The organism is Bordetella bronchialis, assembly GCF_001676705.1.
Taxonomy (GTDB): Bacteria; Pseudomonadota; Gammaproteobacteria; order Burkholderiales; family Burkholderiaceae_B; genus Bordetella_C; species Bordetella_C bronchialis.
In genome coordinates this window covers 457019-571238 of record NZ_CP016170.1, presented here as the reverse complement: position 1 = coordinate 571238, position 114220 = coordinate 457019, and the positions used below count along the sequence as shown (strand labels likewise).

101 protein-coding genes, 2 tRNA genes and 2 riboswitches (2 of these 105 cut by a window edge) are annotated in these 114220 nt (G+C 65.7%); of the genes, 48 read left to right on the top strand and 55 right to left on the bottom strand.

From position 1 onward, the window contains the following. The 4 genes from gcvT to BAU06_RS02490 form a co-directional block, all read right to left on the bottom strand. Positions 1-744, bottom strand: partial view of a glycine cleavage system aminomethyltransferase GcvT gene (gcvT, locus tag BAU06_RS02505; protein ID WP_066343970.1) — the 5' portion only. Its footprint begins 360 nt before the window's first position; the window shows 744 of its 1104 coding nt (coding positions 1-744); its start codon is at positions 742-744; its stop codon lies off the left edge, out of view. 76 nt (positions 745-820) lie between these two features. Continuing rightward, a riboswitch (glycine riboswitch) is annotated at positions 821-934 on the bottom strand. A 32-nt stretch (positions 935-966) separates the two neighbouring features. Next, a riboswitch (glycine riboswitch) is annotated at positions 967-1064 on the bottom strand. A gap of 23 nt (positions 1065-1087) precedes the next feature. After that, a complete protein-coding gene (locus BAU06_RS02500) occupies positions 1088-1978 on the bottom strand; it encodes a ZIP family metal transporter (protein ID WP_066343968.1) in 891 nt (296 codons plus the stop codon). A 99-nt stretch (positions 1979-2077) separates the two neighbouring features. Continuing rightward, complete coding sequence (locus BAU06_RS02495) at positions 2078-3274, bottom strand: BaiN/RdsA family NAD(P)/FAD-dependent oxidoreductase (protein WP_066343966.1); 1197 nt, start codon at positions 3272-3274, stop codon at positions 2078-2080. 12 nt (positions 3275-3286) lie between these two features. After that, positions 3287-5557, bottom strand: a complete 2271-nt coding sequence (locus BAU06_RS02490) for an arginine/lysine/ornithine decarboxylase (protein WP_066343962.1) — start codon at positions 5555-5557, stop codon at positions 3287-3289. 188 nt (positions 5558-5745) lie between these two features. Between BAU06_RS02490 and BAU06_RS26815 the strand changes: the two genes are divergently transcribed. After that, positions 5746-6735, top strand: coding sequence for a GNAT family N-acetyltransferase (locus tag BAU06_RS26815; RefSeq protein ID WP_082993488.1), 990 nt, complete (start codon positions 5746-5748; stop codon positions 6733-6735). A 105-nt stretch (positions 6736-6840) separates the two neighbouring features. Beyond that, on the top strand, positions 6841-7875 hold the full coding sequence (locus BAU06_RS02480; protein ID WP_082993487.1) for a TRAP transporter substrate-binding protein: 1035 nt from the start codon (positions 6841-6843) through the stop codon (positions 7873-7875). A gap of 93 nt (positions 7876-7968) precedes the next feature. Here the strand turns inward: BAU06_RS02480 and dcd are convergent, their stop codons facing one another. The 4 genes from dcd to apbC all read right to left on the bottom strand — a co-directional run bounded on the left by dcd (position 7969) and on the right by apbC (position 15109). Next, entirely contained in the window at positions 7969-8532 is a 564-nt protein-coding gene (dcd, locus tag BAU06_RS02475) for a dCTP deaminase (RefSeq protein WP_066343959.1), read from the bottom strand. 65 nt (positions 8533-8597) lie between these two features. Continuing rightward, positions 8598-12176 carry a translocation/assembly module TamB domain-containing protein gene (locus tag BAU06_RS02470; RefSeq protein WP_066343954.1) on the bottom strand — a complete coding sequence of 1193 codons (3579 nt, stop codon included), beginning with the start codon at positions 12174-12176 and terminating at the stop codon, positions 8598-8600. Next, positions 12173-14020 carry an autotransporter assembly complex protein TamA gene (locus BAU06_RS02465; protein ID WP_066343951.1) on the bottom strand — a complete coding sequence of 616 codons (1848 nt, stop codon included), beginning with the start codon at positions 14018-14020 and terminating at the stop codon, positions 12173-12175. The genes BAU06_RS02470 and BAU06_RS02465 overlap by 4 nt, the downstream gene beginning before the upstream one ends. A 3-nt stretch (positions 14021-14023) precedes the next feature. Then, positions 14024-15109, bottom strand: a complete 1086-nt coding sequence (gene apbC / locus BAU06_RS02460; protein ID WP_066343949.1) for an iron-sulfur cluster carrier protein ApbC — start codon at positions 15107-15109, stop codon at positions 14024-14026. A gap of 156 nt (positions 15110-15265) precedes the next feature. Here apbC and BAU06_RS02455 point away from each other — a divergent pair, with 156 nt between their 5' ends. Continuing rightward, positions 15266-15520 (top strand): hypothetical protein, encoded by a 255-nt coding sequence (locus BAU06_RS02455; protein WP_066343945.1) that lies wholly within the window; start codon positions 15266-15268, stop codon positions 15518-15520. Positions 15521-15755: 235 nt separating this feature from the next. Continuing rightward, the gene (gene metG / locus BAU06_RS02450) at positions 15756-17927 is read left to right on the top strand and encodes a methionine--tRNA ligase (RefSeq protein WP_066343942.1); all 2172 of its coding nucleotides are present in this window, start codon (positions 15756-15758) and stop codon (positions 17925-17927) included. A gap of 22 nt (positions 17928-17949) precedes the next feature. On the opposite strand, the gene BAU06_RS02445 is transcribed toward metG, so the two are convergent. The 5 genes from BAU06_RS02445 to BAU06_RS02425 all read right to left on the bottom strand — a co-directional run bounded on the left by BAU06_RS02445 (position 17950) and on the right by BAU06_RS02425 (position 21568). Next, complete coding sequence (locus BAU06_RS02445) at positions 17950-18696, bottom strand: 5'-methylthioadenosine/adenosylhomocysteine nucleosidase (protein ID WP_066357740.1); 747 nt, start codon at positions 18694-18696, stop codon at positions 17950-17952. Between the two features lie 33 nt (positions 18697-18729). Continuing rightward, positions 18730-19476, bottom strand: a complete 747-nt coding sequence (locus tag BAU06_RS02440; RefSeq protein WP_066357738.1) for a sulfurtransferase — start codon at positions 19474-19476, stop codon at positions 18730-18732. A gap of 9 nt (positions 19477-19485) precedes the next feature. Next, positions 19486-20004: an META domain-containing protein gene (locus BAU06_RS02435; RefSeq protein ID WP_066343940.1), complete on the bottom strand. Its 519-nt coding sequence runs from the start codon at positions 20002-20004 to the stop codon at positions 19486-19488. A 15-nt stretch (positions 20005-20019) separates the two neighbouring features. Further along, positions 20020-20547: an META domain-containing protein gene (locus BAU06_RS02430; protein ID WP_066343938.1), complete on the bottom strand. Its 528-nt coding sequence runs from the start codon at positions 20545-20547 to the stop codon at positions 20020-20022. An 82-nt stretch (positions 20548-20629) separates the two neighbouring features. Further along, positions 20630-21568, bottom strand: a complete 939-nt coding sequence (locus tag BAU06_RS02425) for a LysR substrate-binding domain-containing protein (protein ID WP_197509416.1) — start codon at positions 21566-21568, stop codon at positions 20630-20632. A gap of 283 nt (positions 21569-21851) precedes the next feature. On the opposite strand from BAU06_RS02425, the gene BAU06_RS02420 reads away from it, so the two are divergent. From BAU06_RS02420 to BAU06_RS02395, 6 genes are all read left to right on the top strand, one after another. Further along, the gene (locus tag BAU06_RS02420; RefSeq protein ID WP_082988499.1) at positions 21852-22721 is read left to right on the top strand and encodes a Bug family tripartite tricarboxylate transporter substrate binding protein; all 870 of its coding nucleotides are present in this window, start codon (positions 21852-21854) and stop codon (positions 22719-22721) included. A 27-nt stretch (positions 22722-22748) separates the two neighbouring features. Next, positions 22749-24119 (top strand): NAD-dependent succinate-semialdehyde dehydrogenase, encoded by a 1371-nt coding sequence (locus tag BAU06_RS02415; RefSeq protein WP_066343933.1) that lies wholly within the window; start codon positions 22749-22751, stop codon positions 24117-24119. A gap of 32 nt (positions 24120-24151) precedes the next feature. Further along, complete coding sequence (locus tag BAU06_RS02410) at positions 24152-24586, top strand: cupin domain-containing protein (RefSeq protein WP_066343931.1); 435 nt, start codon at positions 24152-24154, stop codon at positions 24584-24586. 29 nt (positions 24587-24615) lie between these two features. After that, the gene (locus BAU06_RS02405; RefSeq protein WP_066343930.1) at positions 24616-24912 is read left to right on the top strand and encodes an antibiotic biosynthesis monooxygenase family protein; all 297 of its coding nucleotides are present in this window, start codon (positions 24616-24618) and stop codon (positions 24910-24912) included. 249 nt (positions 24913-25161) lie between these two features. Beyond that, a complete protein-coding gene (locus tag BAU06_RS02400) occupies positions 25162-26538 on the top strand; it encodes an APC family permease (RefSeq protein ID WP_066343929.1) in 1377 nt (458 codons plus the stop codon). A 65-nt stretch (positions 26539-26603) separates the two neighbouring features. Continuing rightward, positions 26604-27167, top strand: coding sequence for an SAM-dependent methyltransferase (locus BAU06_RS02395; protein ID WP_066343928.1), 564 nt, complete (start codon positions 26604-26606; stop codon positions 27165-27167). A 113-nt stretch (positions 27168-27280) separates the two neighbouring features. Here the strand turns inward: BAU06_RS02395 and BAU06_RS02390 are convergent, their stop codons facing one another. Then, on the bottom strand, positions 27281-27724 hold the full coding sequence (locus BAU06_RS02390; protein ID WP_066343926.1) for a GNAT family N-acetyltransferase: 444 nt from the start codon (positions 27722-27724) through the stop codon (positions 27281-27283). Between the two features lie 192 nt (positions 27725-27916). On the opposite strand from BAU06_RS02390, the gene BAU06_RS02385 reads away from it, so the two are divergent. Continuing rightward, a complete protein-coding gene (locus BAU06_RS02385) occupies positions 27917-28711 on the top strand; it encodes a hypothetical protein (protein ID WP_066343925.1) in 795 nt (264 codons plus the stop codon). A 57-nt stretch (positions 28712-28768) separates the two neighbouring features. Here BAU06_RS02385 and BAU06_RS02380 read toward each other — a convergent pair whose 3' ends face one another. Together BAU06_RS02380 and BAU06_RS02375 are read right to left on the bottom strand one after the other, a co-directional pair. After that, the gene (locus tag BAU06_RS02380; protein WP_066343924.1) at positions 28769-29392 is read right to left on the bottom strand and encodes a glutathione S-transferase family protein; all 624 of its coding nucleotides are present in this window, start codon (positions 29390-29392) and stop codon (positions 28769-28771) included. A 152-nt stretch (positions 29393-29544) separates the two neighbouring features. Continuing rightward, complete coding sequence (locus BAU06_RS02375; RefSeq protein ID WP_066343919.1) at positions 29545-30480, bottom strand: hydroxymethylglutaryl-CoA lyase; 936 nt, start codon at positions 30478-30480, stop codon at positions 29545-29547. A gap of 150 nt (positions 30481-30630) precedes the next feature. On the opposite strand from BAU06_RS02375, the gene BAU06_RS02370 reads away from it, so the two are divergent. Then, a complete protein-coding gene (locus BAU06_RS02370; RefSeq protein WP_066357732.1) occupies positions 30631-31533 on the top strand; it encodes a LysR family transcriptional regulator in 903 nt (300 codons plus the stop codon). On the opposite strand, the gene BAU06_RS02365 is transcribed toward BAU06_RS02370, so the two are convergent. The 7 genes from BAU06_RS02365 to BAU06_RS02335 form a co-directional block, all read right to left on the bottom strand. Next, on the bottom strand, positions 31518-32114 hold the full coding sequence (locus BAU06_RS02365) for a short chain dehydrogenase (protein WP_066343917.1): 597 nt from the start codon (positions 32112-32114) through the stop codon (positions 31518-31520). The genes BAU06_RS02370 and BAU06_RS02365 overlap by 16 nt on opposite strands. A 172-nt stretch (positions 32115-32286) precedes the next feature. Next, complete coding sequence (locus BAU06_RS02360) at positions 32287-33270, bottom strand: SAM-dependent methyltransferase (RefSeq protein ID WP_082993484.1); 984 nt, start codon at positions 33268-33270, stop codon at positions 32287-32289. Positions 33271-33468: 198 nt separating this feature from the next. Continuing rightward, positions 33469-34440, bottom strand: coding sequence for an ABC transporter substrate-binding protein (locus tag BAU06_RS02355; protein WP_197509414.1), 972 nt, complete (start codon positions 34438-34440; stop codon positions 33469-33471). Continuing rightward, positions 34434-35303 (bottom strand): TauD/TfdA dioxygenase family protein, encoded by an 870-nt coding sequence (locus tag BAU06_RS02350; protein WP_066343906.1) that lies wholly within the window; start codon positions 35301-35303, stop codon positions 34434-34436. Before BAU06_RS02350 ends, BAU06_RS02355 begins: the two co-directional genes overlap by 7 nt. Continuing rightward, positions 35296-36087 (bottom strand): ABC transporter ATP-binding protein, encoded by a 792-nt coding sequence (locus BAU06_RS02345; protein ID WP_066343905.1) that lies wholly within the window; start codon positions 36085-36087, stop codon positions 35296-35298. Before BAU06_RS02345 ends, BAU06_RS02350 begins: the two co-directional genes overlap by 8 nt. A gap of 9 nt (positions 36088-36096) precedes the next feature. Next, positions 36097-36981: an ABC transporter permease gene (locus BAU06_RS02340; RefSeq protein ID WP_197509412.1), complete on the bottom strand. Its 885-nt coding sequence runs from the start codon at positions 36979-36981 to the stop codon at positions 36097-36099. 22 nt (positions 36982-37003) lie between these two features. Then, a complete protein-coding gene (locus BAU06_RS02335; protein WP_066343903.1) occupies positions 37004-37831 on the bottom strand; it encodes a sulfurtransferase in 828 nt (275 codons plus the stop codon). 218 nt (positions 37832-38049) lie between these two features. Between BAU06_RS02335 and loiP the strand changes: the two genes are divergently transcribed. Further along, entirely contained in the window at positions 38050-38805 is a 756-nt protein-coding gene (loiP, locus tag BAU06_RS02330) for a metalloprotease LoiP (RefSeq protein WP_066343901.1), read from the top strand. An 84-nt stretch (positions 38806-38889) separates the two neighbouring features. Here the strand turns inward: loiP and BAU06_RS02325 are convergent, their stop codons facing one another. Continuing rightward, positions 38890-39387 carry a methylated-DNA--[protein]-cysteine S-methyltransferase gene (locus BAU06_RS02325; protein ID WP_066343898.1) on the bottom strand — a complete coding sequence of 166 codons (498 nt, stop codon included), beginning with the start codon at positions 39385-39387 and terminating at the stop codon, positions 38890-38892. Positions 39388-39558: 171 nt separating this feature from the next. Here BAU06_RS02325 and BAU06_RS02320 point away from each other — a divergent pair, with 171 nt between their 5' ends. Further along, entirely contained in the window at positions 39559-40353 is a 795-nt protein-coding gene (locus tag BAU06_RS02320; protein ID WP_197509410.1) for an IclR family transcriptional regulator, read from the top strand. 39 nt (positions 40354-40392) lie between these two features. Here the strand turns inward: BAU06_RS02320 and BAU06_RS02315 are convergent, their stop codons facing one another. The 8 genes from BAU06_RS02315 to BAU06_RS02280 form a co-directional block, all read right to left on the bottom strand. Continuing rightward, a complete protein-coding gene (locus BAU06_RS02315) occupies positions 40393-41646 on the bottom strand; it encodes an MFS transporter (protein WP_231933980.1) in 1254 nt (417 codons plus the stop codon). Between the two features lie 121 nt (positions 41647-41767). After that, entirely contained in the window at positions 41768-42709 is a 942-nt protein-coding gene (kce, locus tag BAU06_RS02310; RefSeq protein WP_066343886.1) for a 3,5-dioxohexanoate:acetyl-CoA acetone transferase, read from the bottom strand. A gap of 39 nt (positions 42710-42748) precedes the next feature. Next, on the bottom strand, positions 42749-43471 hold the full coding sequence (locus BAU06_RS02305; protein WP_066343885.1) for an ABC transporter ATP-binding protein: 723 nt from the start codon (positions 43469-43471) through the stop codon (positions 42749-42751). Next, entirely contained in the window at positions 43468-44223 is a 756-nt protein-coding gene (locus BAU06_RS02300; protein ID WP_066343880.1) for an ABC transporter ATP-binding protein, read from the bottom strand. Before BAU06_RS02300 ends, BAU06_RS02305 begins: the two co-directional genes overlap by 4 nt. Then, the gene (locus tag BAU06_RS02295) at positions 44220-45497 is read right to left on the bottom strand and encodes a branched-chain amino acid ABC transporter permease (RefSeq protein WP_066343878.1); all 1278 of its coding nucleotides are present in this window, start codon (positions 45495-45497) and stop codon (positions 44220-44222) included. The genes BAU06_RS02300 and BAU06_RS02295 overlap by 4 nt, the downstream gene beginning before the upstream one ends. Before the next feature lie 4 nt (positions 45498-45501). Next, complete coding sequence (locus BAU06_RS02290; protein WP_066343876.1) at positions 45502-46443, bottom strand: branched-chain amino acid ABC transporter permease; 942 nt, start codon at positions 46441-46443, stop codon at positions 45502-45504. Positions 46444-46500: 57 nt separating this feature from the next. Beyond that, positions 46501-47745 (bottom strand): branched-chain amino acid ABC transporter substrate-binding protein, encoded by a 1245-nt coding sequence (locus tag BAU06_RS02285; RefSeq protein WP_066343874.1) that lies wholly within the window; start codon positions 47743-47745, stop codon positions 46501-46503. Positions 47746-47836: 91 nt separating this feature from the next. Next, positions 47837-48601, bottom strand: a complete 765-nt coding sequence (locus BAU06_RS02280) for an SDR family oxidoreductase (protein ID WP_066357728.1) — start codon at positions 48599-48601, stop codon at positions 47837-47839. Positions 48602-48773: 172 nt separating this feature from the next. On the opposite strand from BAU06_RS02280, the gene BAU06_RS02275 reads away from it, so the two are divergent. Further along, positions 48774-50852: a helix-turn-helix domain-containing protein gene (locus BAU06_RS02275; protein ID WP_231933979.1), complete on the top strand. Its 2079-nt coding sequence runs from the start codon at positions 48774-48776 to the stop codon at positions 50850-50852. 275 nt (positions 50853-51127) lie between these two features. Here the strand turns inward: BAU06_RS02275 and BAU06_RS02270 are convergent, their stop codons facing one another. Beyond that, positions 51128-52675: a Fic family protein gene (locus BAU06_RS02270; RefSeq protein WP_066343873.1), complete on the bottom strand. Its 1548-nt coding sequence runs from the start codon at positions 52673-52675 to the stop codon at positions 51128-51130. Between the two features lie 308 nt (positions 52676-52983). On the opposite strand from BAU06_RS02270, the gene BAU06_RS02265 reads away from it, so the two are divergent. Then, positions 52984-54855 (top strand): DUF2075 domain-containing protein, encoded by a 1872-nt coding sequence (locus BAU06_RS02265; protein ID WP_066343871.1) that lies wholly within the window; start codon positions 52984-52986, stop codon positions 54853-54855. Positions 54856-54861: 6 nt separating this feature from the next. Further along, positions 54862-55200, top strand: coding sequence for a nucleotide pyrophosphohydrolase (locus BAU06_RS02260; protein ID WP_066343866.1), 339 nt, complete (start codon positions 54862-54864; stop codon positions 55198-55200). A 112-nt stretch (positions 55201-55312) separates the two neighbouring features. Here BAU06_RS02260 and BAU06_RS02255 read toward each other — a convergent pair whose 3' ends face one another. Then, a complete protein-coding gene (locus tag BAU06_RS02255) occupies positions 55313-55603 on the bottom strand; it encodes a hypothetical protein (protein ID WP_066343865.1) in 291 nt (96 codons plus the stop codon). A gap of 191 nt (positions 55604-55794) precedes the next feature. Further along, complete coding sequence (locus tag BAU06_RS02250; protein ID WP_066357716.1) at positions 55795-56706, bottom strand: LysR substrate-binding domain-containing protein; 912 nt, start codon at positions 56704-56706, stop codon at positions 55795-55797. Between the two features lie 127 nt (positions 56707-56833). Here BAU06_RS02250 and BAU06_RS02245 point away from each other — a divergent pair, with 127 nt between their 5' ends. From BAU06_RS02245 to BAU06_RS02205, 9 genes are all read left to right on the top strand, one after another. After that, complete coding sequence (locus tag BAU06_RS02245) at positions 56834-58327, top strand: aldehyde dehydrogenase (protein WP_156770130.1); 1494 nt, start codon at positions 56834-56836, stop codon at positions 58325-58327. 52 nt (positions 58328-58379) lie between these two features. Further along, positions 58380-59450 (top strand): ABC transporter substrate-binding protein, encoded by a 1071-nt coding sequence (locus tag BAU06_RS02240; protein ID WP_066357707.1) that lies wholly within the window; start codon positions 58380-58382, stop codon positions 59448-59450. Continuing rightward, a complete protein-coding gene (locus BAU06_RS02235; protein ID WP_231933978.1) occupies positions 59435-60298 on the top strand; it encodes an ABC transporter permease in 864 nt (287 codons plus the stop codon). The genes BAU06_RS02240 and BAU06_RS02235 overlap by 16 nt, the downstream gene beginning before the upstream one ends. After that, positions 60295-61125, top strand: coding sequence for an ABC transporter permease (locus tag BAU06_RS02230; RefSeq protein ID WP_082987924.1), 831 nt, complete (start codon positions 60295-60297; stop codon positions 61123-61125). The genes BAU06_RS02235 and BAU06_RS02230 overlap by 4 nt, the downstream gene beginning before the upstream one ends. A gap of 12 nt (positions 61126-61137) precedes the next feature. Then, positions 61138-62721, top strand: a complete 1584-nt coding sequence (locus BAU06_RS02225; protein ID WP_066343857.1) for a phytoene desaturase family protein — start codon at positions 61138-61140, stop codon at positions 62719-62721. A gap of 20 nt (positions 62722-62741) precedes the next feature. Then, complete coding sequence (locus tag BAU06_RS02220) at positions 62742-63893, top strand: ABC transporter ATP-binding protein (RefSeq protein WP_066343855.1); 1152 nt, start codon at positions 62742-62744, stop codon at positions 63891-63893. 121 nt (positions 63894-64014) lie between these two features. Further along, positions 64015-65790, top strand: a complete 1776-nt coding sequence (locus BAU06_RS02215; protein WP_231933977.1) for a class I adenylate-forming enzyme family protein — start codon at positions 64015-64017, stop codon at positions 65788-65790. A 20-nt stretch (positions 65791-65810) separates the two neighbouring features. Then, the gene (locus BAU06_RS02210) at positions 65811-66674 is read left to right on the top strand and encodes an amidohydrolase family protein (RefSeq protein WP_066343851.1); all 864 of its coding nucleotides are present in this window, start codon (positions 65811-65813) and stop codon (positions 66672-66674) included. Between the two features lie 244 nt (positions 66675-66918). Beyond that, a complete protein-coding gene (locus tag BAU06_RS02205) occupies positions 66919-67416 on the top strand; it encodes a DUF3788 domain-containing protein (RefSeq protein WP_066343849.1) in 498 nt (165 codons plus the stop codon). 61 nt (positions 67417-67477) lie between these two features. Here BAU06_RS02205 and BAU06_RS02200 read toward each other — a convergent pair whose 3' ends face one another. The 4 genes from BAU06_RS02200 to BAU06_RS02185 form a co-directional block, all read right to left on the bottom strand. Next, positions 67478-68173 carry a glutathione S-transferase N-terminal domain-containing protein gene (locus BAU06_RS02200; RefSeq protein ID WP_066343848.1) on the bottom strand — a complete coding sequence of 232 codons (696 nt, stop codon included), beginning with the start codon at positions 68171-68173 and terminating at the stop codon, positions 67478-67480. A gap of 242 nt (positions 68174-68415) precedes the next feature. Continuing rightward, positions 68416-68961 carry a carboxymuconolactone decarboxylase family protein gene (locus BAU06_RS02195; protein WP_066343843.1) on the bottom strand — a complete coding sequence of 182 codons (546 nt, stop codon included), beginning with the start codon at positions 68959-68961 and terminating at the stop codon, positions 68416-68418. Between the two features lie 263 nt (positions 68962-69224). Further along, positions 69225-69860, bottom strand: a complete 636-nt coding sequence (locus BAU06_RS02190) for a nitroreductase family protein (RefSeq protein ID WP_066343842.1) — start codon at positions 69858-69860, stop codon at positions 69225-69227. A 44-nt stretch (positions 69861-69904) separates the two neighbouring features. Continuing rightward, positions 69905-70321: a cupin domain-containing protein gene (locus BAU06_RS02185; protein WP_066343841.1), complete on the bottom strand. Its 417-nt coding sequence runs from the start codon at positions 70319-70321 to the stop codon at positions 69905-69907. A 96-nt stretch (positions 70322-70417) separates the two neighbouring features. On the opposite strand from BAU06_RS02185, the gene pdxR reads away from it, so the two are divergent. Beyond that, on the top strand, positions 70418-71839 hold the full coding sequence (gene pdxR / locus BAU06_RS02180) for a MocR-like pyridoxine biosynthesis transcription factor PdxR (protein ID WP_066343839.1): 1422 nt from the start codon (positions 70418-70420) through the stop codon (positions 71837-71839). Between the two features lie 295 nt (positions 71840-72134). Here the strand turns inward: pdxR and BAU06_RS02175 are convergent. Further along, positions 72135-72208, bottom strand: a tRNA-Gly gene (locus BAU06_RS02175). 137 nt (positions 72209-72345) lie between these two features. Between BAU06_RS02175 and trmB the strand changes: the two genes are divergently transcribed. Genes trmB through thiS form a run of 3 tightly spaced genes read left to right on the top strand, consistent with a single transcriptional unit; the run spans position 72346 to position 74294 of the window. Beyond that, complete coding sequence (trmB, locus tag BAU06_RS02170) at positions 72346-73122, top strand: tRNA (guanosine(46)-N7)-methyltransferase TrmB (RefSeq protein ID WP_066343836.1); 777 nt, start codon at positions 72346-72348, stop codon at positions 73120-73122. Continuing rightward, positions 73123-74073: a prolyl aminopeptidase gene (gene pip, locus BAU06_RS02165; RefSeq protein WP_066343834.1), complete on the top strand. Its 951-nt coding sequence runs from the start codon at positions 73123-73125 to the stop codon at positions 74071-74073. It abuts the gene before it with no gap. A 20-nt stretch (positions 74074-74093) separates the two neighbouring features. After that, complete coding sequence (gene thiS / locus BAU06_RS02160; protein ID WP_082988495.1) at positions 74094-74294, top strand: sulfur carrier protein ThiS; 201 nt, start codon at positions 74094-74096, stop codon at positions 74292-74294. Between the two features lie 217 nt (positions 74295-74511). Here the strand turns inward: thiS and ffh are convergent, their stop codons facing one another. Beyond that, positions 74512-75921: a signal recognition particle protein gene (ffh, locus tag BAU06_RS02155; RefSeq protein ID WP_066343828.1), complete on the bottom strand. Its 1410-nt coding sequence runs from the start codon at positions 75919-75921 to the stop codon at positions 74512-74514. A gap of 131 nt (positions 75922-76052) precedes the next feature. Between ffh and BAU06_RS02150 the strand changes: the two genes are divergently transcribed. From BAU06_RS02150 to ampD, 3 genes are read left to right on the top strand one after another with little or no spacing between them, the layout of a single operon-like run. Continuing rightward, the gene (locus BAU06_RS02150; protein ID WP_066343826.1) at positions 76053-76895 is read left to right on the top strand and encodes a cytochrome C assembly family protein; all 843 of its coding nucleotides are present in this window, start codon (positions 76053-76055) and stop codon (positions 76893-76895) included. 1 nt (position 76896) lies between these two features. Further along, complete coding sequence (locus BAU06_RS02145; RefSeq protein WP_066343822.1) at positions 76897-77181, top strand: PP0621 family protein; 285 nt, start codon at positions 76897-76899, stop codon at positions 77179-77181. Between the two features lie 17 nt (positions 77182-77198). Next, complete coding sequence (ampD, locus tag BAU06_RS02140; RefSeq protein ID WP_066343820.1) at positions 77199-77777, top strand: 1,6-anhydro-N-acetylmuramyl-L-alanine amidase AmpD; 579 nt, start codon at positions 77199-77201, stop codon at positions 77775-77777. 123 nt (positions 77778-77900) lie between these two features. Here the strand turns inward: ampD and BAU06_RS02135 are convergent, their stop codons facing one another. Continuing rightward, the gene (locus tag BAU06_RS02135) at positions 77901-78896 is read right to left on the bottom strand and encodes an IclR family transcriptional regulator (protein WP_231933976.1); all 996 of its coding nucleotides are present in this window, start codon (positions 78894-78896) and stop codon (positions 77901-77903) included. 238 nt (positions 78897-79134) lie between these two features. Between BAU06_RS02135 and BAU06_RS02130 the strand changes: the two genes are divergently transcribed. The 4 genes from BAU06_RS02130 to BAU06_RS02115 all read left to right on the top strand — a co-directional run bounded on the left by BAU06_RS02130 (position 79135) and on the right by BAU06_RS02115 (position 83714). After that, positions 79135-80127 (top strand): 2-dehydro-3-deoxygalactonokinase, encoded by a 993-nt coding sequence (locus BAU06_RS02130; protein ID WP_066343810.1) that lies wholly within the window; start codon positions 79135-79137, stop codon positions 80125-80127. A gap of 128 nt (positions 80128-80255) precedes the next feature. Further along, positions 80256-80918, top strand: a complete 663-nt coding sequence (locus BAU06_RS02125; RefSeq protein ID WP_066343803.1) for a 2-dehydro-3-deoxy-6-phosphogalactonate aldolase — start codon at positions 80256-80258, stop codon at positions 80916-80918. Continuing rightward, a complete protein-coding gene (gene dgoD, locus BAU06_RS02120) occupies positions 80915-82063 on the top strand; it encodes a galactonate dehydratase (RefSeq protein WP_066343798.1) in 1149 nt (382 codons plus the stop codon). Before BAU06_RS02125 ends, dgoD begins: the two co-directional genes overlap by 4 nt. 343 nt (positions 82064-82406) lie before the next feature. After that, positions 82407-83714: an MFS transporter gene (locus tag BAU06_RS02115; protein WP_066343796.1), complete on the top strand. Its 1308-nt coding sequence runs from the start codon at positions 82407-82409 to the stop codon at positions 83712-83714. 93 nt (positions 83715-83807) lie between these two features. Here BAU06_RS02115 and htpG read toward each other — a convergent pair whose 3' ends face one another. Next, the gene (htpG, locus tag BAU06_RS02110) at positions 83808-85715 is read right to left on the bottom strand and encodes a molecular chaperone HtpG (protein ID WP_066343792.1); all 1908 of its coding nucleotides are present in this window, start codon (positions 85713-85715) and stop codon (positions 83808-83810) included. Between the two features lie 341 nt (positions 85716-86056). Here htpG and BAU06_RS02105 point away from each other — a divergent pair. Beyond that, positions 86057-86141 (top strand) — tRNA-Leu (locus tag BAU06_RS02105). Positions 86142-86911: 770 nt separating this feature from the next. On the opposite strand, the gene BAU06_RS02100 is transcribed toward BAU06_RS02105, so the two are convergent. Then, positions 86912-88510: an HNH endonuclease family protein gene (locus tag BAU06_RS02100; protein ID WP_066343789.1), complete on the bottom strand. Its 1599-nt coding sequence runs from the start codon at positions 88508-88510 to the stop codon at positions 86912-86914. A 265-nt stretch (positions 88511-88775) separates the two neighbouring features. Continuing rightward, a complete protein-coding gene (locus BAU06_RS02095; RefSeq protein WP_066343782.1) occupies positions 88776-89726 on the bottom strand; it encodes an IS481 family transposase in 951 nt (316 codons plus the stop codon). Positions 89727-90353: 627 nt separating this feature from the next. Between BAU06_RS02095 and BAU06_RS25935 the strand changes: the two genes are divergently transcribed. Genes BAU06_RS25935 through BAU06_RS25930 form a run of 3 tightly spaced genes read left to right on the top strand, consistent with a single transcriptional unit; the run spans position 90354 to position 92673 of the window. Next, complete coding sequence (locus BAU06_RS25935; RefSeq protein ID WP_082993479.1) at positions 90354-90782, top strand: very short patch repair endonuclease; 429 nt, start codon at positions 90354-90356, stop codon at positions 90780-90782. Then, a complete protein-coding gene (locus tag BAU06_RS02090) occupies positions 90779-92002 on the top strand; it encodes a DNA cytosine methyltransferase (RefSeq protein ID WP_249762079.1) in 1224 nt (407 codons plus the stop codon). The genes BAU06_RS25935 and BAU06_RS02090 overlap by 4 nt, the downstream gene beginning before the upstream one ends. After that, entirely contained in the window at positions 91999-92673 is a 675-nt protein-coding gene (locus BAU06_RS25930; protein WP_082993478.1) for an Eco29kI family restriction endonuclease, read from the top strand. Before BAU06_RS02090 ends, BAU06_RS25930 begins: the two co-directional genes overlap by 4 nt. A gap of 1182 nt (positions 92674-93855) precedes the next feature. Here the strand turns inward: BAU06_RS25930 and BAU06_RS02085 are convergent. After that, positions 93856-94293, bottom strand: coding sequence for a putative phage abortive infection protein (locus BAU06_RS02085; protein ID WP_066343784.1), 438 nt, complete (start codon positions 94291-94293; stop codon positions 93856-93858). Between the two features lie 179 nt (positions 94294-94472). On the opposite strand from BAU06_RS02085, the gene BAU06_RS02080 reads away from it, so the two are divergent. Beyond that, entirely contained in the window at positions 94473-95423 is a 951-nt protein-coding gene (locus tag BAU06_RS02080; RefSeq protein ID WP_066343782.1) for an IS481 family transposase, read from the top strand. A 2620-nt stretch (positions 95424-98043) separates the two neighbouring features. Here BAU06_RS02080 and BAU06_RS26970 read toward each other — a convergent pair. Together BAU06_RS26970 and BAU06_RS02075 are read right to left on the bottom strand one after the other, a co-directional pair. Further along, on the bottom strand, positions 98044-98655 hold the full coding sequence (locus BAU06_RS26970; protein ID WP_231933974.1) for a hypothetical protein: 612 nt from the start codon (positions 98653-98655) through the stop codon (positions 98044-98046). 274 nt (positions 98656-98929) lie between these two features. Further along, complete coding sequence (locus BAU06_RS02075) at positions 98930-99694, bottom strand: LuxR C-terminal-related transcriptional regulator (RefSeq protein WP_066343778.1); 765 nt, start codon at positions 99692-99694, stop codon at positions 98930-98932. Between the two features lie 432 nt (positions 99695-100126). Here BAU06_RS02075 and BAU06_RS02070 point away from each other — a divergent pair, with 432 nt between their 5' ends. From BAU06_RS02070 to BAU06_RS02060, 3 genes are read left to right on the top strand one after another with little or no spacing between them, the layout of a single operon-like run. Further along, a complete protein-coding gene (locus tag BAU06_RS02070) occupies positions 100127-101086 on the top strand; it encodes an MBL fold metallo-hydrolase (protein ID WP_066343771.1) in 960 nt (319 codons plus the stop codon). Between the two features lie 5 nt (positions 101087-101091). Further along, entirely contained in the window at positions 101092-102729 is a 1638-nt protein-coding gene (locus BAU06_RS02065) for an FAD-dependent oxidoreductase (protein WP_231933973.1), read from the top strand. Then, complete coding sequence (locus BAU06_RS02060) at positions 102726-102917, top strand: DUF2783 domain-containing protein (protein WP_066343768.1); 192 nt, start codon at positions 102726-102728, stop codon at positions 102915-102917. The genes BAU06_RS02065 and BAU06_RS02060 overlap by 4 nt, the downstream gene beginning before the upstream one ends. 52 nt (positions 102918-102969) lie before the next feature. On the opposite strand, the gene BAU06_RS02055 is transcribed toward BAU06_RS02060, so the two are convergent. Then, positions 102970-104349 carry an NAD-dependent succinate-semialdehyde dehydrogenase gene (locus BAU06_RS02055; RefSeq protein WP_066343766.1) on the bottom strand — a complete coding sequence of 460 codons (1380 nt, stop codon included), beginning with the start codon at positions 104347-104349 and terminating at the stop codon, positions 102970-102972. A gap of 243 nt (positions 104350-104592) precedes the next feature. Between BAU06_RS02055 and BAU06_RS02050 the strand changes: the two genes are divergently transcribed. Next, positions 104593-105549: an AraC family transcriptional regulator gene (locus BAU06_RS02050; protein ID WP_231933972.1), complete on the top strand. Its 957-nt coding sequence runs from the start codon at positions 104593-104595 to the stop codon at positions 105547-105549. Between the two features lie 15 nt (positions 105550-105564). Here BAU06_RS02050 and BAU06_RS02045 read toward each other — a convergent pair whose 3' ends face one another. The 6 genes from BAU06_RS02045 to BAU06_RS02020 all read right to left on the bottom strand — a co-directional run bounded on the left by BAU06_RS02045 (position 105565) and on the right by BAU06_RS02020 (position 111228). Next, entirely contained in the window at positions 105565-106554 is a 990-nt protein-coding gene (locus BAU06_RS02045; RefSeq protein ID WP_066357698.1) for a Bug family tripartite tricarboxylate transporter substrate binding protein, read from the bottom strand. 89 nt (positions 106555-106643) lie between these two features. Further along, positions 106644-107507: an enoyl-CoA hydratase-related protein gene (locus tag BAU06_RS02040; protein ID WP_066357693.1), complete on the bottom strand. Its 864-nt coding sequence runs from the start codon at positions 107505-107507 to the stop codon at positions 106644-106646. A 5-nt stretch (positions 107508-107512) separates the two neighbouring features. After that, positions 107513-108721 carry a CaiB/BaiF CoA transferase family protein gene (locus tag BAU06_RS02035; RefSeq protein WP_156770127.1) on the bottom strand — a complete coding sequence of 403 codons (1209 nt, stop codon included), beginning with the start codon at positions 108719-108721 and terminating at the stop codon, positions 107513-107515. 92 nt (positions 108722-108813) lie between these two features. After that, entirely contained in the window at positions 108814-109746 is a 933-nt protein-coding gene (locus tag BAU06_RS02030) for a LysR substrate-binding domain-containing protein (protein WP_066343764.1), read from the bottom strand. Between the two features lie 141 nt (positions 109747-109887). Further along, a complete protein-coding gene (locus BAU06_RS02025; protein WP_066343758.1) occupies positions 109888-110757 on the bottom strand; it encodes a c-type cytochrome in 870 nt (289 codons plus the stop codon). Between the two features lie 18 nt (positions 110758-110775). After that, positions 110776-111228, bottom strand: coding sequence for a c-type cytochrome (locus BAU06_RS02020; protein WP_082987921.1), 453 nt, complete (start codon positions 111226-111228; stop codon positions 110776-110778). 246 nt (positions 111229-111474) lie between these two features. Here BAU06_RS02020 and BAU06_RS02015 point away from each other — a divergent pair, with 246 nt between their 5' ends. Beyond that, a complete protein-coding gene (locus tag BAU06_RS02015; RefSeq protein ID WP_082993476.1) occupies positions 111475-112458 on the top strand; it encodes a cytochrome c oxidase subunit II in 984 nt (327 codons plus the stop codon). After that, positions 112458-114220 carry the 5' portion of a cbb3-type cytochrome c oxidase subunit I gene (locus BAU06_RS02010; protein WP_066343753.1) on the top strand. It continues 778 nt past the right edge of the window, so 1763 of the gene's 2541 nt are visible here — the first part of the coding sequence; its start codon is at positions 112458-112460; its stop codon lies off the right edge, out of view. The genes BAU06_RS02015 and BAU06_RS02010 overlap by 1 nt, the downstream gene beginning before the upstream one ends.

The following is a 114220-nucleotide window of genomic DNA, read 5'->3' as shown; positions in this document are numbered from 1 at the left end:
TTCATCCATGTCCTGGCCGTACAGGTTCATGCCGGCCTCCAGGCGCAGCGTGTCGCGCGCGCCCAGGCCGCAGGGGCGCACGCCCTGCGCGACCAGGTCGTTCCACAGGGCGAGCACCTGGGTGGCCGGCAGCACGATCTCGAAACCGTCCTCGCCGGTATAGCCGGTGCGGGCGACCAGGGTGTCGGGTTCGAAGCGCGCGGCCGTGAAGGCCGCCAGGGGCTCCGTCTCGGCCCGCCAGGCCGGCCGGGCGGCCCAGAGCCTGGCACGCGCGTTCGGACCCTGCACCGCGATCATGGACAGGTCGCGGCGCGGCGCGATGGAAACAGACAGGCGCGACGCGCTGGCGATGCGCTGCATCCAGGCCACGTCCTTGTCCGCGGTGGCCGCGTTGACCACGACGCGCCAGCGGTCCGCGGCGAAGAAATAGACGATCAGGTCGTCGATCACCCCGCCTTCCGGGTTGAGCATGCAGCTGTACAGGGCCTTGCCGGGCAGGGACGTCAGCTTGGCCACGTCATTGGCGATCAGGCGGCGCAGGAAAACCATGGCGTCCGCGCCGGTGACGTCGACGTTCAGCATGTGCGACACGTCGAACATGCCGGCGTCCTGGCGCACCGCATGGTGCTCTTCCAGCTGCGACCCGTAAGCCAGCGGCATATTCCATCCGCCGAAGTCGACCATGCGGGCGCCCGCGTCGATATGGGCTTGCGCCAGGGGGGTGTTCTTCAGGGGGTGGGACATGGAAAGCTCCGGACGGCGGCTGGGTAACGGAATAAATACCGGCCTGGATGCGGAAAGCGCCCCGGACCGGCTGTGTTTCCGCCCCTCTGTCCTTTTGCCTGAGAGTTGCCCCGCGTGGCGGGTTTGCACCTTCGGCGTCCGGGCGCATCGCGCGCTGCGCCGACGGCCGGATCTCTCCAGAGCGCTGTGTTCGCCCAGGGCGCCGTGCGGCGCGGCTGGGCAAGGCATGCTGCGGTATGGGTTGCCTGAGCGATTCCGGGCGAATTGCGCCTTCGGCGGCGGCGCGCCCTGGGGCGGCCGCTCTCTCCCGCACGATGCGTGACAGCGTCGCGAAGGATACAACTCAGGCCAGGGCGGTGTCCAGCAGCATCATGAGCACGAAGCCGATCATCAGGCCGCCGGTCGCATAGACCTCGTGCCCCTTGCGGTGCGACTCGGGAATGATTTCGTGGCTGATCACGAAGAGCATGGCGCCGGCGGCGAAGCCCAGCCCCCAGGGCAGCAGCACGGCCGACCACGCCATGACCGCCGCGCCCGCCAACGCCCCTATCGGCTCGATCAGGCCGGAAACCATGCCGAGCAGGACGGAAAAGCCGCGCCCATAGCCGGCCGCCAGCAGGGCCACGGCAATGACCAGGCCCTCCGGCACGTCCTGGATGGCGATGCCCGTGGCCAGGGCGCCGGCGCGCATGGTATCCGTCCCGCCGAAGGCCACCCCGATGGCCAATCCTTCCGGCAGGTTGTGCAGCATGACGGCGAAGACGAACAGCCAGGTGCGCTTGAGCATGCGGCCGTCGTGCCCTTCCCTGCCCTTGATGAAATGCTCGTGCGGGACGGTGTGTTCCAGCCACAACAAGGCGGCGGCGCCCAACAGGATGCCGGCGCCCACGGTCAGGCCGGCGCTCCAGGGCCCCGCGCCAAGGTTGCGCGCGGCCTCGATACCGGGCGCGACCAGGGAAAACGCGCTGGCGGCCAGCATCACGCCCGCGCCGAAGCCGAACATCGTGTCCTGTACCCGCTCCGACAGCCGTTGGGAGAACAGCACGGGCAAGGTGCCCGCCGCCGTCGCGCCCGCCGCGATCAGGCCGCCCAGCCAGGCGTCGGCAACCCGCGGATAGTCGTCGTGCAGCCCTACCCAGAGCCACCAGGCGCCCAGCCCCGCGATGCCCATTGCCACCAGCACCAGCGCCTTGCCGGTCCCCGCCTCGGCCAGCGAACGGATATGCGTATTCATGTTGCGTCCCTTTTCGTGTGGTGGCGCCTACAGCAAATAGCGCGCCACGACGGACAGCGGACGGTCAGTTTCGCCCACGCCCGGGACGCGGGCAAGTGGTCACAGCGCCCGGCCGCAGGCCACGCCGGAGGCCCAGGCCCACTGGAAGTTGTATCCACCCAGCCAGCCCGTTACATCGACGGCCTCGCCGATGAAATGCAGGCCAGGAACGGCCCGCGCCTGCATGCTCTTCTGGTCCAGGCCGCGCGTGTCGACGCCGCCGCGCATCACTTCGGCCTTCTTGTAGCCGGCCGTGCCGGTGGGCACGAGCGTCCAGGCGTGTATGCCTTGCGCCAGCGCGCGCAGCGTTTTGTCGGGGATGTCCGCCAGCCGTGCGCCGGCCAGCGGCTGGCCGCGCGGGTCGACGAGACCGTGCAGCCATTGCTCGGCCAGACGGCGCGGCCATAGCGCCGCCAGGGCGGTGCCCAGTTGCTGGCGGCCGCCGGACTTGGCCTGGATGAGTTCGTGCGCCAGGTCGCGGCCGCTGGCCAGGTCCAGGGACACCGGCTCGCCGGGATTCCAGTAGCTGGAGATCTGCAGGATGCCCGGGCCCGACAGGCCACGATGGGTGAACAACACATCTTCCAGGAACTCGCCGCGGCCGCTGCGCACCCCGGCCTCCAGCGCCACGCCGGACAAGGCGGCGAAGGGCGCCCATTGCGCGGCGTCGAAAGTCAGCGGGACCAGCGCCGGCCGCGGCTCTATGACCTTCAAGCCGAACTGCCGCGCCACCTTGAGCGCATAGTCGGTGGCACCCAGCTGGGGGATCGCCATGCCGCCGGTGGCCAGCACCAGCTTGGCCGCGCGCAGCACGCCGTGGCGGTCGGTGCGCAGCTCGAAGCCCTGGTCGGCCGAGCGGGCGATTTCGCTTACCGCGCAGGGCATGCGCCACTGCACGCGCCCCGCTTCGCACTCGGCGCGCAGCATCGAGATGATCGATTCGCTGGAGTCGTCGCAAAAGAGCTGGCCGCGGTGCTTCTCGTGCCAGGACACGCGGTGGCGACGCAGCAGCTCCAGGAAGTCGCGCGGCGTATAGCCGGCCAGCGCGGAGCGGCAGAAGTGCGGATTTTCCGAAAGGAAATTGGCGGGGCCGGTGCCCGTGTTGGTGAAATTGCAGCGGCCGCCGCCGGAAATGCGGATTTTCTCGGCCAGCCGCTCCGCGTGGTCGATCAGCACCACACGCAGGCCGCGCTGGCCGGCTACCGCGGCGCACATCATGCCCGCGGCGCCGGCGCCGATGATGGCGACGTCGAACATCCGCGCGGTGGCCTAGCGGTCCTGGTCTTCTTTCAGGCAGTCGACGTAGTAGCGCACCTGGCCGTTACCGTCGACGTCCTCGGCCAGGCCATGGATGTCGGTTTCGAAGCCCGGGAAGCGTTCGTTGAAGGCGCGGGCGAACTGCAGGTACTGCACGATGGTCCGGTTGAAACGCTCGCCCGGGATCAGCAGCGGGATGCCGGGCGGATACGGCGTCAGCAGCACGCCGGTGACGCGGCCTTCCAGGTCCTCGATGGCCACGCGTTCCACCTGGCGGTGCGCCATGCGCGCGAAGGCGTCGGAAGGCTTCAGCGCCGGCACCATGTCGCTCAGGTACATCTCGGTGGTCAGGCGCGCGACGTCGCTCTCGCGATAGGCTTCGTGGATCTGCTGGCACAGGTCGCGCAGGCCGATGCGCTCGTACTGCCGGTGGTCGCGGCAGAATTCCGGCAGGATGCGCCACATCGGCTGGTTGCGGTCGTAGTCATCCTTGAACTGCTGCAAGGCGGTCAGCAGGGTGTTCCAGCGGCCCTTGGTGATGCCGATGGTGAACAGGATGAAGAAGGAATACAGGCCCGTCTTCTCCACCACCACGCCGTGCTCGGTCAGGTACTTGGACACCAGCGCGGCCGGAATGCCGGTTTCGCCGAAGCTGCCGGAGATATCCAGGCCCGGGGTGATGATAGTGGCCTTGATGGGATCCAGCATGTTGAAGCCGTCGGCGATGTCGCCGAAGCCGTGCCAGTGGTCGCCGGACTCCAGCAGCCATTCGTCGCGGTTGCCGATGCCGTCGGCCACCAGGCGGTTCGGGCCCCAGACCTTGAACCACCAGTCGTTGCGGCCGAACTCCGATTCCACCTTGCGCATGGCGCGGCGGAAGTCCATGGCTTCGCGGATGCTTTCCTCGACGAGCGCCGTACCGCCCGGGGGCTCCATCATGGCCGCCGCCACGTCGCAGGACGCGATGATCGCGTACTGCGGCGAGGTCGAAGTGTGCATCAGGTACGCTTCGTTGAAGACATTGCGGTCCAGCTTGCGGGTCTTGGACTCCTGCACGATGATCTGCGATGCCTGCGAGATGCCGGCCAGCAGCTTGTGCGTGGAGTGCGTGGCGAAGACCATCGCCGATTCGCTGCGCGGACGTCCCTGCCCGATGGCATGCATGTCCTGGTAGAACTCGTGGAAGGCCGCGTGCGGCAGCCAGGCTTCGTCGAAATGCAGGGTATCGACGTAGTCGCCCAGTTTTTCCTTGATCATTTCGACGTTGTAGATCACGCCGTCATAGGTGCTTTGCGTCAGCGTCAGGATGCGCGGCTTCTTGTCCTTGGCCTCGCGGGCGAAGGGATTGGCCTCGATCTTCCTCATGATGTTCTCGGGCTCGAATTCCTCGATGGGAATCGGCCCGATGATGCCCAGGTGATTGCGCGTGGGGCGCAGGAACACCGGGATCGCGCCCGTCATGGTGATGGCGTGCAGGATGGACTTGTGGCAATTGCGGTCCACCACGACGACGTCGCCGGCCGCGACGTTGGCATGCCACACGACCTTGTTGGACGTGGACGTACCGTTGGTCACGAAATAGCAGTGGTCGGCGTGGAAGATGCGCGCCGCGTTCAGTTCGGATTCCGCGACCGGGCCCGTGTGGTCCAGCAGCTGGCCCAGTTCGTCCACCGCATTGCAGACGTCCGCGCGCAACATGTTCTCGCCGAAGAACTGATGGAACATCTGCCCCACGGGGCTCTTCAGGAAAGCCACGCCACCCGAATGCCCCGGGCAGTGCCAGGAATAGGAGCCGTCCTGTGCGTACTTGACCAGTTCGCGGAAGAACGGCGGCGGCAGGCTGTCCACATAGGCCCGGGCCTCGCGGATGATGTGGCGCGCCACGAATTCCGGCGTGTCCTCGAACATGTGGATGAAGCCGTGCAGCTCGCGCAGGATGTCGTTGGGAATGTGCTGCGAGGTGCGCGTTTCGCCGTACAGGTAGATGGGGATATCGGCATTGCGAAAGCGCAGCTCGCCGATGAAAGTCCGCAGGTTCTTGATGGCGCTGGCCACGTCTTCCGGCGAATCGACGTCGAATTCCTCGTCGTCGATCGACAGGATAAAGGCGCTGGCCCGGCTTTGCTGCTGGGCGAAGGAGCTCAGGTCGCCATAGCTGGTGACGCCCAGCACCTCGACGCCTTCGGCCTCGATCGCCGCCGCAAGCGCGCGTATACCCAGTCCCGAGGCGTTCTCGGAACGGTAGTCTTCGTCGATGATGACAATGGGAAACCGGAATTTCATGCGGGGGACTCCTGCGGGGTAAGGCCAAAAGCCGACGCGAGTGTACTGCGGACGAGCGACAGGGGCGTTGCGCCGCCGCACGGGCGGCGGCCCGCCCGCGCTCGCATCCCTCGTACCCGTGCGCTACAGTTGAGCATCCCGTCCCTGGTTTCGCTGACCGGGGTTTCGTTCCAGCCCGGCTCCTGTCCATGCCTCCACATCCTTCCGACATCCTGGTCCGCCGCCTCTCGGCTGCGGACGCGACCGCCTTCCACGCTCTGCGCCTGAGGGCCCTGGAGGAATGTCCCTCTGCCTTCGCGGCGGATCTGGACGATGAACGCCAATACGCCGAGGCGACCGTGGCCGGCCGTATCGCCCCGCCGGACCGGCGCCAGGGCGGATGCGTCGGGGCCTTCGATGGCACGGCGCTGGTGGGAATGGCCTGCCTGCGGCGCGGGATGGGCGGCAAGGCAAAGCACAAGGCGACGCTGGTGTCGGTCTATATCGCGCCGCCGTATCGCGGCACGGGCCTGTCGCCACGCCTGCTCGGCGCGGCCATCGAACTGGCGCGCGAGATGCCGGGCGTACGCAGGATCAACCTGTCCGTCACGGCCGACAACAAGGCGGCGATGGCGCTGTACCGGCGCCTGGGTTTCGAAATCTACGGCCGCGAGGTGGAAGCCTTGTGCGTCGATGGGACCTATCACGACGAATACCTGATGGCGCGGGCGCTCACGCCGCCCGGCATCTCTTACGCCCCCGTCGGCGAAGCGGACTTCGACGAACTGGCCGACCTGCGGATCGCCGCGATGCGGGACAGCCTGGAGCGCGTCGGGCGCTTCGATCCGGAACGGGCCCGCCGCCGCCTGCGGGAAAACTATGCGCCCCAGGATACGTTCGCCATCCTGCTGGACGGCGCGCGTGTCGGGTTCTACACGCTGCGCCGCGATGGCGGCGCGCTCAAGCTGGACCATCTGTACATCGCGCCGGGTTTCCAGGGCAGGGGCACGGGCGCCGCCGTGCTGCAACGGATCTTCGAGCAGGCCGATGCGGCCGGCATGGCGGTGCGGGTCGGGGCGCTGCGCGACAGTCCCTCCAACCGCTTCTACCGGCGCCATGGCTTCGTACCGGTCGCCGAGGAAACCTGGGACATCTATTACGAACGGGCGCCACGGGGCCACGCGCCGGCCGGATCCTAGGGTAAGGCCCAAGGCCGTTTCGACGGCCGCCGTGGCAACCTACGCAGCGCGAGCGGTCCGCGCGCCGCGCGGACCGGCTACTTCACCCGACCTCCAGGATCCTTTATGTCCGGCATACCACGGCATCCCCTTCCGCGCCCCGCGCGCCTTTCCGCTTCGTTCCTGGCGCAGGCGCTATGTGCCGCCCTGCTGCTTTCCGCGCCGCCGGCGCGCGCGGCCACCACGCTGCAGATGACGACGGAGTATCCCGCCACGTCCATGCCCGGCCTGGGGGTGACGACATTCGCCGAACAGGTCAAGGAAAAATCGCACGGCAACATCGTGATCGAAGCCAGCTTCGACGCCGCCAAGGGCTACAAGTCCGCCGATATGGTCGACGCCGTGCAGGCCCGCAAGGTGGATGCCGCCGATGCCTTCGCCGGCGGCCTGGCCAACAAATATCCCATCTTCGGCGTCTCGTCCCTGCCCTTCCTGGCCGACTCGCTGGACAAGGCACGGGCGCTGCGCGATGCCGCGCGGCCCGTCTATGAGCGTTTCCTGGCCTCGCATGGCCAGAAACTGCTGTACACCACTCCTTGGCCGCCTTCCGGCATCTGGTCCAAGACGCCGATCAAGACGGTGGGCGACCTCCAGGCCCTGTCCATCCGCACCTATGACGAGGTATCGCAGGCCACGATGACGCGAGCCGGGGCCAAGGCATTCAATATTTCGTTCGCCGACGCGATGCCGCGCCTGGCCTCGGGCGAGGTGAACGCCGTGCTGTCTTCGGGAGACGGTGGCGCGGGCCGCAAGCTGTGGCAGTACCTGCCCTGCTTCATCGAGGTCAACTACGCCATGCCGCTGTCCATCGCGACGATGAACCTGGCCGCCTACCACGCCCTTGACGCCGCCGGCCGCAAGGCCATCGACGAGGCCGCCGCCGCGACAGAGGCCGAGCAGTGGAAGCGCATGGAGGGCCGCCTGGAGGAGAACCGCGCGAACATGCGCAAGAACGGCGTGACCATAGAGAGCGCGGTACCCCCGGCCGTGCAGCAGGCGCTGCATGACGCCGCGGCCAATGCGCTCAGCGACTGGGAGACCCGGACGGGCGCGGACGGCAAGGCCATCCTGGACCAGTACAAAGCGAAAACCGGCCGATAAGGCGCGCGCGCCGCGGGGCCGGTGCCGGAGCCGGTACCGCGAACGCGCGCTGGACGCCGCCCGGCCGCCAACCGGGAGCCGAACGGGCGCCGCTCAGGTCTTGGGCAGCGTCACACCCTGCTGGCCCTGGTACTTGCCGCCGCGGTCGCGATAAGAGGTTTCGCAGACCTCGTCGCTTTCCAGGAAGAGCATCTGGGCGCAGCCCTCGCCGGCGTAGATCTTCGCGGGCAAAGGGGTGGTGTTGGAGAATTCCAGCGTGACGTGGCCTTCCCACTCCGGTTCCAGCGGCGTGACGTTGACGATGATGCCGCAGCGCGCGTAGGTGCTTTTACCCAGGCAGATGGTCAGCACGTTGCGCGGGATGCGGAAATATTCCACCGTGCGCGCCAGGGCGAAGGAATTCGGCGGAATGATGCACACATCGCCCGTGAAATCGACGAAGGATTTTTCGTCGAAGTTCTTGGGATCGACGATGGTCGAATTGATGTTGGTGAAGATCTTGAATTCATTGGCGCAGCGCACGTCGTAGCCGTAGCTGCTCGTGCCGTAGCTGACGATACGGCCGCCGTTGGATTCGCGCACCTGGCCGGGCTCGAAGGGGTCGATCATGCCGTTGGCCGCGGCGCGCCGGATCCACAGGTCGCTTTTGATGCTCATGGAAAGAAAGCCTCGGGTTGAAGTGGGCGGTATTTTAGCGTCCGCGCGTCTTCGCGCCCGCCGGCTCAGTCCCCCAGAAATGTCCGATACACCAGTTCCAGGCCATTGACCGAGCCGCCCTTCAGGTCCACGGACCAGCGGCGCGACAGCCGATAGCTGAGCCTGCCGACGGTTTCGGAGCCGGCCAGGGCCTGCTCCACGCTGAGCGTGATGCCCTGCGCCAGGTTCTTGCTGGCCACCACGAACTGCGTCGCCAGGGTCTGGCTGGCGTCCTGGTTGACGTTGCCGGCCACGGTCTGGTCGGGCAGCAGGCTGTTGGAACTGCCCAGCGTGCCATTGCGCACCGTGACGTCGTCCAATCCGAACTTCTTGTAGAAAGGCTCGCCGTCGCCCAGCAACGATGTGCCCAGGGACACGAGCAGCGCCGTATCGTTGCCGCTGGCATCCGGGGCGCGGCCCAGGACCAGCCAGGACAGTTTTTCCTCGTCGCTCACATCCGGGTAGGAAATCAGGTCGATGCGCGGACGCTGGGCCGTGCCGCTGACACGCACGCCGGCCTCCACCTGTTCGCCGGTACGCAGCGCCTCGATATCCAGCAGCGGGTTGTCCAGCGGCCCCTGGAAGGTGACGCTGCCCCGGCGCAGCATCAGCCGCTGGCCGTAGGCGTCTATGCGGCCGGCGCGGGTGCGCACCGCCCCGGTGCCCGTCAGCCGGTTATCGACGTAGCGGATGCGGATTGATCCGCCCAGCGCGGCGTCCAGCCCCATGCCGGTCAGGTAGAACCGCGGCCCCAGGTCCACGTTAAGGTCCATATCGGTCTGCAGCGGCGTGGAAGGCGCGGCGTCCTCGTCGCCGGGACGGTGGACCACCACGTCGCCGTCCAAGGTGGGCACTTCGGACAGCACGTCGAGGCTGGCCCAGCCGGCGTCTGCCTTGACGTCGCCATGGATGGAGATACGCGGCAAGGCCGCATCGATATCGACATGGCCCGACACCATGGCGAAGCGGTCCGCGCGCTGGATCAGAGGAAACCGGCGCAGGACGATGCGGACCTGCCCCGCGGCATCCGCCAGCCGCCAGGCGCCGCTGGCATCGATATAGCCGTTCTTGGCGTCCGGATCGCGGGTGACCCATTCGCGGGTGCGGGCCTCGGTCGGCACCACGCGCAGGATGGCGGGAAAGCGCAGCGACTCGACGATAAGACGGTCCTCGCGCAGGCGCGCCGACAGGGTGCCGTCCACCAGCCGTACGCCGTCGTCGACCCGTACGTAACGCAGCTTCTGGCCCTGCATCGTGCCGTTGGCCGTCCAGTCGCCGCCGGGCACGCCCTGCGCCTGGACGCTGGCCTTCAGCGTGCCGCCGATCTCGGTGCTGTCGCCGGTGAACAGCTCCACCCATTTCAGGTCGTCGATGTCGGCATTCAGCGATGCGCGCACCGGCTGGCGCGGCGCCAGGCCGATACCGCCCGCCGCCGTGGCGGCCAGCATGGCCGTGGCCGTGGCCCGCAACGATCCCATGGCGGCGGTGTCGACGCGCAAAGCGGCATCCAGCCGGCTATTGCGGCCACCCGTGGCGGTGGCGTTCAGGTCCAGGACCAGGTCGCGCAAGCCCAGGGGCATGGGCGGGTCGCCGGGCACCAGCAGGTCGCCGGAACGGCGCGCCAGGCGCGCCTTGCCGGTCAGGGCGCCCGCATAGCGCAGGTCCCAGGAAACGTCCACGCCGAAGCGCCGCTGGCTGGCCGCCACCCGGGCATTGACGCGCGACTGCCGCGTCTGCGCTTCCCGCGCGACAGCGTCCGGATCCACCGTGCGGCGGATACGGCGGATCAGGGCGGGGGTCACGACCAGATCGTCCATGCGGCCGGCCGTCTCCCAGCGGCCATCGCCGCCACGGGAACCCTGGTGATCGACCACCGCCCGATCGCCGCCCGGCATGCCCAGCTCGATGCGCGCCGGACCCACCTGCCATTGCCACGTGGGCGCCCGGGCATGCGGCAACCAGGCCACCGTCACCGGCCGCGGCAAGGCCACGTCGAAGCCGGCGTGCGAGAAGCTCACGCGCGACACCGTACCGCGCCACCCCGGCAGCTGCGATGCGGCATCCGTACCCTGGCCCGGGCCATAGCCGCCGCTGACATCGAGCGAGGCCTGCATGGGCGCGCTGCCCAGCATGCCGGGGCGCGAGCGGGCGGGCGTATAGCCGCCGCGCAACTCCACGCGGTGGCGGGCGGGGGTGCCGGTCAGCTTGGCTTGCAGCGTCGCGGCACCTTCCAGGCCGGGCCAGAACGAGGCCAATTGCGGCGCGGCGGCGTCCACGGTAATGGCTCCGCCGGCGGGATCGATACTGCCCTGCGCGCGCAACCGGTTGCGGCCCAGGCGCAAGTCCACGGCCAGGCCCTGCACGCGCACATCCGCCAGCGCGGCCGTCCAATCGGCGGCAGGCTGCTCATTGGCGGCCGTCATGACACGCCCGCGCGCCGTGCCGTCCAGCGGCTGGCTGTTCCACCGGCTGCCCGCACCGATGGACAAGTCCAGGCCGGCATCGCGCAGCACGTACGCGTCGGTCAGCAGGGCATCGAAGCCCCCACCGGTGCTCAGCACCGACGGCGGAATGGCGTTGCCGCTCAGGCGGGCCAGGTCCAGCCGGTCCGCGGCGATTTTGCCGCGCACGCGGATGCCGCCCGCCGCGTCGTCGCGCGCCACCGCCAGCGACACCGAGGCCGAGGTGCCATCCGCCAGCCGCAGCGACGCGTCGGCCGCGCGCAGCGGCATGGCCGCCTGCGGCGCCAGGTCGGCCATCGCCGCCAAGTGCGCGCCGGCCGCTTGCGCGGCCAGGGTGGCCGCCATCGCATCCAGCGAACCATCCGCCTGCAGATCGGCTTCGATCAGGCAAGGATCGACGGGGTGCGCCGGGCTGCCGGCCGCGCTGGGCGCCGATTTGCCCTTGGCCAGGTCTCCCACGAATCTGCCCACGCACAGCGGCGAGTCCGCGCCCTGGCCTTGGGCGGTCACATGCAAGCGGGCGTTCAAAGGCCACGGCGCGGCCAGCCGTTTCAATTCCGCCTGGCCCTTCAGGCGGGCGTCGCCCCAGTCATGCTTCAGGTCCAGGGCATCGATGCGAACTTCGGCGCCGCCCGCGCCGGCCCGCAATGCCGCCTGCAGCCCGCCCACCGCGACGGGCAGCGGCTCGCCATTCAGCCGCAACGAAAACTCGTCCACCGCCAGATGTTCCACCACGATGTCCAGCGGGATGGAAGGCGGCGCGCCGGAAGCTTCGGCGGGCGTGGCGTCCGCCGGCGTATCGGCGATATCTACCGTCAGGCTGGCGGCGGACAGATCCCGGACGCGAAGGCGCCGCTGCAGCAGTTCGGCCCATTGCACGGTCAGCGCCAGATCGCGCGCGTCCACCGACACGCCGTCCGTGTCCACCGACAGGTGTCCGAACCGCAGGCCGCGCCAGACCGAGCCCGTGACGTCCTGCGCCCGCGCCCCGGCCTGCGGCAGCGCATTGCGCGCCAGCCATTGGGCGCCCGCCTGCGTGCCGGCCAGCCACGCCGCGCCCGCGCCCACGGCGCACAGGAATAGCAGCAGGGTGGGCAACCACCACACCAGGACATCGCGCAGCAGCCTGGCCAGGATCTTCAAAATGCGATCCCCAGCGAAAAGGCCAGCCGCAGGGAATGGTCGCGCTGGCCATAGGCCACATCCAAAAAGAGCGGACCGGCGGGCGTGCGCACGCGCGCGCCGACGCCGTAGCCGACCGCCATGCGCATGTCGCCGAAGGATTGGGCGGCATCGCCGGCGTCGACGAAAAAGCCGACGCCCCAGCGTTCGTCGAAATAATGGTCGTATTCGATGCTGCCGACCAGCAAGGTGGGCGCATCCACCACCGCATCGCCGCGGTCGGCGCCTATGCTCAGATAGCGGTATCCCCGGATGCTGCGCGCGCCGCCTGTGCGGAAACCGAAGTCCGGCGGGACGCGCGTGCTGTCGGACCATACCTTGCCGATCTCGCCTCGCAGCGTGAAGACGTCGCGCTGGCCCACCGGCCACCAGCGCTGCGCGCGGGCACGGGCGCGGCTGTAGGGCCGGCCGGTGTCCAGCGTGACGCCCAGACCGCCGCCCAGCGCGACCAGGTTGCCGTCGCGCGGGTCGTACTTGTCGTCCACATCGCGCCGCAGCCACTCCACGGTGCCGGTCAGGCTGGGCAGGTCGTAGTCGCTGGCGCCTTCGATCTTGACGCTATCGTGCGCGGCCAGCAGGCCCCAGCGGGTTTCGTAGTCGACGCGGCCCTGGCCATGGCGTTCCTGCAGGCGCGTGGCCCCCAGCGCGAAACGCGTCACGTCCTGGCCCTGGATATCGGAATGCTCCGCCAGCACGCCAATGCTGTCTTTATTGCCCTTGCCGTCCGGCGGCAGGTAGAAATCGGTGTACACCCGCTGCCGCAGCCGGTTCACGCCGAAACCGGATTCCATGGTCAGCGGTTGGCCCAGGACCACCTGCTGGCGGTACAGCGCCTCTACGCCGACGCCGACATCGCTGTCCACGCCCAGCGACGCCGAAAAACGCTTGGGCGGCGCTTCCACCACGCGCACCTGCACGGGCAGCGTGATTTCGCCATTGCTGTCCACCGGCGCGGCGGGCTGCGCGCCGGACGCCACGCCAGGATCGCCCTGCGGCGTGGAAACGGCCGGCGTCTGCTCGGGCGGCGTGATGGTGCCGCCGCCGGGCCGCACCATGGAAACGAAGGCGCCCCGGAAGAAAGAGGTGCTCTGCAGCACCTGCTGCCAGTCGTTCAGCTTGTCCTGGTCGTAGGGGTCGCCGGGTTTGTAGCGCACGTAGCGCCGCACCAGCGAGGCCGGCACGCGCTGCAGGCCGTCGATTTCCAGGTCGCCCATGCGTACCGCGGGGCCGCTGTCGATCTGGACTTTCAGGCGCACCTGGCCCTGGTCGGCTTGCACATCGGCGGATGACGCCGCGATCCTGGCCAGCAGGAAATCCTTGTCGCTGACGTCGTTGAGCAGCGCCGACTTCGCCTTATTCCATTCTTCGTTGACGAATGGGTGCCCCACGGGCAGCGACCAGCCCTTGCGCAGGGCGGCAACGCGCGCCGCATACCGAGGTTGCGCGATGCGGCCCGTGAATAACAGGTCCACGGCGACGATCGTGGCGCGCACGCCGGCCTCGATGGCGATGTCCCAGGTGCCGCCCCCCACATCGCTGCCGGTCTTCAAGGTGACGCGCGCGGCGAAATACCCTTGGGTAGCCAGTGCCGCCAAGGCGGCATCGCGGGCGCGGCGGCGCAGGCGGTCGGCCTCGCCGCCGTCCTGGTCCGCCGCCAGCCGGGCAATGACTTCGACGGCATCGTTGACGGCCTTGATGGACGCCGGGTCCACCGTGCCGGGGTCGATGACGATCTCGGGCTTGGCGTACGCATTCTGGACCAGCGCCAGCAGGACGTAGAGCGAAAGGCCCGCAAGCCAACGCATGCGTCAGCTGGGCTGGACGACGACGTTCGGAATCCTGCCGGCCATGTCGCGTGGCAACTCCGCCACGGCCGCCGCGACCCGGACCGCGATGTCCCGGTACAGGCTGGCGGCCTCGCTGGAAGGGTCCGCCGCCACCGTGGGATTGCCGGCGTCGGTCTGCTCGCGGATATTCATGGTCAGCGGCAGGCCGCCCAGCCATGCCACGCCGTACTGCTCGGCCATGCGTTTGCCGCCGCCTTCGCCGAAGATGTGTTCGGCGTGGCCGCAATTGCTGCAGATGTGCACGGACATGTTCTCGACCACGCCCAGCACGGGCACCTCGACCTTCTCGAACATGCGCAGGCCCTTGCGGGCATCCAGCAGCGCGATGTCCTGGGGCGTGGTGACGATGACGGCACCGACCACCGGCACCTTCTGCGCCAGCGTCAGGGCGATATCCCCCGTGCCCGGGGGCATGTCGACGATCAGGTAGTCCAGCGACCGCCAGTTGGTCTGCCGCAGCAGCTGTTCCAGCGCCTGGGTCACCATGGGACCGCGCCAGATCGCCGGCGAATCGGCATCGATCAGGAAACCGATGGAATTGGCCTGCAAGCCATGGCCTTGCAGCGGCTCCATGGATTTGTTGTCGTGGCTGACCGGGCGGCCGGAGATGCCCAGCATGGTCGGCACGCTCGGGCCATAGATGTCCGCGTCCAGCACGCCCACCTGGGCGCCTTCGGCCGCCAGGGCCAGCGCCAGGTTCACCGCGGTGGTGCTCTTGCCCACGCCACCCTTGCCGGACGCCACCGCGATGATATTGGCGACATTGGGCAAGGGCTTCAACCCGCGCTGCACGGCATGCGTGGCGATTTTCCAGGTGACGGAAACGCGGGCCCCGGGCGCGCCGGCGGCCGCCAGCGCATCCACGACCGCCTGCCGCAGGGCCTGTTGCCGCGAACGCGCGGGGTAGCCCAGCTCCACCGCCACGGATACCGGATCCGTGTCCACGTGGATGTCGCGGTCTTTTACATATTTACCGATGCTGGCGCCGGTTTGCGGGTCCGTTACACCTTCCAGGACCGCCTTTATTTGTTGGATCGTCAAACTCATGTCACTATATTCCTGCAGGCACCCGGGCTTTGGCGCGGCTATCCCGGTTTACAGCCTGGCTTTTTCAGCACCGTGCGGCCTATATCGCTTCTGTCTCAGTTGCAAGGATAGCGGAATCCGCAGGAACTTTTCGCCGCCTTACGCATCATTCTTAGCATGGACAACGCTCTTACCCGCTTCGTTCGCGCCCTCGCGTTCACGGTGCTCGCCCTCATCGGCGGTGTCATGGCCCTTATTTTCATGGTATCCACCGCCATCGCGGTGGGCATCCTGTATGTGGTGTCCAAGGTCCGCGGCCGGCCCTTCGGCGTCAAGGCCTACTGGCACCAGCGCAACGCCACCCGAGGCCCCGCCCCCTTCCAGGGCGTGCGCCCCGACGTCATCGACGTCGAAGTGCGCGAAGTCCGCTAGGCGCCTCCCCCGCGCCAGCGTCTCCGGTTGCCGGATTCCGGCGGCTGATCCGTTCCGCGTATCCGATTTCCGCGCCTGGTGTGCGCGCGCGGGTTTCCGCATGGTCTGGCGCGCCCGGCCCAGGGGCGGCCCCGTCCGCCTCATGCGTCTCCACCCCCCTCACGCCCGTCCTGGGCCCGCCGGCTTCGAGTGGCTCTAAAATGCCGGGTCCGGTTTTCCACTTCGCCCCTCGGCCATGCCTCGTACCCTGTTCGTCACCACCGCCCTGCCCTACGCCAACGGCTCGTTCCACATCGGCCACATCATGGAGTACATCCAGGCCGACATCTGGGTCAGGAGCATGCGCATGGCGGGGCATACGGTGCATTTCGTGGGCGCGGACGATGCCCATGGCGCGCCCATCATGCTGAAGGCGGAAAGCGAAGGCATTACGCCGCGCGAACTGGTGGCGCGCTATGCCGCCGAACGGCCGCGCTACCTGAACGGCTTCCACGTCCGGTTCGACCACTGGCACTCCACCGACACGCCGGAGAACGTCGCGCTGTCGCAGGACATCTATCGCGCGCTGAAGGCCCAGGGGCTGATCGAGACCCGCACCATCGAGCAGTTCTACGATCCGGTCAAGGGAATGTTCCTGGCCGATCGCTACATCAAGGGCGAATGCCCGGTGTGCCACGCCAAGGATCAGTACGGCGACTCCTGCGAAGTCTGCGGCGCGGTCTATGCGCCGACCGACCTGATCAATCCCTACTCCACCCTGACCCAGGCAACGCCGGTCCTGAAGAGCTCCGAACATTTCTTCTTCAAGCTGTCGGATCCGCGCTGCGTGGCCTTCCTGCGCGAATGGACGGCCGGGGCCAATGCCGCCGGCACGCGCCGCCTGCAGCCGGAAGTCCTGGCGAAAACGCGCGAGTGGCTGGGCGCTGACGATGCCCAGGCCAAGCTCGGCGACTGGGACATCTCGCGCGAGGCGCCCTACTTCGGCATCGAGATCCCCGACGCGCCGGGCAAGTATTTCTATGTCTGGCTGGACGCGCCGGTGGGCTACCTGGCCTCGCTGAAGGCCTATTGCGATAAGCAGGGCATGGACTTCGATGCGCTGCTGGACCCCGCCGGCGCGACGGAACAGGTGCACTTCATCGGCAAGGACATCATCTACTTCCACGCCCTGTTCTGGCCGGCGATGCTGAAGTTCGCGGGCCGCAAGACGCCGGATGCGCTGAACGTCCACGGTTTCATCACCGTCAGCGGCGAGAAAATGTCCAAGAGCCGGGGCACGGGCATATCGCCCCTGCGCTACCTGGAAGTCGGCATGGATCCGGAGTGGCTGCGCTACTACATCGCCGCCAAGCTCAATGCCAAGGTAGAGGACGTCGACTTCACCGCCGAGGATTTCATCGCCCGCGTCAACAGCGACCTGATCGGCAAGTACGTCAATATCGCCAGCCGCGCGGCCAATTTCATCACCCGCCACTTCGGCGGCGCGCTGGCCTACCAAGGCGACACCAAGGCGCTGTCGGCCGAACTGGCCGAGCAGGCCGAAACCGTGCGCGCGGCGCTGGAAGCCCGCGAGTACGGCCGCGCCATCCGCGACATCATGGCCTGCGCCGACCGCATCAACCAGGCGTTCGACGCCGCGCAGCCCTGGGTCATGGCCAAGGGCATCGCCACCGCGGGCGAAGACCAGAAGGCCGCTTTGCAGGACATCTGTTCGCGCGCCCTGGCCGGCTTCAAGGCGCTGTCCGTCATGCTGGCGCCGGTATTGCCGGCCCTGGCCGACCGTGTCGCCCGCGAACTCTTCGGCCAACCGGCCCCCTTCGTGTGGCAGGACGCCGCCATGCTGCCCCTGAGCATCGCGCCGTTCAAGCACCTGATGCAGCGCGTCGACCCCGCCATGCTGGACGCCCTGGTCGACGTCCCGGCAGCGGCCGCGGCGCCCGCCGCCAAGGCCGCCAAGTCCCAAGGGGCGGGCGCCAAGCCCGCCGCCTCTTCCGCGCCCGCCACGTCCGTCGCGGGCACCGCTGGGGAATCGGCCGGCGGCTTGCCGGGCGGCGAAGCCATCGCCGGCACGATCGCCATCGACGACTTCGCCAAGATCGACCTGCGGGTGGCCCGCATCGTCGATTGCGAGGAAGTCGAAGGCTCGACCAAGCTGCTGCGCCTGACGCTGGATGTCGGCGAAGGGCGCCATCGCAACGTGTTTTCCGGCATCAAGTCCGCCTACAAGCCGCAGGACCTGATCGGCAAGCTGACCGTCATGGTCGCCAACCTGGCGCCACGCAAGATGAAGTTCGGCATATCCGAAGGCATGGTGCTGGCGGCCAGCCACGCGGACGAATCGGCCCAGCCCGGCATCTTTGTGCTGGAGCCCCATTCCGGCGCGCAGCCTGGAATGCGGGTCAGTTGAACCCCGGCACGGGCGTACGCCGCTAGTCGGTGTATGCCTCGATGAAGCGGCTGACGATGCCGCTGGAATAGTGGCTGGCGATGTGATTCAGGAAAGCGGCGAAATCCACCGGCGCGGCGGCATCCGCCCGATCGGAGATCGTCCGCATCACGGCACAGGGCACCTGGTATTCGTGGCACACCTGGGCCACCGCGGCGCCTTCCATTTCCACGCAGAGCGTGTCGGGCAGGCCGGCGTGGACCGTGGCGGCGGTATCCGCATCGCCCACGAAGCGGTCGCCGCTGGCCACCAGGCCGCGATGCAGCATGGGTGCCCCGATGGCGAACAGATCGCGCGTCGCGGCATCCACGTCGCGCGCCAGCGCCAGGGCCAGGTAATCGGCCGCGCACTGCGCCAGCACCCCGTTCATCCGCGCGTCCGTCGGCAGCAGGCTGACCGCGAGCAGCGGCACCTCGTATTGCGGAAATAGCGGCCGCGCATCCAGGTCGTGGTGCACCAGCGCGTCGGCGATGACGACATCGCCGACGCGCACGCCGGGCGCGATGCCGCCCGCCAGGCCGGTGAACAACAGGGCGCGCACGTCGAAGTCGCGGATCAGCGTGACGGCCGTGGCCGCCGCCGCCACCTTGCCGATGCGCGCGAGCACCACCACGCAGGGCTGGCCGTAGAGTTCGCCGACATAATAGTCACGCATGCCGATGCGCCGGCACGCCGCGTCCGGCCCCATATGTGCCAGCAAGCCGGCGATCTCGTCATGCAGGGCAGCCATGATGCCCAGGGGCGCACGCGACACGGCGGCTCCTTAATGCGCGGCGCCGGCGGCCGGCGCCAGGTCCGGCCCCAACAGCTCGCGCTCGTCGAAAACGAAGCAACTTCCCTTGAAACCGGCGCCGCCCGTTTCCTCGAAGTACTTCAGTATGCCGCCTTCCAGCTGGTAGACGTCGCGCACGCCTTCCCGCGCCATGTAAAGGGCGGCTTTTTCGCAGCGTATGCCGCCGGTGCAGAAGCTGACCACGGTCTTGCCCTGGAGCTCGTCCCGATGCGCGCGCAGCGCCTCGGGAAACTGGGTGAATCGATCGATGCGCCAGTCCAGCGCACCCTCGAAGGTACCGGCATCGACCTCGAAGGCATTACGGGTATCGAGCATGACGATAGGCTGCCCGGCATCGTCGCGGCCGCTGGCCAGCCAGCGGGCCAGCGTGCGCGCGTCCACGCTGGGCGCCCGCCCCGCTTCCGGCCGGATCGCCGGATGGTTCATGCGAATGATTTCCCGCTTGATCTTGACCAGCAGTTTGCGAAACGGAATCTGTTCCGAATAGCTGGACTTCACTTCCAGGCCGGCGAAGCGGGGATCCGCGCGCAGCCAGTCCAGGAACCCTGCAACGCCCTGCGCGCCGCCCGACAGGAAAAGGTTGATGCCTTCCTCGGCCAGCAGCACGGTGCCTTTCAAGTCGTGCGCCGCCGCGGTATCCAGCATGCGCGCGCGCAGCGCTTGCAGGTCATCCAGGGTGACGAATTTGTAGGCGGCGATATTCGTGACGGGGGACATGGACACCGCTTACCGCCCCGCGTCGGCGCGCGCGAAATCCAGCACTTCGCCGTTGTCCAGCGTCAGGGAGAGCCGGCGCGGATTGCCCGTATCGTCCACGGAGGTGGCCCGGATGCGGGTCAGCGCGGCCAGGAAATCCTGCTCCATCTGGTTCAGCTCCGGCCGCGCGCAGGCCATGCGCGTCGCCACCGGGGGAGCCGTCACGATCAGGTTGCCATTGGCCACCGTATAGGTGCTGCTGTAGTTGTTGCAGCCGGCGTAGCCCGCCACGCGCAGCTGCATGCCTTCGTGCACGAAGCTGATCGTGATGGGCCGGTCGCGGCCGTCGTTGCGTGGAACGGGCCGCAGCGTGCCGCCGGACCGGGTCCAGCGCGCCAGCACCCAGTTGGTCTGGGCCAGGAAATCCGAGGCATAGGCGGGCTGGTAGCGCGCCTGCGCCAGTTCGGGCTGCATGGGCGTTGCGCACGCCGACAGCGCGGCAGCCGCCACCGCCATGCAGGCGATCCGACGCGGGAAGGGAAAAAACATGAAAAGACTCCAGGATCAGCGCGTCGTCGAGATATCGGGGCCACGCAGGAATGTCAGGACATCGCCGTTACGCACGTTGAAGGTCATCTGGTGCGGCGCGCCGCCGCTGTCCAGGGTAAAGGTGCTGATATGCGCCAGCGCCGACAGGTAGGCGTGCTCGGCCTCCCGCAGCTCCGGCGTGGCGCAGCGCAGCGCACGGCTGGAAGGCAGCGTAATGATCAGTTTGCCGCCTTGCAATTGGTACGTGCCCGAGAATTCATTGCAGCCGGAGAAACCGGACACCCGGTAATCGCGATTGCGCGCCATGAAGGCCAGGCTCAAGGGCGGGTAGATCTGGCCCAGCTGCAAGGGATAGTCCGAGCCGTCCGGCGACTGCCAGCGGACCAGCCGCCAGTGCGTCTGCGCCAGGGAATCCGAGGTCGTGGCCGCCTGGGCGGCGCCGGGCCCCTGTGCCTGTGCCTGCCCCGTCGTCGTCGAGCATCCCGCCAGAACGGCCGCGGCGATCGCCAGTACGGTGCAACGGGTCAAGGTAAGAAGCGGCATCGGGGTATCTCCTGCGGTCGGACCGGATGAGGCAAAACGCCTATTGTAGGCAGGGCGACGCAGGGGACGGACCCAGGGTGCTTCATTGCGTAACGGCGCCCTTGGCGCGGCGCAGGGCGGGCTCGGCGGCATGCAGCCGCTGGCGCAGCAGCCCGGCGAAGGTGGTCGCGGCGGTGGTGCGGTGATGCCGCTTGGACCATAGCAACGCCGACACCCGTATCGGCACGGGCTCGTACACGGGTATGACCGCCACGCGGGCCGACGGATCGATGGTGCTTTCGGGCAACAGCGTCGCGACCTGCGAAGCGGCCGCCAGGTCCATCATCAAGCCCAGCGCGTTGGTCTCGCAAACGATGTTGGGCACCAGGCCGCGCTGGTCGAAATACTGTTCCACCAGCGCCCGGGTGTAGTAATCCCGCGTCATCAGCACCAGCGGTTCGCGCGCCAGGTCCGCCAGCCGCACGCGCTTGCGGCCCGCCAGCCTGTGGGCCGCGCCCACGACCAGCATGAGCCGCTCCGTGAAGAGCGGCTCCACCGCCGTTTCGTCCAGCCGCGCCGGCACGAAGGCGACGCCCAGGTGCAGGTCCCCGGCCGCCAGTTTTTCCTCGATCATGGGCGCCATCATTTCCGTGACCGTCAGGCGGACATGCGGATAGGCCCGCATGAACCCGGCCACCACCGGCGGCAGGAGCTTGCGGGTGAAGGATTGGCTGGCGCCGATCGCCAGATGCCCGCGCTGCAAGGCATCCAGTTCCTCCAGCGCCGCGCACCCGGCCGCCAGCTCGTCCACGGTCCGCTTGGCATAGGCATGGAAGACCTGGCCCTCCTGCGTCAGGCGGATGTGCTTGCCGGAGCGGTCGAACAGCGCCTTGCCCAGGTGGCTTTCCAGTTCCGCAAGCTGGTGCGACAAGGTGGGCTGGGTCACGAACAGCTTTTCCGCCGCCTTGGAGAAATGCAGCGTCTCGGCGATGGCCAGGAAATATTCGAGCTGGCGCAGCTTGATTCCGGATTTATTCGTCATATTCGGCATGGCCCCACGGCGTCCCGCTCCGCAGGATATGCGTAAGCGTAACGAATTATGGCGGCTTTCGATGCAAGAAATAGAAAATCGCCATTGGACAGAGCGCGGTGCCCCCCCCTAGAGTGTCGCCCGCGAGCTTACCCCCGCAAACATCATCGAGGAGAAGGCTGTGAAGGCATGGAATAAATGTCGTACCGCAGTGAGGATCGCCGCAACGCTCTGTCTGGCGGCAGCCGGCGCGGCCCAGCAAGCGCGGGCCGACTATCCGGAACGCCCCATCACCATGATCATTCCTCTGGCCACGGCCAGCGCTGTCGACAATGTCGCGCGCCTGGTTGCCCAGGAGATGGGCAAGATCCTGAACCAGTCCATCGTCGTGGAAAACCTGCCGGGCGCGGCCGGCGCCATCGGCGCCAACCGGGTGGCCACCGCCACACCGGACGGCTACACCATCGGGGCCTTCAACGACAGCATCCTGACCATGGTGCCCAATCTGTCGAAGACGCCCTGGAATCCGCTGAAGGATTTCGCGCCCGTCTCCCTGGTCACCACCTTCGAATGGAGCCTGATCGCCACGCCGGGGCTCTACAAGAACGCCGGCGACTTGATCGCCGCGGCCAAGGCGGCGCCCGGACGCATCGAATACGCCTCCGGCGGCATCGGCAGCCCGCAGCACATCGCCATGGCTTTGTTCGCATCGCAGAACAAACTGGACATGGTCCACGTCCCCTACCGCGGCGCCACGCCGGCGGCGCTAGGCGTGGCGGGCGGCGAGGCCAAGGTCGCCTTCCAGGCCCTGGCCACCTCGAAAAGCCTGATCGACAGCAAGCGCGTCGATCTGCTGGGCATTTCGTCGGAAAAACGCATGGCCGAACTGCCCAACGTGCCGACGATTTCCGAATCCGGCTCGCCGGGCTTCACCTTCTCTTCATGGTTCGTCATCGTCGCGCCGGCCAAGACGCCGCCGGCGGTGATCGAAAAGCTGAACGCCACGATCAAGCAGGTGCTGGCCAACCCCGAGGTAAAGGCCAAGCTGGCGTCGCAGGGCGCCAACCCGGTGGCGTCTTCGCCCGAAGAACTGGGCAAGCGCACCGCGGAAGGCTATGCCGTCTACGGAAAACTGATCCGGGACAACAATATCCAGGCGGAGTAACGGCACGCCTGTGTCTGGAAGCCATTCATGATTCACTCCATCAATCCCTTCGACGAAAGCACGCTCGCCACCTTCGACGACCATGACGACGCCGCCATCGAAGCCACGCTGGCCGCGGCGCAGTCCACCCAGCGCGAGTGGCGCCGCACCAGCCTGGCGCAACGCCAGGCGCTGCTGCGCCGGCTGGCCGCCACCCTGCGCGCCGGCAAGGCCGAGTACGCGGCGCTGATCACCGCGGAAATGGGCAAGCCCATCTCCGAGGCCATCGCCGAAGTCGAGAAATGCGCGATCAACTGCGACTACTACGCCGACGAGGCCGAGCGCCTGCTGGCGCCGGAAGTCGTGGCCAGCAATGCGACCCACAGCAAGGTGGTCTTCGATCCGCTGGGCACCGTCCTGGCCGTCATGCCCTGGAATTACCCGTTCTGGCAGGTCATGCGTTTCGCCGCGCCCGCCTTGCTGGCCGGCAACACGGCGGTACTCAAGCACGCCAACAACGTGCCGCAATGCGCGGTGGCGCTGGCCAAGGTATTCGAACGGGCCGATGCGCCGCGGGGCCTGTTCTCCACGCTGCTGGTCGATTCCTCGCGGGTACGGCGGCTGATCGAGGACGACCGGATCGCCGCCGTCACCTTCACCGGATCGACGCCGGTGGGCCGCACCATCGCGGCGCAGGCAGGCGCGGCATTGAAGAAGCAGGTGCTGGAGCTTGGCGGATCGGATCCCTTCGTGGTGCTGGCCGACGCCGACATCGACCTGGCCGCCCGCACCGCCGCCAAGGCGCGCTTCCATAACGCCGGCCAGAGCTGCATTTCGGCCAAGCGCTTCATCGTGGAAGCGCAGGTCGCCGATGCCTTCGTCGACGCCTTCGTCGCGCATGCCCGCGCCTTGAAAGTGGGCGACCCGCGCGACCCCGGCGTGGAGGTCGGCCCGATGGCGCGCAATAATCTGCGCGTGGACCTGCACCAGCAGGTGCGCGCATCCGTGGACGCCGGCGCCCGCCTGTTGCTGGGCGGCGAGCCCCGCGCCGGCAAGGGCTTTTTCTTCGAGCCCACCGTGCTGGATCGCGTCACGCCCGACATGCCCGCCGGCCGCGACGAGACATTCGGCCCCGCCGCGGCGATCATCCGCTGCAAGGATGCCGACGAGGCCATCCGCATCGCCAACGACACGGTATTCGGCCTGGGCGCCGCGCTGTGGACAGGCGACCTGGCACGCGCCGAGATCCTGGCGCGCGAGATCGAAGCCGGCGCGGTGTTCATCAACGGGACCGTGGCGTCGGATCCGCGCCTGCCCTTCGGCGGCATCAAGCAATCCGGCTACGGCCGCGAGCTGGGCAGCTACGGATTGAAGGAATTCACGAACATCAAATCGGTCTGGACCGGCCCCGCGCGCTGAACCGCGGGCCAGGTTGTCATAGGAGTCCAAGCATGACCACTACCAATACCACGCGGAACGGCGGCCCCAAGCCGGGCATCTTCCGCCCGTCGGAGCTCACCGCCTACGAGCGCGGCGGCGGCGCGCGCACCATCCCGCTGGTCACGGCGGGCGACGGCGCCACCGCCTTCATCAACGGCATCACGGAATTCGCCCCGGGCACCAAGATTCCTTTCCATAGCCACAACTGCGAGGAAAGCGTGATGCTGCTGGAAGGCGACGCCATCCTCGACATCGACGGCGAGGAACACCGCCTGCAACCCATGGACACGACATGGATACCCCCCAATGTGTCCCACCGTTTCCGTAATATGTCCGACACGCAGCCCATGAAGATCCTGTGGATCTACGCGTCCGTCAACGCGACGCGCACGCTGACGGAAACCGGCGTCACCAATCCGGTGGCGCTGGAACATATCAAACGCTGAAACGACCGCCGTTTCGGCCAGGAGCGACGATGTTTCTCGAAATTGCGCAGATCGATATCAAGGACGGCACCGCCGCGGACTTCGAGGCCGGCGTGGCCAAGGCCAAGCCGCTGTTCCTGCGCGCCAAGGGCTGCCACGGGGTATCGCTGCAACGTTCGGTGGAATTCCCGAACCGCTATCGCCTGTTCGTCGAATGGGCCACGCTGGAAAACCATACGGTGGACTTCCGCGGCTCGGAAGACTTCGCCAAGTGGCGGGAGCTGGTCAGCCCGTATTTCGCCGTCCCGCCGGTGGTCGAGCATACGCGGCTGGTCGATATCGGCTGAACGCCCCGGCGGATCTCAGCCGGCCGCCACGCACGCTGCCGGCTGGTGCGCGCCCTGCCTGCATGGCGCCAGGGCGCTCGCCCAAGGCGCCATCGGCCCGTGGTTACGTCCGGCGCCCACCGGACTAACGATTTGTTTCTTACGCGCAGCTTAAAAAATTACGTCCGGGTGCTACCATCGCTGGCGATGTGGTAAGGCGTCGTCTTATCCAGCCCTTGCCCGCCTCTCCCACGGTCAAGGAAGCTCCCTGTGCGCGACGCCTCTTCCAACCCGCCTTCCGCCACGTCCCCCGCGGCTGCCGTTCGCCCCTCTCCCTTATTGTCGACATTGGATGTCATGGCCCTGGTGGTCGGCATCGTCATCGGCGCCGGCATCTTCAGCGCGCCGGCGCTGATCGCCGCCAACGCCGCCAGCCTGAACCACATATTGATCGCATGGCTGGTGGGCGGCGCGATCTCCCTGGCCGGCGCCATGTGCTACGCCGAATTGGCCACCGCCTACCCGGATGCCGGCGGCGACTATCACTACCTGCGCCGCGCCTTCGGCGAAAGAACCGCCTTCCTGTTCGCCTGGGCGCGCCTGACGGTCATACCCACGGGCTCCATCGCGCTGCTGGGCTATGTCTTCGGCGATTACGCCAGCCAGATCTACAGTCTTGGGCCGTACTCCGCGGCGCTATACGCGGCCCTGACCGTCATCGCGCTGACGGTGCTGAACATCGTCGGCCTGCGTGCCGGCAAATGGACGCAGAACTGCCTGACGGTGCTGGAGGTCGGCGGCGTACTGTTCATCATCGGCGCCGGCCTGCTGCTGAGCGGCACGCCCACCGACGGCGCCGTCACCCCGTCCAGCCTGCCCACCGTCACCAACTGGGGGCTCGTGCTGATCTTCGTCATGCTGACCTACGGCGGCTGGAACGAGGCCGCCTACGTGTCCGCCGAGGTCGTCGGCCCCGGACGCAATCTGCCGCGCGCGCTGTTCTGGAGCCTGGCGCTGGTCACGGCGGTCTATCTGCTGGTCAACCTGGCCTATGCCAAGGTGCTGGGCCTGGCGGGAATGGCGGGCTCCAACGCGGTGGCGGCCGATGCGCTGCGCGCCGTGCTGGGCGAGAACGGCGCCCGCATCATCAGCGCGCTGATCGCGATCTCGGCGCTGACTTCGGCCAACGCCACCGTGCTGACCGGCGCGCGCACCACCTATGCCTTTGGGCGCGACGAACCGATGTTCCGCATGCTCGGGCGCTGGGACATCCGCCACCACACTCCGACGAACGCGCTGATCGTGCAAGGCCTGATCGCGCTGGCGCTGGTCGGCCTGGGCGCGGCCACGCGCAGCGGCTTCGCCACCATGGTCGAATACACGGCGCCGGTGTTCTGGCTGTTTTTCGTGCTGACCGGCCTGGCGCTGTTCGTGCTGCGCCGCCGGGAGCCGGCGCGGCCCCGCCCCTTCAGCGTGCCGCTCTATCCCTTCACGCCGCTGCTGTTCTGCGGCACCAGTGCCTATCTGCTTTATGCAAGCGTGGTCCATACCGGCGTCGGGGCGTTTGCCGGCCTGGCCGTGCTGGCGCTGGGCGCGCTGGTCATGCTATGGCGGGGCCCGGCAAGCCCCGTGACGGCCACCCGGTAAACACCCGGACGCGGCGGCCGTTCGCCGCGCACCCCAACCCTGCCTTGCCTTTCAGGAGCCACACCATGCGCATACTCCGGCATTCATGGATCCACGCACTGACCGGCCTTTTCCTTCTCGGCGCCGCCACGGCGGCCGCGGCGCAGGGCGCCGACACCGCGGCCAAGCCGCGCGCGCCGGACGTCATCTTCGTGCCCACGCCGCAATCGGTGGTCGACGCGATGCTGCAGGTGGCCAAGGTCGGTCCGAACGACGTCCTGTACGACCTGGGATCGGGCGACGGCCGCATCCCCATCACGGCGGCCAAGCGCTTCGGCACGCGCGGCGTCGGGGTCGATATCGACCCCGTACGCATCCAGGAAGCGCGGGCCAACGCCAAGAAGGAAGGCGTGACCGACAAGGTCCAGTTCATCCAGGGCGACCTTTTCCAGCAGGACTTGTCCAAGGCGACGGTGATCAGCCTGTACCTGTTGCCTTCGCTGAACCTCAAACTGCGGCCCACGCTGCTCAAGCTCAAGCCGGGCACCCGCATCGTCTCGCATGCCTTCGACATGGGGGATTGGGCGCCGGACCAGACGCTGACGGTGGACGGCCGCATGATTTATTTCTGGACGGTGCCCGGTCATTAAGCCCTGCGAGGCGGGGCGCCCGCGCGATGGGGCCTCGCGCGGCGGCTCGCCAAGCGGTGGATCCGGGAGCGTCGACCTTCACGCAGCCGCCCCCGGGCACTTCGGTCAGGGCGCTATGGCGTCCACCGCATCATGTGCTCCAGTTCGTTCTCGCCGACCGTCACAAAGCCACAGCGTTCATACAAGCGGCGCGCCGGGTTTCCCTTCAATACATCCAGCGTGATGGCGCAGTTGGCTCGCGCGGCTTCGGCCTGCAGGCCGCGCACCAGCCGCCCGCCCAGCCCCTGGCCCTGCCGGCCGGGCGCGATCTGCACCTGCACCAGTTTCCATTCGCCGCTGCCGCGCGAGACCTTGAACAGTCCCACCAGTTCCGGGCCGTCGTAGACGAGCAGCGCATCCTCCAGCCTGTAATTGACGCGCGCCAGAATGGCGTCCTCGTCGCTGGGCGCGCCCGCGCGCCGCAGATGCGGCAGCATGGTCTGCCGGCGCAATTCGAGCAGCGCAGGGATGTCCGCCGGGGTGGCGGGACGAAAAGACAACTCGGGGACCGCATTCATCGACGTTCTGCCGTGCATCTCAGTCGGTTAATCAAAACGCTTCGGCCGAAACCTAAAGCAAGGAAAAATCCAGGATACCTAGGATACGCGCATGCCTGACCGCGATTATCGACGAGGCACAAGGCGAGTCGCGAGGCGCAGGTCCACCCCGCCGCGCCCCAGGGAGCGGCAGCCGGAAAATGGGAGCGCTTTATGTCCGAATTCGTCGATACCCCTTTCGCGGATCTTCGCATCCCGTGCGCGCACGACGGCAAGACCGTCATGGCCGCCATCGCACCCTTGTGCGAATCCATGCAGCTCGACACCTGGACGGAACTGCGCAGGCTGGCCAGCGATCCGGACCTGTGCGAGCTCCTCAAGACGATTCCCGATCCGGAGAATGCAAAGGAAACGCCGATGCTGCCCATAGGCGGGCTGGCCCTCTGGCTGGACCGCCTGGCCGACACGCACGGCGACGTCAACCTGCGGCACCGGCTGGCCATCCTGCAATTCGAAGGCTTCCCCACCCTGCTGGACTACTGGGCCAGCCGCTCGGAAGGCACGGCGCAGGCCCTGGACGCCAGCACGATCAAGCGCCAGTTCCGCCGCCTGCAGTCGCAGATCGCCTCGCTGTCGGATGCGCTGAAAAACAGCGCCACGCCCATCGAGCAGGAGATCCTGCGCGCGCAATTGAACCAGCTATGCCTGTTCCCCATCCGGCCGCGACAAAGCACGTCGCCGGCGCTGCAGCGCTTCTGGGACACCGTCTTCGGCCGCATGATGAACGGCGCGGAGCTCAACCACGCCAGGCGCTCCGACCGCTTCCTGGCACTGAACTTCCGCCATCTGGCGCGCGAACTGGCCAGTTCTCCCGATCCCATCGAGCTGACGCCGGAACTGCGCAGCGAGCTGAAGAAAAGCCGCCACCCCTATTTTCTAGGGGTGCGCGTGGTCAACAGCCGCATCGAACGCAAAAGCCTGCGCTGCTGGGTGTTCAACCTGCATTAGCGGCTTGCCGCGGCCGGCCTGCCCGGCGCAACGGGCTCGCGCGCCCCGCTGGCCGTCCTAGGCGGCGGCCAGGCCCTGGGCACGAAGCGCCCGCTGCACGGCGGGCCGCTCGTTCATGCGCCGGTGATGCGCCGCGATGCGGGGAAAGCGATTCACGTCGATGTCCAGTCTTTCCAGCCACCGCGTCATGACGTACAGATAGGGATCTGCCACGGTGTACTGCTGCCCCATGACCCAGGGCTCGCCCAGCTTGCCGGCTTCTATCATGTCGAACAGCGCCACATAGTTGGCGGGGACCTTCGCCGCCATGCTGGCCTGGCATGCGGGATCGTCGGACCACCGCGCGCCGCGCGTATGGTGGGCATAGGCCACGTGCACGCTGGACGACAGAAAGGAATTGAAGGACATCATGCGCGCCATGCCGAAGGCATCGGCAGGCGCCAGGGCCGCCCGCGGATAGGCCGCGGCCACATAGGCCAGGATGGCGAGCACTTCGGTCAGCACGCCATCCGGGGTCTCCAGCACCGGCACCCGGCCCAGCGGATTGAGCCGCAGGTACTCCGGCGAACGCTGTTCCTGCCGGTCGAAATGCACGCGCTGCGCGTCGTATTGCGCGCCGGCCTCCTCCAGGGCGATATGGACGGCCAGCGCACAGGAACCAGGCGAATAATGGAATTTCATGGTGGACGACACTGCTCACAGGTAAGGCCGGCGGCATGCCCGCATCCGGTACCCGGGGCGGGGATCGACGATGGATCGTGGATTGCCCGGTCCGAACCATGCACCGCGCGGGGGCCCGTGCATCTTAATCGCAAATCCCCGCGCGGGTCCCGCTACTGGCAAGGCGCGGGATGGCGGCGGTCCCGCGTGCCGGCCTTCAGGATCTGGCTGGGAACATCGTGGCCGATCAGTGCCGGCAAGGTCCGGCCCACGGCCAGGATGCCTTCCAGATCGACGCCGGTGTCATAACCGTCCAGCTGCAGCATATGCACCAGCTCTTCCGTGCAGGCGTTGCCGCTGGCGCCGGGAGCGTAAGGGCAGCCGCCGATGCCGCCCAGCGAGGCGTCGAAGCGGTCCACGCCGGCGGCCAGCGCCGCCATGGTGTTGGCCAGGGCCATGCCGCGGGTATTGTGGAAATGCAGCGTCAGTTCCAGCTGGGGGAACAGGGATTTGGCGCGGCGCGCGATCGCTTCCACCTGGCTGGGATAGGCCATGCCCGTGGTGTCGCACAGCGTGATGCCGTCCACGCCGCGCTGGGCGAAGCGGTCCATCAGCTCGAACACTTCGTACGGGTCGATGTCCCCTTCCATCGGGCAGCCGAACACGGTCGACAAGGACACATTGATGGCGACCTGGCTGCCGCGCACGGCGTCGATGACGTCGGAAAGCTGCGCGAATGACTGGTCGCGCGACATGCGCAGGTTGGAGCGGTTGTGCGTCTCGCTGACCGACATCACCAGGTTGATTTCGTCGACCTTGCACGAGACGGCGCGCTCGGCGCCGCGCACATTGGGCACCAGCGCGGTGTAGACCACGCCAGGCCGGCGGGCGATTTCATGCATGACGATTTCGGCGTCGCGCAGTGCCGGTATCGCCTTGGGCGACGTGAAGGACGTCGCTTCGATCTTGGCATAGCCGCACGCGGACAGCGCATCGATGAAGCGTATCTTGTCCTGGGTTTCGACGAACTGACTCTCGTTCTGGAAGCCGTCGCGCGGCGCGACTTCCTGGATATACAGCCGTGGCTTGGCGCCCTGGTTCTCGCTCATGGTCCTGATCCTCCGAAGCCGCAGTCTAGCAATGGCCACGGGCGCACGGAATCGACGATTCATGATGGCGCCATCGTGCCGCGCGATGGCAAGGCGGAGCGCGGCATCGCCCCTGGCGACGGTAGCCGCCCGGGCCGTATACTGCGGCGCATGCATCCGGATCCGACTTCCCTGCGGCTGTTCATCGGCGTGATCGAGGAAAAAACGATCGCCGCCGCCGCCGAGCGCGAGCACATCGCCGCCGCGGCGGTAAGCAAGCGCATGAGCGAACTGGAAGAGCAGCTCAAGACACAGTTGCTGGTGCGCACCAACAAGGGCATACAGCCCACCAACGCCGGCATGGCCCTGGCCGCCATGGCGCGACGCGCGCTGCGCGAGCTGGACGATATCGCCGTCTCCATGCGGGAGTACGCCAGCGGCGCGCGGGGCTTTATCCGCGTGTTCGCCAATATCTCGGCCCTGACGCAATTCCTGCCGGGCGATATCCAGTCCTTTGCCTCGGCCTACCCCAACATCCAGCTGCAGCTGGAAGAGAAAATTTCTCCCGCCATCCTGAAGGCTGTGCACGAGAACGCGGCGGACGTGGGCATTTTCTCCGGCATGCCGCCGGGCCGGGAGCTGGAAGTCCTGCCCTATCGTCGCGACACGCTGGCGCTCATCGCGCCGGCCGGCCATCCCCTGCTGGACAGGCAGGACTTCCGCTTCGCCGACGCCCTGGCCTACGACTTCGTCGGCCTGCATACCGGTAGCGCCATCAACCAGATCGTGGCCAATGCCGCCGACCGGCTCGAACGGCCCCTGCGGGTCAAGGTGCAGGTTACGGGTTTCGACACGCTGTGCTTCATGGTGGATGCCGGACTGGGCCTGGGCGTGCTGCCCGTGGACATCGCCACGCTCTATGCCCGGATCTTCAATATCGGCATCCTGCGCATCGAAGAGCCCTGGGCGCGGCGCGAACTGCAGATCTGCGTGCGCGACTTCCAGGCGCTACCGACCGCCGCCAAGTTGTTCGTCGAGCACCTGACCGGAAAAGGCGGTCACCAGACCCGGTAGATCTGGCCGGTCTCCACGCCCTCGATACTGCGCCGGAATGCCAGGGCGGCGCGGCTGCCCGGCACGGGTTCGAAACCCGGGAAGCTGCCGCCGTAGGCCTCCTTGGCCTCCGTCAACAGGTTCGGGCTGACGGCGTTGATGCGCGCGTCCCGCAGCTCGAATGCCGCGGCGCGCACGAAGCCTTCCAGGCCCGCATTGACGGCCGTGGCATTGACGCCATCGCGTATGACGGCATCGCTCAGGATCCCTGTCGTCAGGGTGATGGAACCGCCCGGGCGCAGGTGGTGCTGCCCGACCAGCGCCAGCCGGATCTGGCCCAGCAGCTTGTCCTGCAGCCCGGTATTGAACTGCTCCGCCGTCATCTCCACCAGTGGGCCGAAATGCACGCCGCCGGTTGCCGATACGATGGCGTCCACATCGCCAACGCGATCGAACAGATCCCGGACGCTGTTTTCATCGCGGATATCGACGCGATGGCTTTTGCTGGACCGGCCGGCCAGGACGAGCTCGTGGTCATGTTCGAGTTCCCGGACGATGGCGCTGCCCAGGAAACCCGTGGCGCCGACGAGAAGGATTTTCATGGCTCTCACCTTTCGGACGAATCGGTCCAAGTGTACGGGGCGGGGCGTATCGCAGGAATGCCAAGCCGCGCGCGGCGGCCCACGCCATCGCCGAAATATTTTGTTAGCGATTGCTGCCGGCGGCCGGCGTAACCCGGCCATCGCGCGCGGGTGCCGCCGCCGCCCGGGGCCATCACAGGCGTGTCGCCGCCCAGCTCCCCCCCGCCCCACCGGAGACGGTCCCCTGCATGGCCCTTCCGTTCACCGTTCCGGCATAGCTGGCGTCCCCGACATTGAACCGGATGCGATCGCCGTCCAGGCGGGCATCGCTGATGGCCGCGCCGCCCAGCGTGCCGCTCAGCATCTGGTACTTCTGCCGCAGGCGCAGCTCCTGCCCGGCCAGCCGCCACGTCCCCTCGACCTTGGCGGGCACGATCCATAGCAAGGCGGTGCAATAGTGGTCGCAGCCCTCGCGCACCGTTTCCGACCGGTCGGGTTGCCAATCCCCCATGCGGAAGGAATTCGACACGATACGCGTGCCCGGCTTCAGGTCCAGCAGCCGGGGGCGCAGTTGCTCGTTGATCGTCGGCAGCAGGAACATCGTGATGACGTCGGCGTCGCCCAGCTTGGTCTTGAACAGGTCGGCGGTCACGAACGTGGCACGGTCCGCCACGCCGGCCTGCGTGGCGTTGCGCCGTGCCAGTTCGACCATCTGCGGGTTGTACTCGACGCCGCGCGCCCGCAAGCCGCGCTTGGCCGCCGTGATGACGGTACGGCCATCGCCCGAGCCGAGGTCGATGAGTGTGTCGCGCGGCGTCACCTGCGCGATATCCAGCATTGTCTCCACCAGCACCTGCGGCGTCGGCACCCACACCACGTCCTTGCCTTCCTGGCCGACCATGGGCTTGTACGTATCGCCGGCCTTGCCGCCCTGGCCGGCGCGCTCCTGCGCCCATGCCGCGGGGGCGGCCGCCGCCGCGGCCACCCACGCCGCCAGCACGAGGTGCCCCAGGCCGCGCCACGATGTACGCCGCGGCCGCGTGCCGGGCGGCACGAAACCGCTTGCCCCGGCTTCCGGGCCGCTGCCTGCGTGGATCGCCGGATGCCCGCCGCGAGACCGGCCGGACACACGCTGGCTTATCGAACCACCCGCTTGGTTGTTTGGGTAAAACGTCATGATGCTTGCTCTCCAGGTTGGCTGCACGACGGATGCGGGCACGCATATCCCCCGGTGCCCGCCCCCTTTCCGCCGCGCCATCCCGGAGGGACGCGCCTGCCTTCCCCGCGTATCGCGGGAGTGGCGTACCGGCGGGGGGTACTCCATCTTGCGCGACTGGCGTCGCGCTGTACAGCCTGTAGAGGCGGTAGTCCGGCGCTACCCGTCGCCGCCCGGCAGGCGGGCGCTCAAGTCCACCTGGTCCTGGTCCACCGGCTTGAGCTCCGGCTCGGTGGACCGCAGGATTTCGGTCATCTTCGCGTAGCCCTGTACGGATACGCGGCCGTCGGGCGAGATCAGCCGGGGCACCGCCGCCGTCATGGCTTGCACAAAGGCGTCGCTGCGATCGGGATACTGCTGGCGCACGATTCTGGCCACCGCCGCGGGATCCCGCTGGATCAGCTGTTCCGCCTTCAGGACGGCACGCGCCACGCCCCGCGCCGCGTCCGGATGGGCGTCCACCCATTTCCGCAAGCCGATCACGGCCTGGCCCGAGTGCTCGGTCCTGCGCCAGTCGTACAGGACGCGGAACCTGCCCGGCGCATCGACCTCGTAGCCCAGGAGATCGGGCGTCGCCGCCATGACGGCATCGACCTGGCCCGACTCCAGTGCGGCGCGCGCGGTGTTGCCGCTGCCGATGCCGACGATGGTCACGTCACGGTCCGGATCGATGCCCAGGCTGCTCAAGGTCCAGCGCAAGGTATTGTCGGAGTAGCTGCCCGGGGCGCTGACGCCCAGTTTGCCTCCCTTCAGGTCCGCCAGGCTTTTGTAGCCCTTGCCCGCCGGCACCACCAGCGTATGCGTCAGGTAGCGGTCGATGCCGACCAGGATGCGCGGGGCCATGCCGCGGTTGGCCAGGCGCAGTACGTGATCGGTGGCGAAAGCGGCCAGGTCGATGGACCCGCCCACCAGGGCCTGCACTGCCACGCCGCCGCCGCGGAACTGCATGGGCTGGACGTCCAGGTTCTCGGCCTTGAAGTAACCCTGGTCGATGGCCAGCAGGATGGGAATCTGCGACTCATTGGTGCCGATCAGGCCTATCGTCACCTTGGTCTGAGCAAGGGCGGGCGCCGACACGGCGGCCAGTACGATCATGGCCCCGGCCAGCCTGGCTTGCATACGTTTCAACATGGGCGATTCCCGTCCGCTTCCTGGACCAATGCCGCGCGGTACAGCACCCGCCGGCTGCCGCCATAGTCCTTTACGCCGCGATGCTGTACCACGCGGTTGTCCCATACCACCAGCGCGCCCTCGCGCCACTGGTAGCGCGCCTGCACGTCCGGCGACTTGATGGCGTCGAACAGGATGCCCAGCAGGTGATCGCTGGCGACGCGCGAGACGCCCTGGATATAGGCCGTGTACGACTCGTTGACGAAGATCTGCCCACGCCCTGTCACCGGATGCCTGCGTATCACGGGGACCACGATGGGCGGCAGCCTGGCGCGCTGGCGCGCCAGCTCCACCGGGTCGTCGTAGCGCTGCATCAGGTGGCCCGTGGCCTCGGCCGAGCTGACGGCCGTCAGGGTCTCCAGATAGGCCGCGAACAAGGGGTCCAGCTGTTCGTAGGCCAGGGTGGCATTGCTGTAGACGGTATCGCCCCCCAGGCTGGGAATGGCGTGGCCATATAGCGCGGTGAAGGTCGGCGGATCGGGACGGAAGGCGCCGTCGATATGCCAGATGTGGTTGCGCAGGTACTTGTCGCGCGTCGAATCCACCGCATTGGCCAGGGGGCTGCCGTCCACCGACGGCATATGGGGACCGGCGTAGGGAATGGCCGTGCCCAGGAATGACAGGAACTCGACGAAGCGCGCCGGCGAGACCGTGCCCGGCTCGAACTCCAGGAATCCGTGCTGGAACAAGGCCCGGCGCAAGCGCCCGGCCACCTCCCGCGGCAGCGGCTCGCCGTCGTCGCGCAGGCCGGTGACGCGCGCGCCGCCCGCGGCGCAGTAGGGCGAAATCTCCAGGCGGGTGTCGACCGGTGCGGTGTCAGTCATTTTGCGCGCTGCCCATAATGTCGTTCCAGATGGCTTCCACGAATTCATGGAAGCGCGGCTCACGGCGGACTTGCCGCGCATCGCGGGGCCGCGGCAGGTCGATGCGGTATTCCGATTTCACACGGCCGGGGCGGCCCGTCATGACGACCACGCGGTCGGACAGGCTGACCGCCTCTTCGATGTCGTGCGTGACGAAGATGATGCCCTTGCGATGGCTGCTCCATATCTTCAGCAGCTCCTGCCCCATCAAGACCTTGGTCTGCGCGTCCAGCGCGCCGAACGGTTCGTCCATCAGATAGATGTCCGGGGCATAGGCCAGGATGCGACACAGCGCCACGCGCTGCCGCATGCCGCCCGACAGGGCCGAGGGATAGTAGTCGCCGAAGCGCCGCAGGCCGGTGAAATCGAGCAGCTCGTCGACCCGCGCCGCCCGCGCGGCCTTCGGAAAGCCGCCGCACTCCAGCCCGGTCTCGATGTTCTGCCGCACGGTGGCCCAGGGCAGCAGGGCATCGCGCTGGAACATGAAGCCGATGCCGGGCGGTGTCTCGCGGACCGGGCGGCCGCGCACCAGGATATCGCCGGCCGAAGGCCGTTCCAGGCCCGATATCAGTTTCAGCAAGGTGGACTTCCCGCAGCCCGAAGGCCCCACGATGGAGAGGAACTCGCCCTCCTCCAGCGCCAGGTCGACGTCGACCAGCGCCGGCTCGCCGCCGCCGTAGTCCATCGCCGCCCGGCGCGCCTGTACCGCGGGCAGCGCCGCGGCGGTCGTACCTGCATGGTTCATTGCTACCTCTCAATACCGCTTGCCGAACAGGCGCCGCTCGGCGGTTTTCACGATCTCGTTCAGGACCATGCCGAGCGCCATCAAAACCACCAGCCCCGTGAAAACGCCGATCACGTCGATGCGCGCGGCCGCATGCTCGACGTACCAGCCCAGGCCGCGATTCGCGCCCAGCAGTTCGCCCACGACGGATCCGATCAGGGCCAGGCCCACGCCCACCCGCACCGAGGCGAATATCCACGGGACGATGCCGGGCAGGATGACTTTGCGCAGGATGTAGGCGCGCGATGCGCGCATCGCGCGCATCATGTCCACCAGTTCGCGGTCGATGCCGCGCATGCCCTCATAGGTATTCAGGATCACCACGAACACCACCATCGAAAAGGCCATCACGACCTTGGACGAAGGGCCGATGCCGAACCACAGGATGAACAGCGGGGCCAGCGCGATGCGCGGGATGCTGTACAGGCCCAGGAAGAAGGGCTCCAGCACCCGCTCGATATAGCGATTGGCGGCGAACAGCAAACCCAGGGGGATGCCTAGCGCCAGGCTAAGGAGCAGGCCCGCGGCGGCCTGGCCCAACGTCGGCAAGGTGTGCCACCATAGATCGCCCGAGGCCACCAGCGCGCCGAGGCGGGCCAGGATCTGCGAAGGGCGTCCTATCCAGAAGGGGTCCACCAGCCAGCGGGACGCGGCTTCCCAGCCAGCCAGGAAAAACAGCGCGAACAGCGCGCGTCCCACGCCCACGCGGAAGTCTTCCGCACGCCGGCGGGCCAAGGCGGTCGCTACCGGCCGCGTGTGCCCACGCGCGGTTTCGTCATGCGCGGGGCCATGGAAGCCGCCGGCGGCCGCGTCGCTGCCCGGGACGCGCAATGCCTGTTGTACGGGAACGCTCACGATGCGTGCTCCTGGGGCAGTCTCAGGCGGCCGCCGCCGGCTTGGGCGTCACGATAGGCAGGTCTTCGCGGTTGCCCCATTCATTCCATGCACCGGCATAGTTGCGCACATGGGTGTAGCCAGCGGCCCGCAGCGCCCAAAGGGTATGCGCCGCCCGCGGACCGCCGCCGCAGTACACGACGATTTCGTCGTCGGCACGCAGCCCCAGCGATTCATACTCCTTGCGGATATCGGCGGCCGCCTTCGCGCGTCCCCGCTCGTCGATGTTGCGAGCGTGCTCGCGATGGAGCGCGCCCGGTATCGCGCCACTGCGCCGCGCACGCTTTTCTTCGCCGTAGTATTCGCCGGCACGCCGGGTATCCAGGATGCGCAACCCGTCCGAACCGAGCCGCTGCCGCAGCTCGTCCACCCCTATGGCCAGGGATACGCGCGGGCGCGCCACGTAGGGCCGCGGCCGATAGGCGGGGGCGTCCCGGGTCAGGGACAGGCCCGCGACCCCCGACGCCGCGTGCAAGCCGCCATCCAGTACGGCTACCCGTTCCTGCCCCAGGTACGCGAGCAGCCACGCGGCGCGCGCGGCACGGGTATCCCAGCGGTCTTCGTAAACGACGACATGCTCCGTGCCGGACAGGCCCAGCAGCGAAAACAGGCCGGCGTGCTGATTCACCAGCGCGGCCAATCCCGCGGCCGTTGAATCCGGATAGCTCAAGAGATTGGCATCGAACGGCCGGGCCCCCGGAAGATGGCCGGCCCAATAGTCCTTGGCGGCGCGCGCGTCCAGCAGGACCACGCCATCGTCATCCAGGTGTTGCGCGACCCATTGCGGATCGACGAATAGTTCTTCGCTCATATCAATCTGCCCAAAGCCAGGAATCTATCGTGGCCGCCGGGGCAAACCAACGACCGATGCCGCATAAGCAAAGAGGCATATGGACATGGGCATATGCAAATAGCCATGTAAACAAATATTGGATTTACGAAAAATATGTAGCCCTTCCCCGCTTTGTCCTCATCCGTTCTTAGAATCTGCGGCGTCGCCCCGGGGGGCTTATAGGGAAAGGAGCAACAATGCGTACCTACATTGGCGCCGCGGCTGTCGTGGCCGTGCTGGCCGGCACAGGCAACGCGCACGCTTTCGATATCGGCAGCGCGCTGGGGGCCGGCAGCAAAATGCTGCAGGCCGCCACGCTAAGCGACGCGGACATCAAGACCCTGTCGGACAAGGCCTGCAAGGAGAGCGACCAGCAGTCCAAAATCGCCGCGCCCGGCAGCAAATACGACGCGCGCCTGCAGAAGCTGGGCAAGCAGCTCGGCGACAACATCAACGGCCAGTCCGTCAATTACAAGGTCTACCTGACCAACGAGGTCAATGCCTGGGCGATGGCCAACGGCTGCATCCGCGTCTATAGCGGCCTGATGGACATGATGACGGACGACGAGCTGCTGGGCGTCATCGGCCATGAAATGGGCCACGTCGCGCTGGGCCACAGCAAGAAGGCGATGCAGACGGCCTATGCGGTGTCGGCGGCGCGCGATGCCGCGGGCGCCGCCGGCGGTTCCGCCGTCGCGGCGCTGAGCGCGTCGCAACTTGGCGACCTGACCGAGAAATTCATCAATGCGCAGTTCTCGCAATCGCAGGAAAGCGCGGCGGACGACTATTCCTACGACCGGCTCAAGGCGCGCAAGCTCAACGTGCAGGGGCTGGTCACCGCCTTCCAGAAGCTGGCCAAGCTGGATGGCGGCAAGAGCGACATGATGAGCTCGCATCCCGCTTCCACGAAACGGGCCCAGCATATCGAGGAACGGATCGCCTCGAACAAGTGACGGCTGGCGCGCTGCCGCTGCATCGGCGCGCAGCGCCCACCGCCACGCAACGGCAGCCATGCAGCCGCCGGCACGCAGTTGGGGCTATGCGGCCTTGGCGGCGCCCCTGCCTTCGAGCGCCAGCAGCGCGGCCTTGGCCTGCAAGCCGCCCGCGAAGCCGGTCAGTCCGCCGGAAGCGCCGATCACGCGATGGCATGGCGCGACGATGGAAAGCGGATTCCGGCCATTGGCCGCACCCACGGCGCGCACCGCGTTCGCATGGCCGATGCGTTCGGCGATACCGCGGTAGCTGCGCGTTTCGCCGTACGGGATTTCCAGCAACGCGTTCCAGACCTTCTTCTGGAATGCTGTACCGGTGAACGCCAGCGGTAGATCGAAGCGATCGCGCTTGCCGGAAAAATACTCGGCCAATTGCCGTTCCGCCTCGCATAGCGTGGGATCGCCGGCATCCTCGCGCATCGGCCCCAGCCGGACGCGGCCGGGCCTTTCGTTTTCCCACAGAATGGCCGCCAGCCGGCCGTCCTGGGCGACCAGCGTCAGCTTGCCGACCGGGGTAGTGACGATCTTGAACAGATAAGTCATGTCGATTCCTTGGGGGGAAGACGGGCGTGGCGCGTGCGCGGCAAGACGGGCTGCCCGCCGGGCCCGCCGCCTGCATTTCCGCGACGCCAGTCTAGACAAGACAGGCATGGCGGCGAACTCCGCTTATTGCGGGTCCCGCCGCCATGGGCAATGTTATCCTTCCACGCGCCCATGACACCCACACCGCACGACATGGTATCCAGAACAGCCTCCCAGGCCGACACGGGAACGGTCAATCGCGTCCTGCGCATCCTGTCCGCATTCGCGGCACGGGACCGCTGGCCGCTGAACGAACTTGCCCGCGAACTGGACCTGCCGCGCGGCAGCGTGCATCGCCTGCTGAAACTGTGCCGGCCGCTGGGCTTCGTCGACCAGGATGCCGAAGGGCTTTATACGCCAGGCATCGAGCTCTATCGCGTCGCCGGGAAGCTGGCCGCCGAGATGCCCATCAACCGGCTGGCGGGCCCGCTGCTGCAGGGCCTGCGCGACGCCACCGACGAAACCGCCATGCTGGTGCTGCTGTCCCGGCAGGACCTGCGCATTTTCATATCGGACATCGCCTGGCCCTCGCATCCCCTGCGCTACACGGTGCCGCTGAACCAGCTGCAACCCCTGACCTGGGGCGCCGCCGGGCGGTCGATCCTGGCCTTCATGGAAGCCGCCGAAATCGAAGAGGCCATCGGCCAGGCCGCCACGTCGCCGCTCAACGGCCGGCCGCTCGATGTGCCGGAACTGCGCGAAACCCTGGCCCGTATCCGCGCGCAAGGCTACGCCACCAGTTATGCGGAACGCGCCCCGGATATGCACGGCATCGCCGTCCCCCTGTTCGACCGCGCCGGGCAGGTGCGCGGCAACCTGATGCTGACCGTGCCGCATTTCCGTTTCGACGAAGCGGAACAGCAGCGCCACCTGGGGCTGTTGCGCGAGGCCTGCGCCGAACTGGCGCGGCGGCTGGGCTGGCGCTAGCGCGGCCTGCGGCGATGCCGGCCGGTCCGCCCCACGGCGCTACCCGGCCAGTGTCTTGACCTTGCGCAGGTCCGGGAAAAGCCGCATCCAAAGGCCCACCACCACGATGGTGCTGATGCCGCCGATCACGCCGGCGGAAACCGGCCCGACGAAATGCGCCAGCGTGCCGGAATAGAACTCGCCCAGCTGATTCGATGTACCGACGAACAGCGAATTGACGGCGTTGACGCGCCCGCGCATCTCGTCGGGGGTAAGCAGCTGCACCAGGGTGATCCGCACCACCATGCTGATGGTATCCGCGGCGCCCAGCACCGCGAGCGCGACGATGGATACGGCGATATTCGTCGAAAGCGCGAACACGACGGTTGCCAGGCCGAAGACCGCCACCGCGCCCAGCATCTTCATGCCGATGCCCGTCTTCAGCGGTACGCGGGCGATGTACAGGGACATCAGCACCGCGCCGATCGCGGATGACGAGCGCAGCAATCCCAGCGCCCACGGACCGGCATGCAGGATGTCGCGGGCGAAGATGGGCAGCAAGGCCGTCGTGCCGCCCAGCAGCACCGCGAAGAGATCCAGCGATATGACGCCCAGCATCACCGGCCGCGCGAAGATGAAGGACACGCCCGCGAAAGCGGAACGCAGCGTGACGGGACCGCGGTTATAGCCACCCCGCACCGTCTTGATGGACATCACGCAGAATCCCGCCACGACGAACATCGCGGACGACAGCAGGAAAGGCGCAAGCGGATTGAAGCCGTAGGCAACGCCGCCCAGCGCGGGCCCGATGATAGTGGCCGCCTGGAATAGCGCCGTCGTCACCGACAAGGCCTGCTGCAGGGCCGAAGGCGGCACGATGCTGGGCACCAGCGATTGCATGGTGGGCTGCTCGAAGGCCTGCGCCGCGCCCAGGATGACAACGGAAAGAAAGATCATGGGCACGCTCAACACGCCCGACCAGATCGCCCAGGTCAGCCCGATGGCCACGATTGCCTTTACCGTTTGTGCGAACAGGGCGATGCGCCGCCGGTCGTAGCGATCCGCCACCTGGCCGACGACCAGCGTCAGCACCACCATGGGCAGGAACTGGCACAGCCCTATCATGCCCAGGTAGAAGGCGCTGTGGGTCTGGTCGTACACCAGCCAGCCCATCGCGATGCCTATGCCCTGGAAGGCCATGGCCGACAATACGCGCGAGATCGCGTAGGGGACATAGTTTTCCCGCCAGGGCACGGTCCCCGCGGGTGCTTCGTCCGCATTCCCCACGGGGGCGGCGTCAGGCTTCGTCGACAATCCAGGCTCCAGCAAGTACCGAGGCCCCCGGCCCATGGCAAGCGGGAGGGCATGCGGGTCGGAATTGTATGTCAACTCGCCTTACTCAAAGCTATCGCGGCGCGGTCCGGAAACCCACCGGTCAGAATGCCACGGCGTCGCGTCCCTTCAGCCCCAGCATGGCGCGCGCATCGTCAGGCGTCGCGATCTCCAGCGAGAGCGCCTCCAGGATGCCGCGTATCTTGCGCACCTGTTCGGCGCAGGACCTGGCCAGCTCGCCCTTGCCCAGGTACAGGCTGTCCTCCAGCCCCACACGCACATTGCCGCCCAGGATGGCGCCCATGGTCACCAGGGGCATCTGGTGGCGGCCCGCGCCCAGCACGGAGAACCGGTAGCCATCCCGGCCGAACAGGCGGTCCGCCGTGGTCCGCATGGTCGCCAGGTTTTCCGGGTCCGGCCCGATGCCGCCCAGGATGCCGAAGATGCACTGCAGGAATACCGGGCCTTGCACCAGGCCTTCGTCGACGAAGTGGGCCAGGTTGTACAGATGCCCCATGTCATAGCACTCGAACTCGAAACGCGTGCCGCACTCTTCGCCCAGCACCTTCAGGATGTGGCGGATATCGCGGAAGGTGTTGCGGAAGATCAAGTCCTCCATGCCTTCGACATAGGGTTTTTCCCAGTCGTACTTCCATTGCTGGATGCGCCGCGCCGCGGTGTGGATGGAGAAGTTCATCGACCCCATGTTCAAGGAACACATTTCCGGCTTGGCGCGCAGGGGGTAGGCCAGCCTGTCCTCCAGCGTCATGCGGGTACTGCCGCCCGTGGTGATGTTGATCACCGCGTCCGTGGCGTCGCGGATGCGCGGCACGAAGGCATCGAAGACGGCGGGATCCGGCGTGGGGCGGCCGTCATGCGGGTCGCGCGCGTGCAGATGCAGGATGGCGGCGCCCGCCTGTGCGGCCTCTATGGCCTGCTCCGCGATCTGGTCCGGGGTCAGGGGAAGATAGGCGGACATGGTCGGCGTATGGACCGAACCCGTGACCGCGCAGGAAATAATGACTTTGTCTTGGCTGCTTTTCATGTCGATGACCGTCGTGGGTTGTCGTTCGGCGCGGTGTCCTCACACCGCGAGCCATTGCGAGACCAGGGCCTCGTTGGCACTGAGTTCCGCCGGCGTGCCCTCGTAGACGATGCGGCCGTGTCCCATCACGAATACCCGCATCGATACCTTCAGGGCGATGGCCAGCTTCTGCTCCACCAGCAGCACCGAGACCCCCTTGCGCTGCATGTCCTGGATGCACTCCGCCACCTGGGCCACCAGCTTGGGGGCCAGGCCTTCGGTCGGTTCGTCCACCAGGATGACCAGCGGATTGCCCAGCAGCGACCGGCAGATCGTCAGCATCTGCTGCTCGCCGCCCGACATGCTGCCGGCCTTGGTATTGCGGCGTTCCTTCAGGCGCGGGAAATAGTCGAACATCTGCTCCACCGTCCAGCGGTGCGCCCCCGGCACCGGCGGCTGCTCGCCCATGCGAAGGTTTTCGTCCACGGTCAGGTTGGCGAAGACCTCGCGTTCCTCGGGCACGTAGGCGATGCCCGCGCGGCAGATGGCATAGGGTCGCGCGCCTGCCAGGTCGCGGCCCTTGAGCAGGATGCGGCCGGCACTCGGCGCGACCAGGCCCATGATGGTCTTCATGGTGGTGGAGCGGCCGGAGCCGTTGCGGCCTACCAGGCTGACGACCTCGCCGCCCCGCATGCGCAGGTTTACGCCGTGCAGGACGTGGCTCTTGCCGTAATGGGCATGCAGGTCCTCGACCTGCAGCAATGCCGTGCTTGCTTCCGTCATGCCGTCACCTCGTCGCCCAGGTAGGCTTCGCGCACCTCGGCATTGGCGCGTATTTGCTCCGGCGTGCCGGTGGCGATCACCTGGCCGTAGACCAGGACGCTGATGCGATCGCCCAGTGCGAACACCACGTCCATATCGTGCTCCACGATCATCAGCGTGCGTCCGGCCGTCGTCTCGCGGATCAGTTGCGCGGTGTAGGCCGTTTCCTCGTTGGACATGCCCGCCATGGGTTCATCGAGCAGGATGACCTTGGGGTCGGAGGCCAGCGTCATCGCGATCTCCAGCGAGCGCTGTTCCGAATAAGCCATCTCGCCCGCCAACGCACGGGCCTTGGCGGTCAGGCGCACCCGTTCCAGCAGTCCTTCCGTTTCCTGCCGGATGCGGCGGTCGCGGTCGATGAACTTCCAGAAGGTGTACTGCAGCCCGTGCGCGCGCATCACGGCCAGCCGCACGTTCTCGTAGGTCGTCAGCCTGGGGAATATGTTGGTGATCTGGAAGGAACGCGCCAGGCCCCGGCGGTTGATGGCTTGCGGCGAGTGGCCGCCGATCTCCCGCCCTTCCAGGCGGATGGAGCCGGAAGTGGGGGCGAGCAGGCCCGACACCAGGTGGAACAGCGTGGACTTGCCCGCGCCATTCGGGCCGATCAGCGCATGCCGCTCCCCGGCCACCACGTCCAGGTCCACGCCGCGGATGATTTCGCTCATGCCGAAGGACTTGCGCAGTCCCTGGATCTGCAGGATGGGCGGGTTCATGCGAGCTCCTTCATGCCCGTGGGGCGGTCGGCGGCGGTAACGGCCGATTCCGCGCGTTCCGTCACGCTGGCCAGCCTGGCCCGGCAGGACCAGAGCAGCAAGCCGCCGATGCCGAGCAGCACCGCCGGCACGCCCCAGGTAAGCGGCGACAGGACATCCCACGAACGATCGAACACCCGCACGGCGGGCCACGCGCCCGTGGCGGGGATCAGCGACCGGTACTCCTGCGCGAATACCCGCTGCAACAGCTCCACCAGGAACACCGTGCCGGCGGCCATGAACAGCGCGCACCCCACCGCCAGCACGAAGACGCCGGCGAGCCGCCCGGCCCCGTGGCGTTCGACCTGCCGCTCCACCATGCCCACCAGACCGGTCAGGCCCGTGGGCAGGAACATCATCACGAGCACGAAAATGATGCCCTGGTACAGCAGCCAGGAGCGGGTCAGGTCCGACACCGCATAACCGAACAGGGTCATCAGGGCGGCGCCCAGAGCCGGCCCCAGGAAAACCTGCGTACCGCCGATATAGGTATTGAGCACGGCGGCCGCCGACAGCGATGCGTCGAAGACCACGTAGTTGGCCGATTCGTTGGACATCGCCTGCAAGCCGCCCGCCATGCCGGCGAACATTGCCGACAGGGCGAACACCAGGGTACCCACGCCGTGGACGTTGTAGCCCAGGAACCTGAGGCGGCGGCTGTTCTCCCGCAGGCCCAGCGTCAGGCGTCCCAGCGGCGTGCGCGTGTACAGATACAGCAGCAGCAGCGCGAACAATACCCATGCCAGCGTCAGGTAGTACACCTGGGTGGTGGAGCCGAAGTCGAAACCCCACGCCGGCATGCGCATGGTCGATATGCCCGCCTCCCCGCCGAACAGACTTTTCAGGTGGGGCGCCAGCGAATGCACGAGTTCGGCGATTGCCAGCGTGATCATCGCGAAGTAGGTGCCGCTGCGCTGCGTGGCGAACCAGCCGGCGACCGCGCCGAACGCCAGCCCGCCCAGGGCGCCGGCCAGCGGCATCAAGGGCGTCGGCAACAGGCCCTCTCCGCCCAGCGCATTCATGGCGTGGACCGTGGCAAAGGCGCCCACGCCGAAATACGCCGCATGGCCGAAGGACAGCATCCCCGCCTGCCCGCACAGCAGGTTGTAAGCGCTGGCGAACAAGGCCGCGATAAGCATCTGGATGGCCGCGTTCAGCAGGCCCTGGGACAGCAGGAAAGGCAGCGCCGCGAGCAGGGCGACACCCGCCAGGCAAGCCAGCAAAGTCTTGTTCATCGCGTCATTCCTTATCGCCCATGATCCCGCGCGGCCGCACCAGCAGGATCAGCAGCATGCAGGCGAAGGGCAGCGTGGCCGCCAGGCTGGAAAGGCTCAACGTCATCAGTCCCCCGACGCCCCGCGCCCAGTCGCCCAGGCCTACCAGGGCGAAGAGGTCGGCAAGGCTGCCGTCCACCGAGACGGCCAGCGAGGTGATGATGCCGATCAGCAGCGACGCCAGCATCGCGCCCGGCAAGGAGCCCAGGCCGCCGACGACCACCACGACGAAGACGATGACGCCCAGTTCCAGCGCCATGTTGGGATTGGTGGTGTAGAAAGCCCCGGCTACCGCGCCCGCCAATCCGGCCAGCGCGGCGCCCGCCCCGAAGACGCCCATGAAGACCAGCGGCACGTTGTGTCCCAGCGCTTCGGCCATGCGCGGCTTGTAGATGGCCGAGCGCACCACGATACCCACGCGCGTGCGCGTCAGCACCAGGTAGATCACGACGAACATCAGGATCGCGATGCCGCCCATCAAAAGCCGATAGGCCGGATACTGCGTACTGCCCAGGCTGAAGGCGGAAAAATCCAGCGACGGCGGCACGCGGTAGTCCACCGGGTAATTGCCGAAGAACAGCTTGACCAGCTCGGCGATGATGAAGGACAGCCCGAAGGTCAGCAATAGCTCGTGCGCATGGCCGTGGTGATGGACACGGCGCAGGAAGTACCGTTCCACCACTACCCCGACCAGGCCCACCAGCAAGGGCGAAACGATGACCGCCGGCCAGAACCCGATGGGGTCCTGCAGCGTGTACGCGAAGTAGGCGCCCAGCATGTAGAAGGACGCGTGCGCGAAATTGAGCACGCCCATCATGCCGAAGATCAGCGTCAGGCCGGCGGACACCATGAACAGCAGTAGTCCGTAGATCACGCCGTTCAGGAGGGAGAAAATGATCTGTTCCATGGCGCTCCAGTACGGGTCCAAGCGATGGCCGGACGCGCCGGCCAGCCATTGGTTGCGTCAGTCCGGCCGCTTCATCTTGCAGCTGGCCTGGGGCGGCGTGGACGCTTCCTGGGCGGACAGGAGCAGCACGGGGCTGAAGCCCATATCGGTCCCGTCAACCTTGTATTTCGCGTCGCGCGACACCGTGGACACCACCAGCGGCATCTGCACCTGGTGATCTGCGGCGCGCATGCTCATCTCGCCCATCGGGGTGGGGATGCGGCCAGACTCCAGCGCCAAGGCGAACTCATTGACGTTAAGGGCGCCGTTCTTCGGCTTGGTGCGTTTCAGCGCGTCGGCCACCATCATCATGCCGTATGCCGTCTGCGGCTCCACGAACACGGGGATATGGCCCGTCTTGGCCTTGTAGTCCTCCACGAACTTCTGCGCGTCCGCGCCGCCGGCCTCGGCGTTGAAGGTATGCGCCACGAAGTTGCCGACCGCCAGCTCTCCCGCATTGGCCAGGTTGCCCGGCTGGTCCAGGTACACCGTGCCGTAGCGGGCCTTCAGGCCGGCGGCCTTCGACGCCTTCATCAGCAGCAGCAGGTCGTTGGACCAGTTGCCCGTCATGACGGTATCGGCACCGGACGCGGAGATCTTCGCCACATAGGGCGCGAAGTCCTGGATCTTGTTCACGTCGTGCAGCGTCTTCTCCACCACCGTATAGCCGCCCAGCTTCTGGTCGTCGACGATGGCCCGCTCCATGTCCTGGCCCCAGGAATAGTTCTGGTTGATGGCGTATACCTTGGTGCCCAGGGCATTGGCCTTCTTCATTCCTTCCACGAGCGCCTTTACGCGGACTTGCGCATTGCCAGCGAAGCGGAAGTGGTAGAAGTTGCATTTCTCGCCGGTCAGCTCCAGCGCCTCGGCGCCCACGTTGATGTAGACCATCTCCTTGCCGGGATTGCGCAGGTTCCACTTGCGTACGTCCTCGGTGATCTGGCCGCCGATGGCTGACGACGCGCCCTGCACGACGATCTGTACGCCGTCGGCCGCCGCCGCGCGCAGCTTGTCCGCCGCGCCGGCCGGACCGCCCTGGTTGTCGTACTCCAGCAGTTGCACCGGCTCGCCGTTCCAGCCGCCGGCCGCGTTGACCTGGTCGATGACGTAGCGCACCGCCGTGCGGTAGGCCTGCCCGGACGAGGCCTGCGGTCCGGAAAGCGTTTCCACCAGGCCGATCTTGACGGGCGCCGCCACCGCGGCGGTGCAGCAGGCTCCCAGCGCGGCCACTGCCGCGACCAGGGTCAGGTCCAGTTTCTTCATGGTTGTCTCCTCGTTTGTTTATGAATGTCGGTACGGCCGTCAAGCAAAGCCGCCTCGGCGATACGGCCACGAGGGGCCGTATCGCCGGCGTTCAGAGATATTCGATATTCCCGTCCACGCTGATCGCCTGCCCGGTGACATTGCGCGCGGCGGGCGAGCACAGGAAGAGCGCCATGGCGGCGACATCGTCCACCGTCACCATCCGCCGCAGCGAGATCTTTCCCAGGTACTCCCGGCGCATTTCGTCCACCGACACGCCCGAGGCCGCCGCGCGCGCGCCGATCACGCCGTCCATGCGTTCGCCTTCCACCGTGCCGGGCAGGATGGCGTTGACGCGCACGCCGTGGGGCCCGAGCTCGATGGCCAGCGATTTCATCATCCCCACGATCGCCCACTTCGTGGACGCGTAAGGCGTGCGCAGCGCATAACCCAGCCGCCCCGCCACCGAGCTCATGGCGATCAGGCAAGGGTTGGCGGACGAGGCCTTCAGCAAAGGCACGGCGCGGCGGGCGAAATAGAAATGGCTGTTCAGGTTGACGTCGACGGCGCGCTCCCAGTCGGCGGGCCGCAATTGCTCCACGGGGCCGGTCGGACCGGCGATCCCGACGTTGTTCACCAGCACGTCGAGTCCGCCCAGGGTATTCCTGACGTCGTCGAAGACGGTGTCGACGTCCCTGGCCACGGATGCGTCGGCCGTGCTGGTCGTGATCTCCGGCGATTCCGCGGTCAGCCGTTCGAGCGCGGCGGCGTCGATATCGCACACATGCACCCGCGCGCCGGCCTCGCGGAACGCCCGGGCGATGCCGGCGCCGATACCCGCGGCGCCCGCGCTGACCAACACGCGCAAGCCGGGCATGGGCCGCAGCGATTCGATGATGCTAGGGGGCACCGCTTGTCTCCTTTATTTCGGTATGCAGGCAGTGTCCGGGAGATCGTCCGACGTATCTATGTGCGATATGAACATATTTATCCCGTAGTTGATATGATGTTGTCACATCACCCTGTGCCGACGATCGAGGTCCCGGACCATGGAAAGAAAGAAGCGCGCCGGCAACGGCACGCATGCCTGGGCCGCCGAAGGCGGCGCTGGGGGAAGGAAACCGGCACCGCGCACGGCGGCCGGCCCCGCCCCGGCCGCGATGGCCGCCGTCGATACGGCCGCGGCGGACCTGATCGGCCTGCTCCATGCCAACGCGCCGCCGGAGCGCTTCGCCGCCGCCCTGGCGTCCGTGGAAGCGTGGCCCGACGGCATGGCGGAAAAGACGGGGGCGATCGAACTCGCCCGCATGGCCATGGCCTTGCGGAACAGGCTGGACCAGCACGAACAGCGCGAACGCGGCATGCTGGCCGTGATCGAATCCGCCCAGGACCTGGCCGCGCGCCTGGACCTGCCGGAGTTGCTGAAGGCCATCGTCATGCGCGCCCGCGACCTCCTGCGCTCGCACCTGTGCTGGCTGTCCATCTACGACGCCGCGACCGCGGAATTCAAGGTCATCGCCGCCGACGGCGCCATCGCGGAGCGCACGGGCAGAATGACGGCCAAGCGCCTGCGCGGCGTCGCGGGCGTCGTCATGACGACCCGCCTGCCCTTCGCCACGCCGGACTACCTGCACGACAACCGCTTCACGCACGATCCCGACCTGGACGACATCTTCCGCGACGAGGGCATCGTGGCCCTGGTCGGCGTGCCCCTGATCTGGAACAACAAGGTCATCGGCCTGCTTTTCGTGGCCGACCGCTACCATCGCACCCACACCGCGCTCAACGTTTCCATCCTCTGCACCCTGGCCACCCATGCGGCGGTGGCGATCAACAATGCCCAGGCCTTCGCGGACGCGCAGTCGGCACTGGAGAAGGCCGAACTCGCCCGCATCGAGCTGGAAGCGCATGCCCGCGACGTCCAGGACGCCGTGGAGGCGCACGAACGCCTGACGTCCCTGCTGGCCCGCGGCGCCTCGCTGGGGGAGCTATGCCTGTCGGTCGCGCAATTGCTGCAAGGCGGCGTCCTGGTATTGGACGATGCCCACCAGGTGATCGGCCGCGCGACGGCGCCCGGCTACACCGGCACGGCGGCCGATGCATTCGAACCCTACGGTCCGCACAGCGCAGCCCTGACGCGGGCCTTGGGCGAAAGCCGGCGCGCGGGCCGTTCGGCGATCGCCTATCGCGCCGGCAATGAAATCTGCCGCGCCACCGCCGTGATCGGCGGCGACGGCATGCTGGGCGCCATCCTGCTGTTCCGGCATGAAGACATGCGGGACATCTCGATCCGGACCTTCGAACGAAGCGCCAGCGTCATCGGCGTCGTCCTGCTGTCGCAGGAACATATGGCGGCAAGCAGAAGCCGCGACCTGTCGGCGCTGCTGCAATCGCTGCTCTCGCCCCGGCAGGGCGAACCCGCCATGACGCGCGAGCGTGCAGAGCGATTCGGCCTGGATCTTTCGGCGCCCATGTCGCTCATGCTGGTGGAGCTGGAACAGGCCGATGTGCCGGCCCTGGCGCGCCGCCTGCGCGGCGGCATCGGCGCGCCCGGCGTGCTGGTCGACGAGCTCGATGGCGTCCTGGCCGTCCTTTGCAATACAAGAAACGCGGCGGACCTGCCGCGCGTCTTCGACGCCGCCCTGCGCCCGGACCGGCCGCAGGCGTACCGCGGCGTGCTTTCGCGCCCGGCGCCAACACCCGCGGAATTGCCGGCCGTCCATGCCGCGTTGCGGCGTGCCCTGCCCCTGCTGGGCCGGCTGGGCATGCGAGACCGCATCGTTCAACAGAACGAGTTGGCCCTGTATTCGGTATTGTTCGAAACGCAGGACGCCGCCAGCCTGAAGGATTTCCTGGATGGCACCCTGGGCGGCGTCATCGAGCACGACCGCCGGCGCGGATCCTGCCTGGCGATAACGCTGCTGACCTACCTGGACAACCAGCAGAATGCCAGGGCCACCGCCCAGCGCCTGGGCATCCACGTCAACACCGTGCACCAGCGCCTGGCAAGCGCCGCCGCGCTGATCGGCGACCTGGCCGACCCGCAACGCTGCCTGCAGATCCATGTTGCCTTGCGGCTATGGAATACCGCGACGCCGTCCGCGGTTATTGACCCCAGTTCCGCATAAGCCGCTGCGATTCCGCGGCGTTCAAGCGCTTGGCTTCCTGCTCGGCGTAGTCGCGTTCGCCCGGGTCATACGAGCCTTCGTACAGGCACCTGCTGCGCAGCCACTTGCAATCGTCGCCAGCCGCGGACTTGCTCCCGGATCCGCCGGACGAACATCCCGCAACGACCGCGACAAGAAATAGCGACACGCCGCAACGGCACCAGGTTTGAATCGACATCTTCCCTACCCTACGAAAAGCCAGCCGTTTTTATAACAGACGCGAGGTGCGGCCATTTTCAGCCGGCTGTCCGGCCTTCTTCCGCTTGCTCCTCGAAAGCGGAACGCACGGCCTCCACCACCCGCTGTGCGGTGCTTTCGTCCTCCAAGCGAGGGTACTCTCCCTTCAGCTTTCCGGACACACGCCATCCGTTCTGCTTTATCGACCGTATTACCCGGTTCGCATCCTGACTTGGCATCTCCAACACGTCCTTGAGGCGCTCCTGGGCCAACTGGAAGGTGGCCAGCACACGGGCCTCATCCGCCATCTCCGTGCGTATGGTGTGTTCCACCACCCGCGCGGTGTAGAGGACATGCTCCGTGAGATCCGGATAGCGCCATGCAAAGCGCGCATCCTCATACGCATCGAACAACAGATTGCTTCGCGTGCCGTCCTCATACGTCGTCACCTTCCCGAACCGGTACTCCGAGACGTAGCGCCTCATGAAGGGACGCGAAAACACCTCCAACGTTCGATCGTAACCAGCTCGGAAATCGATGGAGCTTGTAATGGTGGCCGACACAGGCAGGATGACACCGTCGGGAACCGCCTTGTCGCGCACCAGGGTATCGTTGATCAGGAAACGGTGAATGCGGCCATTGCCGTCACGCATCGGATGGATGTACACGAAAGCAAAGGCCACCACCGCAGCGCGTGCAATAGATTCGGCTCCTCGGGTCGATATCTCGAACTCCTTGAGCCCTTCGAGCATGCATGGCACATCGTCGTAATGGGGCGCGATGTAATGCACGATGTCATCGCGCATCGTGGCTTGCCCGACAAAAACAGGGGAGCGCCGCAGGCCCAGACCCATGGCGTCGCGACCAAGAATACCCCCCTGAAGGATATACAGACTGTCATTACTGAGCGGATCGGCGATATGGCCGCAGTGCTCGGCAATGACGTGCGCAAACCGCTGGATCCTGTCCGCCTGGTCCGCCTCGCGTTCGATCAAAAAGCTCGCACGGGACTCCTTGAACGTAAGCCAGCTGGCCGTACGCATCAGCACATCAGCACCGAAGGCACGGTCTAGCTCCGCCAAAGCTACACCGAGATCGAAACGCAACGCATTTTGAGCGGCGGCCGTACGGCGGACTAAAGGACAAAAGTGGGGGGTCCCGGGCAGATTATGGTTGACCCGCCACCTGCGGACCCGCAACGGTTGCGCACGTGTCAGGTAGCCTTCCTGTGGAAGCACATCCACATAGCGCCCAGCTCTTGCATCTGGCACATCGAGCCGCTTGCCCGTCAGCCATTCGTACAGAAAACCCGCCCGTCGCGCATGCTTGCCGGCCCGTTCACGCAGGCACCACTCTTGAAGCGGCCCGGGCCCGGTTGCCGCGAACAGACGAGCGAAGAATTCCAGGTGGATCTCTTCGTGCTTCAAGCCGAATTCGAAATGTCCCGCGAAATCGTCCGGCGGCCGATAGCCCGGCGGATACTGGTTTTCGATATGCCCGCCGGTCTCGCGGCGAACCCGAACGGAGCCGATAGTGGATTCGACGCGCAGCGGCTGCGCCAGGGCGACGGCGTAGCGTTCTTGAAGAGCGTTAAAGCCGACGCGCATGGAATCCTCGCGAACCGAACTGATTTAGCACAATTTCGCCGATGTTACACAAAAAAAGCACGGCGGCCCGAGTTTCCCGCGATTTTGACACGGCAACGGCTTGGACGTTGTCGGCAAGCGGCACAGGGACGACGCGCTCGCAATGATCGTTAATATATAAGTAGCAGCTCGTAACATCGCGCCCACGCGTATGCGGGGTCAGCGTGCACGCGTGGAGGCTGCCGCCTCGGGAACCGCCACGTGCCGAACGTTGCGGGCGACCCGCCCTCAGTGCAGCACCGTCAGAACCACATAAAGGCAAGCCTTCAATGCAGCTCTACGTCGGTACATCAAGGGACTTCATTACCAGCGCCACCCGAAATGGCATTGCAAGCAGGCTGGAAAAGGCATTCCTGGACGCCTTCCATTACAAGCCATCTACCCAGGAAGTCCAAGCGTGGCAGAACTCGCTTTTTCGGATGGCGTACACGCTTCAAGAGGGGGACTTCATGGACCACGGCATCCTGCTCGAGTACCAACTTCCACTGTCCAGTCGCCGACTGGATTGCATGGTTACCGGCCATACCGACGAAGGTCGTTGTAGCTCTGTGATCGTCGAATTAAAACAGTGGAGCGAAGTGGAAGAGTCAAACGCGGAAGACTGCGTAACGACATGGGTCGCCGGGAGCAAGAAAGATATTCTGCACCCCTCTCGCCAAGTGGGACAGTATGAAGAATATCTTCGAGACATGCATTCTGTCTTCATACAAGGGGACGTCGAACTGCGGTCCTGCGCCTTTCTGCACAATCTGAGTTTCGATCCCGCCAACGAAATATATGCTGCAAGACACTCGCGAATCTTGGCCCGTTACCCTGCCTTCTCGGGGGATCAGCAAGACGACCTCGTCTCATACATGAGGCGCCACGTCGGGGGCGGTCGTGGTGAGCCGGTCCTGGACATGATCCTGAAAAGCCGATATGCGCCGAGCAAGAAGTTGCTGGAGCACACTTCGAAAGTAATTGCGGACCAGCAGTCGTACGTGTTGCTCGATAATCAACAGGTCATCTTCGCAAAGGTGCTCGCGGAAGTCCGCGAAGGGGCCAAGGCCGGCAAGCTCAAGAAGACCGTGGTTCTCGTGCATGGTGGGCCGGGCACCGGTAAGTCAGTCATCGCCCTGCATCTGCTCGGAAGGCTCTCGGGAGACGGCCTGAACGTGATGCATCTGACAGGGTCCAAGGCCTTTACGGAAAACATGCGCAGAATTGTCGGCAGCCGTGCCGCGGCGCAATTCAATTATTTCAATGTGAATAAACGCGGCGAACTTCCACCGAACCATTTCGACGCGCTCATCCTGGACGAAGCGCACCGCATCCGTGAAGCAAGCAAAGACCGTTTCACGAAGGCGAACGACTGGTCCGGTTTACCGCAAATCGATGAACTGATAGCCCCAGCGCGCGTCAGCGTCTTCTTCATCGATGATCGGCAAGTGGTACGCCCCGGGGAAGTAGGAAGTTCGGATCTCATCCGCGACGGGGCGAAACGCGCCAACGCGAAGCTCCTGGAGTACGAGCTCGACGCTCAATTCCGGTGCAGCGGCTCTGACGGATTCGTCAATTGGGTAGACAACACCTTGGGTATACGCCGCACAGCCAACGTCTTGTGGAGACGTGACGATCCCTACGAATTCCGCATCATTGACACCGTCGGCGAACTGGAACAGAGAATCCGGGAAAAAGCACAAGTGGGCAGCGCGCGCTTGGTAGCGGGATTTTGCTGGCCATGGTCCAAGCCGAATGCCGATGGAACACTGGTGCCTGACGTACGAATCGGCGACTGGTCGATGCCATGGAACGCCCAGCCAGACGCGGGCAGACTCGCCAGGAATATCCCGAAGTCAAACTTCTGGGCTTCAAGCTCCGGCGGATTGGATCAGGTAGGCTGCGTATATACCGCCCAAGGCTTCGAGTTCGACTATGTCGGCATCATTTTCGGGCAGGACTTGCGATACGACTGGAATACCAACGAATGGATTGGCGACAAAACTCGCTCGTTCGACAGCGTCGTGAAACGAGGCAAGGAGCGTTTCCTCGACCTCGTGAAAAACACCTACCGAGTGCTCTTCACGCGAGGAATTAAAGGCTGCTACGTTTACTTCGTTGACGACGATACTCGCAAATTTTTCCAAAGCCGCTTGGACTGACGCCATATGCCAAAAGAAAAACCTTTGATCGACACATCCGCCCTGGAAACCGCGCTCCAGGACTTCGCGGACGAACGCGACTGGAATCGCTTCCATTCGCCCAAGAACCTGGCGATGGCGCTGACGGGCGAAGTGGGAGAACTGGTGGAGATCTTCCAGTGGCTGACGGAAGAACAATCGCGGACCGTCGCCGATGATCCCGCGACGGCGCGTGCGGTCCGCGATGAGCTGGCGGATGTCGCGCTCTATCTGATAAGGCTGTGCAGCGTCCTGAAAGTGGATCTGAACGAGGCCATCACGCGGAAGATGCAGGCCAACAGCAAGAAATACCCCGCGCCGAACTGATGCCGCCTCGTCCGCCCTCCGTGTGTCCGGGTCCACGCGCGGCGGTCGCGAACGAGGATAGTCTCAAGACTCCGGGCGCCAGGCCCCTGTCGGGAGCCGCCCATCCTATTGCCTATTGCTGGCCCAGGATGCGTCGCAGCCGTTGTAGCTCGGCGATGTTCAGCCGCTTGGCTTCTTGTTCCGCGTAATTCCGTTCTCCGGCCTCGTAGGAGCCTTCGAAGATGCACCGGCTTCGTATCCCTTTGCACTGGTCGCCGGCCGGGGCGGCTTGCGCGGTGGGGGCCGGTTTGTCAGGCGCCGCCGAACCGGTCTCGGAGGGCTTGGGACTCGTAGAGGAACAGGCCGATATCAGCGCCATCAGGCCCAGCGCCGCCACGCGGCGGCTCAACGTTCGAACGGACATGTCCCATACCCACAATCGATGACAGCCGTTCTTATAGCAAGCGCCGGCCGCAGCTCCAAGCGCTACGTGGATGAGCATGGCCCGCATGCCGGTCCGTGGCGTGGGCAGGCATGCCCCGGCTTGCCCATCCGTCGGGCGGGCGCCTTCACATGCCGCGCCGCACGGCGGAGCGCCCATAGACCGGCCCCACCCTAGCCCGGCCGCGACAAGCGCCGCACCGCGGTGCGTGCCGCGGTGCGGATGGCGTCGGCGAACTGCGCGACGATGGCCGAGCGGGGCCGCATCGGCGAAAACAGGAAGCGCGGCCGCATATCGATGCGCGGCGAAAAGCGCCGCATGACCAGATCGGGAAACGCCGGCGTCATCAGGATGAAGTGGTCCACCAGCGCCACGGCGTTCAGCGCCTGCACCATCGCGCAAAGCGTGGCGGTACTGTTCGATACCAGCGCGGTGTCGTAGGGCACGCCGCGCTCGCGAAAGGCTTCCCGCAGCCGGAAGCCCGTGAACGTATCGTCCACGAAAGTCACGACGGGCCAGGCGGCCAGCAGCTCCGGCGTCAGCCGGGCATGCGCGGCCAGGGGATGATCGCGATGCAGCACGCAGACGACCTCGCTCTTGCAGATCTCTTCCACTTCGAGCGATGTCGCCGGCGTGGGGACATCGACGATACCCATATCGACCTGGCTGGTGCCCACGTACTCGATCACGTGCCGCGTCGGCAGCGCGCGCACATCGAACTGGACCTGCGGATGGCGCCGGTGGAAGACCTCCACGGCCTGGGCAACCACGGACATCGATAAGGTGGAAACGGAAGCGACCGTAATGCGGCCCCGCACGCCTTGCCGGATCTCCAGCGCCGCCTGCCGCACCGACTCGACGCTGCCGAACAGCCGCTCGACTTCCGGCATCAGCGCATCGGCTTCCGGCGTGCATAGCAGCCGGCCCTTCACGCGCTGGAATAGCGTCAAGCCCAGCTCTCCCTCCAGCAGGCGCAGCGTCTTGGTCACCGCCGGCTGCGAGATATACAGCATGCGCCCCGCCGCGGACACCGATCCGGTCTGGACCACCGCGCGGAAGATCTCCAGGTGACGCACATTCAACATATCGGGCATCCCATAACTTTTTGGAAGGAAGAAGCTGCCAAACCTGTATTGGATATTATGAGCCGACCTTCCTACACTGCAACGCATATCGATCGCGTCACCGCGAGATCCATGGGAGGACTGCCCCTTGAATATCCCCGGCAAAGCAGAATGGACCGCGCGCGCCGCGCGGTGCCAACCCGAATGGCGAGCCTTCATCGACGGCCAGTACCGCCCGGCACTATCGGGTGCGACCTTTCCCAGCGTCAACCCGGCGACCGGCCAGGAAATCGCGCAGATCGCCGCGTGCGATACGGCGGACGTCGATCTGGCCGTGGCCGCGGCCCGCCGGGCCTTCGAGTCCGGCGTGTGGTCGCGCCGCGCGCCGGCCGAACGCAAGCAAGTCCTGCTGAAACTGGCCGAACTGATGATGGTGCACCGCGAGGAACTCGCGCTGCTGGAATCGCTCGATGTGGGCAAGCCCATCGCCAACGCCTATAACGGCGACATCGTCAGTTCCGCCGGCTGCATCCAGTGGTACGCCGAGGCTATCGACAAGCTCTATGGCGAGATGGCGCCGTCCGCCCCCAACATGACCACCATGATCGTGCGCGAGCCGCTGGGCGTGGTGGCAGCCGTCGTGCCCTGGAACTACCCCTTGTCGATGGCGTCGTGGAAGCTGGGGCCTGCCCTGGCGGCCGGCAACTCCGTCATCCTGAAGCCGGCCGAGCAATCGCCGCTGACCGCGATCCGCATCGCCGGGCTGGCGACGGAAGCCGGCCTGCCGCCCGGCGTACTGAACGTGCTGCCCGGCTATGGCGAAACCGCGGGCCGCGCGCTCGGGCTGCACATGGATGTGGACGCCGTGGGATTCACCGGCTCCACGGAAGTCGGCAAATTATTCATGCAGTACGCCGGACAGTCCAATATCAAGCGCGTGGGCCTGGAATGCGGAGGCAAGAGCCCGCACATCGTGCTGGCCGACTGCCCCGACCTGGATGCGGCGGCGCGCGCCGTGGCGCTGGGCATCTTCAACAACAGCGGGCAGGTGTGCAATGCCGGCTCGCGCCTGATCGTCGAGGCCCCCATACGCGACGCCCTGCTGGAGAAAGTCGCCGCCGTCGGGCGCGAGCTGGTGCCTGGCGACCCCCTCGATCCCGCGACCCGCATGGGCGCGATCGTCAGCCAGGCACAGCACGAACGCGTCATGTCCTATATCGACGCAGGGCGGGCCGACGGCGCGCGGCTGGTCCTGGGCGGCAAGCCGGCGCGCGCGGATAGCGGCGGCTGGTTCATCGAGCCCACGGTCTTCGGCGACGTCCGCAACGATATGCGCATCGCCCGGGACGAGATCTTCGGGCCGGTGCTATCGGCCATCACCGTCACGGATTTCGACGAGGCCATCCGTATCGCCAATGACACCATCTATGGACTGGCGGCGGCGGTATGGACGGGAGACGTGGGACGCGCCCATCGGGCCGCCCAGCAGCTGCGGGCCGGCGTGGTGTGGGTGAATTGCTTCGACCGTGGCAATATGTCCGCGCCATTCGGCGGATTCAGGCAGTCGGGCTTCGGGCGCGACAAGTCCCTGCATGCCTTCGATAAATACATGGATTGGAAGGCGGTCTGGATAGCGTCCTGATCCAAGCCTGGCCGCCGGCCGCAACCGCAGTGCACGGAACAAGGGGATGAACATGACAAAGCACGATCCGCAACACCAGGCGCGCGGCGTATCGCGGCGTTCCGTATTGAAGGCCGGCGCGACGCTGGCCGGCATGGCGACCCTGGGCATGGCGCTGCCGCTGCGCGCCCAAGGCCGCGGCATCAGTGTCACCTGCTGGGGCGGGGCCTACGAGACGGCGGTGCGGCAGGCCTTTGCCGAACCTTTCGCCAAGGAAACCGGCGTGCCGGTCACCCTGGTCAACAACGCGGACCTGACCCGGATGAAGGTGCAGGTCGACAGCGGCAACGTGTCGTGGGATGTGTTCGACAGTATCGGCCCGCAGATCATGGCCGGCGCCCGCCAGGGCCTTTGGTCGCCCATCGACACCGGCATCGTCGATACCGGAAAGCTGCTGCAACCGGCGGGCAAGGACTATGTGGGCACCTACTCGTACGCCGGCGGCATCGCCTACGATCCGAAGAAATTTCCGGAGGGCAAGCACCCCACCACTTTCGCGGAGCTCTGGGACCTGAAGCGTTTTCCCGGACGCCGCGGGCTACGCTCGCGTGCCAGCGAGAACCTGGAGATGGCCCTGCTGGCCGATGGCGTGCCGCCCGCCCAACTGTATCCCCTGGACGTCGAACGCGCCTTCAAGGCGATGGACCGCATCAAGCCCGCCGTGCGCAAGTGGATCGAGACCACGCCTGAAACGGTGACCTTGCTGACCAGCAACGAGATCGACTTCTCCTATACCTACCTGAGCCGGGTACTGCCCGCGCAGCGCGCCGGTTCTTCGGTGGCCATGTCCATGCGCCAGACGCTGAACAGCCTGGAATACCTGGCCGTTCCCAAAGGCGGCAAGAACATCCAGAACGCCATGCGCTACGTCGCTTTCTGCCTGCGGCCGGACCGCCAGGCGGCGTTCTGCGAACAGGTGGAGTTCTCGCCCAACGTGGCGGGCGCGACCGAACTGGTCGGCGCGGAGGCGCGCCGGCGCATGCCGGACATGAAGAGCCCTGACGCCGTCGTCATCAACGATGCCTGGTGGGGCGAGAACTACGACAAGCTGCAACGCCGCTTCACCGAGTGGCTGTTGATCTAGGCCGCATCGCCATGCCGCATACCCTGAGCACCAGGACCGTGGTGGTCCTGCTGGCCCCCTTGTCCGCGCTGCTGCTGCTGTTCTTCCTGATTCCGCTCGGCCTGGTGGGATGGTCCAGCATCTATGACCAAGGCTACACGCTGCGCGGCTATGCGGAAGTGGCCGGCGGTACGCTGATCCATCGCGTCCTGCAGAATACGCTGCACATCAGCGTACTGGCCACCCTGACCAGCCTGGTACTGGGCTATCTGATCGCGATGCACCTGGCCGCCATGTCGCCACGCCGGCGCGCGCCCTACCTGATCATGGTGATGCTGCCTTTCTGGACCAGCATCCTGGTCAAGAGCTATGCCTTCACCATCGTGCTGGGCAGCAGCGGCGTGGTTAACCGCCTGCTGGGATGGATGTCGGGGGGAAGCTGGCATGTGGACCTGCTGTTCAACCGCGTGGGAGTGGTCCTGGGCATGACGAATTATCTGCTGCCCTTCATGGTGCTGCCGGTCATGGCCAGCCTGATCAACCAGAATCGCAGCCTGCACCTGGCCGCGGAAATCATGGGAGCGAGCCCATGGCGCATCTTCACGCGCATCACGCTGCCGCTCAGCCTGCCTGGCGTCTGCGCCGGCGTGCTGATGTGCCTGACGCTGTCCATGGGGATGTACATCACGCCGGCCCTGCTGGGCGGGCGCCAGGACATGATGCTGGCGAACCTGATCGACTTCTACACGCGCCAGACGCTGGACTGGACACTGGCCTCGTCCATCGCCTTCGTACTGCTGGCCATTTCCGCACTGCTGATCGCCATGCTGATACGGGTGCAGCAAGACCGGGAGACCACCTTCGCATGAGCGCGCCGCCCGACACCCCGTTGTCCTCCGCGTACACCGCGGGCCATGCCTGGCGGCTGGCGGGCGCGGCCGCCGCATGGGTGGGCTATCTGTTCCTGCTGCTGCCCAGCCTGGTGGTGATTCCCATCTCGTTCAGCGGCTCGCAGGAGTTGAGTTTCCCGCCCAAGGAGTTCTCCCTGGCGCTGTTCCGTCAGTTCCTGGGCGACCCCGCATGGTGGGGCTCCGCCTTGCAGAGCCTGCTGGTCGCATGCTGCGTCACCGTCCTGTCGCTGCTGATCGCCCTGCCGGCGTCGTACGCGCTGGCGCGCGGCCGGTTCCGCGGACGGCGCGTCATCGAGCTGGTTTCCCTGGCGCCGATGCTGGTCCCTGTCGTGGTACTGGGCCTTGGCATGTATATGCACCTTTCCACGCTGCGGCTCGTCAACACCACGCTGGGGGTGGTCCTGGCGCATACCGTGGTGACCATACCGTTCATGCTGGTGGCGCTGGGCGCGGGATTGCGCCATGCCGATCCCGCGCTGGAAACCGCCGCCATGATCATGGGTGCGGGCCGGCTGCGCATTTTCACGGAAGTCGTCCTGCCGCAGATCCGCCCGTCCGTGCTGGTGGGCGCGTTGTTCGCCTTCCTGATTTCCTTCGACGAGGTCATCGTCGCCTACTTCATCACGGGGCCGGAATCGCTGACCTTGCCCGTCAAGATGTACAGCGCGATCCGCTGGGAGGTGTCTCCGGTTCTGGCCGCTGTCTCGACCCTGCTCACCATTCTTTCGCTGTTCGTCTGCCTGGCCATCATGGCCCTGGGGCCGGCCCAGCGGCACAGCGACTGACCGAGGACATCCATGGCGACGAGCTACGACGCGATCATTATCGGCGGGGGACACAACGGCCTGGTCTGCGGCGCCTACCTGGCGCGGGCGGGACGCAAGGTGTGCGTGCTGGAACGGCGCGACGTCATCGGCGGCGCCGCCGTCAGCGAAGCGGTCTGGCCGGGCTACCGGGTATCGGTCGCTTCCTACACCATGGCCTTGCTGCAACCGCGCATCATCCAGGAACTGGATCTGGCGCGCCACGGCTATGCCGTCATCCGGCCCACGCCCATGCTGCACCTGTATGGCGAAGGACGCAGCCTGGTCTTCGGCAGCGATGCGCAGATCCGCGATGGCATGCGCCGCTACAGCGAAGCCGACGCCGCAGCCTATCCGCGCTATCGCGACCACATGGCCCGCCTGGGCGCGACGGTGTCGCGCATGCTCTGGGAGATCCCGCCCGACCCGGCCGCGCCGAATCTCGCGGAACGCCTGCGGCTGTTGCGCTTCGCCTGGCGCTATCGCAATATCGGCGAGCAGTTCTACGATCTGTACGACGTCCTGACCCTGAGCGCGCGCGACTTCCTGGGCCGCTGGTTTTCCTCGGATGAGGTCATCGCGGCGCTGGGCTTCTACGTCGCCTGCGGCGGCGCCACGACCACGCTATCCGCGCCCGGGTCGGCGTATGTGCTTCTGCGGGGATATGTCCGCGATCACACCACGGCGGCGGGGCCGGCCGGTTTCGTGCGCGGGGGCATGGGCTCCATCTCCGAAGCCATTGCCGCCGCCGGCCAGGCGCACGGCATGCAGGTCCGGCTCGGATGCGCGGTGGCGCGGGTCAACGTCCAGGGCGGTCGCGCGACCGGCGTCACCCTGCAGAACGGCGAAACGCTGCAGGCGAAGTGCGTGGTGTCCAACGCCGCCACCAAGGTGCTGTTCCGCCAGTTGGTCGATCCCAAGGAGGTACCGGGGGATTTCCTGGAGCGGGTCGACCGCATCCGTGACGGCTCGCACGCCTTCAAGGTGAATCTGGCGATGAACCGGCTGCCGGTCTTCAAGGACTTCGACGCCGCATCCGCCGGTTTCGACTATCCGACGCAGGTGCGTATCGCCCCTTCGGTGGACTACCTGGAACAGGCCTACGATGCCGCGCGCCAGGGCGGCCTGGCCCCCCGCTTGCCGCTGGTCGTCCTGGCCCCCAGCAAACTCGACCCCAGCGTCGCGCCGGCCGGCAAACACCTGATCAGCATTTTCGGCCAGCACATGCCCTACCGCCTGCGCGGACTGGATCGCGACGCCGCGCGCGACCGCCTGCGCGACGCGGTATTCGACACGCTGGAAGCCCATGCGCCCGGATTCCGGGACTGCGTGGACCACATGCAGGTCCTGGCGCCGCAGGACCTGGAAGAGCGTTTCGCCCTGCCGGGCGGCCACGTGCATCACGGGGAGCTCAGCGCCGACCAGATTTTTTTCCGTCGTCCGGTGCGGGGCGCCGCCGACTATCGCACACCCATCGCCGGTTTGTACCAGTGCGGGGCGTCCGTCCATCCCGGTGGCGGCGTCACGGGCGTGCCCGGCCACAACGCCGCGCGGGTCATCCTGCGCGGCATTCGCTGAATTCCAGGGATGCGAACGCCATGAACATGATCGAACTGAAACAGGTGTCCAAGCGCTATGGCGGCGTGCAGGCCCTGCACCCCGTGGACCTGGCCGTGCGCAAAGGCGAGTTCGTCACGCTGCTCGGGCCCAGCGGCTCGGGCAAGACCACGCTGCTGAACCTGATCGCCGGCATGGTGCCCCCGTCGACCGGACGGATACTCATAGACGGCCGCGACGTCACCGCCAGCCCGCCCAGCCAGCGGCAACTGGGAATGGTGTTCCAGAACTACGCCCTGATGCCGCACATGACGGTGTTCGAGAATATTGCCTTCCCCTTGCGCGTACGCAAGCTTCCGCGACCGGAGATCGTGCGCAAGGTGCACGAAGTGCTGGAGCTCGTCCGGCTGCCCGACCTTGCCGGGCGCAAGCCGCGCGAGCTTTCCGGCGGGCAGCAGCAGCGGGTATCCCTGGCGCGCTGCATCGTCTACAACCCCGCGCTGATCCTGTTGGACGAGCCGCTGGGCGCCCTGGACAAAAAGCTGCGCGAGCAGATGCAGCTGGAGTTGCGGCGCATCCACGCCGAGCTGGGCATCACCATGCTGAACGTAACGCACGACCAGGACGAGGCCCTGACCATGTCGGACCGCATCGTCCTGATGAACGGCGGCCGCATCGAGCAGCAGGACCGCCCGGAGAACCTGTACTTCCGCCCCGCCACGCGGTTCGCGGCCGACTTCATCGGAACGGCGAATCTGCTGGCCTGCCAGGTCCGGTCGGTCAGCGAGGATGGCGTGGCCGTGTCCACGGTTTTCGGCGACACGCAAGCCACGCCCCTGGACGCGGCCGCATCCCCGGGCGGCACGGCGGGCGCGGCGCCCGCGGTGGCGGCGGGCGCATCCGCCTACCTTTTGATACGGCCGGAAAGCATCACCATGCACCAGGCGGGGCCGCTCGCTGGCGGCGGCGCAACGGACGGCGCCAAGCCGCCCATGCCCGCGGGCATGCAAGGGGTCGATGGCATTCTGGAAGACACCATCATCCTGGGCGGCATTGTGCGCCACCACGTACGCGTGGCAGGGTCCGCGCGGATGGTGGTGCAGGAACCGAACCGCCGCGAACGCGTGCCGCTGCCGCGCGACGCGCCGGTTCGGCTGTCCTGGTCGCACCGCGATTGCCTGGTGCTGGACTAGCACACGGCAGATGACTTGCAGCCCGGGACACGCCCGCAACCCCATGGCGCCCCACGCGCCGGGACCGCTCATGACATGACGCAGCACTGAACGCCGCGGCCTGACACTTCATGGAGATTCAATGCATACACAGTCTTCGACCGTGCAGGACGAACTCGCCCGTCGCCTGCGCGAAGAATCGCTAGCCCTGCCCGAATCGCTGGGTGAATTCGTACGCCAGCGCGCCGCCCTGATGGGCCACGCGACCGCTGCCGTGTGGTTCGAACAGCAACGGTCACTCACCTACGCCGAACTCGACGAGCAGGCCGATCGGCTGGCCTGCAGCCTGCTGGCCTTGGGGGTGCGCAAGGGCTGCCACGTTGCCGTCATGCTGGGCAACACGCCCGCATTTCCGATCAGCTGGATCGCGCTGGGGCGCATCGGCGCCGTCATGGTGCCGGTCAACACCTCGTACACCGCCGACGAGCTGGATTTCGTGCTCCGGGATTCCGACGCGCAATACGCCATCGTGGCCTCGAACCTGCTTCCCAAGCTGGAGGCCCTGCCTGCCTTGCCGCCCTTGCTGGCGCCGGAACGCATCGTCGTCCACGGCGTACCCGGTGGCGTGCAGGCCGTCCCGGCACCGGAGACGGCTGCGCAGGGCGCGGTCATGCCGGACGTCACCCGGGACGTCACCCGCGACGTCACGCCGCGCGGCGATGGCGGGACGCAAGGGGATGCCGGGAGCAGGCGCGGCGCCCATGCGGATTGGCATGCCTTGGTTCGCGCCGGTCACGCGCCGTTTACCGCGCCCGTCCCGGTGGCCCATACCGACGTGCTGAACCTGCAGTACACCTCCGGCACGACGGGCTTCCCGAAGGGATGCCTGTTGACCCACGACTACTGGATGATCCACGCCCACAACTCGGCCAGGCATAGGCGTACCGACGCGGGCGGCATCCACAATGTGCTGATCTGGGCGCCTTTCTTCTACATGGACCCCATGTGGCAATTCCTGATGACGCTGGCACTGGGCGGCACGGCCTACGTCGCGGACCGCATGAGCCTGAGCCGCTTCATGTCCTGGCTGAAGGAATACCGGATCCACTACTGCATCTTCCCCGAGCCGGTGCTGTCGCACTACCCGGAGTCGCCGAGCGATCGCGACGTCAGCCTGAAGTACATCAGCATCTACGGCTGGACGGAATCGGCGCGCCGCGACGTGCAGCGCCGCTTCGCCGTGACCGCGCGCGAAGGCTACGGCATGACGGAAATCGGCACCGGCGCGCTCATGCCCGCCTGGGCCCGGGAGATGTCGCTCGTGCGCAGCTGCGGCCTGCCCGCGGCCTTCCGCCGCATGCAAATCCGCAACGAGGACGGCACGCCCACGCCGGACGGCGAGATCGGCGAACTCTGGGTGCGCGGACGCGGTCTTTTCCTGGGCTATTACAAGCGGCCCCAGGCCAACGCCGAAAGCTTCGACGGCCCCTGGTTCCGAACGGGCGACCTGTTCCGCCGCGACGCCGATGGCTATTACTACCTGGTCGGACGCATCAAGGAAATGATCAAGCGCGCCGGCGAGAACATCGCCGCCAACGAAGTGGAGGCCGTGCTGCGCGGGATGGACGACATCGAAGAGGCCGCCGTCGTCCCCGTGCCGGATCCGCTGCGCCGCGAAGAGGTCAAGGCCTACATCAAGCTGCGCGCCGGCCTGACCGCCGCGGACGTTCCCCCGGAAGCGATCTTCGCGCACTGCGCCCGGCACCTGGCTCCTTTCAAGGTCCCGCGCTACCTGCAGTACATGGAAGAGGACTTTCCCCGTACGCCCTCGCGCAAGATCGCCAAGAAGCGTCTTATCGCCGAAACCGCCGACCCCTATGCCGGCAGCTACGATCGCCAACAATCGAGCTGGCGCTGATGCGCCTCCAGGAGACCGCCATGTTCGTCGATTTCTCCAGCCGCCCGCCGGCGCCCGGCTTCGAAGGCAAGGCTCCGCACCTATCGAACTACCGGCGCGTCTACAGCAATAGCGAAGCCGAGGTCGATCGCGCCATGGGGCCGGACGCCCTGCGCGACTACCTGAACACCTACGAACGCCTGGATGCGCGCGCCGTGGTCCTGAAAGCGCGCGATCTCGGTTCCACCTTCGGCTTCAAGATCGCCAACGAGACCGTGGCGGCCTTCTGCCGGGACCACGGCCCGCGCTATGTCGGCTTTGCCGGCGTCGACCCGCATCGCGGCATGGCAGCCGTGCGCGAGTTCGAACATGCCGTCCGTGAACTGGGCCTGCGCGGCCTGAACATCCAGGGCTTCGAACTGGGCCTGGACATCGACGACCGCCTGCTTTACCCGCTGTACGCAAAATGCGTGGAGCTGGGCGTGCCGGTCAACATACATTGCGGAACGAATTTCTCCACCCACGCTTCCATGCAACACGGACATCCTCGGGCGCTCGACCGTGTGCTGCGGGACTTTCCCGAACTGCGCGCCTGCGCCTCGCCGCCCGGCTGGCCGTGGGTAAATGAACTGATCGCCGTGGCATGGCGCCACCCCAATCTGTGGATAGGTACCCTGGCCATCCGGCCCCGCCTGATGACCACGCCGCATTCCGGCTACGAGCCGCTATTGCAATACGGCAAGACGGTGCTCAAGCATCGCATGATCTTCGGCACCGCCTTTCCCATGATGCCGGTGCAGCGGACACTGGACGAATTCGCCGCCCTGCCGCTGCCCGATGCGGTACGCCAGCGCTGGCTGTGCGACAACGCGATGGAGTTCCTGGGATTGGATGCGGGTCCTTGACTGACGCCGGGCATGCGCGGGAAGCGCGCGCGTGCGCCGGCAGCGCGCCGCGACGTCGGCAGGCAGTTTGACGGGGATCGCTGGGCGCATCTCGTTGGTACACACGAGAATTGGACATCTTGGTCCTTCTATTCGTGCACGATCTCGCCCAGAATCCAGCGGACGATAGATAGAGCCGTCCCGTCGGGACACGCATCGATTCATCGCGCACACCGTCTCCGCATCCGGCGAAAGCGGCAAAGACATGAACTTCCGAGATCGCCCTCGCAGTCAGCAAGCCAACGGCGCGGACCATCCGCCCGGGATCGGCGAGAGGATCAACGACCGATCGGCGCCGCCGACGGAAAGCGCTGTCCGGGACTGGCTCGGTCCGAAGGCATTCGGGCATTGGGCGCGGCTGCGAAGCTGGATCGACCTGTCCTATCCCGGCGTTTTCCAGCCGGAGTGGCTCTATGGCGGCAAGAAACGCGGCTGGGCCCTGCGCTACAGGAAGACAAGAGCGCTCTGCGCCTTGCTACCCGGATACAGGCTGCTTTCTGTCCAGGTCGTCCTGGGCCGCGCGGAGCGGGAACGATTCGAGGAGCGGCGGCATCTCTGGCGGCCGGAGTTGCTCCAGCTTTACGATAAAGCTCCCGCATACCCTGATGGAAAGTGGCTTACCCTTGCGGTATCGTCCGCGGCCGACCGGCTCGATGTGACCGAGTTGGTCGGCATGAAGCGCCCCCCGATATCGCGGGGCTGACCCTGCCGCAGGTCCGCGGCCGCGGTCGCGATGATGGCCGGCGTTCGGTCCGAACCTTGCTCTACGCTGCCGTCACTTCCAGCCCACGTTGCACCCCCGGGCGCGCCAGCCCGCGCGCCAGCCATGCCTGCACATGAACGAAGCGGTCGAAGCCGACGAGTTCGCGCGCCTCGTAGAAGCCGATCAGGTTGCGCACCCAGCCCAGCAGCGAGATATCGGCGATGCTGTAATCGGTGCCCATCACCCAGTCGCGGCCCGCGAGACGTTGCTCGAGGACACCGAGCAGCCGGGCCGACTCGGCCACATAGCGGTCGCGCGGACGCTTGTCCTCGTACGCCTTGCCGGCGAACTTATTGAAAAACCCAACCTGGCCGAACATCGGTCCGACGCCACCCATCTGCCACATCAGCCACTGTATCGTTTCGTACCGCGTGTGCGGATCCGTCGAGAGGAACTTGCCGCTCTTGTCGGCGAGATAAAGCAGAATGGCACCCGACTCGAACAAGGCCAGAGGCCGGCCGCCGGGCCCGTCGGGGTCGTAGATCGCCGGGATCTTGCCATTGGGGTTGATCGCAAGAAAGGCCGGATCATGGTTCTCGTTCGCCATAATGTCGATCCGGTGCGGCTCGTAGGCCAGCCCGGTTTCCTCCAGCATGATGCCGACCTTCACCCCGTTGGGCGTGGGCAGGGAAAACAGCTGGAGCCGGTCAGGATATCGCGCCGGCCAGCGCGAAAAAATGGGGTGGTTGACTGCCACTTTCGTTCTCCTCGGTTTGTCGGCCCCGCGCCACGCGCGCGGGCCGGACAGCGTTCCGCTCGGTCATGGTCGAAGGTTTCCACTTTAGAGCTGTGCGACGCGAAATTCGAGACCGCATTGGCTCAATAGCATGCCCGGAAAGATCAGAAGCAGCCTTCGCTGCGCCTGGCGGCGCCGGTCTCGGAATCCTCGATCACCGCGCCAGGAGACGGCCCAGCCAGTCGCCTTGGCCCATACCGGGTTCAGATCGATCCCGCCGGCGCAACGGCAGGGAAATCCTTCTCCGGATCGAACACGTTGTTGAAGAAGTTCGTCAGGGAATACATGGCGACCAAGGCAACGATCTCCATGATGTTCGCGTCCGTGTAGCCGGCGTCGCGCACAGCTTGCAGGTCGGCATCGCCGACCTGTCCGCGCGCCTCGATGACTTTGCGCGCGAACTGAAGGGCGGCGTCACGCTTCGGGTCCGTCGCGTGGCCCTTGCGCGCGAGAATGATGTCCTCGGCGGGCATCTTGGCCATATGCGCGGCCGTAAAGCTGTGGACGGTCAGGCAATAGTTGCAGCCGTTCACTTCGGAGACGGCAAGACCGATACTGTCGCGAGTCTTCACGTCGAGCGCTTTGCTCAGGGAGCCCAGCAGCGCGGCCCACGCATTGAACGCAATGGGGCTCTGTGCGAAGGTGGCCATCATATTGGGGGTAAAACCGATGTTCCGGGTAAACCCGTCCAGGGTCGGTTTGGAGTCGGCCGGGACCTGTTCCGGCTTCAGCGCTGCGGTTCGTGCCATTTCTATCTCCGTAAATGAGCGGTTCGGTGAATCACTACACAAGGTCCTGCACCAGGCTGGCCATCGTCGGTTCGATGGTCGACATCAGGGCTCGGCAAGCATCGGCCGCGCGAACCGGGTCCAGGAAAGCGGTGGCTTGCAGCGGCAGGTAATGGACGGTATGCAGGCCGATGCAGCCGAGCGCGGCGGAAAGATACGGTGTGAGGAAATCCGATGAGCTGTTCGGACAACCGTACCGCTTGGATCGCCGGCTTCACCAGGGATCAAATCAAGTCCAGCACGTCGGCTACGGGACGGCGCGGCTTCTGTGCCCAGTTGCCTGGACGTTCCGCCCCTACGGCCAACAGCATGACGGGAACTTCTTCTTCCCCCAGCCCGAATTCCAGGTGTACGGCATCGGCATCGAAGCCGATCATCGGCGTCGAACCCAGGCCGAACGAACGCGCCGCGTAGATCATCGCCGCCGCGCCGAACGTCGCCGTGCGTATGGCCTCGTCGCGCCTGCGCTGGGGATAGGCCATATACAGATCGCGCGCGGGAATTTCCCATTCCGGCACCATTGCCGCCGGCATGACGCCCGCTTCGACCAATGGCGCCAGGCGTTCCGGTATGACACTGGTATCGACCAGTTGGCCGCAGACAATGAAGGTCACGGCCGCGTCGACGACCGCGGGCTGGTTCCAGGCGATCGGGAACAGCCTTGCCTTCGATTCGCGGGTGCGCACCGCGATGAAGCGCCAGTTCTGCAGATGGAACGAGGTAGGTGCCGCGGTACCGATGCGCACGAGTTCATGGATTTGTTCGTCGCTCAATGTCGCCGCGGGGTCGTAGTACTTGGAGGCGCTGCGGCTCAGGATGCACTCGATGACGGCATTGCTTTTGGTGGTTCCGATTGTCATGGTTATTCCTATGGGCAAAGGTAGGTGGAACAGCGGTAGGGCAGTTACCTGACAGGCGTCGTCAGTTCTTTGTCGTTGGAATCAAGGACAAATATCGCCAACAGCTTCGCAGGCCGGGTTTTGCTCGCGTTCCTGCTTACGGGATGGCTGGCGCCGGGTGGCTCCGACCAGCTCTCGCCCGCACGGTACACACGCACCTCGCCATCGTTGACCTTCGATTCGATCGCGCCCGATATCACGTACGCATAGATGAATGCCGACTTCGCGTGTACATGCGGTGGCGAGGCGGCGCCCGGGGGGTACTCGACCTCTACCGCGATGAGGGATTTGCCCGGAATATCGGGAAGCGCTTGCTCGAATTTCGGCGCCACGATTTCGCCAGGGCCACGCGCCGCTGCGATCGCGCTGGCCAGGATCGCAGCCGTCGCGCAGAATGCGGCCATCGTTCGACGAGACATCATGGTCGACCTTTAATTCCGAATTGACCGCCGAATTCTGTACCATCGATGGTACGAACAGAAGTACCAAGAACCTGAATTTTCGTGTGTACCAACGCCATGAATTCCAGCCTGAAGATCCGGCTCGACCGGAACGCGAAGTCGTCTCTTTCGGAGCAGATCCGCGCGAGCATCCGAAGCGCCATCGAATCGGGCCGGCTGTCGCCTGGCACCCGGCTGCCTTCGTGGCAAGACCTGGCCGCACAGCTGGGCGTGGCTCGCGGCACGGTCCAAGCGGCATATGAACGGCTGGCCGATGCGCAGATGATCGAGACCTTTGGCGCGGGCGGCACGCGCGTGGCGCCGCGGCCGCGCGCGGCCGCGGTTCGGCCGCAGGCACCGCGGCCCGGGCCCTTCATGAGGGCTTATGAAGAGATGAATGCCGGGCCGGCGATTTTCCAGCTCGGCATCCCGGCGTTCGAAGGACTGCCGGATAAGCTTTTCTCGCGCGCCCGATCTTCCAATCTATTGAAGACGGCGGGCGTATCGTCCCTGCTCTATCCCGATCCCCGGGGCGAGTACGAGCTGCGCCAAGAGATCGCGGGATATCTCTCCATCGCCCGGAATGTGCAGTGCTACCCGGAGCAGGTGTTCATCACATCGGGATACATCGCCGGCCTGGGTCTCGCGTTGCGGGTGCTGGGCCTGGACGGCAAGAAAGCCTGGATGGAAGAGCCCGGCTTCATGGTCACGCGGAAAGGTCTGGAACTCGCCCGGATGAATATGGTTCCCGTACCGGTGGACGCCGAAGGCATCAACGTGGACTATGGAATCGAGCATGCCGGGGATGCCGCGCTGGTGGTCGTGACGCCCGGCCAACAGGCGCCACTGGGCTCGACCCTGTCCTTGAGGCGACGGCTTCAACTCCTGGAATGGGCGGCGGCGCGCCACGCCTGGGTCATTGAAGACGACTACCTGAGCGAACTGCAACTGGCGGGCAGGCCGGCACCGGCCCTGGCGTCCTTGGACGAAGGCAAGCGCGTCATCCACATAGGTTCTTTCAGCAAGACGATCAGCCCGGGGTTGCGGCTGGGCTTTGTGGTGGCCCCGACTGAACTCGCCAACGCTTTCGCGGAGGTAGCGGCAACGCTGGCCCCCGCGCCGTCGCCCGTCGTGCAGCTTGCCACGGCGCAGTTCATGCGTGACGGCCACTACGTCCGCCGTGTCCGTCGGCTCAAGCGCCTGTATTCGGCCCAGCATGACGCGCTATGCGAGCAGCTGCGCCTGCACAACGCGGAGTGGGTGGACGCAGGCCTGGCTGTGCTCCTCCGGTTGCCCGAAGGCGCCCCGGACGCGCAGATCGTCCGGGAAGCGATGACGATAGGCATGGCGCCATCGCCTTTGACCGCCTGGTTCGGAACGCCGTCCTGGGCCTTGCCCGGCCTGCTGCTGGGGGTGGCCACCGCGCCGGAACAGCATGTCGCGACAGCGTGCCGCCGACTGTTCGGAATTGTCGAGCGATATCGCCAGTCCGCTGCATAGGGATCGCGTCGGCGCCAAGGCAAGGGACGCTATGGAGGCGACACATCGGAAGCGGATGCGTGCGTCCTTCCGATTCCACCAGGATGCGTTCGGGCAAATTGACTCGCTGCTGCGCGCCATGGCGCTACGGGCTCGAGTCGCGTCCCATGGCTGCTCGCAACGATGGCCGGAAAAATGTACCGGATCGGATGGACCCGCCGGCGAATCTTCCAGGAACCGACGGGCGCCTATAACAGGAAACCCTTCAGGATCAAGGGCTTGATCACTCAAGAGACTGCAGTGACCGTCCTAGAAATGGAGCGGGTGATGGGAATCGAACCCACGCTTGAGGCTTGGGAAGCCGCCGTTCTACCATTGAACTACACCCGCGAAGGCCGTACCGCCGGCAAGCGCTCGCGGCAGGGAAAGGGATTATAGCGCGGCCTGCGCCCTAACCAGCCACGTGGCTACGCTCATCACACCTGGCCCGCCCGCGTCGGCCGTCGGCCCCACTACAATGGCGCGCTATGAATACGACATCCGCCTCCGACGATAACGAGCCCCCCGCTCCGTCGCCGCTTTCCACCGCTACCCGGGCTGCCCTGGCGCCCGCCGAGCACGCGCCCGACAGCCCTGGCGCCACGCACATCCGCAGCTTCGTCCACCGCCGCGGCCACATTACGCAAGGCCAGCGCGATGCCCTGGAACGGCTGCTGTCGCAGTGGGCGATTCCCTACACCCAGCGCGTCCTGGACCCCGCGGCTGCCTTCGGCCGCCCGGCCCCCACCATCCTGGAAATCGGCTTCGGGATGGGCGAGACCACCGAGCGCATCGCCCTGGACCGGCCGGGCGACAACTTCCTCGGCGTGGAGGTGTTCAACGCCGGCGTGGGCGCCATGCTCAAACGCATCGAGGCGTCCGGCCTGCGGAACGTGCGCATCATCCAGCACGACGCCGTGGAAGTCCTGCGCGACATGATCGCCCCGGATTCCCTGGATGGCGTGCATATCTACTTTCCGGACCCCTGGCCGAAGAAGCGCCACCACAAGCGCCGGCTGATCCAGCCGCCCTTCGTCGCCCTGCTGGCCAGCCGCGTCAAGCCCGGGGGTTACGTACATTGCGCCACCGACTGGGAACATTACGCCCAGCAAATGCTCGAAGTCCTGGGCGCGGAACCGCAGCTGCGCAACACCGTGGACGGCTACGCCCCGCGGCCCGATTTCCGGCCCCAGACCAAGTTCGAAACCCGGGGCCTGCGCCTGGGCCACGGCGTCTGGGACCTAATGTTCAAGCGAGTCGCCTGAATGCTCTTCCCCGCCATCGAACCTTATCGTCACGGCATGCTGGACACCGGCGACGGCCACCAGGTGTACTGGGAGCTGTGCGGAAACCCCGACGGCAAGCCGGCCGTCTTCCTGCATGGCGGACCGGGCAGCGGGTGCTCGCCCGTGCATCGGCAATTGTTCGATCCGACCCGGTACAACGTGCTGCTCTTCGACCAGCGCGGCTGCGGGCGCTCCCGCCCCCATGCCAGCCTGGACAACAACACCACCTGGCACCTGGTGGCGGACATGGAACGCCTGCGCACCGAGGTCGCCGGCACGGACCGCTGGCTGGTATTCGGCGGATCCTGGGGATCCACCCTGGCGCTGGCCTATGCGCAGACGCATACCGAGCGGGTGGCCGGTTTGATCCTGCGCGGCATTTTCACCGTGCGGCGCTCGGAAGTGCAGTGGTATTACCAGCATGGCGCGTCGGAGCTTTTCCCGGACCTCTGGGAGGAATACCTGGCCCCCATCCCGCCGGAAGAACGGCACGACCTGGTGCAGGCCTACCGCCGCCGCCTGACCGGCAGCGACCCGGTGGCGCAGCTGGCGGCCGCCAAGGCCTGGAGCCGCTGGGAAGACAGCACGATCACCATGCTGCCCAGCATGCGGCACCAGCAAAGCCATGCCGGCGACCAGGCGGCCCTGGCCTTCGCCCGCATCGAAAACCACTACTTCGTCAACGAGGGCTTCATGGCCGAGGGCCAGCTCATCCGCGACGCGCACAAGCTCCGCGACGTGCCGGGCGTAATCGTGCAGGGACGTTACGATGCCTGCACGCCGGTGCGCACGGCATGGGACCTGCATCGCGCCTGGCCGCAGGCGCGGCTGCACATCGTTCCGGATGCCGGCCACGCCTTCGACGAGCCGGGCATTCTGGCGCACTTGATCGAAGCCACCAATCGCTACGCGGCGACGGGCCGCCCCTGAGCCGTCACCTGACCACCATGATGAATATCCAGCTGAACGGAGAAGCCAGGCAGATCGCACCCGACACCACGGTGCTTGGCTTATTGGAATCCCTGGGCTACGTCGGCAAGCGCGTCGCCGTGGAAAAGAACGGCGAAATTGTTCCCAAAAGTCAGCACGCCGGCACGGTATTGAAACAAAACGACAAGCTGGAGATCGTCGTAGCCGTCGGCGGCGGTTGAGCCAGGCAAGTGTTACGGTGCCGCGCATGGGGCCTGCCCCAAACGCAACCAGTTACAACTCATTGACGATATTCGGCCTAGGGCGTACGCATAATGAGCCCTGCCATTGAACTTCCGCAGCGTGTTCGATGGGATTGCCGGCGCGGATCTTTCCCCTCCCGCTCCGGTCACATCGGCCAGGTTAAAACCTGGCCGTTTTTTTGGCGGCGCGCCCGGCTCAGCGCATGCCGCCGAACCGTCCCAGGCCTTTCAGGCCGCCCATGGCCCGCATCATCTTGGCCATGCCGCCTTTTTTCATCTGCTTCATCATGCCCTGCATCTGCTCGAACTGGGACAGCAGGCGGTTGACCTCCTGTACCGGTACGCCCGCGCCCGTGGCGATACGGCGCTTGCGCGAGGCCTTGATGAGCTCCGGCTTGGCGCGCTCGGCCGGCGTCATGGAATTCAGGATGCCCTCGGTGCGGCGCAGTTGCTTGTCGGCCTGGCCGCTTTGCAATTGGCCGGCCGCCTGCTGGAACTGGGCGGGGAGCTTTTCCAGCAGGGCGCTCATGTCGCCCATTTTCTTGACCTGGCCCAGTTGCTCGCGAAAGTCGTTCAGGTCGAACTTGTTCCCCGACTTGAGCTTGGTGGCCAGCTTTTGCGCTTCCGCGATATCGATATTGCGCTGGGCTTGTTCCACCAGGGAGACGATGTCGCCCATGCCCAGGACGCGCTGGGCCATGCGGTCCGGGTAGAAGGCCTCCAGGCCATCCAGCTTTTCGGAGACGCCGACGAATTTCAAGGGCTTGCCGGTCACATGCCGGACCGACAGCGCCGCGCCGCCCCGGGCGTCGCCGTCCAGCTTGGTCAGCACCACACCGGTCAGCGGCAGCGCGTCGGCAAAGGCGCGGGCGGTATTGACGGCGTCCTGGCCCTGCATGGCGTCGACCACGAACAGGGTTTCGACCGGCTTGACCAGGTCGTACAGCGCGCGGATTTCGCGCATCATGGCCTCGTCGATGCCCAGGCGGCCGGCCGTATCGATGATCAGCACATCGTAGTGATAGCGGCGGGCATGGTCGACAGCGTTACGCGCGATGTCTTCCGGCTTCTGCGTGGGCTCGGACGGCAGGAAATCGACGCCGACCTGCCCGGCAACGGTTTTCAGCTGCTCGATGGCGGCGGGGCGGTATACGTCGGCGCTGACCACCAGGACTTTCTTCTTGCCGGTCTTGCGCCCGTTCTGGACGTGGTTGCCTTCGGACAGCCAGCGTGCCAGTTTGCCGGTGGTGGTCGTTTTACCGGCGCCCTGCAGGCCCGCCATCAGGATGACGGCGGGCGGCTGGACCGCCAGCGAGAGCTCGCCGGCGTCCGGGCCCAGGTCGCCGCCCATCAAGGAGGTCAATTCCTTGTGGACGATGCCGACCAGCGCCTGGCCCGGGCTGAGACTGGTGGCGACTTCTTCGCCCAGGGCCTTCTCCCTGACGCGGGAAACGAAATCGCGCACCACCGGAAGCGCCACGTCGGCTTCCAGCAGCGCCATGCGTACTTCGCGCAGCATTTCCTGCGTATTGGCTTCGGTCAGGCGGGCTTCGCCGCGCAGCGTCTTGACGACGCGCGACAAGCGTTGAGTGAGATTGTCGAGCATGAGTGGCGTTTCCGCTTAAACTAGTCGGCTGGCAGGGGCCGGCACAGCGCTGATCGCGCCGGCGCGCGCGGCACCGGCAATCGGCCGGCGAAACCCGCGCGCGGGCCCCATCGAGAACAACAACGGTTCCTATGTCATCAGGCATTGTATTTCACGCGGTCGCCGCGCTGGCGTACGCGGTGTTGGGTGCGTCCCTTTGGCGCCGCCTGGCCAGCGCGGACGGCATCCAGCACGCGGGACGCGTCGCCCGGATCTGCCTGACCGGCGCCCTCTTCCTACAAGGCGTGGCGCTTTACCAATCCCTGCTGGGCGGTCCCTACCTGTTCATCGGCTGGGCCCTGGCGCTGTCCGCCGCCATTTGGCTGGGGATGGTGATTTTCTGGCTGGAAAGCCTGGTGGTACGCATCGACGGACTGCTGCTCCTGCTGTTGCCGGCGGCGGCCTTCGTCTGCGCCCTGGCCGGCGCCTTTCCCCAGGGGCAGGTGGTGCCGCACGCCAACAACTCATGGCTGCGCATTCATCTGGTCATCGCGCTGATGGCCTATGGGCTGATGACGGTGGCGGCGGTACAGGCGATGTTGATGGCGCTGCTGGACCGCCATCTGCACCGCCCCCTGGAGCAGGCCGACGGCGCCAGCCTGATGGGCAAGGTGCTGGACGTACAGCCGCCCTTGCTGATGCAGGAACGCCTGCTGTTCCGTATCATTTCCATCGGCTTCGCGGTGCTGACGCTGACGGTGTGCACGGGGTCCGTCGCTTCGTATATGCTGACGCAGCGCCTTTTGCCGTTCGATCACAAGACGGTATTCACCCTGCTGTCATGGCTGACCTTCGGCGTGCTGCTGCTGGGCCGCTACCTGAAGGGCTGGCGCGGACGGGTGGCGCTGCGGTGGACGCTGTCGGGGTTTGCCTTATTGCTGCTCGCGTATACCGGCAGCCGGTTCGTGCTGGAAGTTCTGTTGCATCGGGGTTGACGTGGGCAAAGTGCTTTTCTGGATCATCGTCGTGCTGGTGGCCCTGACCATCGCGCGCATCGCCGCCCGCGCCAGCGTCTCGCGCAGCGGCGCCGCCGCCCGTCCGGCCCAGGCATCGCGCCGGCGCGCGGGCAAGGCCGCCCCGCCCGTGCCCGCGGAACACATGGTGCGCTGCGCGCACTGCGGCATACACCTGCCCCGGTCGGAGGCCACGCAGATCGGCGGCCGTACGTGGTGCAGCCAGGAGCACGCCCGGCTGGGAGCCAAGGATCAACCCATCGATTAAAAGGACACGTTAGCGGAATGGCCCTGCAACTCGATCGGCATGGATGGCTGAAACCCGCGCGCCACGTCACGCGCGCGCCCTCTCCCAACTACGATTGCCGGCCGCCCGGGACAGAGATTTCGCTACTGGTCATCCATAACATCAGCCTGCCGCCCGGCGAGTTCGGCGGCCCCCACGTCCACGGGCTATTCCTGAACACATTGGATTACGGCGCCCATCCCTGGCTGCAAAGGCTGCGCGGGCTGCGCGTTTCCGCGCATTTTTTCGTGCGCCGCGATGGCGCCATCGTGCAGTTCGTCAGCACGGACCGGCGTGCCTGGCATGCCGGCGTCTCGCGGTTCCAGGGCCGCGAACGCTGCAATGACTTCTCCATCGGAATCGAACTGGAAGGCACGGATATCCTGCCCTACACGGACGCCCAATATGCGGCGCTGGCGCGGTTGACGCCCGCCTTGACATCGCGTTATCCCCTGCGGGCGGTGCGTGGCCACGCCGACATCGCGCCGCTGCGCAAGACGGATCCGGGACCGGCCTTCGAGTGGTCGCGTTTCGGCCATCTATGCGGCTTTGCCCGGCGCATGCTGCCGGGCAAGTAGCAGGACGGCGCGCCGTGCCGCCTGGCACGGTTGGTCGTGGCATGCGCAGGTGGCGCGGGGCAGGGTGTGCCCCCGGTCCGGCGCCAGCGCGGCCCATGACCCATGCGCGCGCAGCGGCGTCCTTCACGCCGGCGCGTGCCAGCCCAGCTCGCCGGAAATGCCCTGCGCGGCCGCCTGCACGGCCGGGATCATTTCGCGCATGCGCTCCATGGGCATGTACGGGATCGTGCTGGACACGCTGACCGCCGCGACGATGGTCCGGGCGGCATCGCGCACCGGCGCGGCCACGCAGCGGATGGAGGGCTCGTTGTCTTCCAGATCGAAGGCGTAGCCGGACCGCGCGTAGTCGCGCATACGCGCCAGAAAGCGCTCCTCCGGCTGCACGTTGCCCGCGGCCTGGGGCGAAACCGGCGAGCCGGCCCGCAGCATGGCCAGCCATTCCGCCTCGTCGCCATCGAGCAGCAGGGCCTTGCCGACGCCGGTCACGGCCAGCGGCATGCGGTGCCCCACCCGGGACCGCATCTCCAGGCCCTTCTTGCCGGGGATTTTTTCCAGGTAAAGCGCGTCCACGCCGTCGCGCACGGCCAGGTGGATGGTGTCGCCGCTAAGCCGCGCCAAATCATCCAGGTAGGGGCGGGCCAAGGCGGCCAGGGGGATTTCCTCGCGCGCCTGGAAACCCAGCTCGATCAGGCGGGAACCCAGCGCGTAGCCGTAGCCCGGCAGGACTCGCAGATAACGCTCCTGCACCAGGCAACTGGCCAAGCGGTGCGTCGTGCTGCGCCCCACACCGGTCCGCGCGCAGATATCGCGCAGATCCCGCGCGCCCGCCGCGACCGCGTGGATGACGGCCAGCCCGCGCATCAAGGTTTGCGTGCCCGGGGTCTGGCTGTCCGAGGCCTGGTTGCTCGGGGTCTGCGTCGCACGGCTCTGCGTGCCCAGGGTCTGGCCGCCCGGGGTTGGGTCGTCCTGGGTTGGGTCGTCCTGGGTTGGGTCGTCCTGGGTTGGGTCGTCCGGGGTCTGGGCGGTTCGGGCCCGGACGGCGGTGCGCGTTTCCGCGCGGCGCCCTCCCCCGGCCATTTCGCGCGCCGCCGCCTGTCCGCGTGCCGCCTGTACTTTCATTCCTGCTTCGCCTTCCTGGGCCACGGGCCCTCCCGGTTCGCGTTCGGCTTACCGCCTTCGCTTCGTACGGCCCGTCGCGCCGGGCGCGCCGCGCGCCCGCCCGCCACGGGCCACCATGACCACGCCGCACAGCGTGACGCCCGCATTCTATCCCTATATGTGGGATTTGATTCTATATTTTGAGCAATTTTTCAGCGCGGACTAGAATCCGCGACAGGAGACATCGAAGGACAGGCCCATGAACGCCGACACGCCGCGCGCCGCGGCCCTTATCGCCCTGGACTGGGGCACTTCATCCTTGCGCGCCTATCGCATGGACGCCCACGGCGCCGTGCTGGATACCCGGCACCTGCCGTGGGGCATCATGCGGCTGCCATCGCCGCCCGCGGACGGCGCGGCCCCCGCGGCTTCCGCTTCCGGTTTCGAACTCGCCTTCGAGCAGGCGTGCGGCGACTGGTTGCGCGCCGCGCCCGGCCTGCCGGTGATCGCTTGCGGCATGGTCGGCAGCGCCCAGGGCTGGGCAGAGGCGGCCTACCTGGATCTACCCGCGGACCCGGGCGCCATCGGCGCGCGGCTGACGGAAGTGGACACCCGGCGGGGCGCCACGCTGCGCATCATCCCCGGCCTGCTGCAACGGCACGGCCTGCCCAATGTCATCCGCGGCGAAGAAACGCAGGTGGTCGGCGTGGTCGACAGCTATCCCGACGCCGTGGACGATCTGCTGGTCGGCCTGCCGGGCACGCACTGCAAATGGGTGCGCGTGCGCGACGGCCGCATCGTCGAGTTCGACACGTTCATGACGGGCGAGGTCTACGCCGCCCTGCGCGGACACACCATCCTGGGCCGCACCATGGCGGACCCAGCCTTGCCGGACGACGCCGCCTTCGAGCGCGGCCTGGAAGTTGCGGGGTCCGCCTTGGGTGCGGGGGGCGTCCTGTCTACCATTTTCAGTACGCGTGCGCTGGGCCTGATCGGCCAGTTGTCGGCGGATGCCCAGCCGGACTATCTGTCCGGGCTGCTGATCGGGCACGAGGTCTCGGCGCTGCGCACGCTGCTGGATGCGCGCGGCATGCCGGCTCGCATCGTGCTGTGTGGCGACCAGGACCTTTGCCGGCGCTACGCCCGCGCGCTGGGCCGCTTCGGCCTGGCCACGCCCACGCTGGCCGCGGAAGCAACGCAACGAGGCCTGTGGCGCCTGGCCGTCTCGGCCGGCCTGGCCAAACCGGCGTGAACGCGGCCATGCCAGCGCGCCGCCCCGGGCGCCGGACTGAACATTACCGGACCGCACACCAGGAAACCCGACCCGAACCGCGATAGACGCATCCGCCGGCCGGACCCGGACCGCAACGAGGAACCGACATGTCTTCCCATCGCCAGACACCCCTGCAAACCGCCATGGCCCAATGCGGGCTGATCGCCATCCTGCGCGGCATCAAGCCCGCGGAGGCCGAGGCCATCGGCGACGCGCTCTACCAGGCCGGCTTCCGCATCATCGAGGTGCCGCTGAATTCGCCCGAACCGCTGGAAAGCATCCGCCAGCTGCGGCAGGCATTGCCGCTGGACTGCATGATAGGCGCCGGCACGGTGCTCGATCCCGCCATCTGCCCGGAGATCGTCAAGGCCGGCGGTGAAATCGTCGTCATGCCCCACGGCGATCCGCAGGTCATCCGTGCCGCCAAATCGGCGGGCATGGCCTGCTGCCCGGGCGTGGCCACGCCCACGGAGGCCTTCGCCGCCCTGGCGGCCGGCGCCGACGTGCTGAAGATGTTCCCCGCCGAACAGCTGGGCCCGGCGGTGCTGAAGGCCTGGCGCGCGGTCATCCCCAAGGAAATCCCCCTGGTGCCCGTCGGCGGCATTACGCCCGCGCGCATCGCGGAATATGCCCAGGCCGGCGCGTCGGGTTTCGGCCTGGGCTCCGCGCTGTACAAGCCCGGCATGAACAGCGGCGACGTCGCGGCCGCCGCGCGCGACTTCGTTGCGGCCTGGCGCAACGCCTATCCCCAAACCGGACAGCAAGCATGAAAATCACCAAACTCACTACCTACATCGTTCCCCCGCGCTGGTGCTTCCTGAAGATCGAGACCGACGAAGGCATCGTCGGCTGGGGCGAGCCCGTCGTGGAAGGCCGGGCCCATAGTGTCGCCGCCGCCGTCGAGGAGCTGTCGGACTACCTGGTCGGCAAGGATCCGCGCAACATCGAGGACCACTGGACGGTGCTGTACCGCGGCGGTTTCTATCGGGGCGGCGCCATCCACATGAGCGCGCTGGCCGGCATCGACCAGGCCCTGTGGGACATCAAGGGACGCGCGCTGGGCGTCCCGGTATCTCAGCTGCTGGGCGGCAATGTGCGCGACCGCATCCGCGTGTATTCGTGGATAGGCGGCGACCGCCCGGCCGACACCGCCGCGGCGGCGAAGGCCGCGGTCGAGCGGGGTTTTACCGCCGTCAAGATGAACGGCACGGAAGAACTGCAGTACATCGATACGCACGACAAGGTGCGCAAGTGCCTGGAGAACGTCGCCGCCGTGCGCGATGCAGTGGGGCCGGACGTGGGCATCGGCGTGGACTTCCACGGCCGCGTGCACAAGCCCATGGCCAAGGTCCTGATCAAGGAGCTGGAGCCCTACAAGCTGATGTTCATCGAAGAACCGGTGCTGAGCGAACACTACGAAGCCCTGAAGGAGCTCGCCCCGTTGTCGTCCACGCCCATCGCGCTGGGCGAGCGGCTGTACTCCCGCTGGGATTTCAAGCGCATCCTGTCGGAAGGCTACGTCGACATCATCCAGCCCGATCCCTCCCATGCCGGCGGCATCACGGAAACCCGCAAGATCGCCGCGATGGCCGAGGCCTATGACGTCGCGCTGGCCCTGCATTGCCCGCTCGGCCCCATCGCGCTGGCCACCTGCCTGCAGATCGACGCCGGCTGCTACAACGCCTTCATCCAGGAACAAAGCCTGGGCATCCACTACAACGCCGCCAACGACCTGCTGGACTATGTCAGCAATCGCGAAGTCTTCTCCTATCGCGACGGCATGGTGGCGATTCCGCAGGGCCCCGGGCTGGGCATCGAGGTCAACGAGGAATACGTGAAGGAACGCGCCGCGGTGGGCCACCGCTGGCGCAATCCGATATGGCGCCACAAGGACGGCAGCTTCGCCGAATGGTAGGCGGCAAGGAAGCGCGGTGAGCACGGCGCGCTGCGCTTCGGCGCGGCGCTGCCTATCCGGAGCGCATCTGCGGGCATGTGGGCAGGCGACCTGCCTGCTGGCCTGCCTGCCGCCGATCCGCCTACCGCTGGCCCGCTGGCTGCTTGAAGGCCCACGCAATCACGGCGCCGACGGACGCCTGCCTGACCCGCCCCCAAGAGCAAAGCGACTTTCGATTTCCAGCGCGGCGTGGCCCCGTGCAATGCGGACGCCACGGCTCGCTGGAACAGTACCCACAGAACCACCGGTGCGTCCGGGCCGCGCGACACGCGCGCTTCCCTCGCCCGCCAGAAAGGAGACCATCGTGCCGACCGCACAACCCGGCGCCCTGCCGGCCGCCCAAGCCACGCGCAGCCGCTACCTGATCATGGTGATGCTGTTCATCACCGTGGTGATCAACTACCTGGACCGCAGCAACCTTTCCATCGCCGCGCCCGCCCTGAAGGACGAATTCGGCCTGGATACCGTGCATGAAGGCCTGATCCTGTCGGCCTTCGGCTGGACCTATGCCGCCATGCAGATACCCGGCGGCTGGCTCGTCGACCGCGTCGCGCCGCGCGTGCTGTATGCCGTCGCGCTGATCCTATGGTCCGCGGCGACCTTCTTCATGGGCTTCGCCGGCAGCTTCGTCGTGCTGTTCGTGCTGCGCCTGGCCGTCGGCGCGCTGGAGGCGCCCGCCTATCCCATCAATAACCGCGTCGTGACCACGTGGTTCCCGGAACGGGAACGCGCCACGGCCATCGGCTTCTATACCTCCGGGCAATTCGTCGGCCTCGCTTTCCTGACGCCGGTCCTGGCCTGGCTCCAGCACCACTACGGCTGGCATATGGTCTTCGTCAGCACCGGCCTGCTGGGCATTGTCTGGGGCGTCGTGTGGTTCATGGTCTACCGCGAGCCGCGCGCATTCCGCGGCGCCAACGAAGCGGAGATCGAACTCATCCGCCAGGGCGGTGGCGTGGTCGATCTGGAACGCCGCGTCACGGAAAAGAAGGCGCCCTTCGCCTGGGCGGACCTGGGACTGGTGATGTCGCGCCGCAAACTCTGGGGCGTCTACCTGGGCCAGTTCTGCCTGACCTCGACGCTGTGGTTCTTCCTGACCTGGTTCCCGACCTATCTGGTGAAGTACCGCGGCATGGACTTCATCAAATCCGGATTCCTGGCCTCCGTGCCTTTCCTGGCCGCCTTCATCGGCGTGCTGTGCTCCGGCGTGCTGTCGGACTGGCTGATCCGCCGCGGCGCGACGGTCGGACTGGCGCGCAAGCTGCCCATCATCCTGGGCCTGCTGATTTCCACGTCCATGATAGGCGCCAACTACACCGACTCCACGACATGGGTGATTTTCTTCCTGGCCGTGGCCTTCTTCGGCAACGGACTGGCATCCATCACCTGGTCGCTGGTGTCCACGCTGGCGCCGGTGCGGCTGCTGGGCCTGACCGGCGGCGTGTTCAACTTCGTGGGCAACCTGTCGTCCATCTGCACGCCCATCGTGATCGGCTACCTGGTCAGCGCCGACAACTTCGCCCCGGCCATTGTGTACGTGGCTTCGCTGGCGCTGCTGGGCGCGCTGTCGTACATCCTGCTGGTGGGCAAGGTCGAGCGGATAGAGATGTAAGGCCCAGGCGGCCGCCGCCACCAAGAAAAACGGCGGATCCTGCATCGCAGGTCCGCCGTTCCACGGGCGAGGCGCTTCCGCGCTCGCTTACTCTCAGGCCTTCAGCAGCAAGGCATTCATCCGTTTCACGAACGCCGCCGGATCGGCCAGCTGGGCGCCTTCCGCCAGCATGGCCTGGTCGAGCAGCAGCTCGGCCCAATCGTTGAAGTCGGCGTCGGCCGCATCGCGCACGCGTTCCACCAGCCCGTGTTCGGGGTTGATTTCCAGCGTGGGCTTGACCGTCGGCGCTTCCTGCCCCGCCGCCTTCAGCATGCGCAGCAGATTGGGGCTGAGTTCGTTCTGGCCCACCACGATGCAAGCCGGCGAATCGACCAGGCGCAGCGTGACGCGCACATCCGCCACCTTATCGCCCAGCGCGGTCTTCAGGCGCTCCACCAGCGGCTTGAAGGACTCCTGGACTTCGGCCTGCTTCTTCTTTTCTTCCTCGTCCGCCAGCGCGTCCAGGTCCAGGCCGCCCTTGGCCACGGAGACCAGCGACTTGCCGTCGAACTCGCGCAGATAGGACAGCATCCACTCGTCCACGCGATCCGACAGCAGCAGGACCTCGATGCCCTTCTTGCGGAAGATCTCCAGGTGCGGGCTGTTCCGGGCCGCGGCATAGGTCTCGGCCGTAACGTAGTAGATCTTGTCCTGGCCTTCCTTCATGCGCGACACGTAGTCGGCGAAGGAGACATTCTGCACGCCGTCCTCGTTATGGGTGGAGGCGAAGCGCAGCAGCTTGGCGATGCGTTCCTGGTTGGCGATGTCCTCTCCGGTGCCTTCCTTCAGCACCTTGCCGAACTCCTGCCAGAACGCCGCGTAGTCGTCCTTGCGGTTTTCCGCCAGGTCCTCCAGCAGCGACAGCACGCGCTTGGCCGAACCCTCGCGGATGGCCCGGACATCGCGGCTTTCCTGCAGGATCTCGCGCGAGACGTTCAGCGGCAGGTCGGCCGAGTCGATCACGCCGCGAACGAAGCGCAGATACGCCGGCAACAGCTGTTCGGCATCGTCCATGATGAAGACGCGCTTGACGTACAGCTTCACGCCCCGGCGCGCGTCGCGGTCCCACATGTCCATGGGGGCGTGCTTGGGGATGTACAGCAGCTGGGTATATTCGCTGCGGCCCTCTACCCGGTTGTGGGTCCAGGCCAGCGGATCGTCGTAGTCATGCGCGACGTGCTTGTAGAACTCGCGGTACTGCTCTTCCGTGATGTCGCCCTTGGCCCGCGTCCACAGGGCATTGGCCTGGTTCACGGTTTCCAGCTCGTCCTTGCGGACCTGCTCGCCCTTTTCCGCATCCCATTCTTCCTTGGCCATGCGGATGGGCAGGGAGATATGGTCGGAATAGCGGCGCAGGATGTCCCGCAGCTTCCAGCTGCTGAGCAGCTCGTCCTCGTCGGCGCGCAGGTGCAGCGTGACGTCGGTGCCACGGTCCGCCTTCTCTACCTGGGCGATGGTGAATTCGCCCTGGCCGTCCGACTCCCAGCGCACCGCCTGGTCAGCCGGCAGGCCCGCCCGCCGGCTGACCACCGTGACCTTGTCGGCGACGATGAACGAGGAATAAAAACCCACGCCGAACTGGCCGATCAGCTGGGCATCCTTCTGCTTGTCGCCGGTCAGCTTGGAAAAGAACTCGCGGGTGCCGGACCGGGCGATCGTGCCCAGGTTGGCGACGGCTTCCTCGCGCGACAGGCCAATGCCGTTATCCGAAATGGTGATCGTGCGCGCCGACTTGTCGTAGTCCACCCGGATGCCGAGATCCGGATTGCCTTCCATCAGCGACGGGTTATCGATCGCCTCGAAGCGCAGCTTGTCGCAGGCATCGGATGCGTTCGAAACCAGTTCTCGCAGGAAGATTTCCTTGTTGCTGTACAGGGAGTGGATCATGAGGTGCAGCAGCTGCTTGACCTCTGCCTGGAACCCCAGGGTCTCCGGTGCGGATTGGGATGTGGTTTCGTTCATCGTGTCGAAATCTTGGCGTCTGCGTTATAGGGACGGCGGGCGCCAGGGGAAGGCGTCCGCCGGGCATTGCCCAGGGCGCGGATGCAGGCACCCACGCCGGGTGGATCGGGCGCCCGAGCCGGGCGCCGACCGGCAGGAGTATGAGGGCGGCGACAGCTTTTTCAAGTGGGCTATAATGCCGAGCTTTCCGCCACGCAGCGTCCCGTTGCACGGCCCTTGCCGGAAACGGCACGGACCCGACGCCGTTCTTCAAAACCCGGCCCTCGCCGGGGCGTGGAAATCGGTCATCGGCCGGGTTCCACGGGGATCGGCAGCAACCGCTGGACGCCTGCGCACGACCTGCCCGGGTGGTGAAATTGGTAGACGCAGGGGACTCAAAATCCCCCGCCGCAAGGCGTGCCGGTTCGATTCCGGCCCCGGGCACCAACTAAAGCCTTCGTTTAAAACAAATAGTTGGAAGGTAGTGGCTGGGCATCCCGAAGCCGGGGGATTTCCAAAGACTGTTGTTAGGTACAGTGGCGCAGGGCTGAGCGAGCTCATTGGAGCTTTCATACCTACTATCGTCAAGACTCTTCCGGTACGTGGAGGGCAGTGAACGCAAGACCGGCTGGCCAACGACGGCCAAAATGTCCCGCATCGATCGAGATGCAGAAGATCGGGCGCGCCTACCGAAGACGAAATAATGCGGAGTCTATATTCAAAAGGCCTGCGGAACACCTGACAGTCGACGCCGCGTGGGACGCTATTTGATGATAAGTGACGCCGACCAGCCGCAGTTCAACACAGGTGGGAAAACACAAAATCCCCGGACATTGATACAGCACCTCGGTAACTATTCCCCTGGCCCATTAGCCCGAAATTCGCCAAATACCGCGAGACCCGCGTTGCCAGCGATGAAGATTCAAAGACAAGCACATATCTCGAAACAAAAACACCGTGCGATTGGGACTCGCCTCGCTCCGCCACTGGCTCACCGTGGCGATCAAAGACTGGGGCGCGAGTTGCCATCCAACGCAGTGTCAAGCATCCCCCGGCCTGCCGAAGCAGCGGAACGGAATCGCTGACTAAAGGCCGTCGAGCCGAAGCGCCTATTGATGCGGTGGACGACTACTGGAATCCATTGTTCAGATGTTTTCGCGCCGGTAACTGCGCACAGTCGCGCCTCCTCGCACTTGGAGCACACAACATCTATACGGCTACACTGGGGTAGGAATATCGGGCAATGCTTCGCCTCGGTGGGCAAAATACTCCTTGAATCCATGATTACAAAAATGGTGAGTGAGTTGTGCATTATCGACTGAGTCTCGCCCACCATCTTCCTTACGAATCACATGGTCGTCGCTAGCAACATTAGGGTCGAGGCGAGCTTTGCAAATCGCACAGCGACTGGCCATATCGATACTCGCTTTGCGACGCGCGGCACTTTTTGTCTCACGCCAGCTTGATCGGCGCTCTTCGACAGCGAATGCCGCCATGCTCGATGCAGTCTGCCCAGGAGGCTGAGACAGCTCAGCCTCGATTATCGCGTCACTTTTTCCTGCCATGAGTCCCTCGAATATCGTGCGGAGCATCTTTTTCACCGGGACAACGCTCTTTTTCCAGCCGCCGTGCTTCCCAAGAATATGTTTAACGACACCACTATTACCTACCAGGAACTCCTCGAATTTCGCGCGGTGTCGAGTAAAATCGATCAGCTCGTCGCGTAAGATCATATCTTGCACAAATGAAATGACAGCTAGGAAGATTGAGGGCTGGTGGTTGCCAGTAGCTCCCCAGAAATAGATCGCAGGATGCAGATCCAAGGACGCGGGATCACCGCCAGCGACATACTTGACCACCCCATAGGTCTTGTTGATGAAGCGCTCGGTGTCCGTGCCCGTACTGTCCGGATCGAGAGAGGCTTGCTTCACATCATTGGTAATGTTCACCAAATCCAATGCGATGCGCAACCCGTTCGCAGTATGAGCCAAACCCGCTGGCGGCAGACGAGTATGCTTCACCGGGTCTGCATCCTCCGGCTCGAAGATTGAGTTGTAGATAAGTCGAGCCCTGCGCTCAATCCGTTCGCGCGTTGATTCGTCAAAATTCTGCCAATATTTGTGCCCACGCGTACTATTGACGAACGCACGCGCTGCGATCACATTGGGCTGACTACGTGCTTCGATCATATAGCGTTCGGTGGGATCGATCTGGACCGCACGTTGATTGATCGCCAAGAAGGACGCTGCGGCAATGTCTGCATCGCCGTGCACCCATTGCGTCATCAAAGCCTTCGTTAAGTTGCTGGCCCACTTTATCTGCTGACTAGAAGGATTGGGTGAGGTAAGAATCTGGCTCAAACTGGCGTACGTGCCCACCTCGGCGGCGATACGTTGTCGGCAGGCCTCGGCGATCTCCTTCTGCTTTTTCGGAATCTCGTGCATGAAGAACTGCGCCGAAATATTACGGTCACCATAATCATCGTTGATCCACGCAATGAGTGCGCTCAGTCGATGCGCTCCATCGATAACGAATGTGAAACCTTGGTCGCTACGCCATAATATGATTGCGGGAATAAGGTTGCCATCCCGAAAACTCTTGATCAACGTAACCACGTTGTCGACGTTCCAATCATCAGTCTCTCGCTGGAAATGCGGTTTGCGCAAAAGTTCGTAGTACAGCTTGCCCTTGGCCAATTCCGTGACGGGGATGCCTCCCTCGTTCATGTTTGCCGAATTATCAGTCTTAATCGCTTCGAGGTCCTGCCTCCTAATGAGTGCATCTAGATTAACTTTATCTTTGCTGCTGACACCCATAGATGGCCCGTCGAGAAGTTGCAGACTGCCAATTATGACGCACGAACGCGAATGATTTCAATATCGGCCGGATTGGTGTTTTACTTCAGCCGACAGTACCAATGCGAGGAAGAAGTAGCGGCGCGACGAATCCCCAGCGCCTACTTGTGCCAGCGGCTAGAGAAGGATGACCCGGTTGCTGAACAACTCGCTAAGTTGCAGCAGCTCCTCGAGGAGGGATTGGAGGAAAATCAGGGGCACGCGGTTCGACTGGCAAAGCGGCAGCCTAGGTGTGAACTGTCAAGAGGTTGTATCCGCCCAGATTAAGCCTGGAGATAGGTACAGCGCGGCCGATGCCTTGGTGAGGGCGATGCCAGTTGTAGTGGTGTAGCCAGGATTTCATGGCATCGGCTCGGTGTTGTGAGTTTTGGTAGGTGTAGGCGTAGGCCCATTCACGCAGGGCTGACTGGATGAATCGTTCGGCCTTGCCATTGGTCTGTGGCCGGTAGGGCCGGGTGAAGCAATGCTTGATGCCCATTTCACGGCATAGCGCGGCGAAGGCGCGGCTGCGGAAGGCCGAGCCATTATCGGTAAGCAACCGCTGGATGGTCACGCCTAAGCGCTTGTAGTAAGCCACGGCGTCCTTGAGGAACTGGACCGCACTGGGGGCGCGTTCGTCGGGGTGGATGTCGGTAAAGGCCACGCGAGCGTGGTCATCGATGGCCACGAAGACGAAGTCCCAGCCGGCACCGTCCACGCCATCGCGCCGGTTACCTGTAACGCGGTGGCTGGGCCGCACGATGCGCCCGAGCTTCTTGATGTCGATGTGTAGCAATTGGCCTGGCGCCTCATGTTCGTAGCGCACCACCGGCTCGGCCGGCTCCAGGTCGGCCAGGCGGGACAGACCGGCACGGGCCAGGACGCGGCTGACGGTACTGGCCGATACGCCCAGCGCCTGGGCAATGCGTGCCTGAGTCAGTCGCTTGCGGCGAAGTTCGACGATAGCCATTGCCTTGGCCGGCGCAATCGCCTTGGGCGAGCGCACCGGGCGCGATGAGGCATCTGCAAGCCCGTCCTGGCCCTGCGCCAGAAACCGACCTAGCCATTTGCGCACAGTCGGCGCCGTCACCCCGTAGGCGCCAGCCGCTTGAGAGATCGTCAACTGTTTATTGCGCAATTGCTCAACCATTTCGAATCGACGTACGAAGGTCAATCGGGCATGCTTATGGGTGTTCATCCGGCCGGGCTCCTTGAGCTTTCTGGTGGTTTGGCGATTACCAGTTTCTCAAACCCGGTTCGGGTGAACCATGAATACAACCTATTGAATGTTCACAACCTAGGCCTTCGTCCGGTCGAAATCGGAATGATGGTAAACGAAATGCTATTGCTACGGAAAGTCGTAGCAAACGAAGGATTACCAGTAGTGCATGGTAGATTCAGATGGCGAGGCCTACCCGTTTGGACCGGGAAGGACTTCATGAGAGCCACGGACTCTTCGAGGCCGCCGTTGGCATAGATGCTTGAGGGCATCCGCGAGTAGCACTGCGCTTCGGGCCATATGCCGCTTGAGCCGCCTCAGCATTCAATCTGCGGCTCGGAGCACTCTAAACGCCGGCAACCGTGTCGCTCCGCCGGCGCCTCCGGGCGCCCGCGGCCTCGGGAACCGCCACGCATGAAACGCTGGTGGGCCACCGCAGCGTCCAGCGCTGCGAGATCGTCTCGCAGTGCCCCATCCCGCTCATCGACGCTTCAGTGCGCTAACATCTTGTTGCGAGATTGAACTGCGCCTTACCTCCTTCGCCGATGCGTGAGGCTAGCCTCACCCGCTCACCGGCCCGCACAAAAAGTACTGGACAAAGAAACAGTGGTTGATACACTCACACCCGAACAACGCTCGGAACGCATGGCGCGGGTGCGAGGCCGCGATACGAAGCCCGAACTCGTGGTTCGTAAGACACTACATGCGCTGGGGTTTAGGTATCGCCTGCACGATGCTCGGCTACCCGGTAAGCCGGACTTGGTTTTCAAGGGCCGCAGAAAGGCCGTCTTTGTTCATGGCTGCTTCTGGCACATGCACTGTGCGTGCGCGCTTTCACGGATGCCGAAGTCGAACCTAAACTTCTGGCGGCCAAAGCTGGAAGGGAATCGTGCGCGGGACGCCTTGAAACTCGAACAGTTGCACGCGTTAGGCTGGAACGTATTGGTGGTATGGGAATGTGAGCTGCGTGACATGAAAAAACTCGTGACTCGGCTCGAGGCATTCTTGAATGACGACGCAGGAGAAAGTAAATGATGCGAGCCGTGGAGCTATTCGCGGGAGCTGGCGGGCTAGCGATGGGCGTAAGCCTCGCTGGTTTTAAGTCCCTTGCCGTGGTGGAATGGGACAAATGGGCTTGCGATACCGTGCGTGAGAATCAGCGCCGCGGTTATCCTCTAGTTGCTAACTGGCCTCTGAGCGAAGGCGACGTACGAGAGGTGGATTGGTCTGCCATTCCGCAAGATATCGAACTATTGGCGGGAGGCCCTCCATGTCAACCATTCTCGATGGGTGGCAAGCACAAGGCTCATGACGACACACGCGACATGTTCCCCGCCACGGTGCAAATCGTGCGCAAGCTGCGTCCCAAGACCTTCATCGTGGAGAACGTGAAAGGACTCACGCGCTCAAGTTTCGCGAACTACTTCGAGTACATCAAACTGCAATTGGAATTTCCGGAGGCCCCACGCCACGCGGAGGAGTCCTGGTTTGATCACCTAATGCGCCTGCAGACCGAGAAGACAAGTGGCCGCATGCATGAAAGCGGACTTACCTACAACGTAACCGCTACCCTCGTAAATGCGGCCGACTACGGTGTTCCTCAGAAACGTGAGCGTGTTTTTGTTGTCGGCACTCGCTCGGATCTGGGCATCGATTGGCACTTTCCCGAAGCGACCCACAGCGAGGATGCATTGATCCATTCTCAGTGGATATCCGGCGAATATTGGGATCGACATCAGATCTCGAAGCGGAATCGCCCCTTGCCGCCGGCCAAATTGGCCAAGCGCATCCAGGCACTCGCCGCAAAGCCCCCGACGACTTTACCCTGGCGCACGGTGCGTGATGCCATAGCCGACCTGCCTGACCCACGGTCGCGCGCGGCGGCCGGCATCCGCGACCATAAATTCCAGGATGGAGCCAAGGTCTACCCCGGGCATACTGGTAGTCCTTTGGACCAGCCGGCCAAGACCATAAAAGCGGGCGATCATGGCGTGCCTGGAGGCGAAAACATGATGGTGCTGAGCGATGGCAGCGTTCGGTATTTCACCGCGCGCGAAACGGCACGCATCCAGACCTTTCCAGACGGCTACGTTTTTCATGGCTCCTGGACAGAAACCATGCGTCAGCTTGGCAACGCCGTCCCTGTTGCGCTAGGACGGATCGTCGCCTCGTCAGTGGCCGAAGCATTGATTCGCAGTGAATTACAACGTATTCTAGCCAACCTAGACGCCAACAAAAAGAAATCGGCCGCATGAACAAGAAATCGCACACCGCAGAGATAGTCCCCTTCAACCCACTAGACAAGAAAAATCTCGGTGCCAGCGTCGCCGAAGCGTTGGTAAGTCAGCCAGTGCATTCGCTCGGCAATATTGCCTCTTTCCCCGGCGCCGGAATCTATGCGCTCTACTACCACGGCGAACATGTGGCGTATGGCCCCATCTCGAAGTTGAACCGAGCAGAGCCGTCCAATCCTAGCATTCCCATCTACGTCGGAAAAGCCGTTCCACAGGGCGCGCGCAAAGGGAAGGTGATGCCTGACCCCACAAGGTCGAGGGCACTGTTTGGTCGCTTACAGGAACACGCTGAATCCATCCAAGCGACCGAGACGTTGCGAATTGACGATTTCACATGCCGATACCTGGTAGTGGATGAAATCTGGATTCCGCTTGGTGAGTCGCTGATGATCGCCAAATTTTCTCCGCTTTGGAATCTAGCCGTCGAGGGCTTCGGAAACCATGATCCCGGGGCAGGGCGGTATAACGGTCTCCGCCCGCGTTGGGACACGCTACACCCCGGGCGCTCTTGGGCCCTAAAGTGCAAGGCTCGCGACGAGACGGATGCCGAAATTATCCGTGAGGTGAAGAACCATCTCGCGAACACGGTACTACCGGAAACTCCCCACTTCATTGGCCGCCACGACCTCTAACGAGCGACTCGACAATTCACGTACAAGAAGTACGATTCCTGAAGGTCACGATGACGTGCCACCAGCCGGAATTTGAGAATGGCTTTCGACCCCGAAGGAAATCATGAAGAAGAGCCGGTTTACAGAAAAACAGGGGATCAACATGCTACGCGGGGCTGGTCGCAGCTCGGTGGCGGCCGTAGCCAAAGCGCACGGTCAGTGAGCAGAGCTCGTACAACTGGCGCCAGCGCTTTTGCGAGATAAACAGCGACGAAGTTCTCTCACTCAAAACTTCGAGCAGGAGAACCCCGGCTGAAGAAGACCCTTATTGCACGTGATCTGGAGATCGAAGTCATGAAAGTGATCACGACAAAAAATGGTGAGCGTGTGCGTCCGTCGCGAACATGTCGGTTTCGCGGTGAACGGATGGCTGTCAGATAGACGGGCGCGCACGCTGCTATCGGTCGCCCGATCATCGTTACGTTACGAATTGCGGGTTTCCTGAGCACGACACGCCGGTGTTGGCCGCGATGACTGCGTTTGGCGGTGCAATACCCACGATATGGCCATCGTCGCATTGAAATCGTTCGGGACTGCCGGGGGCCGTCGATGAGCGCCGATCGGACCTAATTCCTGTGGTCGGGTGCGGGTCTGCAAGTGCCGCGCAACCGGCCGCGGCGTCGGATTGCGGTAAGTCGACTGCGACCGACTACGCAGGAAGCGGCGAATACAGGTATGGGCGTACGAGGCCAGCAATTGAAATGTCTGACTGTCACTGAGGAATACACTCGAGAGTCTGGCGATTGATGTCGCTGGTCCGGCTCAAAGCAGGTCATATTCCGCGCGGATGGATAGCAGAAGCAGCGTCAGGAGCAGCAGTTCTGTGATTGATTCAGGGCGCGTGCGACTCTTCGTCATTACGCTGGCTCCGAATTACTGCCGCGAGTGTTCCAATACCGACTTCTGCGCTCTGGTAGAGCGAGCCGTATCGCGTCGGACAGCAGAAGGACGCATTCGGCTGCAGCTCTTCAGCGAGCTGACCGCCCGCCGAAGTTGGCGATCCGTCGGCAGGATGCCCAGGAGTTCGTAGGCGTCGTCAGGTGCTACTGCCCGTCGGCAGATGTGGTTTCCCTGACAGATGCACCTCGCGGAACGCCCAAGGTGCCTAGGCTCAAAATCGCGCGGGTAGGGGTAGATGATGCCTTAGGGTTGCTGCTTGACAGGAGTAGTCCATTCTACCTTGTCGGCCTCGTCGGTCGAGTACGCGCACGCGGTATAGGGACTGTCTGACCATCTTCTGAGGACCTCTACGAGAGGAATCTCTTCGGGGCGCATGTTGTCCAGTAGCGCATAACGGTTCACGTATTTGACGAACTTCGCTCCTGTCGCCGTCATGCCATTGATAAACAGCACGCGTAGTTCCGCATCCGATAACTGAGCACGGATGATGCTGACGTATCTGCGCTTCTCGTCGTCATTTAGAACCGGGTGTTCGTCTATCCACCGAATCAACCCGTAAAGGGTACGAAGGCACCCGCCCAGCCAGTCACCGTGCGACTTATAGATGTCGTCCCAACGGGCCTGTAAGCTATTCCACTCCGACGGCGCAGTAATGTCGGGATCAGTTGCCAAAGCGGTCATTCGGCCGAGTACCGCCACATCGTCCTGAACGGTGTATCTATCTTCTCGCAGGATATCGCGGACAAGGTTTCGGAGGGCTAGTTGTGAACATTCAATAGGTTGTATTCATGGTTCACCCGAACCGGGTTTGAGAAACTGGTAATCGCCAAACCACCAGAAAGCTCAAGGAGCCCGGCCGGATGAACACCCATAAGCATGCCCGATTGACCTTCGTACGTCGATTCGAAATGGTTGAGCAATTGCGCAATAAACAGTTGACGATCTCTCAAGCGGCTGGCGCCTACGGGGTGACGGCGCCGACTGTGCGCAAATGGCTAGGTCGGTTTCTGGCGCAGGGCCAGGACGGGCTTGCAGATGCCTCATCGCGCCCGGTGCGCTCGCCCAAGGCGATTGCGCCGGCCAAGGCAATGGCTATCGTCGAACTTCGCCGCAAGCGACTGACTCAGGCACGCATTGCCCAGGCGCTGGGCGTATCGGCCAGTACCGTCAGCCGCGTCCTGGCCCGTGCCGGTCTGTCCCGCCTGGCCGACCTGGAGCCGGCCGAGCCGGTGGTGCGCTACGAACATGAGGCGCCAGGCCAATTGCTACACATCGACATCAAGAAGCTCGGGCGCATCGTGCGGCCCAGCCACCGCGTTACAGGTAACCGGCGCGATGGCGTGGACGGTGCCGGCTGGGACTTCGTCTTCGTGGCCATCGATGACCACGCTCGCGTGGCCTTTACCGACATCCACCCCGACGAACGCGCCCCCAGTGCGGTCCAGTTCCTCAAGGACGCCGTGGCTTACTACAAGCGCTTAGGCGTGACCATCCAGCGGTTGCTTACCGATAATGGCTCGGCCTTCCGCAGCCGCGCCTTCGCCGCGCTATGCCGTGAAATGGGCATCAAGCATTGCTTCACCCGGCCCTACCGGCCACAGACCAATGGCAAGGCCGAACGATTCATCCAGTCAGCCCTGCGTGAATGGGCCTACGCCTACACCTACCAAAACTCACAACACCGAGCCGATGCCATGAAATCCTGGCTACACCACTACAACTGGCATCGCCCTCACCAAGGCATCGGCCGCGCTGTACCTATCTCCAGGCTTAATCTGGGCGGATACAACCTCTTGACAGTTCACACCTAGTCGCCCTGTAATGGCACCGCTATTAGGGGCGCTGACGGTAAGGTACGGCATGTCGCCTATCAGATCCTTATAGTCTCTGAACCAAGCAAACACAGTCTGCTCAATAGATTGAATTTCCCCCTGCCGTGCTGTGCTTTTAGTGATGTCAGTCTGCAGGTTAAAGGTTCGTATCAATAGATAGACTGAGAGGATTCCCAAAAGGGGATTCACGAGGCCGCCGAAATAGTCGCCGAGTTGTCCCCAAGCGGAAAAGCCTTGGTTGAACCCAAGCCGATGCCGAAATAACAGGAGCGCCAGGACGAGCAGCGGCACTGCAACCGCAATGATTAGTGTGAGCAAGCCTGGGCCGCTATCAATAGCTGGAACTGCAGACTTACCTCGAAACCAGGAGCGCATTGTTTTCACCCGACTATTGGCGTGGAGGATTTTTACCAAGTTTTACGGGAAATTTCCATAACGGGTCACAAAGAAGGCTGTTGATCGTCACGTGCTGGCTTTGATACGCTAGTACAGGGAATCCGTGCGGGGATGCATGACCACGGCTTGGTAGTGAGCAAGCAGCCGTTGGGCGCCTACGACCCCTCGATGTTGACCAGTACGCGCCTCCGCGCAAGATCGAGAAGGCGTCCGGAGAATCTCGACAATCCTTTCTCGGGAGGGTGAGCGATATTCCGGCCGCAAAACCGTCCTTTCGCCTACGGGCACGCCAAAAGGTCTATGGGGCCGCTGAGAATAAGGGAACATCGTGTGTTAGAGCAGGCCGCCAAGGAAAGCGGGGAAGTGTTCACGAACAAGCGCGAGCATACCGGCCCGTCGGCAGCCCGATCAAACAAAGAATAGTATTGGTAGATGTAACATTAGTCGCCGCCGTTGCCACGCTCGAGGGCCATTGAAGTCTCGCCGGAGCTGCTGCACGCCATGACCAGGCAAGTGCGAGCGCGATCATTTATTTTCACCCGGTACTTTTTCAAGCGCCCAGAAGTGATCGGTTCAGGGTCGCCTGGCACCACAAGCTGATTGCCAAAAATGTCTAGGCCGTCAGAGATTGGCCGGAGCAAGAAACTGGGCATCAACGTTCCCCCGGTCCGTCGAAGGCCGAGTGGCTTGCCATCCACCTGATGGCCCCGGGCCTGGCGCTACATTCTCAATGCCTCTACGGTTGCTGGTCACAGTCTCGTGGCTAGATAAATATCAGTAAGCTGCTCATCGTAGTGAAAGCTGCTGGCTACCGCTCCTGCCAGCTAAGCGATTGTCGCTGCCGGCTACAGCTTTTGCTAGGAAGCTCGCCACCATTTCCGTACGGTACAGGTTCACAGATCAGGATTAGCGAATTTTTTACACTAAGCCAACGTTTTTTTTTCAACGCGTTTATCTCACTCTAACTAGCGCCTGTTTTCGCACCGCTTCGCAAGGAACACGATTCCGCGCTCCGACTCAAAATCCGCCATGCGAGGCGTGCCAGTTTAATTCCGTACCACCACCGACAAGCTCTAAATTTTCCCGCCCGTTAGAGAGTGACGGAGGATCAATGAACTAAATGAGCGGTCAGCGCGACACGTGCACAATCGCCCGCCGCATCCTGCGGCTCGCCGGTCAGGGCGTCGAGGTGGAAAACGACGACGCTGTTCTCTCCACACGACGGTGGCGTTACCCGAGCCGTCCGGTACCGGATGCGCGCGGTTGACGACGTAGGCGTATCGGCCGGTGAGATCGATCGCGATGGCGCCGCCGAGTTGAGGGCGCCTTACGTTCCCGGGGGTTATCCACCAAGCCGACCTCCAACCTTGGTCGCGCCTCGATAAGGCCCTCGCGATAACCGAATACCGCCAGACGATTCTGGCGCTCCAGCACCGCGTACAACATATGCCCTTGGGATGGAATACGCGGTTACGCGGGCCGAAACGGAAGCCGGCATTCGGCGCAGCCGCCTGTACACATGCAAGCGTCTCGCCTTCGTCCCGCAGTACCCGCAACGAACCTGGATTCTCCTCGTTAGTTGTGGCTGCGTCATCGCTACGGCAGGTCAGGAGCAAGTCCTCGCTGCCGGGCGGTCCCTGCGCTACCCTTCCCGAACTCGGGATCGCGAACTGTGTGATGAACTCCCACAGTGCAACCCAAAGCTGGCAACCCTATAGTGGCGTAGCGCCCGTCTGGTGCAGAACCTGTGGCCGTTGCACCGTCTTCACCAGCCCATCCCGTTCCAGGCATTCCAGGAGCGCTTCCCGCGCCGGCTTTGGAGCCAGGCCACGCCGGAACAGATAGAACGTTTGCGCGACCGCCTGTGGTGGCGACGCCGCCAGCCCATCGAGAAAGGCATCCGGCCTCGTCAAAACAATGCCCAGGTCCGCGAACGCGGGTTTCTTGAAATAGTATTGTGCGTGACCAGCGCGACAGGCGACGGGGCCCGAGTACGCGTTGCAAGCGACTCAGGTAATGCGCGCAGGCCGCTACGTGCGCATCCTTGGCCGACCGGACAGCCGCCGCGACGGCCTTGAACTGGGCCTGTTCATCTTCCACCGCCACCAGCGCATGCGGCACGGCATCGCACATACGAGCCTCATGCGCCTAGGCCGCATCGAGCGACTTCTTACGCCCAGTGTCCGCCAACTCCCGGCTGACTTCATCGGGGATGAGCGGCGACCAGTGCGGCCTGATAAGGCCCTGGTAGTCGAGGTAGACCGAGAACTCCCGCGTACTGGCTTAAAACAGCGTATCGGCGTCTGCAACGACGGGAATGCTCACGACGAGAAAATTTCATCGTCCAGCTCATTGGCAAGGCGCTTGAGCGCCTTGGCTTGGCGCGCCCGCTCGGCTTCTTGCCAGCGGAGAGCGCTTCGCGGCACGCGGCGCTGTTTACCCACCATCTGATGCAGTTCACCGCGCCGGTGTCGATCGGCTTGGCCATGTAGGGCCGGCTGACACCCACAAGCTGAGCAGCCTGTTCGGTGGTTAGCAGCGGAGCATCCTGGCGCGCAGTTGCCTTGCATTCGGTAGTCCGCATCTGCACAACGGCGTGGCCCAGCATTTCGGCCAGATCGTGCTTGATCGCTGCATCGGCTTCCTTGCTGAGTTTGACGTGACGCGGGACAACGAACACGACAGCTTCCACATCGATCGACAGTTCAAACAGGGACATGACTTTGGCAGGCTCCGCGCGCATCCTCGCCGGCCGGACTGGGGTACGAGCAACGCGGCGCTTGCTGGAAGAAGTGGAACTCTGCTTGGTCGTCATGCTTCGCTGCATAGCAGAAACTCGGAATATGCGGACCACTCGAAACGGCGACAGAGGCGATTAGGCAGTTGCCCGCATTGCCAACCCTGCACGTCCACATTGCACCCGGCGGCTCGCGGACAAGGGCATCCCAGTGACTTGGAGCGGTAGCGTCTGACTCCGTAGTCATACATTCGGTCCACCTCGGCACCGCGAAACGAGCTGACATGCCGGGAAAATGACGCAGGACGGCACTGGCGCGTGTCCGCGTGGTTACCCTGTTTCTACGACTTCATCAAAACAACAGCGCCCCCAGGAAATCGCTGGCTTGCGAGAACTCCATGCGCTGATACGCACGCTGGCGATAGGTAAGAACCGTAGCCGGCCGTATGGAAAGCTCCTCCGCGATTTGTCCCGCGCTATGCCCGAGCAAGGTCAAGGCGACGACTTGCCGCTCCCGCACCGTCAGCACCGGAAAAGAACGCGCCAACCTTGCCTCCAGCAACGCGCGCGGATCACGCTGCCCGGAGTCGCCTTGCCGCTGCGTCAAGCCGATGTGGTGCTTGAGCACCGTCATCGCCAGCCCACCCAATGACGCCAAGGACCTGTCCGGCTCGGCGCGGCTACGCTTGCCGCGGTAAAAGCTCAAGACCAAGCCGAGCCCCTCTCCCCGCCAACCCACGCATATCTTGTCGACAAACCCCGGGCTTGCGAAACAGATATCCCGGTAGCTGCCCACCGGAATCTGGTCGGCGCGGACATGCCGGACGAAGCCACGCCCACGGCCCGGATGCCACCTGGCCTGCATAATCGGGTCCAGAACATGGAAGCGCTCCACATACCCGACCGTGCGCTCATCCACATCGCGACGCTCCCCGCATGACAACACCGTGCGGGGCACGCCCGCCGGGGTGATCTGGTAAGCGTATACCTCTTCAACCGCATCCAGTTTCTGGGCCGCTTGCAGCAGCGCCCCGGCGAAGGCGGACGTGCCGGCGGCCTCGACCAGCCGTTGGCCCATATCCGGATCGATGGGCTCGTTCAGCGTGAATGCGGACATGGCGCACCTCCTCGCTATCCGGGGCATATCGCGCCCGGCGTCTCCAGATTCTATTGAGCGCCCCGATTCCGGCGGCGCTACTTCATCGATCTACGCGACAGGCGCTCCTGCGGCAGGGCTCTTACGGCCCGCGTTCCTGCGGCAGACGCTCCTGCGGCAGGCGCCCGCTTGACGTTGGCGCCGCCCGAGTGGGCTTTCCCTCATTCGGCGTGCCCGCGGCCGGCCGTCGCACGGTCGGCCCTCCCACGGTCGGCCTTGTCACGGCCGTCTTTCCCGCCGCCGGCGTGCCATGACCCCGTTCAAGCAGCCGCCCCTACATAAAAGGATGACAACCCTGTCCATAGATCCATGGACAGACAACCCGAACGCCGCTGTCTAGACTTTGCGCTATCTGTACCACAGCCACCCGAGTACGGTAAATGGAGACTCGCCATGTCCAAGCCCTTCGCGTCCTCCGCCGATATGGCGGAGAAGAAAGAGTCCTTCGAGGTCCTGGCTGACGGTGTCTATGCACTGACGGCCGAAGGCGATCCCAATGTCGGCGCGATCGAGGGCGAGGACTTCATCGTCGCCCTGGAGGCCCGCGCCACGCCGGTTGCCGCGCGCGACTGGCTCAAGCAGTTGCGCCGGCACACCGATAAGCCGGTCCGCTACCTGGTCCTGACCCATTACCACGCGGTGCGTGTGCTGGGCGCGGCGGCTTTCCAGGCCGAGCACATCGTGACCAGCACCGCCACCCGGCAGCTGATCGAAGAGCGTGGCCAGCAGGACTGGGACAGCGAATTCGGCCGCATGCCGCGCCTGTTCAAGGAACCCGAAAGCATACCGGGCTTGACCTGGCCCACCATCACTTTCGACGACCGCTATGTGATCGAGCTGGGCGGCGACCGGGGCACCGTGGAGCTCAAGTTCAACGGGCGCGGCCACACCGCGGGCGACATCGTGGCCTGGCACGAGAAATCCCGCACCCTGTTCGCCGGCGACCTGGTAGAAGCCGAGGCCGCGCTATACACCGGCGACGCCTTTCACTTCGATTGGGCCGGCAAGACGCTGGACGCGCTGAAGACCTATCGCGCCGAGTATCTGATCGGCGGCCGCGGCGCGGTCGCCCGCGGCGTGGCAGCGGTCGACCAGGCGATCGAGCAGACGCGCGGTTTCCTGCGCGGACTGATCGACCAGGTCGGCGCCGTGCATCAACGCGGCGGCACCGTGAAGGAGGCCTTCGAGGCGGCGCATGCCGCGCTGGCACCAAAGTTCGGCCGCTGGCCGATCTTCGAGCATTGCCTGCCCTTCGATGTACAACGGGTCTGGGACGAGTACGACGGCATCGATTGGCCACGGATCTGGACCGACGCCAGGGACCGCGAAGTCTGGGCGCAGCTGCAAGGGTAAGCGCGGTGACTGCCGCATCGGCCGCGCCGGCGCCCTGCCCGGCTGTGGCGGGCCCGGGACCGAAAATCCCCGTCTGGCGCCATATCGGCACCGCGCCGGCGCCCGCGCCCGGCGCGGTGCAGGAGGTGCCGCTGCTTATCGTGGGCGCCGGCCCGGTGGGGCTGGCCGCCGCTCTGGACCTGGGCCGCCGCGGGCACCGCGTGCTGGTGGTCAGCCGCCTGGATTTCATCCCCGGCGGCTCCAAGGCCATTTGTTATTCCAAGCGCTCGCTGGATATCTTCCAACGCCTGGGCGTGGGACAGCAACTGCTGGCGAAGGGCGTGACCTGGAATATCGGCAAGGTGTTCTGGGGCGCGCGCAAGGAACCGATCTATCAATTCGACATGTTGCCGGTGAAGGACCAGCAGTATCCGGCCTTCATCAACCTGCAGCAGTACTACGTGGAGGACACGCTGCTACGCGCGCTCGACCGGCTGCCCAATGTCGAAGTGCGCCTGGGACACACGGTGCAGGCCGTGGAGGCGCGGGCAAACCATGTCGAGACCGGGATCGCGGTGGGCGATCGGCGCTACCGCGTGCGCAGCCAGTGGCTGCTCGCCTGCGATGGCGGGCGCTCGAGCGTGCGCACGCTGCTGGGACTGGACTTCGAGGGCCGCGTGTTCGAGGACAATTTCCTGATCGCGGATATCCGGTTCGAACAGGCGCGCCCGGCCGAGCGCTGGTTCTGGTTCGATCCGCCGTTCAATCCGGGGCGCTCGGCCTTGATGCACAAGCAGCCGGACAATGTGTGGCGGCTCGATTTCCAGCTGGGCTGGGGCATCGACCGCGCCGCCGCGGCGCGCCCGGAAAACGTCGAGCCCTATATACGCGCCATGCTGGGGCCGGACGTCAAATTCACCCGGGAGTGGTACAGCGTCTACACCTTCCAGTGCCGGCGCATGCGGCGCTTCGTCCATGGGCGGGTACTGTTCGCGGGCGACAGCGCGCACGTGGTGTCCCCCTTCGGCGCGCGGGGCTTCAACGGCGGCCTGGCGGACGCGGACAACCTGGGATGGAAGCTGGACCTGGTGTTGCAAGGCCGCGCCCCGGAGACGCTGCTGGAGAGCTACAACCAGGAAGCCATCGCCGCCGCGGACGAAAACATTCTTGCCTCCAGCCGTTCGACGGATTTCCTGACGCCCAAGAATACCGCCAGCCGGGCCTTCCGCGATGCGGTGCTGGAACTGGCGGAGACGGAGCCATTCGCGCGCCCTTTCGTGAATTCCGGACGTCTTTCCACGGCGATCAGCTATCCGGACAGTCCGCTGAATACGCCGGACGATGTTTCCTGGCGTGGCGGCGTCGCGCCGGGCTCGCCTGCGCTGGATGCGCCGATCGGCGACGACTGGCTGCTGCGGCGGCTGGGCGGGCGGTTCGTGCTGCTTGCCGACCGCTGGGCCGGCGCCCTGCCCGATGGTGTCGAATTGCTGGACATCGCCACATTCGGCCACGACGTATCGCTGCTGCGCTCGCGCTACGGGATGGACGCCGGCACGGGCTACCTTATCCGGCCGGACCAGTATGTGGCCGCTCGCTGGCCATCGCCCGTCCCCGTGCAGCGTATCGCCGCGGCGCTTGCCCGCGCGCAAGGAGTACCGCAATGAGCGCGCTGAACACCCGTCCCAATCTGGCGGACCCTGACACCATCTATCAGCGGCTGATCCAGCTGCACGAGAACCTGGACGAAGCGCAAAGCCTGAAGGTGAACGCCCGCCTGATCCTGGCGCTGATCAACCACATCGGCGATCGCGATGTGGTGCTGGAGGCCATAGACCTGGCGGGACGTACGTAGGCGACAGCTCCCCGGGGAAGATGGCCGGGCGGGCCCATGCCCTTCGCGGGCATCACGCGTCCAGGCCCGCCATCAGCACGTACTTGACCTCCACATACTCTTCGATGCCGTAGTGGCTGCCCTCGCGGCCGTAGCCCGAATGCTTCACGCCGCCGAAAGGCACGGACGCGGTGCCGACGGAGCCGGAGTTCAGGATGACCATGCCGGCCTCGATGTCGCGCGACAGGCGGAAGGACCGCGCGTGGTCGCGGGTGTACGCGTAGGCGACCAGTCCATATTCCGAGCGGTTGGCGCGCGCGACGACCTCTTCTTCGGTCTTGAACCGGTAGAACGGAAACACCGGCCCGAAGATCTCCGTCCGGGCGATGCGCATATCGTCGGTCAGCCCGGTAAGAATGGTGGGCTCGTAGAACAGCCCGCCCTTGGCGTGCGGCTTGCCGCCCAGCACGACCTGGGCGCCATGCTCGCGGGCGTCTTCCACCAGACCCGCGACCTTGTCCAGGCCTGCCTGGTTGATCAGCGGTCCCACAACGAATTCTTCCTGCAGGCCTTGGTCGACACGGATCCCGGCGACCTTCTCTGCCACGGCGGCGACCAGGCGGTCGTGGATGCCGTCCTGTACGTAGATGCGGTTGGGCGATATGCAGACCTGGCCCGAATTGCGCAGCTTGGCGGCGACCAGCCCAGCGGCCGCCTGCTCGATGCCGGCATCGTCGAAGACGATGAAAGGCGCGTTGCCGCCCAGCTCCAGCGTCATCTTCTTCAAGTCATGCCCCGATGCGGCGGCGAGCATCTTGCCGACCGCCGTGGAGCCCGTGAACGAGATCTTGCGGATGCGCGGGTCGCCCGTGAACAGCTCGCCGATCCGCGCGGGGTTGCCGGTGACCATCTCGAAGACGCCTTCGGGGATGCCGGCCTTGCGCGCGTATTCCAGCATCTTGTACGCCGTGAGCGGCGTCAATTCGGCCGGCTTGATGATCATGGTGCAACCCGCCGCCAGCGCGGTGGCGATCTTGCGCGCGATCATCATGAAGGGAAAGTTCCAGGGCGTGATGGCCGCGGTGGGGCCGGCCGGTTCCTTGAACACCAGGACCTGGGCATTGGCCGCGTGCGATGGGATGGTGTCGCCATACACGCGCTTGGCTTCCTCGGCATACCACTCGATGAAGCCCAGGCCGTAGTCGATCTCGCCCATCGCTTCGGAGATGCACTTGCCGTTCTCCTTGACGATGATCTCGGCGAACAGGCGCTTATCGTCCCGCATCAGTTCGAACCAGCGGCGCAGCAGGTCGCCGCGAGTCTTGGCGAGTGTGCGCGACCATGCGGGAAAGGCCTGGCAGGTCCGGTCGATGGCGGCCTGGACCTCGGCGGAAGTCATCTCGGGCGCTACGCCCACCACTGAGCCGTCGGCGGGATTGAATACTTTGATCATGGTTTTCCGTCCTTGTGGAATCGTGGGACACCGCGTCGCGCGCCCCCCGTCTTGCCGGCGCCCATGGCGGCGGCGCGATGCGGGGGCGCGATATGGAGTGCGGCACGACTCAAAAGATAGGCTTTACAACAGGACCGGGCGATAGCACCGGGCCTGCGATCCTTGCCTAAAAATATTGGCCTTGATATTGGGCCCGGTTGGGTGGCAAGCTGGCGGCATATCGCAAACCGGGACCCGCATCCGATGTCCGACCGCGCAGACGAAGCCAGCCTGATCCACATGCGCCGGCAGATGGCCGCACTGCTGGAACCGCTCGCCCCCGACGAGGGCTACAACCTGACGGTCCTGCCGGACGTGCGCTTCCTGCGCTCGAACCGCCCGCTGAAATCGGTACCCGTGCTCTACGACCCGGGCATCGTCATCGTGTGCCAGGGCCGCAAGCGCGGCTTCTTCGGCGGCGAAACCTATGTCTATGACGCCCGCCAGTGCCTGGTGGTGTCCGTGCCCGTTCCTTTCACCATGGAAACGGATGCCACGGAAAAGGAGCCGCTGCTGGCGATTTATATGCACCTGGACTTCAAGCTGGCCGCGGACCTGATGCTGGAGATCGACGAACTGGGCGGCTTCGTGGCCGGCGAACCCCGGGGCATGATGTCCAGCCCCATGGACGCGCGGCTCGGCACGGCTGTGTTGCGCTTCCTGGAGGCGATGAGCCAGCCGATGGAAGCCAGGATTCTGGGCCCCTCGCTGGTGCGCGAGATCTATTTCCGCATCCTGACGGGCGACCAGGGGCCGTCCATGCGGGCGGCCCTGGCGATGCAGGGGCAGTTCGGCAAGGTGGTCCGGGCACTGCGCCGCATCCATGCGTCGTACAGCCAGGCGCTGACGGTGGAACAACTGGCGCGGGAAGCCGGTATGAGCGTGGCGGCGTTCCATGTCCATTTCAAGGCGGTGACGAATACCTCCCCCATGCAGTACCTGAAGTCCACCCGCCTGCACCAGGCGCGGCTGCTGATGGTGCGCAACGCGATGACCGCGGCGGCGGCCAGCGCGCAAGTCGGGTACGAGAGTCCCTCGCAATTCAGCCGGGAGTTCAAGCGCGTCTTCGGCCGCAGCCCGGTCGAGGAAGTCAACAGGATGAAGGCCGACTTCGCGGTGCCGCCGGCCTTCGCGGCGTCCGCCTATGTGTCGTCGCACTGAGCGGCCGCGGCGGCCTTACTCCGGTTCTATCCCCGCCGCCTTGACGACCCTGCCCCACTTCCCCAGTTCGCTTGCCTGGAACCGGCCCAGCTCCTCGGGCGTGGACGTCCAGGGCTCGGTCGCGGAGTTGGCGAAGAAGCCGCGGGCGTGTTGGCTTTGGGTGGCGTTGACCAGCAGCTCCCGCAGGCGCTGTACGATCGCGGGTGGCGTACCGGCAGGCAGATAGGCGGCGAACCAATAGCCCATGTCGTAGCCCTTGATGCCGGCCTCATCCAGCGTGGGCACATTGGGGAGCTGCGGCAGCCGCCGGTTGGTGGAGGCGCCCAGCGCGCGCAGCCTGCCCGACTGGATATGCGGCATGCCGGTGACGGTGTCGATCACCATCATGTCGATATGTCCGCCCAGCAGATCGTTCAGCGCAGCGGGGTTGCTGTTGTAGCCCACCCATACGATGTCGGTGTGGCTCAGCTGCTTGAACATCTCTCCGGCCATGCGGCTGGACGAATTGCCGCTGCCGAAGCTGAGCTTGCCCGGTGCCTTCCTGGCCTGGGTGACCAGGTCGTCCACCGTGCGGTAAGGCGTGTCCGCCCGCACCGCCAGCACCTGGCCGCCACGTCCCAGCAGTGTCACCGGCGCGAAATCCTTGGCTGGGTCGTAAGGCAGCCGCTTGAACAGGAAAGGATTCGCGGCTTGCGTGGTGTTGGTGGTGATCAATACCGAGTAGCCGTCCGGCGCCGCGCGGGCCACATGCTGGGCCGCGAGCATGCCGCTGGCGCCGGCCCGGTTCTCCACGACCACGGGCTGGCCGGTCTGTTCGGTGATCGACGCCGACAGCGCCCGCGCCAGTTGATCCGTGGCGCTGCCGGCCCCGAACGGCACCACGAAGGTCACCGGTTTGGCGGGATAGGTCGCGGCACGTGACGGCGCCCCGGGAAGCGTGGCCGACAATAAGGCGATGCAGGCAAGTACAAGGCGCGGCAGGATCCTCTCGCAAGGCGATTTCATCTTCGTTGTCTCCAGGTCGTTGTTATCGGGCGGCGCGGCGCGGCCGCGCACGGGCGAGCCGCCGGGCCATTTGCCCGCCGGCATACCCCTCACTCGGAATTCGCGGGCCTATCCGCTGCGATGCGTCGCCCCTGCTTGCGCTCGGCCTCGGCATCCAGGAAGCGCGCCACCACGGCCTTGTGCTCTTCGCCGCACAGCAGGATGGCCTGCAGCGCGGCGGCCTGCTCCAGCGCCATGGGCAGCGGGCTGTCCGCTGCATCCAATACCAGGCGCTTGGCCATGCGCAGCGCCTGCGGGGGATTCGCGGCGATCCTGCCCGCCATTTCCAGCACGGTGTCGTCCAATCGACCGGGCTCCACCACGCGCGTCACCAGCCCCAGCTCCAATGCCGCCGCCGCGTCGACGAACTCGCTGGTCAGTGTCAATTCCAGGGCCTTGCCGCGGCCGACGATACGGGCCAGGAACCAGGCGCCGCCTATCCCCGACACCAGGCCCAGGCGCAGGAAGCTTTCCGCGATGGTCGCGCGGGTGCTGGCGATGCGCAGATCGCACATCAGCGCCAGGTCGCATCCCGCGCCGACCGCGGCGCCGTCGATGGCGGCAATGGAGGGAATCCGCAGCGTGTGGAAGGCGCGCGTGACGCGATGCAGGCTGGATTTCAACCGCGCCTGTACGTCGGCGACCGAACCCTGCATCAGGTCCGAGCCGCGCTGCATGTCCTTGACGTTGCCGCCCGTGCAGAAGTGCCGGCCGGAGGAACGGATCACCAGGCAATGTATATCCGCGCGCGTATCGGCCTGCTCCACCGCCTGGGCGATCGCTTCCGCCATGGCCATCGACATCGCGTTGCCCGTGGCGGGATCGTCCAGGGTCAGGACCAGCACACCGTCCACGATGCGCTGCCGGACCAGGGCGTCCGCGGAACGCGGCGCGTCGGCGGGGGTGTCTGGCATATGCATCACCGTGTCTCCGTCGTTGACTTCAAGGTGCCGTTGAAGGCCTCGATATCGCCCGGGCCGTAGCCGATCTCGCGCAGGATCTCGGCGGCGTGCTCGCCGATGGCCGGCGCTGCCCGGTCGCGCGATGGCCCGTCGGGGGCGTGCGCCGGACCCGGCACGAAGCCGGGCAGGCGCACCGCGCCCGCGACAGGATGCCGGACCACCGTGTCGAGGCCGCTGGCGGCGTACTCCGCGGAGCCGGCGACCTGGGCATAGCCGGCGACCGGCGCGCAAAGGATGTCGGCCTCCGTCAGCAGGCGCTGCCATTGCGCGGTATCGCGGGCCATGAAGCGCGGCGCCAGTTCCTGCCGCAGGGCATGCCGGTTGGCGACGCGGCCTTCGTTGCTGGCGAAGCGCGCGTCGTGCAACAGGCCCGGCGCGTCCAGCAGCATGCATAGCTTGCGCCAGCGCTCGGGCTGATAGGCGGCGATCATGATCCAGCCGTCGCGGGTGGGATAGGCCTCGTTGGGCGCGGCGTAGGGGGCGGCGCTGCCGGTCTTGCGGGGCTCCTTGCCGGCGGCGAAGTACGAGGCATAGCCGGTCTGCTGCAGCATGATCGCCGCGTTGTACAGGCTGATGTCCAGCCATTCGCCCTGCCCGCTTTGCCGCGCCGCGAGGTACGCGGCAAGGATGGAAATGGTGGCGACATAGCCCCCCGCCATGTCGGCGACGGGCGTGGCGACCTTGGCCGGATCGTCACCGTCCACCCCCAGGGTGCTCATCAAGCCGCTGGCGGCCTGCATGATGCCGTCCACGCCCGGCCGGGACCGGAAGGGACCGGCCTGGCCATAGGCCGAGATCGAGCAATACACCAGCGCCCGGTTATCCGCCGACACGGTTTCATAATCCAATCCCAACTGGCGCATGACGCCGGGCCGGAAGTTCTCCACCACGATGTCCGCGCCCCGTACCAGTCGCAGCGCCGCCTGGCGGCCGGCGGGCGATTTCAGGTCCATCGCGATGCCGCGCTTGTTGCGGTTCACGCTCAGGTAGATGGCGCTTTCGCCGTTGATCCAGGGCGGGCCCAGGCGCCTGCCCATCTCGCCTTGCGGAGGCTCCACCTTGATAACGTCGGCGCCCAGGTCCGCCAGCATCATGGTGGCGACCGGCCCGGCCAGCACATGCGAAAAATCCACCACGCGCACGCCACACAGGCTATCCCTGAACATCTCCTGCCTCCTGGTTCCTCCGGCCTCATGGGCGCTGGAGGTTCTTCGATGGAGTGCAGGATAGAGATGGCATGCAGGCGAGACAAACGACTTTAAGGGCCGGACCTTTTGACTTTTTGTAAAGCCTCCGGCGTGTCGCCCCGCGTGGCGGGGATGGTGGCGAGCCAGTCCCGGAAAGCGCGCAAGGCACCGGACTGCGCCCTGCCCGCGGGCCAGGCGAAGTAATAGGTGTAGTCCCCGCGGTCCAAGGGATGGCCCAGCGGCGCGACCAGCGAGCCTTCCGCCAGTTCCTTCTCGACCAGCGCTTTTTGCGCGATGGCGATGCCGTGTCCTTCCAGGGCTGCCTGGTAGGCCAATAAGGAGGTTTCGTACTTCATTCCGCGCGAGGGATCGACCGAGCGCCGGCCGGCCGCGCGCAGCCACAGGAGCCAATCGTCGGGACGGGCCAGGGAGTGCAGGAGCGTCTGCTTGTCCAGGCGCGACTTTTCGTTCAGGCGCAGTGTTGGCGCGGCCACGGGCACCAGCACATTGGGCACCAGCCGCAAGGTATGGACGCCGGGCCATGTGCCGTCGCCCAGTTCGATACCCGCATCGATGTCTTCGCGCTGGAAATCCAGCGGCCGCGACGATGTCGTCACCTGCACGTCGACCTGGGGATTGAGCTTGTGAAAGCCCGCCAGGCGGGGAATGAGCCAGCGCACCGCGAAGGTGGCGGGCGAACGTATGCGCAAGGTGCTGCCGCCGTCCCGCTTGCGGGCGATCGCGGCCGTGGCATCGCGCAGCCCCGCGAACAGCGGAATAAGCTCGGACAGGTAGCGGGCGCCCGTGGGCGTCAAGGACAGGGTGCCTCGCGCGCGGTTGAAAAGGGGCGTGCCCAGATAGGCTTCCAGCAGGCGCACTTGCCGGCTGATCGCCGCGGGCGTGACGCTGAGCTCATCCGCCGCGCGCGAAATACTGAGCAGCCGGCCGGCCGCCTCGAACGCGCGGGCGGGATTCAAGGGCGGTAGCAGGTCACGACGGGCCATGATGGAATCGGGTATGGAGCAAGCGGGTGGATTTGCCGGGTTGATCCCCGGAAAACTTCCGTAAGCTTGCCTGCAACCCATCCGGGCCACAAGGCTCTCACCGTTTCACCGGGAGCCCCTTGGTCTTGCGGCCACCCGCCGCTACTTGTCGTCGCGCAGCGTGTACAGGAACGCCGCGATGTCCCGGGCATCCTGCTCGGTCACGCCCAGGTCCGGCATGGCGGACTGCGGGTCCACCTGCGTGGGATACCGCAGCCAATGCACCATGTTGGCGGGTGTGTTGGGCAGGACCCCGGCGATGTACAGGCGGTCGGCCATGCCGCCCAGCGGCGGGCCCACATGGCGGTCCGCCCCCACGACGCCGGGAATCGCGTGGCAGGTCGTGCACAGGTACTGGTGCAGCGCCTGCCGTCCCGCGCCGGCGTCGCCCAGTCGCACATCCTGTATCGGCACGCCCGCGTGCGACGCCGCGGCGCGCGTGTCGGGAGACCCCGGATATTGCCGCGCCCAGCGCTGGTAGTCCGCGGGCGACAGCGTGGGCAGCACCTTGATAAAGGCCACCAGGTCCCAGATTTCGTCATCATCCAGCCTGTACTTCCACGCCGGCATGCCGGTCATCTTGATGCCGTTGCGTATGGCTTGATAGATCTCTGGCGCCGACCATTCCCGCGCGCTTCCGGCCAATGCCGATGGCGCCGGCATCATGCCGCGCGCGAAGGGCTCCGGCGCCAGGCCGGGGGCGCCGTGGCACTGGACACAATGCGCGCGGAACAGCTTGAAGCCGCTCACCGCGCGTCCCTCGGCGTCCAGGTCGGGCACCTGGATGTCCTGCACGCGGGCGCGGATCGATTGCCGCGCGGCGATATCGAAGATCCGGTGGGCCGGCGCCATGTGGGGCTGCGTGGCGCTGACGTCGTACCAGCCGATATAAAGGACCGCGGCCGCCACCATGCCGGCCGCGGCGGCCAGTACCAGGGTGGTCAGTGCGGCGACGCGCTTCCAGTTCGTCATGGGCGGTCTTCCGGCGCGCTAGCGCAGGGTAAGAAGATAGGCCGCGATGTCCGCCGCCTCGGATTGGGTCAGTCCAACGTCGGGCATGGCCGTGCGGGGATCGATCGCCGGTGGATCGCGCAGCCAGCGCACCAGGTTCTCGGGCGTGTTCGGAAGAACGCCGCCGACATAGGAACGCCTTGCCATCCCATCCAGCGGCGGCCCGACAGCGGACCAAGGCCCCCGTACGCCGGGGATGGCATGGCAGCTGACGCAGCCATGGGCCGCGATCAGTCCCGCGCCTCGCGCCGGGCTCGCTTGCGCCAGGGACGCGGCCCCGGACCCGGGCCATAAGGGCGCGGGTTCGCTGCCGCACCCCGCCAGTACCGCGGTTGCGGCGATGCCGACTACCAGCCACCGCCCGGCCCGGACGCAACGGGTCCGACGCGGACGAGCGCCCCGGATAAGCGGGTCGGCGGGACATTCAGCCATCGTTCGATCTCCTGGAATGGAGCGGTCCCGCAAATCCTTTGCCAAGCCCGGCTGCTGGCGACGCACGAAGCGTCAAGCGTGCAAATCTGACAAAACGCTGAAAAAAAGTCCCCTTGCCGCCCAGGTATCGAGGCGCAATGGGGTAAGGCCAGCCTGGCGCGCCGTCGCGGTATGCGAAGTGCGTAGCGCCACGGTCCTACCCGCGTCGCGGCGGGTGGCCGCGCCCTCCTCCCCCAATAGACCGCCATGTCACCTCGGACCCTGTTTGCCGTCCTGATCGCCATGCCCGTGCCGGCAAACGCGCGCCAGCAGTCCGTCCTGGACCCTGCCGGCCCCTACGCGCAGCGTGTCGCCGAGATGGGATGGTGGCTGTTCATCGGCGGCGGAGCGATCTTCGCGTGGGTGCTTGCGACCCTGGCGCTTGCGCTATACGGACCGCCCGGCCTGCGGACGCGCCTGGGACGGCGCACGACGATCGTGGTGGCGGGCATAGGCGTACCGGCCGTCGTGCTGACCGCATTGCTGGTGTATGCCTTCGGGACAGCCGCGTCCCTTGCGCGCGCCGACGCGCCTGCCGGCGCACGCATCGAAGTACGGGGCGAGATGTGGTGGTGGCGCGTGCGCTACCTGGACGACCATGGGCAGCCCCTGTTCGAAACGGCCAACGAAATCCGCATTCCCACGGGGCAAGCGGTGGATTTCACGCTGGCATCCGACAACGTCATCCACAGCTTCTGGGTACCGAACCTGGCCGGGAAAATCGATATGATCCCCGGCCGCGTGAACCGGCTGCGCGTGCGGGCCGATGCGCCAGGGCGCTTCAGCGGCCAATGCGCGGAATATTGCGGCGCCCAGCACGCGAAGATGCGTTTCGACGTGGCGGCGGTGGATCCAGCCGAATTCCAGGCCTGGGTGGAAGCGCAACGCCAGCCGGCGCGCGAGCCTGCCGACACGCACCTGCGGGTGGGGCAGCAGTTGTTCATGCAGGCATGCGCGCGGTGCCACACCGTGCGCGGCACGGCGGCGGCCGGCACCCTGGGCCCGGATCTGACCCATATCGGCAGCCGGCTGTCGATCGGGGCAGGCACCTTGCCCAATAACGTCGGCACGCTCGCGGGGTGGATCGCGGGCAGCCAGCACATCAAGCCGGGCAACCGGATGCCTGCCTTCAACCAGCTGTCCGGCGAAAGCCTGCGGGCCGTCGCGCAATATATGGAAAGCCTGAAGTGATGCCTGCCAGTCCGACCCACGCCCCCGATCGCGACGCCGCCCCGCAGTCCCCGGAAGAGGGCCTGGCGCAGCTGCGGCGCGTGTGGCGCCGCCCGACCGGCTGGCGCGCCGTAACGGTCGTCAACAACAGCTATATCGGCCTGCTGTATATCGGCACGGCAATGCTGTTCTTCGTGCTGGCGGGGATCCTGGCGCTGGCGATGCGCACGCAGCTGGCCGTGCCCGACAACGACTTGGTCGGCCACGGCCTTTACAACCAGCTATTCACCATGCATGGCACGGTGATGATGTTCCTGTTCGCCGTGCCCGCCGTCGAGGCCATGGCCGTGCTGCTGCTGCCCAACATGCTGGGCGCGCGCGACTTGCCCTTCCCCCGTCTGTCGGCCTATGCGTATTGGGCCTACGCGGTAGGCGGCATTGTCTTCTTCTGCAGCATATTCGCCGGCCTGGCGCCCGATGGCGGCTGGTTCATGTATCCGCCGCTTACCGGCGCCGCGTATTCACCGGCCATCAACGCCGACTTCTGGCTGCTGGGGATCGGCTTCATCGAGATCTCGGCCATCGCGGGCGCCGTCGAACTGGCCGTGGGCATCCTGCGCACCCGGGCGCCGGGCATGACGCTGGACAAAATGCCTGTCTTCGCGTGGGTCATGCTGGTGTTCTCCGGCATGGTCATCATCGCCTTTCCCGCCGTCATCGTGGCCACCGCGCTGCTGGAACTGGAGCGCGCGTTCGATTGGCCGTTCTTCATCGCCGCGAAAGGCGGTGACCCTTTGCTCTGGCAACACCTGTTCTGGTTCTTCGGCCATCCCGAGGTCTACATTATTTTCCTGCCCGCCGCGGGAATGGTGTCGATGATCGTTCCCGCCATGACGGGCCGCCCGCTGGTCGGATATCGGCTGGTCGTGCTCGCGGTCGTCACCACGGGCTTCTTCAGCTTCGGCCTGTGGGTGCACCACATGTTCACCACCGGCATCCCGCAGCTGTCGCTGAGCTTTGCCTCCGCATCCAGCATGGCGGTGGCCGTGCCCACCGGGATACAGATATTCGCCTGGGTGGCGACCATTGCCGCGGCCGCCCGCTTGCGGCCGCTGAAGACGCCCATGCTTTTCATCCTGGGATTTTTCTTCGTCTTCGTGCTGGGCGGGTTGACCGGGGTCATGGTGGCCGTGATTCCCTTCGATATGCAGGTGCACGACACTTACTTCATCGTGGCGCACCTGCACTACGTGCTGTTCGGCGGCATGGTGTTTCCGCTGTTCGCAGCCTTCTACTACTGGACGCCCCTGGTCAGCCGCCGCGCGCTGTCGGAACGGCTTGGACGCTGGGCTTTCTGGCTGATGTTCATCGGCTTCAATGTCAGCTTCTTTCCCATGCACATCACCGGCCTGGTGGGTATGCCGCGGCGGGTGTACACCTACGCAGACAGCTACGGATGGGGCATGCTGAACATGGTGTCGACGGTCGGCGCATACATGATCGCGGCCGGCGTGCTGGTGTTCCTGGCGGACCTCGCCCGCAACTTCCGGCCGTCGGGTTCCGGCAACGCCGGCAATGTCTGGAAGGCGGGCACGCTCGAATGGCTGCCCAGCGCGGAATACGGCACCCGCAGCATACCGACGGTGTCCAGCCGCGAACCGCTGTGGGACCAGCCGAACCTGCCCAAGGAGGTCGACGCGGGCTTGCACTATTTGTCCGGCGCGCCCACCGGCCGCCGCAGCACGCTGGTGACCAACGCCTTGGACGCCCGCCCCGAGTACCT

Excerpts from the sequence above, each read along its gene's own strand:
- BAU06_RS02500 (WP_066343968.1), bottom strand. The coding sequence starts at position 1,978 with ATGAATACGCATATCCGTTCGCTGGCCGAGGCGGGGACCGGCAAGGCG.
- BAU06_RS02495 (WP_066343966.1), bottom strand. The coding sequence starts at position 3,274 with ATGTTCGACGTCGCCATCATCGGCGCCGGCGCCGCGGGCATGATGTGC.
- BAU06_RS02490 (WP_066343962.1), bottom strand. The coding sequence starts at position 5,557 with ATGAAATTCCGGTTTCCCATTGTCATCATCGACGAAGACTACCGTTCC.
- BAU06_RS26815 (WP_082993488.1), top strand. The coding sequence starts at position 5,746 with ATGCCTCCACATCCTTCCGACATCCTGGTCCGCCGCCTCTCGGCTGCG.
- BAU06_RS02480 (WP_082993487.1), top strand. The coding sequence starts at position 6,841 with ATGTCCGGCATACCACGGCATCCCCTTCCGCGCCCCGCGCGCCTTTCC.
- dcd (WP_066343959.1), bottom strand. The coding sequence starts at position 8,532 with ATGAGCATCAAAAGCGACCTGTGGATCCGGCGCGCCGCGGCCAACGGC.
- BAU06_RS02465 (WP_066343951.1), bottom strand. The coding sequence starts at position 14,020 with ATGCGTTGGCTTGCGGGCCTTTCGCTCTACGTCCTGCTGGCGCTGGTC.
- apbC (WP_066343949.1), bottom strand. The coding sequence starts at position 15,109 with ATGAGTTTGACGATCCAACAAATAAAGGCGGTCCTGGAAGGTGTAACG.
- BAU06_RS02455 (WP_066343945.1), top strand. The coding sequence starts at position 15,266 with ATGGACAACGCTCTTACCCGCTTCGTTCGCGCCCTCGCGTTCACGGTG.
- metG (WP_066343942.1), top strand. The coding sequence starts at position 15,756 with ATGCCTCGTACCCTGTTCGTCACCACCGCCCTGCCCTACGCCAACGGC.
- BAU06_RS02445 (WP_066357740.1), bottom strand. The coding sequence starts at position 18,696 with ATGGCTGCCCTGCATGACGAGATCGCCGGCTTGCTGGCACATATGGGG.
- BAU06_RS02440 (WP_066357738.1), bottom strand. The coding sequence starts at position 19,476 with ATGTCCCCCGTCACGAATATCGCCGCCTACAAATTCGTCACCCTGGAT.
- BAU06_RS02435 (WP_066343940.1), bottom strand. The coding sequence starts at position 20,004 with ATGTTTTTTCCCTTCCCGCGTCGGATCGCCTGCATGGCGGTGGCGGCT.
- BAU06_RS02430 (WP_066343938.1), bottom strand. The coding sequence starts at position 20,547 with ATGCCGCTTCTTACCTTGACCCGTTGCACCGTACTGGCGATCGCCGCG.
- BAU06_RS02425 (WP_197509416.1), bottom strand. The coding sequence starts at position 21,568 with ATGACGAATAAATCCGGAATCAAGCTGCGCCAGCTCGAATATTTCCTG.
- BAU06_RS02420 (WP_082988499.1), top strand. The coding sequence starts at position 21,852 with ATGATCATTCCTCTGGCCACGGCCAGCGCTGTCGACAATGTCGCGCGC.
- BAU06_RS02415 (WP_066343933.1), top strand. The coding sequence starts at position 22,749 with ATGATTCACTCCATCAATCCCTTCGACGAAAGCACGCTCGCCACCTTC.
- BAU06_RS02410 (WP_066343931.1), top strand. The coding sequence starts at position 24,152 with ATGACCACTACCAATACCACGCGGAACGGCGGCCCCAAGCCGGGCATC.
- BAU06_RS02405 (WP_066343930.1), top strand. The coding sequence starts at position 24,616 with ATGTTTCTCGAAATTGCGCAGATCGATATCAAGGACGGCACCGCCGCG.
- BAU06_RS02395 (WP_066343928.1), top strand. The coding sequence starts at position 26,604 with ATGCGCATACTCCGGCATTCATGGATCCACGCACTGACCGGCCTTTTC.
- BAU06_RS02390 (WP_066343926.1), bottom strand. The coding sequence starts at position 27,724 with ATGAATGCGGTCCCCGAGTTGTCTTTTCGTCCCGCCACCCCGGCGGAC.
- BAU06_RS02385 (WP_066343925.1), top strand. The coding sequence starts at position 27,917 with ATGTCCGAATTCGTCGATACCCCTTTCGCGGATCTTCGCATCCCGTGC.
- BAU06_RS02380 (WP_066343924.1), bottom strand. The coding sequence starts at position 29,392 with ATGAAATTCCATTATTCGCCTGGTTCCTGTGCGCTGGCCGTCCATATC.
- BAU06_RS02375 (WP_066343919.1), bottom strand. The coding sequence starts at position 30,480 with ATGAGCGAGAACCAGGGCGCCAAGCCACGGCTGTATATCCAGGAAGTC.
- BAU06_RS02370 (WP_066357732.1), top strand. The coding sequence starts at position 30,631 with ATGCATCCGGATCCGACTTCCCTGCGGCTGTTCATCGGCGTGATCGAG.
- BAU06_RS02365 (WP_066343917.1), bottom strand. The coding sequence starts at position 32,114 with ATGAAAATCCTTCTCGTCGGCGCCACGGGTTTCCTGGGCAGCGCCATC.
- BAU06_RS02360 (WP_082993484.1), bottom strand. The coding sequence starts at position 33,270 with ATGACGTTTTACCCAAACAACCAAGCGGGTGGTTCGATAAGCCAGCGT.
- BAU06_RS02355 (WP_197509414.1), bottom strand. The coding sequence starts at position 34,440 with ATGTTGAAACGTATGCAAGCCAGGCTGGCCGGGGCCATGATCGTACTG.
- BAU06_RS02350 (WP_066343906.1), bottom strand. The coding sequence starts at position 35,303 with ATGACTGACACCGCACCGGTCGACACCCGCCTGGAGATTTCGCCCTAC.
- BAU06_RS02345 (WP_066343905.1), bottom strand. The coding sequence starts at position 36,087 with ATGAACCATGCAGGTACGACCGCCGCGGCGCTGCCCGCGGTACAGGCG.
- BAU06_RS02335 (WP_066343903.1), bottom strand. The coding sequence starts at position 37,831 with ATGAGCGAAGAACTATTCGTCGATCCGCAATGGGTCGCGCAACACCTG.
- loiP (WP_066343901.1), top strand. The coding sequence starts at position 38,050 with ATGCGTACCTACATTGGCGCCGCGGCTGTCGTGGCCGTGCTGGCCGGC.
- BAU06_RS02325 (WP_066343898.1), bottom strand. The coding sequence starts at position 39,387 with ATGACTTATCTGTTCAAGATCGTCACTACCCCGGTCGGCAAGCTGACG.
- BAU06_RS02320 (WP_197509410.1), top strand. The coding sequence starts at position 39,559 with ATGACACCCACACCGCACGACATGGTATCCAGAACAGCCTCCCAGGCC.
- kce (WP_066343886.1), bottom strand. The coding sequence starts at position 42,709 with ATGAAAAGCAGCCAAGACAAAGTCATTATTTCCTGCGCGGTCACGGGT.
- BAU06_RS02305 (WP_066343885.1), bottom strand. The coding sequence starts at position 43,471 with ATGACGGAAGCAAGCACGGCATTGCTGCAGGTCGAGGACCTGCATGCC.
- BAU06_RS02300 (WP_066343880.1), bottom strand. The coding sequence starts at position 44,223 with ATGAACCCGCCCATCCTGCAGATCCAGGGACTGCGCAAGTCCTTCGGC.
- BAU06_RS02295 (WP_066343878.1), bottom strand. The coding sequence starts at position 45,497 with ATGAACAAGACTTTGCTGGCTTGCCTGGCGGGTGTCGCCCTGCTCGCG.
- BAU06_RS02290 (WP_066343876.1), bottom strand. The coding sequence starts at position 46,443 with ATGGAACAGATCATTTTCTCCCTCCTGAACGGCGTGATCTACGGACTA.
- BAU06_RS02285 (WP_066343874.1), bottom strand. The coding sequence starts at position 47,745 with ATGAAGAAACTGGACCTGACCCTGGTCGCGGCAGTGGCCGCGCTGGGA.
- BAU06_RS02280 (WP_066357728.1), bottom strand. The coding sequence starts at position 48,601 with ATGCCCGGCTTGCGCGTGTTGGTCAGCGCGGGCGCCGCGGGTATCGGC.
- BAU06_RS02275 (WP_231933979.1), top strand. The coding sequence starts at position 48,774 with ATGGAAAGAAAGAAGCGCGCCGGCAACGGCACGCATGCCTGGGCCGCC.
- BAU06_RS02270 (WP_066343873.1), bottom strand. The coding sequence starts at position 52,675 with ATGCGCGTCGGCTTTAACGCTCTTCAAGAACGCTACGCCGTCGCCCTG.
- BAU06_RS02265 (WP_066343871.1), top strand. The coding sequence starts at position 52,984 with ATGCAGCTCTACGTCGGTACATCAAGGGACTTCATTACCAGCGCCACC.
- BAU06_RS02260 (WP_066343866.1), top strand. The coding sequence starts at position 54,862 with ATGCCAAAAGAAAAACCTTTGATCGACACATCCGCCCTGGAAACCGCG.
- BAU06_RS02255 (WP_066343865.1), bottom strand. The coding sequence starts at position 55,603 with ATGTCCGTTCGAACGTTGAGCCGCCGCGTGGCGGCGCTGGGCCTGATG.
- BAU06_RS02250 (WP_066357716.1), bottom strand. The coding sequence starts at position 56,706 with ATGTTGAATGTGCGTCACCTGGAGATCTTCCGCGCGGTGGTCCAGACC.
- BAU06_RS02240 (WP_066357707.1), top strand. The coding sequence starts at position 58,380 with ATGACAAAGCACGATCCGCAACACCAGGCGCGCGGCGTATCGCGGCGT.
- BAU06_RS02230 (WP_082987924.1), top strand. The coding sequence starts at position 60,295 with ATGAGCGCGCCGCCCGACACCCCGTTGTCCTCCGCGTACACCGCGGGC.
- BAU06_RS02225 (WP_066343857.1), top strand. The coding sequence starts at position 61,138 with ATGGCGACGAGCTACGACGCGATCATTATCGGCGGGGGACACAACGGC.
- BAU06_RS02220 (WP_066343855.1), top strand. The coding sequence starts at position 62,742 with ATGAACATGATCGAACTGAAACAGGTGTCCAAGCGCTATGGCGGCGTG.
- BAU06_RS02215 (WP_231933977.1), top strand. The coding sequence starts at position 64,015 with ATGCATACACAGTCTTCGACCGTGCAGGACGAACTCGCCCGTCGCCTG.
- BAU06_RS02210 (WP_066343851.1), top strand. The coding sequence starts at position 65,811 with ATGTTCGTCGATTTCTCCAGCCGCCCGCCGGCGCCCGGCTTCGAAGGC.
- BAU06_RS02205 (WP_066343849.1), top strand. The coding sequence starts at position 66,919 with ATGAACTTCCGAGATCGCCCTCGCAGTCAGCAAGCCAACGGCGCGGAC.
- BAU06_RS02195 (WP_066343843.1), bottom strand. The coding sequence starts at position 68,961 with ATGGCACGAACCGCAGCGCTGAAGCCGGAACAGGTCCCGGCCGACTCC.
- BAU06_RS02190 (WP_066343842.1), bottom strand. The coding sequence starts at position 69,860 with ATGACAATCGGAACCACCAAAAGCAATGCCGTCATCGAGTGCATCCTG.
- BAU06_RS02185 (WP_066343841.1), bottom strand. The coding sequence starts at position 70,321 with ATGATGTCTCGTCGAACGATGGCCGCATTCTGCGCGACGGCTGCGATC.
- pdxR (WP_066343839.1), top strand. The coding sequence starts at position 70,418 with ATGAATTCCAGCCTGAAGATCCGGCTCGACCGGAACGCGAAGTCGTCT.
- trmB (WP_066343836.1), top strand. The coding sequence starts at position 72,346 with ATGAATACGACATCCGCCTCCGACGATAACGAGCCCCCCGCTCCGTCG.
- pip (WP_066343834.1), top strand. The coding sequence starts at position 73,123 with ATGCTCTTCCCCGCCATCGAACCTTATCGTCACGGCATGCTGGACACC.
- thiS (WP_082988495.1), top strand. The coding sequence starts at position 74,094 with ATGAATATCCAGCTGAACGGAGAAGCCAGGCAGATCGCACCCGACACC.
- ffh (WP_066343828.1), bottom strand. The coding sequence starts at position 75,921 with ATGCTCGACAATCTCACTCAACGCTTGTCGCGCGTCGTCAAGACGCTG.
- BAU06_RS02150 (WP_066343826.1), top strand. The coding sequence starts at position 76,053 with ATGTCATCAGGCATTGTATTTCACGCGGTCGCCGCGCTGGCGTACGCG.
- ampD (WP_066343820.1), top strand. The coding sequence starts at position 77,199 with ATGGCCCTGCAACTCGATCGGCATGGATGGCTGAAACCCGCGCGCCAC.
- BAU06_RS02135 (WP_231933976.1), bottom strand. The coding sequence starts at position 78,896 with ATGAAAGTACAGGCGGCACGCGGACAGGCGGCGGCGCGCGAAATGGCC.
- BAU06_RS02130 (WP_066343810.1), top strand. The coding sequence starts at position 79,135 with ATGAACGCCGACACGCCGCGCGCCGCGGCCCTTATCGCCCTGGACTGG.
- BAU06_RS02125 (WP_066343803.1), top strand. The coding sequence starts at position 80,256 with ATGTCTTCCCATCGCCAGACACCCCTGCAAACCGCCATGGCCCAATGC.
- dgoD (WP_066343798.1), top strand. The coding sequence starts at position 80,915 with ATGAAAATCACCAAACTCACTACCTACATCGTTCCCCCGCGCTGGTGC.
- htpG (WP_066343792.1), bottom strand. The coding sequence starts at position 85,715 with ATGAACGAAACCACATCCCAATCCGCACCGGAGACCCTGGGGTTCCAG.
- BAU06_RS02100 (WP_066343789.1), bottom strand. The coding sequence starts at position 88,510 with ATGGGTGTCAGCAGCAAAGATAAAGTTAATCTAGATGCACTCATTAGG.
- BAU06_RS02095 (WP_066343782.1), bottom strand. The coding sequence starts at position 89,726 with ATGAACACCCATAAGCATGCCCGATTGACCTTCGTACGTCGATTCGAA.
- BAU06_RS02090 (WP_249762079.1), top strand. The coding sequence starts at position 90,779 with ATGATGCGAGCCGTGGAGCTATTCGCGGGAGCTGGCGGGCTAGCGATG.
- BAU06_RS25930 (WP_082993478.1), top strand. The coding sequence starts at position 91,999 with ATGAACAAGAAATCGCACACCGCAGAGATAGTCCCCTTCAACCCACTA.
- BAU06_RS02085 (WP_066343784.1), bottom strand. The coding sequence starts at position 94,293 with ATGACCGCTTTGGCAACTGATCCCGACATTACTGCGCCGTCGGAGTGG.
- BAU06_RS02080 (WP_066343782.1), top strand. The coding sequence starts at position 94,473 with ATGAACACCCATAAGCATGCCCGATTGACCTTCGTACGTCGATTCGAA.
- BAU06_RS26970 (WP_231933974.1), bottom strand. The coding sequence starts at position 98,655 with ATGACGACCAAGCAGAGTTCCACTTCTTCCAGCAAGCGCCGCGTTGCT.
- BAU06_RS02075 (WP_066343778.1), bottom strand. The coding sequence starts at position 99,694 with ATGTCCGCATTCACGCTGAACGAGCCCATCGATCCGGATATGGGCCAA.
- BAU06_RS02070 (WP_066343771.1), top strand. The coding sequence starts at position 100,127 with ATGTCCAAGCCCTTCGCGTCCTCCGCCGATATGGCGGAGAAGAAAGAG.
- BAU06_RS02060 (WP_066343768.1), top strand. The coding sequence starts at position 102,726 with ATGAGCGCGCTGAACACCCGTCCCAATCTGGCGGACCCTGACACCATC.
- BAU06_RS02055 (WP_066343766.1), bottom strand. The coding sequence starts at position 104,349 with ATGATCAAAGTATTCAATCCCGCCGACGGCTCAGTGGTGGGCGTAGCG.
- BAU06_RS02050 (WP_231933972.1), top strand. The coding sequence starts at position 104,593 with ATGTCCGACCGCGCAGACGAAGCCAGCCTGATCCACATGCGCCGGCAG.
- BAU06_RS02045 (WP_066357698.1), bottom strand. The coding sequence starts at position 106,554 with ATGAAATCGCCTTGCGAGAGGATCCTGCCGCGCCTTGTACTTGCCTGC.
- BAU06_RS02040 (WP_066357693.1), bottom strand. The coding sequence starts at position 107,507 with ATGCCAGACACCCCCGCCGACGCGCCGCGTTCCGCGGACGCCCTGGTC.
- BAU06_RS02035 (WP_156770127.1), bottom strand. The coding sequence starts at position 108,721 with ATGTTCAGGGATAGCCTGTGTGGCGTGCGCGTGGTGGATTTTTCGCAT.
- BAU06_RS02030 (WP_066343764.1), bottom strand. The coding sequence starts at position 109,746 with ATGGCCCGTCGTGACCTGCTACCGCCCTTGAATCCCGCCCGCGCGTTC.
- BAU06_RS02025 (WP_066343758.1), bottom strand. The coding sequence starts at position 110,757 with ATGACGAACTGGAAGCGCGTCGCCGCACTGACCACCCTGGTACTGGCC.
- BAU06_RS02020 (WP_082987921.1), bottom strand. The coding sequence starts at position 111,228 with ATGGCTGAATGTCCCGCCGACCCGCTTATCCGGGGCGCTCGTCCGCGT.
- BAU06_RS02015 (WP_082993476.1), top strand. The coding sequence starts at position 111,475 with ATGTCACCTCGGACCCTGTTTGCCGTCCTGATCGCCATGCCCGTGCCG.